The organism is Klebsiella sp. OBRC7 (assembly GCF_000293135.1).
Taxonomy (GTDB): domain Bacteria; phylum Pseudomonadota; class Gammaproteobacteria; order Enterobacterales; family Enterobacteriaceae; genus Klebsiella; species Klebsiella michiganensis.
Genome location: NZ_ALNJ01000085.1, coordinates 169,471 through 282,752, shown reverse-complemented (window position 1 = coordinate 282,752; position 113,282 = coordinate 169,471). Strand labels below are relative to the sequence as shown.

Genomic DNA, 113,282 nt, shown 5'->3' with positions numbered 1-113,282 from the left:
TGCGGCCAGAATGAGAAACAGCATTATCGCAGCTCGCAGACGAAAACGCAGGCACCACAGAAACCAGGCGCATAAGATAACGTGCGTAATGATGCCCCATGGCTGCGTCACCGTTTCGGTCACCCAGTACAGCAGCTTCATCGTCCCTGCCGACAGCCCGGGATGCCATTTCCAGCCCGAAATCCAGATCGCAGCAGGCATGATTAATAACAGGGCCGCGCCAACGGCGGTTCGTCTGGCAATCAACAGCATCTCATCTCCTTATTCATTAACCTCAATATCATAACGGAAAGTAGTTCGTTTGTGCGCTTTGCGCGCAGGTAACCCTACGCAATTAGGAGAACGTCGCGCCATTGTGGCAAAATAGCGGCAAACAGAAGCACAGTCAGGTGCTGATAGAATCTGGAGAATCACATGCAGCTTAAACGTGTGGCAGAAGCCAAACTGCCAACCCCATGGGGCGATTTTCTCATGGTGGGTTTTGAAGAACTGGCAACCGGGCAGGATCACGTCGCGCTGGTATTTGGCGATATTTCGGGGCAATCCCCGGTTCTGGCTCGCGTACACTCTGAGTGTTTAACGGGCGACGCCCTTTTTAGCCTGCGCTGTGATTGCGGATTTCAACTGGAAGCGGCGTTGTCGCATATTGCCGAAGAGGGGCGCGGCATTCTGCTGTATCACCGCCAGGAAGGGCGCAATATCGGTCTGCTGAACAAAATCCGCGCCTACGCGTTACAGGATCAAGGCTATGACACCGTGGAAGCCAACCATCAGCTGGGTTTTGCCGCCGATGAACGCGACTTCACGCTGTGCGCTGATATGTTTAAGCTGCTCAACGTCGACCAGGTACGCCTGTTGACCAACAACCCGAAGAAGGTCGAAATTCTGACTGAAGCGGGAATTAACATTGTGGAACGCGTGCCGCTGATTGTGGGACGCAACCCGAAAAATGCCCACTATCTGGATACTAAGGCTGCCAAAATGGGGCACCTGCTGAGCAAGTAATTCCGACGAAAAATGAAGGGCCAGCCTGTGCTGGCCCTTTTTATATCAGACGCGGGTTTACAGCATATTGCGGATCACATAGTGCAAAATACCGTCGTTCTGATAGTAGGTCAGCTCAGTCGCGGTATCGATGCGGCAACGGCAATCAATCACTTCCTGTCGACCATCCGCGCGCGTCAGCGTGACCGGCACCGTCATACCGGGCTGCAGAGCCTGCAGGCTGCTGATATCTATCCGCTCCTCGCCGCTCAGTCCCAGCGTTTTACGCGTCACCCCCTGCGGGAATTCCAGCGGTAAAATCCCCATTCCAATCAGGTTGGAGCGGTGGATACGCTCGAAAGACTCGGCAATGACCACCCTGACGCCGAGCAAACGCGGCCCTTTAGCCGCCCAGTCGCGGCTGGAGCCGGAACCGTACTCTTTGCCTGCGATCACCGCCAGCGGCGTGCCCTCCGCTTTGTAGAGCATAGCGGCATCATAAATAGCGATAGGTTGACTATCCGGAAGATGACGGGTCATCCCCCCTTCCACGCCGGGGACCATTTCGTTACGAATACGAATATTGGCAAACGTCCCGCGCATCATCACCTCATGGTTGCCGCGACGGGAGCCGTAGGAGTTAAAATCAATGCGTTCGACGCCGTGATTTTGCAGATAACGGCCCGCGGGGCTGTCGGCTTTAATGCTGCCCGCCGGGGAGATATGGTCGGTGGTAACCGAGTCGCCCAACATGGCCAGAATGCGCGCGCCGTGAATATCCTCTACCGGTTTAGGCTCAACGCCCATCTCATCAAAGAACGGCGACAGGCGAATGTAGGTGGAATCATCCTGCCAGTCGTAGGTATCAGAGCGATCCACTTTAATCGCCTTCCACTCGGCTGTCCCTTCAAACACTTCGGCGTACTCTTTACGGAACATCTCCGTTGAGACTTGCTCAACCGCCTGCGCGACTTCGATTCCGCTCGGCCAGATATCCTTCAGATACACCGGCTGACCATCTTTACCCGTCCCTAACGGCTCACGGGTCAGGTCGAGATTCATATTCCCCGCCAGGGCGTAGGCGACCACCAGCGGCGGCGACGCCAGCCAGTTGGTTTTTACCAGCGGATGAATACGTCCTTCAAAGTTGCGGTTCCCGGAGAGCACAGCCCCGACGGTCAAATCGCCCTGCTTGATTGCGCGCTCGATAGGGTCCGGCAGCGGTCCGGAGTTACCGATACAGGTGGTACAGCCATAGCCGACCAGATTGAAGCCCAGTTCATCCAGATAGGGAGTCAGCTTTGCGTGGGCCAGATAGTCGGAAACCACCTTCGACCCGGGAGCCAGCGACGCTTTAACCCACGGCTGCGGTTTCAGCCCCCGCTCAACGGCTTTTTTGGCCAGCAAGCCGGCTGCCATCAGGACGCTGGGGTTCGACGTGTTAGTACAGGAGGTAATGGCGGCAATCACCACCGCGCCATCAGGCAGCGAATACTGCTGTCCGTTCAGCGTGTAGTCGATTGGCCGTTTATCTTTCTGCGCGTGATTAACTTCCAGCTCGGTGCTGGCGGCAAAGGCCTGGGGCACATCGCCGAGCGCTACGCGGTCCTGCGGGCGTTTCGGCCCGGCCAGGCTGGCTTCAACGGTTCCCATATCCAGCGCCAGCGTGCTGGTGAATACCGGTTCATCTCCGGGCTGACGCCACATGCCCTGCGCTTTCGCATAGGCTTCTACCAGCGCCACCTGCTCTTCGCTGCGGCCGGTCAGGCGCATATAGTCAAGCGTTACCGCATCGATCGGGAAAAAGCCGCAGGTCGCGCCATACTCCGGCGACATATTGGCAATCGTCGCGCGGTCCGCCAGCGGCAGAGAATCGAGGCCATCGCCGTAGAATTCAACAAACTTACCCACAACGCCGTGTTTACGCAGCATTTGGGTGACCGTCAGGACCAGGTCCGTCGCGGTAATGCCTTCACGTAGCTTGCCGCTTAGCTTGAAGCCAACAACGTCCGGGATCAGCATGGAAACCGGCTGACCGAGCATGGCAGCTTCCGCTTCGATACCGCCAACGCCCCAGCCCAGAACGCCTAAACCGTTAATCATCGTGGTATGGGAATCGGTGCCGACCAGGGTGTCGGGGAAAGCCACCCACTCGCCGTTTTGCTGTTCGCTCCACACCGCCCGGCCAAGGTATTCGAGGTTTACCTGGTGGCAAATACCGGTACCCGGCGGTACTACGCTGAAGCGGCTGAATGCCTGCTGCCCCCAGCGCAAAAAGACGTAGCGCTCATGGTTGCGCTCCATCTCAAGCCGGACGTTCTCTTCAAAAGCATCATCGTCACCAAAACGGTCTACGGTGACCGAGTGGTCAATCACCAGGTCGACGGGCGAAAGCGGGTTCACTTTGGCGGTATCGCCGCCAAGGCGTTTGACCGCTTCGCGCATCGCCGCCAGGTCCACCACGGCAGGAACCCCGGTAAAGTCCTGCATCAGGACGCGCGCCGGACGGTAGGCAATCTCCCTGTCGGCATGGGCATGCTTCAGCCATCCGGCCAGGGCATGAATATCTTCGGCGGTCACGGAATCGCCGTCCTGCCAGCGCAGCAGGTTTTCCAGTAGCACTTTGAGCGATTTGGGCAAGCGCGAGAGATCGCCCAGTTGTTTAGCGGCCAGCGGTAAGCTGTAGTAATGCCAGGTTTTATCTTTAACCTGGAGCGTATCCTTACTGGCTGCTCGTAGGGTTGACGACATAGCTCCTCCTTTACCTTAGGGATAGCATCCCCTGATCCTCCTCAGGGTCATTATTAAAGATAACACATCTTTGATGTAACATTTTGATAACAACCCAAATTGCTAAAATAGGCGTAACGCATTAAGACAGGAAATTTGAATAATGAGGGCGGATATATTGAGAAGGATTGAAGAAGTCAGATTTGCGTCGGCGAGCGCGTCGTATTAGTACACGAGTACAAAGAAAGACTAATCGCCATTATTCTGGCGATTAGTCCAATAGAGAAAATTTATCGAGCGAGTCTAAAAAGGGAAAAATTATATCCTCCTTATTACCGCTATTTTATCAGATAGAAATAATTCTCAATAATTCACTTGTCATAAAACTGACATAACCGCTGTGACTGGAAGGTGCTCTAGTTTAGTAACCAAACGTTGCAGACAACCAGAGCAATGACGCTCCAGAACATCGCAAGCCCAAGGATAACGGCGCTCCAGGCCTTACTTCTCAAAACTGGATCTATCTCAGTCTTGTCACGTTCCTGTGACATCGCAAACTTCATATAATCGATATCACTAATCATTTTTTCACCACCAATCGCTAAGAATTACTAACCACAGATAAATCTTAATTATGGATTGACTATTAATCCAGTGAATTCGCTTTTCGGAAGATATCTTTCATCATTAATTTGATCGCGGCAGGTATATTTGCAAATGTGGTACGAGGAGTTAACGAAAATTGTGATTCAGACGAGGTTTAGATATTCCATTTCAGGCCATTATAGACTTTGGCATCCCCGAGAGGATGCCATTATTTTTTCTGTGGTTATTTTTCCGGTAATTTAATATCTTTGAACATCGCTTCAATATCTTCATTTGAACGCAAAGCAACGGCGGTATCGACCACATCCCGGGTCAGATGCGGCGCAAATCGCTGAATAAAATCATACATATAGCTTCGCAAGAAGGTACTGCGACGGAAACCTATTTTCGTGGTGCTGTGGCTGAAAATACCATTGGCGTCCAGCTTCACCAGGTCCGGGTCGGAAACCGGATCCACCGCCATACTGGCAATTACCCCTACCCCGAGGCCCAGACGCACGTAGGTTTTAATCACATCGGCGTCGGTGGCGGTGAAAACGATGCGCGGCGTTAAGCCGGCGCGATTAAAGGCGGTATCCAGCTCGGAGCGGCCGGTGAAGCCGAAGGTGTAAGTCACCAGCGGATACTGCGCCAGCTCCTCAATCGATACCGACTCTCGCGACGCCAGCGGATGCTCTGGCGTGACGACCACGGAGCGGTTCCAGTGGTAGCACGGCAGCATCACCAAATCATCATAAAGATGAAGCGCTTCGGTCGCGATGGCGAAGTCAGCATTGCCTTTCGACACCGCCTCGGCGATTTGCGTTGGCGACCCCTGATGCATGTGCAAGGAGACGCGGGGATAGCGTTCGATAAAGCCTTTGATAACGCCCGGTAGCGCGTAGCGGGCCTGGGTGTGGGTAGTTGCTACGTACAGCGACCCCTTATCAGGCCAGGTATGCTCACCCGCTACCGATTTGATCGCATCGACCTTCGACAGGACCTCGCGAGCGATGCGTATGATCTCCTGGCCTGCGGGCGTGACCTGAGTCAAATGTTTGCCGCTGCGGGCGAAAATCTGAATTCCCAGCTCATCCTCCAGCATGCGAACCTGCTTGCTGATGCCCGGCTGTGAAGTGTACAGGCCTTCGGCCGTGGAGGAGACGTTCAGATTATGGTTAACAACCTCAACGATATAGCGGAGCTGCTGTAGTTTCATGGCTGATATCCGATAGCACGTAAAATAAACCCGCTTAATACATTTTACGCTCAGGTCACTTGGCGGTGGACGGGCTAGCCCGAACCTCCCTGCGACTAGCCGTGTTGGCGCCACAACGTATCCTGATGACGGTGATGTATAAGACGATAAGATAATAAAAAAGGGATTAGCTATAACCACTATATCATTTATATCTACAGTGTATAGATACTAACAAAAAATAATAAGGCGGTTATAAGGAGAGAGGAGGAACAGCGTAATATCTTGGATATCAACAACATGTGATGTCAAAAAAGGGCCGCAGAGCGGCCCTTTTATCAGATGATAACAGTTACTTCTTTGCTTCAGTCCATTTGCCATCTATATAGAAAGCTGACCAGCCGGTGGCTTTGCCATCTTTCTCTGAGGCAACGTACTGCTGCTTAGTTTTGCGGCTAAAACGCACCATCGTTTTGTTACCTTCCGGATCCTGCTGCGGCGCATCGGCCAGATAGCGCAGCTTCTCCGCCAGGCGGTCGCGGAAGCGGTACAGCTCTTCCACGAGCGGCGCGCGGGTTTCGCGCGATTTCGGGAAGGTGTTGGCGGCCAGGAAGACGCCCGCCGCGCCATCGCGCAGAACAAAGTAAGCGTCCGATTTCTCGCACGGCAGCTCCGGCAGCGGCACCGGATCTTCTTTCGGCGGCGCCACTTCCCCGTTACGCAGGATCTTACGGGTATTTTTACACTCGTCGTTGGTGCAGGCCATATACTTACCAAAACGCCCCATCTTCAGGTGCATTTCGGAGCCACATTTTTCACACTCAACGATCGGGCCGTCATAACCCTTGATGCGGAACTCACCCTCTTCGATCTCGTAGCCATCGCAGGTCGGGTTATTACCGCAGACGTGCAGCTTGCGCTTCGGATCGATGAGGTAGCTGTCCATCGCCGTGCCGCATTTTTTACAGCGGCGTTTGGCTCGCAGCGCGTTGGTTTCAGCGTCATCGCCTTCCAGCACGTTGAGCACTTCGTTTTCTGGCACCAGGTTAATGGTGGTTTTACAGCGCTCTTTTGGCGACAGCGCGTAGCCCGAGCAGCCGAGGAATACGCCGGTGCTGGCGGTACGGATCCCCATCTTGCGCCCGCAGGTCGGGCAGTCGATGGTGGTCAGCACCATTGGGTTCGGCTGCATGCCGCCCTCTTCCGGATCTTTCTCTGCCGTCTGCAGCTGCGAGGTAAAGTCTCCGAAGAAGCTATCGAGGACCTGCTTCCACTCGGCCTGATGGTTAGCCACCTGGTCGAGGCGGTCTTCCATCTGCGCGGTGAAATCATAATTCATTAGATCGCGGAAGTTCTCTTCCAGACGATCGGTGACGATTTCACCCATCTTTTCCGCATAGAAGCGGCGGTTTTCCACCCGCACGTAGCCGCGATCCTGAATGGTCGAAATGATCGACGCATAGGTGGACGGACGGCCGATGCCGCGTTTTTCCAGTTCTTTAACCAGCGAAGCTTCGCTAAAACGCGCCGGCGGCTTGGTAAAGTGCTGCGCAGGGATCAGCTCGACAAGGCTCAGGCTATCGCCCTTATTGACCATCGGTAAAGTACGGTCTTCATCGCCTTTACGCAGAGCTGGCATGACTTTGGTCCAGCCGTCAAAGCGCAGCGTACGGCCGCGGGCTTTCAGTTTGAAATCGCCGGCTTTCACCGTCAGCGTGGTGGAGTCGTACTGCGCAGGCGTCATCTGACAGGCGACAAACTGGCGCCAGATCAGCTGATACAGTTTCTGCGCATCAGATTCCATATCTTTTAACGTTTCGGCCAGCACGTTGACGTCGGATGGACGAATCGCCTCGTGCGCTTCCTGCGAGTTTTCTTTGCTGGTGTACTGATTAGCGCTCTCCGGCAGATATTTCTTACCGAAGTTGTCGCCAATGTAGCCGCGCACCATGCTCAGCGCGTCCTGGCTCAGGTTCGTCGAGTCGGTACGCATATAGGTAATGTGGCCCGCTTCGTAGAGACGCTGCGCCATCATCATGGTTTTCTTCACGCCGAAGCCAAGACGCGTGCTGGCGGCCTGCTGCAGCGTGGAGGTGATAAACGGCGCGCCCGGCTTGCTGCTGGTCGGCTTATCTTCACGCTCCAGCACGCTGTAGCTGGCTTTCTCAAGCAGCGCGACCGCCGCCATGGTTTCATCACGGTTTACCGGACGGAACGGCTTATCGCCGTTATGCGTGACCTGCAGCGGTAACGCATCGCCGCCAGGGGTCGTGGTGCTGGCGTCAACTTCCCAGTACTCTTCCGGAACGAACGCTTTAATTTCGCGCTCGCGCTCGACCACCAGACGTACCGCAACCGACTGGACGCGGCCTGCTGACAGACCGCGGGCAATTTTTTTCCACAGCAGTGGAGAGACCATGTAGCCCACCACGCGATCCATAAAACGGCGCGCCTGCTGAGCGTTGACACGGTCAATATTCAGTTCGCCCGGCTTTTCGAAAGCCTGACGAATCGCATTCTTGGTGATCTCGTTGAACACCACGCGGCTATAGCGCTGTTCATCACCGCCGATAACTTCCCGCAGGTGCCATGCGATGGCTTCCCCTTCGCGGTCAAGGTCGGTTGCGAGATAGATGTGGTCAGCTTTTTCCGCCAACTGTTTGAGTTCAGAAACGACCTTTTCTTTACCCGGGAGTATTTCATAGTGCGCATTCCAGTCATGCCACGGGTCCACGCCCATACGGTTGACCAGAGCGCCGCGTTCATCCTTCTTAGGCTTTTTAGCCCCTTTGGTGGAGGTAGAGTCGGCGCTCTTTTTGGAAGCTGAGCCACTGGTCGGCAAATCGCGGATATGACCGACGCTGGACTTAACCACGTAGTCATTACCCAGATACTTATTGATCGTTTTGGCTTTTGCCGGGGACTCAACGATAACGAGAGCTTTACCCATATTCACCTTTACCTAATTTGATTCATCCAGGAATACATCGCACATTGATTCACCATCCACTGGCGACACGTCACAACCTATGTTGCGTCGTTATCGATGGATATCAACCCCTTGCACCGGTTTCGCATCCATAAAACCAGATAGCTGAGTTTGCTGGCTTTTTCTCGCCAGGCGACATAGCACGAATAATTTTTGGCCGAATGTCAAGCAAATCTATTGCCAGATCGCTGAAAGCGTCACACTGTACCTGATAAAATTCGTTACGCAACTTTATTAGCATGCAAAAGCAAATCCCGCCACTAAACTGATGTTTATTAGGCTGCTGCGATTACCCCTGCAAGATCAATGGAAAATTTGCCCCTCGCCGCCGCGCGGCGTAGACTAGCCGCGAAGAAACACAGGAGGCATTTATGCAAGGTACAACCCAACCCATCGATCGCCAGACGCTTCTGGAAAAAGCCAACAAACTCATTCGCGAACATGAAGATACGTTAGCCGGGATCGAGGCCACCGACGTCGTTCAGCGTAACGGCGTGCTGGTGTTCAGCGGCGAGTTCTATCTTGACGAGCAGGGTCTGCCAACGGCGAAGAGTACGGCGGTATTTAATATGTTTAAATATCTCGCACACGAGCTGTCTGATAAGTATCACCTGGCGGATTAACCGCTGCCTGCAGGGCCATGACAACAACGCGAGGCCGAAGCCTCGCGTTGTTTGTTTACATCAGCGGCTTTTGCCCGCGCTGCCACCAGCGCAGTAGAAGTTTATCGGCGCTTTCTGCCGCGCTGCCGGTAAACCGCTCGAGCATTTTCTTACGCTGCTGATAGCGCACGCTGATAACCTCGTGCTTATCCATCAGCCCCAGCAGAAGTTCATCGCTGGTTTCCACCGCGTCCACAAGGCCTTTTTCCAGCGCCTGAACGCCGTACCAGTGTTCACCCGTCGCTACCTGCTCGATATCCAGCCCGGGGCGCATCTGGTGGACAAAATCTTTGAACAGCCGATGAGTATCGTTGAGGTCTTCGCGAAATTTCTGCCGCCCTTCTTCGGTATTTTCACCCAGCATCGTCAGGGTGCGTTTGTACTGCCCGGCCGTATGCAGCTCAATGTCGATATCTTTATTTTTCAGGAAGCGATTGATGTTGGGAATTTGCGCCACAACGCCAATAGAGCCCAGGATAGCAAAGGGTGCACTGACGATTCTGTTCGCCACGCAGGCCATCATATAGCCGCCGCTGGCCGCGACTTTATCGACCGCGACCGTTAACGGGATCTGCTTGTCGCGCAGGCGCTGCAGCTGTGAAGCCGCCAGGCCGTAACCATGAACCACACCGCCTGGGCTTTCAAGGCGAATGACGACCTGGTCGCGCGCTTTTGCCGCCGCCAGAACGGCGGTGATTTCTTCACGCAGGCTGCTGACTTCATGGGCATCCATACTGCCTTTAAAATCCAGCACCCAAACGCGCGGTTTGACGTCCGGCTCTGGTGTGCCGAGCTTCGCCCGCGCCTTTGACGCCTTTGCTTCCTGCTTGAGCTTTTTCTTTTGCGCTTTATGCCAAAGCTTCTGCTGCGGCCCATCGAGCAACGAAACCGCCAGCTCTTCCTTCATCTCCTTATATTGCTCGCTAAGATTGGTGACCCGCAGCTCGCCGCGCTGTTTTTTGCGCTGAGTCAGGTTAACAATAATGGCGACGATAACCGCAATTGCGACAACGATGGTCGCGATTTTGGCCAAAAACAGGCCATATTGAGCAAGTAATTCCACGTTTTCACCTTGTGTAAACCGCTGACGTTGGCGCACAGTGTACATCAGCCGTCGGCGAGAAGTCTTTGTGCTTTGTGTCGCACGCGAGGCGCCTTCCTTTTTTTTCAGCGACGATGAAATCGTTGCAAGATATTAATTCCGCGAAGAGTTTCCGCTTCGCCGATTGCAATAGCGGGCGCTTTCAGGCATAAAGCGCAAAAGTCAGATACCGAACAGCAAGCGCGATCGTCAGCAGATCGCCCGAGGAGTCGCCGTGCACTATCAACCGCAACGTCACCTGTTACAGGACCGCATCATCCTGGTTACCGGCGCCAGCGACGGCATTGGCCGTGAAGCCGCCCTGACCTATTCCCGCTATAGCGCAAGCGTTATCCTGGTCGGCCGCAATGAAGAAAAGCTGCGTAGCGTCGCGCACGAAATACAGCAGGCGGGCGGCATTCCCGCCCGCAGGTTTACTCTCGACCTGTTAACCTGCACGCCGCAGGAGTGCCAGCAGCTGGCGCAGAAGATATCCATCCACTACCCACGCCTCGACGGGGTGCTGCACAACGCGGGTCTGTTGGGCGACGTGTGCCCGATAGATCAACAAAAGCCGGAAGTATGGCAGCAGGTGATGCAGGTGAACGTGAACGGCACCTTTATGCTCACCCAGGCGCTGCTTCCTTTATTACTTAAATCCGAATCGGGTTCGCTGGTCTTTACCTCTTCCAGCGTCGGCCGCCAGGGACGCGCGAACTGGGGCGCTTACGCCGCGTCGAAATTCGCCACCGAGGGCATGATGCAGGTGCTGGCCGAGGAGTATCAGAACCGTCATCTGCGGGTCAACTGCATTAACCCAGGCGGCACCCGCACCAAAATGCGCGCCAATGCGTTCCCGACGGAAGATCCGCAAAAATTGAAAACCCCCGCTGATATCATGCCGGTTTACCTGTGGCTGATGGGCGACGACAGTCGTCGCAAAACGGGAATGACCTTTGACGCCCAGCCGGGCCGCAAACCAGGAATCGCACAATGAGTGATGAACGCCACCGCGAACGCCAGCAGCGGGTAAAAGATAAAGTTGACGCTCGCGTCGCCGCCGCGCAGGAAGAGCGCGGCATCGTGATCGTCTTTACCGGCAACGGTAAAGGCAAAACCACCGCCGCTTTTGGCACCGTCACCCGCGCCGTCGGGCACGGTAAAAAAGCCGCCGTCGTGCAGTTTATTAAAGGTACCTGGCCAAACGGCGAGCGCAACCTGCTTGAGCCGCACGGCGTTGAATTTCAGGTGATGGCGACCGGTTTTACCTGGAATACGCAGGATCGCGAAAGCGACACCGCCGCCTGCCTCGCGGTCTGGGAGCACGGGCGCCGCATGCTGGCTGATGAAAGCCTCGACCTCGTTTTGCTGGACGAGCTAACCTACATGGTGGCTTATGATTACCTGCCGCTGGAAGAGGTGCTTACCGCGCTGCGCAACCGCCCGGCGCACCAGACGGTGATTATTACCGGCCGCGGCTGCCATCGTGAGATTACCGAACTGGCCGATACCGTCAGCGAGCTGCGCCCGGTGAAGCACGCCTTTGACGCCGGAATCAAAGCGCAGATGGGGATCGACTACTAGCCGCCAGCCGTTCGAGCAGCGCATGATTCAGCGGCAGGCACAGGCAATCCTCCCCCAGCGCCAGTTCGCTTTCGCGCATATTTTGCCGCGAGACGAAGCGCTTGCGGTATTCGGTTGGCGTGACGCCGCAGTATTTATTAAAGGCGGCGATCAGATACTTGTGTTCCTGAAAGCCGCAGCTGTGGCTAATCTCCGTGATCGGGGTACGGGTATCGCGCAGCAGGGTGCGGGCTTTATTTAGCCGCACCAGCGTCAGATACTCTTTAAAATTATACCGGCTCACCTTTTTGAACAGCCGCGAGAACCAGGAGTAGCTCATCCCGCTATGGCAGGCGACCTCGCTCAGCGTCAGCGGCTGATCAAAGTGTTGATTGATAAAATCAATGCCTTTTTTGATCATCGCCTCGTCGCGCAGCGATCTTTCGGCGCGCCGCGTCGGCTTTCCGGCGGAGACGACCGCATCCAGCAGCAGATAAATCGCCGCGATACGCTGAAACGGCGCGTGGTTATCGATCAGCTGTTCCAGTAGCTTCGCCAGCCGCTGGCGTACTTCGCTGTCTGCCGGAGAGTAAGGTCGTCCGCAGGTACTCCAGTCCAGCTGCGGCGAGGGATGAAGTTCATCAAACAGGCCGGGTGAAAACTGTACGGTGAGCAGCTGGCTGCCAGCCTCCTCGGCGCTCAGCGAATGGACCTCTTCGGCATTGATATACAGCATGTCTCCCTGCGCCAGCTCCAGGCTTTGCTGGCCGACGACGAGGGTAAATCGCCCCGCCAGCACGGTAATCAGCTCCGGAGCCGGATGCCAGTGAGGCTCGCAGTAGCGAACCTCCGCGGCAAACACGTTCAGCTTCTCCGCGTCAAAGGCAATCAGCTCGTAGCCGCTGTTCGCCGTTTGTCGTCCGCTCTGGGTGACCGAGCGAGGGTGAGTCACTGAAAATGGAAACATGCGCACTCTCCTGTCATTGGCAATGATGAGCGCCGGCCAGCACGGCGTTAAGCTCGTCGCGTTCGATATCCAGCGCCAGGAATTCGGTCAGCGCAATCAGCAGCCCGCAGAACAGATCCGGCGCCAGGCGAATCAGTTTTTCACGCACCTGCTCCGCCGGCATCTGGCTCTTATCGGCAATCAGCTTCACTACGCGGGCAAAGGCCTCCGGCTGCTGGATCAGCTGTTGTAGAGAGTTATCATCGCGCAGCGGGACGTACCGCTGCGGACAATCTACCTCAATCTCCGCGATCAACGGCAGATCCCGGGATGAGGCGCCGACGCGAACCTGCCAGATGCCCGGCGTCACGACCCAATCACCCAGGCCCGGATGATAGCAGGCCAGCTCGCCAATGGGCAGCTGCAGGCTCACGCGACGGGTCTCTCCGGCGGCCAGCGCCACTTTGCTGAACGCTTTTAATGACTGCACTTCGCGAATCAGCTCCCCCTTTGGCGCGCTAACGTACAGCTGGACGATCTCTTTGCCCGCATACTCTCCGCAGTTGGTCAGGTCGAACGACACGGTAAGCGTCTCGCCTGCGCCTGCACGGCGGGCTGACAGCACGATATTATCGTACGCAAACCGGGTATAGCTTAAGCCAAAGCCAAACGGAAACTGTGGCGTCATGCGACGTTTGTCATAATAGCGATAGCCGACAAAAAGCCCTTCTCCGTAATGATGACGCAGGTTTTCGCCCGGATAGTGCAGCCAGGCCGGCGTTTCCTCCAGGGAATTAGGTACCGTTACCGTCAGTTTGCCGCAGGGGTTACGCTGGCCGAAGAGGATTTCCGCCACCGCGCGCCCCATCCCTTGCCCGGCAAAGAACGTTTCCAGCAGCGCTTTGCACTCGCCGAGCCACGGCATCACCACCGCATCGCTATTCGCCAGCACCACCACGATATTCGGCTGGACCGTCGCCACTTCGCGAATTAACCGTTCGTGCACCGGCAGAATATGCAGATCCTGACGATCGCCGTTTTCGCCATCTTCGCCTACGGCGGTGCTGACGAAGATCACCGCCACGTCGGCTTCCTCCGCGACGCGGCAGGCCTGCGCCAGCGCCTGTTCATCCCAGCGCAGATCGTCCGGCGCGCCCACGGCCCAGGAGACGCTGAAGTCGTCGCCGGCGAGGTCGAAAATTTCATCCAGCGGCCGATCGAGCAGATACGGCACCGTGGTCGCGCATCCGGACCCCTGGATCACCGGCTCCTGAGCCGGTTTACCCAGCACCGCGACGCGCGGCGTTTTCTCCGGACGCAGCGGCAGCAGATTATCTTCATTTTTCAGCAAGACAATGGATTCACCGGCAAGGCGCTGCGCCAGCGCGTGGTGCGCTGTAAAATCGGCTCGCGTTTGCGGGCGGCGATGACGCTGGACCTTGTCGAGCAGTTCCAGCATGCGGAGACAGGCGCGGTCCACCATCGCCATCGGCACCTCTCCGGCTTCAATCGCCGCCAGCAGGGTTTGTTTATCGCGGCGGGTTTCAGGCATCGCCAGGTCGTTGCCCGCCATCAACGAAGCGGGACGATCTTTAATACCATACCAGTCGGACATCACCAGCCCTTCATATCCCCACTCATCGCGCAATACCTGAGTGAGTAAAAACGGATCCTGCGAAGTTTGTACGCCGTTAAGACGATTGTAGGAAGACATCACCGTCCACGGCCGGGATTTCGCAATCGCGCGCTGGAAACCCGCCAGATAGATTTCCCGCAGCGCCCGCTCTTCAATGATCGAATCCATTTCCGTGCGGCGATATTCCGAGTTATTGGCCGCAAAGTGTTTCAGGCTGGCGCCAACCCCCTCCTGCTGCAGGCCGTTGATCAGCGCAGCGGCAATATCGCCGCTGACCACCGGGTCTTCGGCGTAATATTCATAGCCTCGCCCGGCCAGCGGCGTACGGCGAATGTTAATCCCAGGCCCGAGCAGGATCCCGACGCCCATTTGCTGACACTCCCGCCCCAGCGCTTCCCCCATCTGATGCACCAGCTCCACGTCCCAGCTGCAGGCCAGGCTGGAACCATTAGGAAAGCAGGTGGCCGGTAGCGAAGTGCTGAATAGCGCCTCACTTCCCCCTTTCGCGGCGGGCTCTTCCGCGCTGGCCTGGTCTGCGGTTTGGGTGATGACCGAGATAAAATCATCCATGCTCCACTTTTCCCGGCCATCAATCTGCGCGCTGCTGTAGCGCACGCCGTAGGTGCCGTCGGTCATAATGATATCTTCGATACCGTGCTGCGGCAGCGAGGCCGTCCGCCACAGGCCGCTGCCGGTCAGCAGCGCCACTTTTTCTTCCGCGCTCATCGCGGCGAGGGTGGTGTTAAAATCGTTATTCATCTCTCTGGCTCCCTGAGGTTAAAGCGCGTTCTGTTTGCGCAGGCTGATTTTTTGCACAATATCGCGATAGGTTTTTTCATCCAGCGAATAGCAGGCGACAAACAGTGCGCTGAGCGCAAACATCGCGCCGGGAAATAGCGTCATCAGTACGTTAATACCGTTAATCGCGCTGGCGGTAATGTTGCCCGCGTCATAGTGGTAATAGTCCAGCATCCAGCCCGCGCAGCCGCCGCCGATGGCCATCGCTATTTTGGTGATGAAATTAAAGAAACCGTAAATTGCGCCTTCGGTGCGCACCCCATGGTGCCACTCGGCATATTCCACGGTATCGGCAATCATTGACCACATTGAAACAAAGCCCATCCCCAGCGTAATACTGTACAGACACACGCCGGTCATGATCAGCCAGATATTGTCGCCAGCGATAAAATATTGCATCAGTACGCCCGCAATGCCGATCGACAGCGCCACCAGCGTCATTTTCTTTTTACCTATCAAGGCAATGATTTTTTCCGAAATAACGGTCCCGACAATATAAGCCGCCGACTGAATCATAAAGAAGGTGGAGGTAAAGCCTTCGCTGCCAATTATATATTTGATAAAGTAAATAGCGATCGCCATCCACACGGTATAGGCAATATAAAAAAAGACGGTGAACATGGAGAGGTTAATTAGCGGCGCGTTGCCTGCCACCGCCTTCAACATTTCCCGCAGCGTTGGCGCCGGCGTCTCTTCCTCTTCTTCACCAACGCGCTCTTTGGTCATCCCGAAGCAGGCAAGGAACAAAAACGTCGCCAGCAGCGCAAAGCATGAGACGGCGAAGACGTACCCCAGCTGTTTATCGCTAAACGGGGAAATCAGCCTGTCCGCGGTAGTGGACACAATCAGATAGCCAACAATCGCCAGTACAAACCGGTATACCGACAGCGATGAGCGGGAGGCTTCATGCTGGGTTAAACGGTTGGTCAGCGCCGAATAAGGCGTATTTACAGCCGTATAGGCCAGGCAATAAATAGTATAGGACATCAGTGCGAAGTAGAATTTGGCCTCACCGCCGAAAGGCACAAAGCAGAGCACCGTTAAGAAGCCGAGCGGAATTGAACCATACAATAACCAGGGACGAAGCTTACCGTAGCGACTGTGGGTTTTATCGATGGCAAAACCAATAAGAATATTAAAGGCCGCATCAACCACGCGGGCAATAACAAAGATCAGGCTCGCCTGTACGGCGCTAATGCCGTAAATATTGGTATAGAAAAAAAGTAAAAACAGAGAAACGAAGCCGAAGGATAAATTAGAGGCGAAATCGCCAAAACCATACCCTATTTTTTCTTTAACGCCGATAACCACATAGCTTGCCGAAAGTTTTCCTGCTGTTTCCATTTTAGGCTACCTGTTAATGTAATCAGTGGCCTCAGTATATGGCGTCGCCTGGCGCACCGCTTTGCGTTATTTGTCCGGGCATTTCCTGTTTTTTGTCTTTATGCAGAAGTGTGAAAGGAATCACAGGAGGGAGAATTCCGGCGGTAACCGCCGGAACTGGAATAATTAACCGTTACCGTTATTACGGCTGCTGGAACGACGGTTGTTATTATTATTGCTCACCTGGCTGTGGCGCTTAACCGCGCGGCGAATCTGATTCGCCTTCATGCGACGGCGATCTTTTTCGACGGCGACCTTAGAGGTGGTTTCTGGCGTAAGCTCAACCAGTTCGCGCAGGTAGTTGGTTTGCGCCAGGTCCAGCTCGGTGTAGCCGCCGCGCGGCAGGCCTTTCGGCAGCAGAATATCGCCGTAGCGCACGCGGATCAGGCGGCTGACCTGTACGCCAACGGCTTCCCACAGGCGACGAACTTCGCGGTTACGGCCTTCGGTCAGCGTGACGTTGTACCACTGGTTAATCCCTTCGCCACCGGTAAACTTGATGGTTTTGAACGCCGCCGGGCCGTCTTCCAGCTGCACGCCGCGAGAGAGCTGGCGCAGCTTGTCATCATCTATCTGGCCAAATACGCGCACCGCGTATTCACGTTCCACTTCGCGGCTCGGGTGCATCAGGCGGTTCGCCAGTTCACCGTCGGTGGTAAACAGCAGCAGGCCGCAGGTGTTGACGTCAAGACGACCGACGGCAATCCAGCGCGCGCCGCGCAGCTTTGGCAGACGATCGAACACCGTTGGTCGCCCTTCCGGGTCGTTACGGGTACAGAGTTCGCCTTCCGGCTTGTAGTAAGCCAGCACGCGACAAATCTGTTCCGCAGACTCTTTCACCGAAATCAGATGACCGTCGATGCGAATTTTTAAACCCGGGACAATTTCAACGCGATCGCCAAGCGTGGCGATTTTGCCATCGACGCTGACGCGGCCAGCTTCGATTTTGGCTTCGATTTCACGGCGGGAGCCGTGGCCAGCGCGGGCCAGCACTTTTTGTAATTTCTCGCTCATTGAGCTTCCTTAAGGTGTCGCCTTCCCAGGCGTCTGGTATACTTCGAAAAACAGGGCGCGAGGCAAAATTAAACCTAACACCCTGTTCTGTAAAATTTTTTTGCATCAGCGCGTGCCGTTATCTATGTTGCTACAGCAGACATAACAGAGACACGCCTTCTCGCGTGGGCGAACATGGTACACGAACTTTAAGATGAATGCTTCTTTGCGTTACGAGCATAGCACAACTTACCGCGTACCTCCGTCCGGCCGCATGGCGCGCTGATGGAAGTCAGGTAGCACAATAGGGTCTTTTGCAGAGGATGATCCATCAAAAGGCGCGCGGCATTGCGCCGCGTTGAACGGCGGCAAATAAAAGCGGCGAGCGGGTATTCATTACATGACGATTCCTTCCATGGAAACAGGCGTCATTACAGGAACGGCGTGACGTCCCCCACGCCTTCACGCACCACAACCGGCGCATCTTCAGTGAGGTCGATAACCGTGGTCGGCTGCTGGCCCAGATAGCCGCCGTGAATAATCAGGTCAACCTGCTTCTCCAGACGATCTTTGATCTCTTCCGGGTCGGATTCGGTAAAGTCGCTTCCCGGCAGCATCAACGAAGTGGAGAGCATCGGCTCGCCCAACGTTTCCAGCAGCATTTGCGCAATCGGGTTGGACGGCACGCGCATACCGATGGTCTTACGCTTATCCTGCAGCAGACGGCGCGGAACTTCTTTGGTGCCCTTGAGGATAAACGTGTAGTTACCCGGGGTATTGTTTTTAATCAGACGAAAGGCCACGTTATCAACGAATGAGTAGGTCGACAGTTCGGACAAATCGCGGCACATCAGGGTGAAGTTGTGGCCGTTTGGCAGATTACGGATTCGGCAAATTCGCTCCATCGCGCCTTTATCTTCAATTTTGCAGCCTAACGCGTAGCCGGAGTCGGTCGGATAGACGATGACCCCGCCTTTACGCACAATGTCCACCGCCTGGTTAATTAACCGCGCCTGTGGATTTTCCGGATGGATATAAAAAAACTGGCTCATACTTCCCTCTCAATTTTGTTCTACGGCCACTTCCCAACTGCGCCAGATCCCTTCCACGCCCGCGGGCAGCCAAAGTTTGCGGCCCAGTTCGATCCACGGGCAGGGCTGATGAAAATCAGACCCCTGCGAGGCATCCAGGCCATACTGCACGGCGTAAGCGGCAAGCTGTGCGCGCTCGTGAGGCGCCTGCTGACACTGCGCCACCTCCATCGCATCGCCCCCCTGCTCGCTAAAATGGGCCAACAGCCGTTTTAACCACTTGGCGGAGAGATCGTAGCGCCCGGGATGGGCAATGACCGCTTTACCGCCAGAATGATGAATGACATCAATCGCTTGTTTTATTGTACACCACTGAGGCGGAACGTAACCGGTTTTCCCGCGCGCCAGATACTTCTTAAATACGTCAGCCATATTGTTGGCATAGCCGGCCTCCACCAGAAAACGGGCAAAATGGCCGCGCGTCACCGCACCGCCGTCCGCCAGCTTCAGCGCCCCTTCCCAGGCGCCCGGGATCCGCGCTTTTTCCAGCCGCTCGGCGATCTGCTGACCCCGCATCTGGCGACGCGCTTTCTGTTCATCGAGCAGAGCGGTCATCGCCGGATGGTCGATATCGATATTCAGCCCGACAATATGAATTTCATGATTTTCCCACAGCGTGGAAATTTCCACCCCGGTTATCAGCGCCAACGGTAAACCGGCACGTTCAATTTCACGCTGAGCCGCGGGAATTGCCGCCACGGTATCGTGATCGGTAATCGCCAGGGTGCCGACGCGCATCAGGTGGGCGCGATGGACAAGTTCTTCTGGAGTCAGACGCCCGTCAGAGGCGATGGTATGGCTGTGCAGGTCGTAAATCACTGCGTAATTGGTGTTGCTCAAGATGACTCCTGCTGGACATGAACCGGTACCCGTCATACTTTAAGTCACAGGCAGATTGACTGTGGTTCTGCAGCTTAAGTGATTAAGGATAGTAATAAGCGCATCATCATACCGACTGATAGAGAAAATCTGCAAACAGGGGTTGACTTTAATCCCTCGAACTAGTTAACTAGTACGCAAGTTCACATGAAGGGGTATCAACAATGAAAACGCAATTCATCACTCTGCACGGCTGGTGGCGCAACTCCTGTTATCGGGCGGCGTGATCGCGTTTTGCACTCAGCATACAGATACCCGGCCCGCCAATGAGCGGGCTTTTTATTGGACAAATTATTATAGCGAACAGGCGACAACAATAATGCAAACATCAAAACCGGCACTCGAGCTTCTCACCAGCGACGCCATCTATCGGGAAAACCCCACGGCGCTGTTCCACCAGCTATGCGGCTCGCGTCCAGCCACCCTGCTGCTGGAATCCGCGGATATCGACAGTAAGGATGATTTAAAGAGCCTGCTGCTGGTGGATAGCGCGCTGCGCATTACCGCGCTAGGTGACACTGTCACTATTCACGCATTTTCCGCCAACGGTACGGCGTTACTCGAACTGCTGGATAGCGCGCTGCCATCCGGCATCGATAACCAGCGTCAGCCAAATAGCAGGGTATTAACCTTCCCGCCGGTCAGCGCGCTGTTGGATGAAGATGCCCGCCTGTGTTCACTCTCGGTATTCGACGCTTTTCGCCTGCTGCAGGATCTGATAACCGTCCCGCAGGAGGAGCGCGAAGCGATGTTCTTCGGCGGCCTGTTCGCCTATGACCTGGTCGCTGGCTTTGAAGACCTGCCGCCGCTGGAGAGCGACACCGCCTGCCCGGATTACTGCTTCTATCTGGCGGAAACGCTGCTGGTTATCGACCATCAGACCAAAAATACCCGGATCCAGGCGAGCCTGTTCACGCCGCTGGAAAGCGAAAAACAGCGTCTGCTACAGCGGCTCGCTCAGCTTCGTCAGCAACTAAACGAGCCTCCGGCGCCGCTGCCGGTGACCACGGTTGCCGAAATGAGCTGCGACTGCGATCAGAGCGACGAAGAGTACGGCGCCGTCGTGCGTAAAATGCAGCGCGCCATCCGCGCGGGCGAGATTTTTCAGGTCGTGCCGTCACGCCGCTTCTCGCTGCCCTGCCCGTCGCCGCTGGCCGCTTATGATGTGCTGAAGAAAAGCAACCCGAGCCCGTACATGTTCTTTATGCAGGACAACGATTTCACCCTCTTCGGCGCGTCGCCGGAGAGTTCTCTCAAGTACGATGCCACTAATCGTCAGATTGAAATCTATCCCATTGCCGGCACCCGCCCGCGCGGCCGCCGCGCGGATGGTTCGCTGGATCGCGATCTCGACAGCCGCATTGAGCTGGAGATGCGCACCGACCATAAAGAGCTCTCCGAGCATCTGATGCTGGTCGACCTTGCGCGTAACGACCTCGCGCGCATCTGTACGCCGGGTAGCCGCTACGTCGCCGACCTGACCAAAGTCGACCGCTACTCCTTTGTGATGCACCTCGTCTCCCGCGTGGTTGGCGAGCTGCGCCGCGACCTTGACGTTCTGCATGCCTACCGTGCCTGTATGAACATGGGCACCCTCAGCGGGGCGCCGAAAGTGCGCGCTATGCAGCTTATCGCCGCCGCTGAAGGCAAACGCCGCGGCAGCTACGGCGGCGCGGTGGGCTACTTTACCGCCCACGGCGACCTCGATACCTGCATCGTGATCCGTTCCGCCTACGTGCAGGATGGCGTCGCCACGGTGCAGGCCGGCGCTGGTATCGTGCTCGACTCCGTTCCCCAGTCAGAAGCGGATGAAACCCGTAATAAAGCTCGCGCGGTGCTGCGCGCTATCGCCCAGGCCCACCACGCGAAGGAGATTTTCTAATGGCCGACATTCTGCTGCTCGATAATATCGACTCTTTTACCTATAACCTGGCAGACCAGCTGCGTTCGAACGGCCATAACGTGGTGATTTACCGCAACTCCGTCCCGGCGCAGGCGCTGATTGAGCGCATCGGCACCATGAAAAATCCGGTACTGATGCTTTCTCCGGGGCCGGGGACGCCGAGCGAGGCGGGCTGTATGCCGGAGCTGCTAACCCGCATGCGCGGCAAACTGCCGATTATCGGTATCTGCCTCGGCCACCAGGCGATTGTCGAAGCCTACGGCGGCTACGTCGGTCAGGCCGGTGAAATTCTTCACGGGAAGGCGTCAAGCATTGAGCACGATGGCCAGGCGATGTTTGCCGGACTGAGCAATCCGCTGCCGGTCGCCCGCTACCACTCGCTGGTGGGCAGCAATATCCCGGCCGGACTCACCATCAACGCCCACTTCAACGGTATGGTGATGGCGGTGCGCCACGACGCGGATCGCGTCTGCGGCTTCCAGTTCCACCCTGAGTCGATTCTGACCACCCAGGGGGCACGCCTGCTGGAGCAAACCCTGGCCTGGGCGCTGCAGAAGCTGGAGCAGACCAACACCCTCCAGCCGATTCTGGAAAAACTGTACCAGGCCGAAACCCTGAGCCAGCAGGAGAGCCATCAGCTGTTCTCTGCGGTGGTGCGCGGTGAAGTCAAACCCGAGCAGCTGGCCGCCGCGCTGGTGAGCATGAAAGTACGCGGTGAGCATCCGCAGGAAATCGCCGGCGCCGCCACCGCGCTGCTGGAAAACGCCGCGCCGTTCCCGCGTCCGGATTATCCATTTGCCGACATCGTCGGTACCGGCGGCGACGGCAGCAACAGTATCAATATTTCGACCGCCAGCGCGTTTGTAGCCGCCGCCTGCGGCCTGAAGGTCGCAAAGCACGGTAACCGCAGCGTATCGAGTAAATCCGGTTCCTCCGACCTGCTGGCGGCGTTCGGTATCAACCTGGATATGAATGCCGATAAATCTCGCCAGGCGCTGGATGAACTGGGCGTTTGCTTCCTGTTCGCACCGAAGTACCACACCGGTTTCCGCCACGCGATGCCGGTCCGTCAGCAGCTCAAAACCCGCACCCTGTTTAACGTGCTTGGGCCGCTGATCAACCCGGCTCATCCGCCGCTGGCGCTGATTGGCGTCTATAGCCCGGAACTGGTGCTGCCGATCGCGGAAACCCTGCGTGTGCTGGGCTACCAGCGCGCCGCGGTGGTGCATAGCGGCGGTATGGATGAAGTGTCGCTGCACGCGCCGACGGTGGTCGCGGAACTGAACCATGGCGAAATCAAGAGCTACCAGCTCACCGCCGCCGACTTTGGCCTGACGCCTTACCATCAGGAGCAGTTGGCAGGCGGCACGCCGGAAGAAAACCGTGACATTCTTACGCGCTTGCTACAAGGTAAAGGTGAAGCCGCTCACGAAGCCGCCGTTGCCGCCAACGTCGCCATGTTGATGCGTTTACATGGACACGAAGACCTGAAGGCCAACGCTCAGCAAGTCATCGATGTGCTGCATAGCGGAGCGGCCTATGACAGAGTGACCGCATTAGCGGCAAGAGGGTAAAAAATGCAGACCGTTTTAGCAAAAATCGTGGCCGACAAAGCGATTTGGGTAGAAGCCCGCAAACAACAACAACCGTTAACCAGTTTTCAAAATGAAGTGGTACCGACGCAGCGCAATTTTTACGATGCCCTCGCCGGAACCCGCACCGCGTTTATTCTCGAGTGCAAAAAGGCCTCGCCATCAAAAGGCCTGATTCGCGAAGATTTTGACCCGGCGGCCATCGCCGGCGTCTACAAGCACTACGCCTCGGCTATCTCGGTGCTGTGCGATGAGAAATATTTCCAGGGCAGCTTTGATTTCCTGCCGATGGTCAGCAAGGTCGCGCCGCAGCCGATTCTCTGTAAGGACTTCACCATCGATCCTTACCAGATTTACCTGGCGCGCTACTACCAGGCCGACGCCTGTCTGCTGATGCTTTCAGTGCTGGATGATGAGCAGTATCGCCAGCTATCCGCCGTCGCGCACAGCCTGAACATGGGCGTGCTGACCGAAGTGAGTAATGAAGAGGAGCTGGAGCGCGCGATTGCGCTGAAGGCGAAAGTGGTCGGCATCAACAACCGCGATCTGCGCGACATGTCGATTGATCTCAACCGTACCCGCACCCTGGCGCCTAAGCTCGGTCACGATGTCACGGTGATCAGCGAGTCCGGCATCCATACCTACGCGGAAGTGCGTGAACTGAGCCACTTCGCCAACGGTTTCCTGATTGGCTCGGCGCTGATGGAGCACGACGATCTGAACGCCGCCGTGAAGCGCGTGCTGCTCGGCGAGAATAAGGTCTGCGGCCTGACCCGCCCCCAGGATGCCCTGGTGGCGTATGAATCCGGCGCGGTTTACGGCGGCCTGATTTTTGTCCCGACGTCGCCACGCGCGGTGAACGAGGCGCAGGCGCAAGCGGTGATCGCCAGCGCGCCTCTGAACTATGTCGGCGTATTCCGCAATACCCCGGTGGCGGAAGTGATCGCCCGGGCGGAAAACCTCGACTTAGCCGCCGTACAGCTGCACGGCAGCGAAGACCAGACCTATATTGATACCCTGCGCGCCGAGCTTCCGCCGAAGGTGCAAATCTGGAAAGCCCTCAGCGTAGGTGAAACGCTACCGCCGCGCGATCTGCGCCATGTCGATAAATACGTTCTCGACAACGGTCAGGGCGGCACCGGCCAGCGTTTCGACTGGTCCCTGCTGCAGGGCCAGGACCTGCATAACGTCATGCTGGCAGGCGGCCTCGGCGCCGATAACTGCGTAGAAGCCGCCAAAAGCGGCTGTGCCGGACTCGATTTTAATTCAGGCGTAGAGTCGCAGCCGGGTATTAAAGATGCCGACAAGGTGTCCTCTGTGTTTCAAACGCTGCGCGCATATTAAGGAGCAACAATGAGTACTTTACTGAACCCCTACTTTGGCGAATTCGGCGGAATGTACGTTCCGCAGATCCTGATGCCCGCCCTGCGCCAGCTGGAAGACGCGTTCGTCAGCGCGCAAAAAGATCCGGCATTCCAGGCCGAATTTACCGACCTGCTGAAAAACTACGCCGGTCGTCCGACGGCGCTGACCAAATGCCGCAACCTCACTGAAGGCACCCGCACGACGCTGTATCTGAAACGTGAAGACCTGCTGCACGGTGGCGCGCATAAAACTAACCAGGTGCTCGGCCAGGCTCTGCTGGCGAAACGGATGGGCAAAACGGAAATTATCGCCGAAACCGGCGCCGGCCAGCACGGCGTGGCCTCTGCCCTCGCCAGCGCCCTGCTCGGCCTGAAGTGCCGCATCTATATGGGCGCGAAGGATATCGAACGCCAGTCGCCGAACGTTTTCCGCATGCGCCTGATGGGGGCGGAAGTGATCCCGGTTCATAGCGGCTCTTCTACGCTAAAAGATGCCTGCAACGAGGCCCTGCGCGACTGGTCCGGCAGCTACGAAAAAGCCCACTATATGCTCGGCACCGCCGCAGGTCCGCACCCGTTCCCGACGATCGTGCGTGAATTCCAGCGCATGATTGGCGAGGAGACCAAAGCGCAGATCCTCGAGAAAGAAGGTCGCCTGCCGGATGCGGTTATCGCCTGCGTTGGCGGCGGATCGAACGCCATCGGTATGTTCGCCGATTTTATCGACGAAACCGCCGTTGGCCTGATTGGCGTGGAGCCGGCAGGTCACGGTATTGAGTCCGGCGAGCATGGCGCGCCGCTTAAGCACGGTCGTGTAGGCATCTACTTCGGTATGAAATCGCCGATGATGCAAACCGAAGAAGGCCAGATTGAGGAGTCCTACTCCATCTCCGCCGGGCTGGATTTCCCATCAGTGGGCCCGCAGCATGCTTATTTAAACAGTATTGGCCGCGCCGATTACGTGTCGATTACCGATGACGAAGCGCTGGAGGCCTTTAAAGAGCTATCGCGCCATGAAGGGATTATCCCGGCGCTGGAATCCTCCCACGCTCTGGCGCACGCGCTGAAAATGATGCGTGAAAACCCGGAAAAAGAGCAGCTGCTGGTGGTTAACCTCTCCGGCCGCGGCGATAAAGACATCTTCACCGTACATGATATTTTAAAAGCGCGAGGGGAAATCTGATGGAACGTTATGAGACGCTGTTTGCACAACTGAAAGCTCGCCGGGAAGGCGCGTTTGTTCCCTTCGTCACCCTCGGCGATCCGAATCCGGAACAGTCGCTGAAAATTATCGATACGCTGATTGAAGCCGGTGCCGACGCGCTGGAACTGGGCATTCCTTTCTCCGACCCGCTGGCGGATGGCCCGACCATTCAGGACGCCACCCTGCGCGCTTTTGCCGCCGGGGTGACCCCCGCGCAGTGCTTCGAAATGCTGACGGCGATTCGCCAGAAACACCCTACCATTCCTATCGGCCTGCTGATGTACGCCAACCTGGTGTTCAGCCCCGGCATTGATGAATTCTACGCCGCGTGCGAACGCGCGGGCGTCGATTCCGTGCTGGTTGCCGATGTCCCCGTGGAAGAGTCCGCGCCGTTCCGCCAGGCCGCGCTGCGCCACAATATTGCGCCGATTTTCATCTGCCCGCCCAATGCCGATGACGATCTGCTGCGCCAGATCGCCTCTTACGGTCGCGGTTATACCTACCTGCTGTCGCGGGCGGGCGTGACCGGTGCGGAAAACCGCGCCGCGCTGCCGCTGCATCATCTGATTGAAAAGCTGGCCGAGTACCACGCCGCGCCGCCGCTGCAGGGTTTTGGCATCTCGGCGCCGGAGCAGGTGACCGCGGCGATTGACGCAGGCGCGGCCGGCGCGATTTCCGGCTCTGCCATTGTCAAAATCATCGAGCGTAACGTGAATGACCCGCAGGCTATGCTCGCCGAACTGAAAGCCTTTGCGCAAAGTCTGAAGGCCGCCACCAAAGCCGTGTAAGCTAGTCCGCCGCCCGGTCCCGCGCCGGGCGGCGGTTTCTGCTGCAAGCTGCCGGCATAGACGAAACAGCGCCAGCACATCATCTTGCGTCCACCCCGCCAGCACCTCATTCATCAGCCGCGTTCTTGCTTGCGCAATGCGTGTAATCATCTCCTGGCCCGCTTCGCTGAGCGTCACTTCGCTAATCCGCCGGTATTTCGCATTGGGCTGCTTTCGCGCCAGCCCCAGCGCTTCCAGCTTTTTCACCTGCCCTTTCCGTCGCCGATATTGCTCTGAGCGGTACTGCGCTCTGCGCCGCTGCAGCTGATGGGCAGCGGAATTGGCAGCCTTGCTGTGCCCCAGCTGCTGGCCGCCACCGGGGAAATGCTGCAGGCCGCCGTCGCCGGCGGGTTGACTATCGCCACGACTCCCCGGCCGCTTCGCGAGGTCGCCACGGCGTGGCCGCAGGACGACAGCCAGAAACGCACCGTCTTTGTCGTCGATTAAAAAAATCGCTTCTGCACAAAAGTTAGGGTTGATATCTTAAATGAGAAATATTATCTTTCTCATTACCGAATAATTGAGCAAATAGCTCAGGTATTCGGTACGACATTGCTCACATTGCTTCCAGTATTTTTGCCCGCACTTGTGCGGGCTTTTTTTATGGTTGTCGACACACTCTGCGCACCAGCTGCCTTAGCCAGCGATGTGCCGATTCATGCTCGTGGCGAGGATGCCACATTTGTGACACCGTTATCTCCGGCGTACTCACCGGGAGAGGAAAAGCGACCATCGCTTTTCCCGCCGCGCTCTGCAGGCAGGAGGCCGGGACAACGGCGATGAGCTGAGAATCCCGGGCCACGGCCAGCGCGGCGGAAAAAGCAGGCACCACCGCGGCAATCCTGCGGCGCATGCCACACGCCGCCAGCGCGTCATCAACCGGCCCGCGTATCAACCCGCGACGGGAGGTAATGACGTGCCCCACGGAAACAAATTGTTCCCGCGACATGTCGGCCAAGGCGGCCAGCGGATGGTTTTTGGCCAGCGCGACGACAAAACGATCGCGAAACAGCGCCTGCAGGCGGATCTCCGGCCCCATATTTTTCAGTACGCCAATTTCCAGGTCCACCCGCCCCTCGCGTAAAAATCGGGCATCTTTCTCCGGCTTAGCGACAAACTCCAGCGTCACGCCCGGAGCTTCCCGCGCGACGGCATTCACCAGCGCCGGGCCAAAAGCGTCTATAAATCCCTCATTGGTCCGCAAAGTAAATCGCTTCTCGAGGGTCGATAAACTCAGCGGCACAGGCGAAGCGTTGAGCACCGCGCGCATCTCGGAGACAACGTTTTTTGCCCGCGCCTGCAGACTTTCTGCGTGCGGAGTCAGCACCATGTTTCGCCCGGCTCTGACCAGTAGCGGGTCGCCGGTGACCTGCCGTAGGCGCGTCAGCGTGCGGCTCATCGCCGAAGCGCTGAGCTCAAGCCGTTTAGCCGCACCGGCAACGCTTTTCTCGCTCAACAGTACATCCAGCGCCGCCAGTAAATTGAAATCAGGATCGGTCATCTTTTCTCCACTCCAGGATAAGGCGTCTGATGCACTTTATTATTGCAAATGCTGCGCCTTCCGCCTGCTACAGCACCAGCCTATATTTACCCCATCATGTTTTTGCTCAGGAGTTATGCTCATGGTCACTTCCCCTAAAACAGTATTGATCGCAGGCGCGTCACGCGGGCTTGGGCACGCCATGGCTGAACAGTTTCTGCTGCATGGCTGGCAGGTCATCGGCACCGTACGCGATCTCTCACAAACGACGCCGCTGCACCATCTGGCCGAGGCTTATCCTGGACGGGTGCGCATTGAGGCGCTGGATATTTGTGATAGCGACGGGATCGCGGCGCTGCGCAATGCGCTTGCCGATAGCGTGCTGGATATGCTGTTCGTCAACGCGGGCACCACCAACCGCGATCCGACACAAACCATCGGCGAAATCGCGACGGAAGAGTTTATTCATGTCATGTTGACCAACGCGCTCGCGCCAATGCGGGTAATAGAAAGTCTGCAAGATGTCGTGTTGCCGCAGGGACTGATTGGCGTCATGTCCTCAGGGCAAGGCAGTTTGAGCAATAATACCGGCGGGCAGCGCGAGCTGTATCGCGGGAGCAAAGCCGCGCTGAATATGTTTATGCGCAGCTTTGCCGCCCGCCCTGCCAGCGTATCGCATCCGATGGTGGTCATGGCGCCGGGGTGGATCCGCACAGCCCTTGGCGGCGAGAGCGCCCCGCTTACCATTGCAGAGACCATCCCCTCGCTGGTGAACGTCCTGCTGGAAAAACAAAATCGTCCCGGATTAGAGTATCTGGATTATCGCGGATGTCGCGTGCCGTGGTGATAAGTCTATGCGTATTAATGGCGTGCAGACAGGTTCATGGCAGTCAATTTTCGCTTTTTACGCTATTACACCCCGATGATGGAGAGTTTCTGGACCCGTTGCGCATAGTGTGGGCTAGTCATACGTTTTTCCGGGCGTTCCTGAGCTAAAGCCAGGCAGGGGTGATATTATTCAAGCCAGAAAATGCAGGCACAACGTCAACCGGGAGCGATTTATGCACGAGGAAGTACCACTGAAATATTACGACATTGCGGATGAGTATTCGACGGAGTCCGCCGAGCCCGTCAGCGAGTCAGAACGTGAGCCCCTGGCGCGCTATTTTCAACTGCTGATTACGCGGCTGATGAATAACGAAGAAATCAGCGAGGAGGCGCAGGGAGAGATGGCCATACAAGCGGGCATCAATCGGCAGCGCATCGATGATATCGCGGTATTCCTGAATAAATGGGGTAATGAGTAGCGGTTGACGCGGACGTTCCGGGAGTGCTTGCGGCAAATGACGCATCGGCAATCGCAGCAACGGACTTCGCGTCGGGACGTGCAATAAAGCTGGTCATTGCGACCAGCTTTACCTGAGACTTTAGAACCGGTATCCCGCAGAGAACATAAACACCCACGGATCCAGACGGATGCTGTCGTGCTGCTGCGCGCCCGCCAGCTTATAGTTGGCGGTGGTGTCGATATCCATGTACCACACCGACATGTTAATCAGCCAGTCGCGGTTAATCAGATAGTCCATCCCCACCTGTCCTGCCGCCCCCCAGGAGTCTTTCAGGCTCAGATCGGATATGCCGGTCTTTTTACCCGTATCGTTCACGCTCTCATCGAAGAAGGTCGTGTAGTTGATACCCGCGCCAATGTATGGACGCAGCTTGCTGCTGGAGTCGCCAAAATACCACTGCGCCATTAGCGTCGGCGGTAAATGGTGAACGGTCGCAATATTGCCGGTTGCCGCGGTCCCGACTTTATGGCGGAACGGCGTGGCGGCCAGCAGTTCAACGCCGATGTTATCCGTTGCCATATAGGTGAACGTCAAACCCAGTTGCGTATTATTGCTGACGTTAAAGCCCCCCAGGCTGCCTAACGTGCCGCCCGCGCCTTCGGTCGGCCTGACCGTGGCCGAACCCGCGCGAATAAAAAATTCCCCGGCTTCATGCGCCCAGACGCTGCTGCCGGAAAGACTGCTCAGAATAACAACCGCCGCTGCTAACTTTTTCATACCCACTTCCTCGTTATGGTTATTCAGCGCAAGAATATACATACAAAGAGGTATGCTTGATCCAACATAGATCACATTAAGTGGGCAAATTTAACATTTATTGATCCAGATTAATTTTCACTTTCTCAATACAATCAGTGATAAGCGTGTGATATCAAGTTTCTTCATTTATGGTACTCCGAACAGCGCTTCGCTGATTTCCTCTTCTATTTACAAAGATATACTTAGCGTGCAGGAGCAGAGGCTGCTACCCAGCCGCGATTTGCGGTACAATCGCCGGCTAGTTAACACCTGCAATACTCAAGGAGAATGCATGTCTATCACGGCGAAGTCCGTCTACCGTGACACCGGGAACTTTTTCCGCAATCAGTTCGTTACTATCCTGCTGATTGCGCTGCTATGCGCGTTCATTACGGTAGTACTTGGCCATGCCTTTTCACCCAGTGAAGAGCAGCTGTCAATACTGAGCCAGGGCGATAGCCTGGCGGGTAGCGGCGGACTGTTTGAACTGGTCCAGAGCATGACGCCGGAGCAGCAGCAAATCCTGCTGCGCGCGTCTGCGGCCTCCACCTTCTCAGGGCTGGTAGGTAACGCCATTCTTGCCGGCGGCGTTCTGCTCATGATTCAGATGGTCTCCGCCGGCCAGCGAGTCAGCGCCCTGCGCGCGATCGGCGCTTCTGCGCCGGTGCTGCCAAAGCTGCTGCTGCTGATCCTGCTGACGACGTTTATCGTGCAGATGGGAATGATGCTGGTGGTGGTGCCGGGCGTCCTGCTGGCTATCGTGCTCTCTTTCGCACCGGTTATGCTGGTGCAGGATAAAATGGGGATTTTCAGCGCCATGCGTAGCAGTATGCGTCTGGCCTGGGCCAACGTACGTTTGGTGGCGCCGGCTATTATCGGCTGGCTGTTGGCGAAAACGCTGCTGCTGCTGTTTGCCTCCAGCTTCGCGGTCCTGACGCCAAACGTTGGCGCGGTGGTAATAAATACCCTCAGCAATCTTATCTCCGCATTGTTGCTGATCTATTTATTTCGCTTGTATATGCTCATTCGTAACTAACCTAATCCGGGGCGGGTGCTCCCTGCCCCAACCTGAACGACGGAATCGATGTATGAAGCAGTTTCTGGATTTTTTACCGCTGGTAGTCTTCTTCGCATTCTACAAGCTTTATGATATCTACGCCGCGACGACCGCGCTGATTATCGCTACCGCCATCGTGCTGATTTACAGCTGGGTGCGCTATCGTAAAGTCGAGAAAATGGCGCTGATTACCTTTGTGCTGGTGGCCGTATTTGGCGGCTTAACCATCTTCTTCCATAACGATGAGTTTATTAAATGGAAGGTGACGGTTATCTATGTGCTGTTTGCCAGCGCGCTGCTGTTTAGCCAGTGGGTGATGAAGAAGCCGCTGATCCAGCGCATGCTGGGTAAAGAGCTGACGCTGCCGCAGCAGGTGTGGTCGCGTCTGAATCTGGCCTGGGCGGTGTTTTTCATCCTTTGCGGACTGGCGAATATCTATATCGCTTTCTGGCTGCCGCAGAATATCTGGGTCAACTTCAAGGTCTTTGGTTTGACTGCCCTGACGCTGATCTTCACCCTGCTGAGCGGCGTGTATATCTATCGCCATATGCCGCAGGACGACAACCACTAAGCTGGCTTTCCCACGGCACGTCGGACGGCGTGCCGCGTTCTTCGCTTTTCCCCTCTCGCATAAATCGCTTCAGCTGAAACGATTCGTAATGTAAGCTGTTTCTCACAGGAGATGGCATTCCTCCTTGAACCGCCATTTGGCTAATGATGCCTGCTTTTTATTCCCGGACCGGGAATGGGCAGGCATACCTGAATTGCAGGCACCGCGTCCGGGAAGGTTAATCTTCTAAGGAACTGACGATGCGTGCAAACCGCTTTTCATCACTCTCTCTGCTTTTCTTCCTCGGAAAATGGCTGCTCCTCGCCTTTATCATCGCGGTACTGGCGGGTACGGCATCGGCGTTTTTTCTTTTCTCACTGCAGTGGGCCACGGCAACGCGTGAAGCTCACCGCTGGCTTATCGGGCTCCTGCCGTTGGCCGGTTTTGCCGTCGGCTGGATCTACCTGCGCTACGGCACCCGCGTGGAGGCCGGCAATAACCTGATTCTGGATGAGATTCACGACCCTCAGCGCGTCATTCCCTTGCGCATGGCGCCGCTGGTCTTTTTCGGCACCGTTGTTTCTCATCTGTTTGGCGCCTCCGTCGGGCGTGAAGGCACGGCGGTGCAGATGGGTGCCTCGATTGCCGACCGTTTTACGGTCCTTTTCCGCCTTAACGACGATGCCCGGCGAATGATACTGATGGCCGGGATCAGCGCCGGTTTCTCTTCGGTTTTCGGTACCCCTCTCGCCGGAGCGCTATTCGGGCTCGAGGTCCTGGCTATCGGACGGATGGACTACAGCGCCATTCTTCCCTGTCTGTTTGCCGCGATTATCGCCGATCGGGTCGGCATCATGTGGGGCGTGCAGCATACGCACTATTTTATTACCGGCTTTCCCACGCTGACGCTCTGGACGCTGCTGGCCATCATTATCGCCGGCTGTTGCTTTGGCCTCGCGGCGCGCATTTTCGCCGACAGCACGCATGCGGTCGGCGCCTTTATGAAAAAACGGATTCACTACGCGCCGCTGCGGCCGTTTATTGGCGGACTGGTGATTGCCGGCGCCGTCTGGCTGCTGCACGGAGAGCGCTATATTGGCCTGGGCATACCGGTGATAGTGGACGCTTTCCAGCATCCGCTGGCGCCGTGGGATTGCTTCGGCAAATTGATCTTCACCGTTGTCTCTTTAGGCAGCGGATTTAAAGGTGGCGAAGTCACCCCGCTGTTTTACGTCGGCGCGACGCTGGGCAATGCGCTGGCGCCTCTGCTGCATATGCCGCTAAGTTTTCTGGCCGGGATAGGTTTTGTCGCCGTCTTTGCCGGCGCGGCGAATACCCCCATCGCCTCGACGCTGATGGCAATTGAGCTGTTTGGCGCGGAAATCGGTGTTTACGCGGCGCTGGCCTGCGTGGTGGCATGGCTGGTCTCGGGCTATACCGGTATTTATCGTTCCCAGCGCATAGCCTGCCTGAAACAAAGCTATGTCCCGACCGACATCAGACTGGCTGAGCTCCCGGCGCGGTACCAATCGCAAACACGCCGTCAAAAAACCGACAACGAAACCCCCACCTCCTGACGAACGCGCCCGGAAACCGGAGGGTTCAGGCTCGCCGGTTTCTTCATGATATCTACCACATACCGCAAAGTTGCGGCAATTGTGAGGATTTAAATCGGCCTTGAGTTTAACCTGAACGGTTACAACGCCGGCGTCACCTGGTTCCGGTCATTGTCGATACGCTCAGCTGGCGCACCAATGCCACTTATATGATCAAATCGGAAAACAAAGATACCGGAAACCCGCTGTCCGTTATTCCGAAATACACCATCAATACCCTGCTCGACTGGCAGGTGACCAGCAAGTTTTCGGCGAACGTCAACTGGACCCTGTACGGTCGGCAGAAACCGCGGGAATATGCGGAAATTCGTACTGAAAACGGCGTACTGGCCACCAATGAAGTGGGCTCCTATTCCGTGGTTGGTATCGGCGGCAACTATCAGCTAATGAAAGACCTGCGCCTGAACGCCGGGATCAGTAACCTGTTCGATAAGCAAATTTTTCGTGAAAACGAAGGGGCTTCGACCTATAACGAACCGGGTCGCGCCTATTACGCTGGCGTCACGATCTCCTTCTAACCCCTCGCGCCCGCTATCGCGGGCGTATTCCCTATTCTCTCAGCGTCATTTTCATAGTAGCATCCGCCTGATCATCTTTGACTAGTACAGAGTATAGAATGACAACAACAGATCTTACGCCGAAGGGCGAATTGGTATTACGCACCCTGGCGATGCCGGCGGACACCAACGCTAACGGCGATATTTTCGGCGGCTGGCTGATGTCGCAGATGGATATTGGCGGGGCGATTATGGCCAAAGAGATTGCCCACGGTCGCGTCGTGACCGTGCGCGTCGACGGCATGACTTTTTTACGCCCGGTCGCGGTCGGCGACGTGGTGTGCTGCTACGCCAGCTGCGTGAAGCGCGGCAATACGTCGATAACCATCAATATGGAAGTGTGGGTCAAGAAGGTGTCGTCTGAACCCATCGGCCAGCGCTACAAAGCAACCGAAGCGCTGTTTATCTACGTCGCGGTAGATAATGAGGGTAAACCGCGCGCCCTTCCCGCCCAGTAATTCTGCCGGCCCGGCGCTTCCGGGCCGGTCTTTTACAGAAAGCCGAGTAAAGAGAAGAAGAAGTAGCCCAGCACAATAATAATAACCGGCAGGACGTATAGCGGAAAATACTGCACCAGAATGGTATGGCGCGGCACCACAACGCGTTCAGAGATTTGTTCGCGCGTCAGCCCTTCGGCCCCTTTCGCCTGCTCCAGAATCAGCTGATCCTCAACGCCCTCGCGCAGAAACTTCGCCTGGCGCCCCATCCGCGCTCCGGAGGCCTGTAGCGCCATGCCGACGAACACCAGAATATAGATAACCCAGAAGCCAATATTCATACCGTGCTTAAAGTCCGGCAGCGGCGAGTTGTACCAGAAGAAATTCAGGAACGGCGTATTGAAACGCATCATCTCAATCATCACATGAGCAAAGTCCATCATCACCGCGTCAATGCCCGGTTTTTTCTCACTGTGCTCGTACATAAACTTCAGCACGGAGATCAGCGTCGAGATAACCGCCGGGATAAATACCACCCACCCCAAAATACGTTTAAGTACTGCAACGCGTCCAGCTTGTTGATACGTCATGGGTTCCCCTTGTTAAGACGCCTGTCTACCCTAAGTCTACCTTCGTCGGCGAATTTCGCCCAATAATGCGCGGTATGATATACCATGAGTGCCGATTCGTTATCTACTTACGCTACAGGAGAGGGACTTATGTCAGCCAGGCGCCAGATTCACGCCGCGATTTTTGATATGGATGGTTTACTGATTGATTCTGAGCCGCTGTGGGATAAAGCGGAGCTGGAGGTGATGGCAAGCCTCGGGGTGGATATCAGCCGCCGCCATGAAATGCCCGATATCCTGGGGCTGCGCATCGATTTAGTCGTCGATCTGTGGTTTGCCCAGCAGCCATGGAAAGGCCCGGATCGTGCCGAAGTCACCGCGCGGATCATCAACCGCGCCATCCAGCTGGTGGAAGAAGCGCGTCCGCTCCTCCCCGGAGCGCGGGAAGCGGTGGCGATGTGCAAAGCCCAGGGGTTGAAAATCGGCCTGGCGTCGGCTTCGCCGCTGCGGATGCTGGAAAAAGTCCTCACCATGTTTGAACTGCGCGACCAGTTTGACGCCCTCGCTTCCGCCGAAGGGCTGCCGTTCAGCAAACCGCACCCGCAGGTCTATCTGGACTGCGCCGCCAGACTCGGCCTCAGCCCGATGCACTGCGTGGCGCTGGAAGACTCGGTTAACGGCATGATTGCCAGCAAAGCGGCCCGAATGCGATCTATCGTCGTACCGGAAGCGGAAAACAGCCGCGATCCGCGCTTCGTGTTAGCGGACGTGAAGCTTGCCACCCTTGAATCCCTCACCCTGAGCGACCTGCTCGGTTAATCCTGCCGCTGATGATGAGATAGCGGCACCGTCTCATCATCACAAAATTAAAACAGCGTTTCATTTTTATTTGTTTTTTCTTCTCCCGCCCTCTATGCTTGTCTCAACGGCGTTATTTAACGCGTGAAATCAGCATACAGAGGTGCATATGGTACTGAACGCCTTTGACCTTACGGGCAAGGTCGCTATCGTGACGGGTTGTGATACCGGGCTGGGCCAGGGAATGACGTTGGGCCTTGCGCAGGCCGGGTGCGATATCGTCGGCGTGAATCGCCGGATCCCCCATGAAACCGCAGAGAAGGTTCAGGCGCTGGGCCGGCGCTTTACCGCTATTCAGGCCGATCTGAGCCAGCAGGATGAGATTGAAACCATTGTCGATCGGGCCGTGGCCGCCATGGGCCGGGTAGATATTCTGGTCAACAATGCGGGAACCATCCGCCGCGCCGATGCGCTCTCCTTTAGCGAGAAGGACTGGGACGAGGTGATTAACCTGAATCTGAAGTCGGTGTTCTTTCTTTCACAGGCGGTCGCCAGGCAGTTTATTCAGCAGGGTGACGGCGGGAAAATCGTTAACATTGCCTCAATGCTCTCCTTTCAGGGGGGGATTCGGGTGCCCTCCTATACCGCGTCAAAAAGCGGCGTACTAGGCATTACCCGCCTGATGGCCAACGAATGGGCGGGGCATCGCATCAACGTTAACGCCATTGCTCCGGGATACATGGCCACCAACAATACCCAGCAGCTGCGTGAAGACGCCGAGCGCAGCAAAGCGATTCTCGATCGTATTCCGGCCGGGCGCTGGGGCGTGCCGGATGACCTTCAGGGGCCGGTCGTTTTTCTCGCCTCCCGGGCGGCGGATTACATTAGCGGCTTTACGCTGGCGGTAGATGGCGGCTGGCTGGCACGCTGATGTTTTTGTGACAAAGAGTTACACCGTCACCTCTTCCGCACACTGTATAAAAACCCTATACTGTATGAATTGACAGTTTAGGGTGTTTATCATGACGGCGGAAGGCCACCTCCTCTTCTCTATCGCCTGTGCGGTATTTGCGAAAAACGCGGAATTGACCCCCGTGCTGGCTCAGGGCGACTGGTGGCACATCGTTCCTTCCGCCATCCTGACCTGTCTGCTGCCGGATATCGATCACCCTAAGTCGTTTCTCGGTCAGCGATTAAGCTGGATATCAAAACCGATAGCGCGCGCCTTTGGCCATCGCGGCTTCACCCATAGCCTGCTGGTAGTCTTTGGCGCGGTCGCGATTTTCTCATTGAAAGTACCGGAAAGCTGGATAGTGCCGGCAGATGCGGTTCAGGGCCTGGTTCTTGGCTACCTCAGCCATATTCTCGCCGACATGCTCACCCCTGCCGGGGTTCCGCTGCTCTGGCCCTGCCGCTGGCGTTTTCGCCTGCCCCTCCTTGCACCGCGCAAGGGCAACCAGCTGGAGCGCGCGCTGTGTATGGCGCTGTTTATCTATGCCGTATGGATGCCGCAAAACGTTGCCGAAAACAGCGCCATTCGCTGGTCATCGGACATGATTAATTCTTTGCAAACCACCTTTAATCGCTTAATTAGCCACCAGGCTGGACGATAAACCAGCGAATTATTCAATTGGTTATAATCAATTCCATTTGAATATAAGTAACGAATAACGCCTTCTGCTACCCTTGCCGTCATAAGAGTTGGTTATTGACCAGCCCGGTAATAAAAGATATCAGGAGAACGGGGATGAACTTTCCATTAATAGCGAACGTAGTCGTGTTCGCGGTTTTACTGTTGGCGCTGGCCCAAACCCGCCATAAACAGTGGAGCCTCGCTAAAAAAGTGCTGGTCGGTCTGGTTATCGGCGTTGTCTTCGGCCTGGCGCTGCAGCTTATCTATGGTTCCGACAGCCCGGTGCTGAAGGATTCTATCCAGTGGTTCAATATCGTCGGTAACGGCTATGTTCAACTGCTGCAAATGATCGTCATGCCGCTGGTTTTCGCCTCCATTCTGAGCGCGGTCGCCCGTCTGCATAATGCCTCGCAGCTGGGTAAAATCAGCTTCCTCAGTATTGGAACCCTGCTGTTCACCACGCTGATTGCGGCGCTGGTCGGGGTGCTGGTCACTAATATGTTTGGCCTGACCGCCGAAGGGCTGGTTCAGGGCAGCGCGGAGACCGCCCGCCTCAACGCCATTCAGAGCAATTACGCCGGTAAAGTCGCGGACCTGAGCGTCCCGCAGCTGATCCTCTCTTTCGTACCGAAAAACCCGTTTGCCGATCTGACCGGCGCGAACCCAACGTCGATTATCAGCGTGGTTATCTTCGCCGCGTTCCTCGGCGTCGCGGCGCTGAAGCTGCTGAAAGATGACGTCGCCAAAGGCCAGCGCGTACTCACCGCCATCGACACGCTGCAGAGCTGGGTAATGAAGCTGGTGCGCCTGGTGATGCAGTTAACGCCGTACGGCGTGCTGGCGCTGATGACCAAGGTAGTCGCGGGCTCTAACCTGCAGGACATCATCAAGCTCGGCAGCTTCGTTATCGCCTCCTATATTGGTCTGGGCATCATGTTCGTGGTGCACGGTCTGCTGCTGGCGGTCAACGGCGTGAGTCCTCTGAAGTACTTCCGTAAAGTCTGGCCGGTATTGACCTTCGCCTTTACCAGCCGCTCCAGCGCGGCGTCTATTCCGCTGAACGTGGAAGCGCAAACGCGTCGCCTGGGCGTGCCGGAGTCTATCGCCAGCTTCTCCGCATCGTTCGGCGCCACCATCGGCCAGAACGGCTGCGCGGGCCTCTATCCGGCGATGCTCGCCGTGATGGTCGCCCCTACCGTCGGTATTAACCCGCTCGATCCGCTGTGGATTGCGACGCTGGTGGGCATCGTGACCGTCAGTTCCGCCGGGGTCGCGGGCGTGGGCGGCGGCGCGACCTTTGCCGCCCTGATCGTCCTGCCGGCGATGGGCCTGCCTGTCACGCTGGTGGCGCTGCTGATCTCGGTTGAGCCGCTGATTGATATGGGCCGTACCGCGCTGAACGTAAGCGGTTCCATGACCGCCGGTACCCTGACCAGCCAGTGGCTGCGTCAAACCGATAAAGCTATTCTCGATAGCGAAGAGGACGCGGAGCTGGCGCACCGCTAAGCGGGCCCGCACTTCAGGTTATTAAAAACAAAAAAACCGCTGATTTTCAGCGGTTTTTTTATTGTGCCCGGCACATTCAGGCGTCGATTTCACCTTCCTGCCTCATTTGCGTCGCCCAGCGCTGCGCCGCTTCCGGCACGTTAAACGGCGGGGAGCGACGAAAATGTTCGTCTATCAGCACAAAAGCAACGTATTTACCCCGCAAAACCCAAACGTCGCGAAAACCATCCATTTTGACGGCGTGTTCCGGCGGCGCAGGCTCGACTCGCGGCACGTAGCTAATGACCTGACGATTTTGTTGGCGAAGTGGTTTCATCACAAATAGATTCACTAAACACAGCGGGAAACAGAAACCCCTATCATAGCCGAAAAAACCCCCTTTCGTCGCCCCCAGCTTGCGGCCCTTTAGTAGTAAAACTCTTATAAAAATATATTCTTGAAATGATGTTCTACAATTAGAAGGGTTTTGGTTTAGCAACGACCATTTTCAGCAATGAAAGCAGGAGCGAGCAATGTCTGATAAACACCATAAACCGCAACCCCATCAATCACCGGTTCACGACGACCGCGAAGCAAAACCAGGTCTGGATGCCTTAGCCCCCGAAGACCAGAACTGGCGGCCCACGCCGCATCCCACCGCCCCAGGTGAAGAGCCGACCGCCCCGGGCAGTGTGAAGGCCCCGGATACGCACAGCGAAAAGCTCGATGCCCTTGAAAAACAGCGTAAAGGCGGCGAGGATTTTGCGCTCACCACCAATCAGGGCGTACGCATCGCAGACGACCAGAACTCGCTGCGCGCGGGCAAACGCGGCCCAACGCTGCTGGAAGATTTTATCCTGCGCGAAAAAATTACCCATTTTGACCACGAGCGCATTCCTGAGAGGATCGTCCATGCCCGCGGCTCCGCTGCGCACGGCTATTTCCAGGCGTACAGCGATTTAAGCAATATCACCAAAGCGGCTTTCCTCTGCGATCCGCAGAAAAAAACGCCGGTCTTCGTCCGGTTTTCCACCGTTCAGGGCGGCGCAGGCTCCGCCGATACGGTGCGCGACATCCGCGGCTTTGCCACCAAGTTTTATACCGACGAGGGCATCTTTGACCTGGTCGGCAACAACACGCCGATCTTTTTTATTCAGGACGCGATCAAGTTCCCTGATTTCGTCCATGCGGTTAAACCCGAGCCGCACTGGGCCGTCCCGCAGGGGCAAAGCGCGCACGACACGTTCTGGGATTACGTCTCACTGCAGCCCGAAACGCTGCATAACGTGATGTGGGCGATGTCCGACCGCGGATTGCCCCGCAGCTACCGCACGATGGAAGGGTTCGGCATCCACACCTTCCGCCTGATTAACGCGGAAGGTAAAGCCACCTTCGTACGTTTTCACTGGAAGCCGGTCGCGGGCAAAGCCTCCCTGGTATGGGACGAGTCGCAAAAGCTGACCGGTCGCGATCCCGATTTCCACCGCCGTGATTTATGGGAAGCGATTGAAGCCGGCGATTATCCTGAGTACGAGCTGGGCTTACAGCTGATCCCGGAAGAGGACGAGTTTGCTTTTGATTTCGATCTGCTGGATCCCACCAAGCTGATTCCGGAAGCGCTGGTCCCGGTGCAGCGCGTCGGTAAGATGGTCCTCAATCGCAACCCGGACAACTTCTTTGCCGAAAACGAACAGGCGGCCTTCCATCCAGGGCATATCGTTCCGGGAATAGACTTCAGCAACGATCCGCTGCTGCAGGGCCGACTCTTCTCCTATACCGATACGCAGATCAGCCGCCTCGGTGGGCCGAATTTCCATGAAATCCCGATCAATAAACCCACCTGCCCGTACCATAATTTCCAGCGCGACGGCATGCACCGGATGGATATTGATACCAACCCGGCAAACTATGAACCTAACTCTATCAACGATAACTGGCCGCGGGAAACGCCGCCGGCCGCTAAACGCGGCGGCTTTGAATCCTATGCCGAGCGGGTTGACGGGGAAAAGATTCGCCAGCGCAGTCCGTCGTTTGGCGAATATTACTCGCAGCCCCTGCTGTTCTGGCGTAGCCAGACGCCTATTGAGCAGCAGCATATTATCGATGGATTCAGCTTCGAGCTGAGCAAGGTCGTCAGGGAGTGGATCCGCGAGCGGGTGGTCGATCAGTTGGCGCATATCGACCTGCAGCTGGCTCAGGCGGTGGGTAAAAATCTGGGTATTGAGCTCACCGACGAACAGCGCAGCATCACACCGCCGCCGGATGTTAACGGTCTGAAAAAGGATCCTACGTTAAGCCTGTACGCCCTTCCCAGCGGTGACGTAAAAGGCCGGGTGGTGGCGGTACTGCTTAACGATCGTCCGGTCGCCAAAGAGCTCCTGACGCTGCTCAAGTCGCTGAAAGCGCACGGGGTGCATGCCAAATTACTCTATTCCCGAATGGGGAAAGTGCAGGCCGATGACGGTACCGAGCTGCCGGTGGCCGGGACCTTTGCCGGGTCGCCATCGCTTACCGTGGACGCGGTCATTGTTCCCGGCGGCGATCTGCAAAGCCTGAGCAACAACGGTGATTTCCACTACTATCTGCTGGAAGCCTATAAACACCTGAAGCCGATTCTGCTGGCAGGCGATGCCCGGCAGTGCAAAGCGCCGCTGCAGGTTGCCAGTCAGGGGGAAGAAGGCATCGTTGAGACGGACCCCATCGATAATTCGTCGGTGGATGCACTGATTACCCTTATGGCGGCGCATCGGGTGTGGTCGAGAAGCGCCAAAATTGCCGCGATCCCGGCATAACAAAAGCCCGGCATTTCTGCCGGGCTTCTCACTTCTCTTTACTTACACATCGCGATAGGTGCCGAGCCGGTAGCCGCGCTCGGCAATTGCATACCTCAGCGACTCGGCGGTGAGCACGTCCAGTTCGGTCAGGCGCGGATAGCAATAGGCGCTACCCATAATCGTGTTATCAACGAACGCCGGGTGGCACATCACCTCCAGCGATCGCTCATCACGCTGGATAGAGGCATCCAGGGTTTGCAGAAACAGCGCTTCCGAAACCCCTTCCCCGTAAAACTCGCTGGTAAACCCATCGCTGCTGCGCGCCGCATCCTGCGATAATCCTGACAGCGTCGCCAGCTGCCGGTCAATCCGCAGCGCCACCCCTTTCTCGCGCGCAAAGGCGGCAACGATGGGGTAAATCTGCGCAATCATATGCACATGGTGATGGCTGTCGATATGCGTCGGCTCATGGCCAAACAGCTCGACAAAGCGCCGGTACTGGCACTCCAGCTCGTGCGCGATCTCATCCAACGGCAGGCTATCCTCTTCCGCCATCTGCCAAATCCACTTACCGAGACGACCTTCGCGGGTTAAGCCCGGCATCGCCGACAGCGGTTCGCCCAGCGTCAGGACAAAGTGCATCCCCACCGCCAGCTCAGGGACGCAGCGGCTAAGCTGGGCAGCGTGGCCGATCGCCGCGCCGTTGACCAGCGCCGTCGTGGAGGTGACCAGACCGTTCTTGCAGGCTTCGATAATGCCGTAGTTTTGCCCTTTGCTGAGGCCAAAGTCATCGGCATTGACGATTAACACGCGTTCCATAAGCCGCTCCCGTTACTGTTTCAGTTTTTCGATAGTCGCCGCAAAGTTTGGCAGCCACTGCTCGTGCGCAAGGATCATCTCACGCGCCAGCTGTTCGGCGTCACGATCGGAGTGGATCAGCGGGCTCAGGTTAAGCGCCAGCAGCACATCATCCAGTTTACCGCTGATTGCCGCTTCGCTGGCCGCGACTTCAAAGCCTTTAATGGTGTAAATCAGTCCCAGCACTTTTTCGTCGAAATGCGTGATGCGCGGCGTCGGTTTCGCACCGTCGCGACCCAGCGTACAGGTCATCTCGACCGCCCAGTCGGCCGGGATGTTATCCACATGGCCGTGATGCGGCACGTTCACGTAATGTTCGGCCTGCTTATCATTGTAAATGGCGTTAATCACTTCACAGGCGGCGTCGGAGTAATACGCCCCGCCGCGCTGTTCCAGCTCTTTTGGTTTAACGTTCAGATCCGGATCTTTGTACAGCTCAAACAGCTGTTTCTCAACCTTCTGCACCACCTGCGCGCGGGCGCCGCCTTTGTAGTACTCGCCCATTTCAATCGCCAGCATCTCTTTTGGCTTAAAGTAGTAGAGCAGATAGGAACAAGGGATCAGGCGCAGCGAACGGAGCAGCCCTTCGCTAAACGGCAAATCAAAGATATTTTTCACCGAGTTTGCGCTCAATCGACCCGACGCCACGCCGTCAAGCAGCTCGTCAAAGCGCGAAACGCCGTTGACCAGCACATCCCGCACGAACACCAGATGGTTCAGACCAAACAGATCGATATTGAGCTCATCGCTTGGGCTCAGCTTCAGCACATCGGTGATAAACATCTTCATGCCGATAGGAATATTGCACACGCCAATAAAGCGCTTAAAGCCGGTATGACGATAAACCGCTTCGGTCACCATGCCCGCCGGGTTGGTAAAGTTAATCACCCAGGCGTTCGGACAGACTTCCTGCACATCTTTCACAATGTCAAAAATGACCGGAATGGTGCGCAGACCTTTAAACAGTCCGCCCGCGCCGTTGGTTTCCTGGCCTAAATAGCCGTGGCTCAGCGGAATACGCTCATCCTTTTCGCGCGCCTTAAGCTGGCCGACGCGCAGCTGGGTGGTGACGAAATCTGCGCCTTCCAGCGCCGCGCGGCGATCGAGGGTCTTGTAGACTTTCATCGGGACGCCGGCTTTTTCCACCATGCGTTGGCACAGCGCGTGGATAATATCGAGCTTTTCCTGCCCTTCCGCGACGTCCACCAGCCACAGTTCGCTAATCGGCAGTTCATGATAACGCTTCAGGAATCCTTCCAGTAATTCCGGGGTATAGCTGCTGCCGCCGCCGATAGTCACTACCTTCAATTTTTGGCTCATCTTTTTCTCCCTTGCGGATAGCGCGTATGCGGCACCCGCTCTCCGTTTAAATACGGACAGTTAATTTGAATATTTAGACCGCGCGGACTATTCCGCGCCCGGTTAATTAATACTGGTGAGGTGTTTCCGATAGCTGCTGGGGGTAAAGGAAGTCAGCTTCTTGAATGTTTTAATAAACAGACTTGGGCTACTGTACCCCGACTCATAGGCGATATCGGTCACCGAGTAGTTGGTTATCTCCAGCTGTTTTTTGGCGAAGTTGATGCGAATATCATTAATCATCTGCATCGGCGTTTTGGCGTAATAACGCTGGGTTGCCCGGGTTAAGTATTCCTGAGTTTTCCCGGAAAGCTCGACCATATTTTCCAGCGCCCCCTCGCCAAATTTAAGCTTATCGTGCATACCCTCAACGGTATTTTTTAACCATTGCGGAATAACGTCTTCCGTAGGTTCTTCACGATAGTGCCGCAAACGATTCAGGGTGTAAAAAGACACCAACTCGATAAATTCGTCGAATTCAGTTTCGCGAAAATTCAGTGATGCAATAACCGACTCAATATAACTGAGAAAAGTACTTTTAACGGCATAGACCTGTGAGGCGACCAGACCAAACGGCAGCAGCGGCAGATAATGTTTCTCAAAGAAACTTTTGCTGATGCCAACGTTAAGAATGCGCGTCGCGCCAAATTCATAAAAACTCTGGTGATGCGACCCCATTGGGATAAAGACAAAATCCCCGCGCTCCAGCAGCACCCGCTTACCATTAATCACCTGATAATAGCGCCCGGTTAAAACGATGGTGTACTCGTAGTAATCATGCTGGTGAAGCCCGCTTACGCTCTCCGTTTTGTTATAGATGACCACATGAAAGTTCTTGCCGTTAAAGAGTTGTTGCTCCCGGGCGGTACTGATTTCAGTGGTCATCATCTTTGGCTGCCTCATCGTGTCGATGACCTATTGTACCTTCTCGTGCAGCTCAATCAATTCGGCAACCAGCTCACGAGCCAGCATTGAGGTCATCAGATGATCCTGCGCATGAACCAGCACCAGGCTCACCTTCATTTTGCCTTCGCCCTCATCGCTCTCAATCAGCTGCGTCTGCACAAGATGCGCTTCGCTCAGCGCCATACGCGACTGTTCCATCATCGTTTTCGCCGCCTCGAAATCTCCCTGCTTTGCCTGCTTCAGCGCGGCATAAGCCAGGCTGCGCGCTTGACCGGAGTTGATAATCAGCCCCATCACCACCTCTTCGAGGTCGTTTACCGCGGTCTCTTCTGCTGCGATGTTATCCAGATCAAACATAATGACTCCCTTATTTCCAGGACGGTACGGGAAATCTCCCGTACCGCTCAATATTAGAATTTCAGTGCGTTAGCGATATCTTCTTCGCTCTCTTCCTGCTCAATGACGCCCTGCGCTTTGTTGGAAATCACCACAAACGGCAGGTAGACCAGGGTGGACACGGCAAGGTTGAACAGGGCCAGCAGCAGAGCGGCTACGCTACCGTTGGTGTTAAAGAAGGCGCCTAAACCGGTCGGCATGGTCCACGGCGCGATATTGGTAATCGGCGGAATGACGCCCAGGGTATAAGCCGTCATGGTGATAGCCGCCAGCAGAGGCTGAATCAGAATGAAGGGGATAAACATCACCGGGTTCATAATGATCGGCAGACCGAACAGGATTGGCTCGTTAATCTGGAAGATGCCTGACGGCAGCGCCAGTTTCGCCACCTGACGATGATCCTCACGACGTGAAGCGATAAAGATGGCGATGATTAAGCCCAGAGTCGCGCCGGTACCGCCAAGGAAGATGTAGGAATCCAGCATCGGCTTGGCCCACATATGGAAGCTCTTACCCGCGGCCAGCGCGGCCTCGACGGAACCGTACTGCTGGTAGGTTGCGATGTTTTCCAGCGCCCACGGCGTCATGATTCCGCTATCCAGCGCTGACAGCGCCAGCGACCCGTGTACGCCGAAGAACCACAGCAGCGAGGTGAAAATGACGTATGCCCAGCCTACGACGGCGCCCATTGAAGCCAGCGGCGTGGAGATAGTGTCCATGATGATCTGGTGGAAGTTAGTTCCCCAGTGGGTCAACGCCCAGGAGATAATCCCCATAATCGAGAGGATAATAAAGGCCGGAATAACCGCAGAGAATGAACGGGAAACCGAGGCCGGCACGCTGGACGGCAGCGTAATCACCCAGTTGCGATGAACGATAAAGGTGAACATCTCGGCAACGACCAGACCGATGACAATACCAGAAATGATATTGGCGCCGCCTAACCAGTTCGCGCCCACGGCGTAGGCTTCACCGACGCTATAAGGCGTGACGGTCATAAATGCCGCAACGGCCAGTAAACCGGCGGCCATCGGGTCTACTCTCCGCTCCTCAGCTAAAGCGGAGCCAATAAAGAAAGGTGCCATGAGCGACATAATGCCAAGCGTACCGTTATAAACGTTACCGCCGATAGCTTTAAAACCGTTAAGCGTTTCTATTGTAGAAGCATCCAGACGGATGCCCATTGAATAAAAGAATGAACCGTCGCCAAAGCTCAAAAATACGTTGTTAATTAAAACAAACATCGCCCCGGCTAGCGTCAATGGCATTAACTTAATAAAGCCGTTTTTAATTGCATTGACGTGGGGCTGCCTTCCTATTTTGACGGCAAAAGGCAGGAGTACCTTTTCAAGCGAGTCAATCACTTTACTCATAATAAATACCCTTTAAGGCCGCAATATAGTCATTGCGGCAATGATAGATGAAATTACTCTTTGACGGGAAAATAAACTCTGGGTATTTCGGACAGCGAGCAGCTAAAATACACCCTCACGAAATTCTAACCGCTGCCATCCGAAAGATGTCGAGTTTTAAAATAAAATTATTGTGCAGCAGCTTTCTTAATGGCCGCAACGGCCGCTTTCAGAACACCTAAACCATCGATCTTACCGTACAGAACAGAATCAATGACTTCTACGGGTTTATTTGGCAGTAAACGCTGAATGTCCGGCAGCATATAGGAAATTTGTGGGCCTAATAATACGACATCCGCATCAGGTCCTTTTTCACCGGCTAAGGTCTCCGGAAATGCTTCAATAATCACCGGCACTTCATACTTCTCGGCCTGGGCACGCATTTTCGATACCAGCAGTGATGTCGACATCCCAGCAGAACAGAACAGGTAGATATGTTTCTTTTCCATGAACGCTTCCTCAATGTGTGTGACCCGATCCTCTTTGCATCATTGATGCCCGAGAGGCGGTAAGAGATATTTCTTTGAATTAGTATTGTTTATGCATTGAGTATACGGCATCGATCGGCAGCAGGATAATTCCTCCTTGAACAGAATTGTCTCTCATTGACCTCGCGTTTTGACTGCCTTCACATTTCCCTCAAATAATTCGCGCAATTAAATAAGCATCAGAACTCATAAAAAAGCCCGACCACTGGTCAGGCTTTCGTAGGAATCAGCACTATGGCGGGGCGTTACTTGCTGTTGCGTGGGTCGGTATCGTACTCGGCGCAGGTCTGATAACCAGAATTCATCACGCGGCCGGTTTCATCCAGCGCAACGAAGTAGGTTTCAATTTTACCATCGCGTTGACCCAGGATATATGTCTGGCAGGTACCGCGCGCGTGGATCATGGTGACTTCTGATGAAGGTTTACCGGCAATTTGCGCAACCTGCGCGCGGGTCATGCCTTTCTTAACGTCTTTAACCACGGGTTGAGTGAACTGATCTTTCGTACGGTCGTAGGCCGTACACCCTGCCAGCAGGGTCAATACTGCTGCTGCGCCCAGAAATCCTGCAAAATGCTTGTTCATATACCATCCTCTTTTTTTTGGCGTGTTAATAAGCCTGGAATAAATATCGTTATTTTTCAAGCCGAAGGTGGAAATGAAGCGAAATTAAGAGCTTTCTAATAATAAATCCCCTCTTGTTGAGGTTGCCTGCTTTTGCTTCACTCAAAATTGTGATCCTTGTCGTTTTACCGGCAAAGAGGTAGGTTAAACCACTGCTGATTGGCAAACAGATTCACTTCCCGGAGGGCGCAATGACGCTACAACAAGAGATTATTCAGGCGCTGGGCGCAAAACCCCAGATCGATGTCGAAGCCGAGATACGCCGCAGCGTAGACTTTTTGAAGGCCTATCTTCAGAGATACCCTTTTATTAAATCACTGGTCCTCGGCATCAGCGGTGGCCAGGATTCAACGCTAACCGGTAAATTGTGTCAGTTAGCCATCAACGAACTGCGTGCCGAAACCGGTGACAGCAGCCTGCAGTTTATTGCCGTGCGTCTGCCTTACGGCGTGCAGGCGGATGAGCAGGACTGCCAGGACGCTATCGCTTTTATTCAGCCGGATCGCGTATTAACGGTCAATATCAAAGGCGCGGTGCTGGCCAGCGAACAGGCGCTGCGCGAGGCCGGGATTGAACTTAGCGACTTTGTTCGCGGTAACGAAAAAGCCCGCGAACGCATGAAGGCGCAGTACAGCATCGCCGGAATGACCCACGGCGTCGTGGTGGGTACCGACCATGCGGCGGAAGCCATTACCGGATTCTTCACCAAATACGGTGATGGCGGTACGGATATTAACCCTATCTTTCGCCTTAACAAACGCCAGGGCAAACAGCTGCTGGCCCAGCTAGGCTGCCCGGAACATCTCTATAAAAAACTGCCGACCGCCGATCTTGAGGACGACCGCCCCTCCCTGCCGGACGAAGTGGCGCTGGGCGTCACCTACGAAAATATTGATGATTATCTGGAAGGCAAAGCGCTGGATGAGAAAATTGCGAAAACGATTGAAGGCTGGTATTTGAAAACCGAGCATAAACGCAGACCGCCGATTACGGTCTTCGACGACTTCTGGAAAAAGTAATTCGCCTCTCCCCCTCCGCCCCGACCCGGTTCGGGGCGATTTTTTATCCTTTTCGCCTCTACCTTCAACTGCTATACTGGATAAATAACCAGCACCAGGAGCAAAAGTGGCAAGAAGGCAATCCGCCCCGCGTCTCGAATTTGAAGCGGCGGCAATTTATGAGTATCCCGAACATCTGCGTCCGTGGCTTGAGGCTTTGCCCAGGCAGCCGGGGGTGTATCTGTTCCACGGCGAAAGCGATACCCTACCGCTCTATATCGGGAAAAGCGTGAATATCCGCAGCCGGGTGTTGTCGCATCTACGCACGCCCGACGAAGCGGCGATGCTGCGCCAGTCCCGGCGCATTACCTGGCAACGAACGGCGGGAGAGCTGGGCGCACTCTTATTAGAAGCACAGCTCATTAAAGAACAGCAGCCGCTATTCAATAAGCGTCTGCGGCAAAACCGACAGCTATGTTCATTACGCCTGGCTGACGCCCGTCCACAGGTGGTGTACGCCAGCGAGCTGGATTTTTCCCTGCAAAGCGATCTCTATGGTCTTTTTGCCAACCGCCGCGCGGCGCTGCAGGCGCTGCAAAAAATCGCCGACGAGCATCGCCTGTGCTACGGATTAATGGGCCTCGAGCCGCTCAACCGCGGGCGGGCCTGCTTTCGTTCGGCGCTCGGCCGCTGCGCGGGCGCCTGTTGCGGAAAAGAGAGCGTTGAAGCACACCAGCAGCGTCTGGTCGACAATATGCAAAAGATGCAGCTGGTATGCTGGCCCTGGGCCGGGGCAATCGCACTGGAAGAGAGCAGCGAGGATATGACCCAATACCACATTATTCAAAACTGGCTTTGGCTCGGCGCGGTAGAGTCTCTGTCGCAGGCGTCATCACTCACGCGCCTGTCGGCCAAATTTGACCATGACGGTTATAAAATATTGTGTAAGCCGCTGCTCAGCGGCCGCTATAAGCTCCATCCTTTGTGAGGTGAATGTCAGCCCCGATACGCTATTGGGGCAATTACCAGCCGCCGCCGCCCGAGCCGCCTCCGGAGGAACCGGAGCCGCTGTAACCGGAGCCTGATGATGAACCGCTCCCTGAACCGCTATCCGGCGTTGACATAGAGGCGGTTCGGCAGGCTTCGCTGAAGTGGTGGACGCTTCCACAGTCGGTGCCGGCAAACGCATGCGACACGGCGCCTGTACTACTCAGGTAGTGGGCAAAGGTATTTGCCCATGTTTTCCCTACGCCAAGCGCCAGGGCAACCGGCAGCAGTGCTTCAAATAAGAAAAAACCGCCGGCCCTGCCCAAAGCCTGTTGGCGTTATTGGGCAAGACCGGCGGTCTTAAGTCAGCGCGCTGAGTTATTCAGCAGGTGCAGGCATTTTACCTTCCGGCGCTTTACGATCTGTCAGATGCTTCTCAAAATTGGCATTGAACTGCTTTTTCTGTTCCGGCGTCAGAATGTTGTAAATCTTGTTCTGGGTTTCCAGACGAGCCAGCGCCATCTCTTTATGCTGGGCTTCCATCTTATCAATCTGCGCTTCCGCTTTTGCCTTATCGAAGGTATCGCTGGCTACCAGCTCATGCATCGCGCGGCGCTCATCCAGGGACGGACGCTTCATGCTGTCGCGCTGGCTCTTCATAATGTCGCGGATTTGCGTTTTCTGCGCATCGGTCAGGTTCAGCCCTTTAAACATCATTTCATGTGGGCCCGCAGGTCCGCGCTTATGATGCATCATCGGCGCGTTATCGGTTGGGGTTGCAGTAGCGTCAGCCGCGTGGGCCAGGTTAGCCGCGCCCAGAGCCAGAGTAGAGGCAACAAACAGTGCTGTAATCTTCTTCATAGTTCAATCCTTACTTTGCGTTATTCTTACGGCGCGTTGCCGTGTTGACGAGATTAACTTTACGACGTTTATCGTCAATTAATCAGAGCAAGCGTAAAACATTGAAAGTGTAAAAAACATTTTCTCGCCAATTATGGAGAAAATAAGGAAAATGAGGGGGTAAATGCAATAAAAAATAAATAAGCAGCTGTTTTAATGGGAAATTATGAAGATTATAAATCAGCGGAGATTAAAAACAAAGCATTTCACCAGGAATAATCTGCAATCAATGGACAGAGCACGAAAAAATAAGATGGCTGCGGAAAAATAAACGCTAAAATAAATGCCGCCGCCCGGACGGGCGACGGATTCACCGGAAGCGCTCCAGCATGAGCCCGGCGCGCTGGCCGAAGGCAACGCTGGGGTTGGGAAACAAAACGTACTCTTGATCCCTTTCCACTATGTAGCGGGTATCGCCATCCTCAGCAAGCAGCGTCCCGGCGGCAAACGGCGTAAAGTTCAGCGTCTGCGCCGACATATGCAGCTGGAAACTGTCGCTGCTGCGGGTAATTTGCTGTACCACCCTGTAGCGCAGCGGCGCGTGCGCCTCTTCCGCCGTCACTTCTCCCGCCAGCAGCAGCGACAGCGCGCGTTGAGTCGCCGCGAACAAGCGCAGATCGTTTTCGCCAAATGGTAGCGCCTTGCCGAGCTCCAGCGTGCAGGAGCGCGCGCCAAAGCGTTCACAGCTGAAATGGGTAAAAGTCCCGCCAGGCTGCTGATGAAACACCAGCGCCTCCAGCCCTGCCGCCCCTAACCAGCGCAAAAACGCCTCATCCCACGGCGTATCCCGCGCCGGCAGGACACCAAAGCGGGTATGCAGCGAACCGCGTATGGCGGTATGTAAATCCAGGTGCCAGCGCTCGCCGGGCGTCCCGGCATAAAATCGCGCCAGCGCATGCTCCAGTTGCCGGGCGCGAACGGTTTCATCGCTGGCGCTAAAAGCGCGCCAACGCTCGCCGAACATCCGGTTGATATCGCTGTGCATATAGCGCTTGTTGGCCCGCAGCGCCGGAGGGTTACCAAAGATCGCCAGCAGCCGCCAGCGGAGCGGTATTTCCCCACGAAACAGCTGCCGCAGCAGTAAATCGGTGATTTCGACCGGTGCGGTTTCATTGCCGTGAAGCCCGGATGACAAAACCAATGACCGATCGCAGGGTTCATGAGGAATGAGCTGCAGAATACCGCAGTCAATCCAGTGCCAGCGGAAATGCGCGGTTTGACCATGGAAATGGTGGGGCAGACGCCCCGCCAGAGTAAGTGCCAGAAAGTCGTCCACGACGCCTCCTTATTGCTGAAACGGATACACTGAGCCCAGGCGCAGGATTTGCGTTAAGCGGTCGAGCGCCTCGCGGCCTTCTCGCAGCAGCTGCGGGTCCGCGAGATCGACCTGGGTCAGGCGATCGCGATAGTAGCGGTCTACCCAGTCATTCAGAGTGGCGAACAGCGTATCGTTCATCATGACCGCCGGATTCACCGCCTGCCGCTCGTCCTCCGTCAGCACCACCCGCAGCCGCAGGCAGGCCGGTCCGCCGCCGTTGGCCATGCTTTCACGCAGATCGTAAACCTGCAGCTCATCGATGGGGTTATCGCCCTCCACCAGCCGGTTCAGGTAGCGCCAGACGCCCGGGTGTTCCTGCGCTTCCAGCGGCAAAATCAGCCGCATCCCGCCTTCTTCTTTGCTTAGCAGCTGGCTGTTGAACAGATAGGTCGCCACCGCCTCTTCCACCGAAACCTGACTCGCCGGCACCACCAGCGGCGTAAAGCCGGAGACCTGCTGCGCCAGCTGCTGCAGGAGCTGCGGCTGGTCAACAAACGCCTGCTCGTGGCAAAACAGCACCTGCTGATTGCTTACCGCAATCACATCGTTATGAAACACGCCTTTATCAATCACCGCCGGATTTTGTCGGGCGAAAATCACCTGCCGGGGATTGACCTGATTCAGGCGGGCGACGGCCTGGCTGGCCTCGAGCGTCTGCCGCGCCGGGTAGCGCAGCGGATTATCTTCGCCCCCCTGCTGGCGGCCGTAAATAAACAGCTGCACGCCGGGCGCGCCGTAGTCGCCGCCGAGGCGGTTATGGTTTGCCGCCCCTTCATCACCGAACAGCGATACCTGGGGCAGCGCGCCGTGTACGGCAAACCGCTGCTCATCGGGGAAAATCGCCCGCAGCAGCGCTTCGGTGGTCGGCGCTTCGCTGGCGCGATGGAATTTATCGTTCAGGTTGGCGACGGTCAGATGCACCCGGCCATCCAGCGAATCGGCCGAGGGCGAGACCGTGGCGGCGTTAGCCACCCACATCGATGACGCGGAGCTGACCGCCGAGAGCAGTTCCGGCGCCTGGCGCGCCGCCTTTTCCAGCACCTGCTCATCGCTACCGCTAAAACCGATCTGCCGCAACAGCGGAATGTTTGGCCGCTCCTGCGGCGGGATCAGCGCCTGCGGATAGCCAGCATCCGCCAGCGCTTTCATTTTTTTCAGCCCCTGCTTTGCCGCCAGCTGCGGGTTCGACACCCGATAGCGGTGCTTCGTCGAGGCTTCGTTGCCGAAAGATAAACCCGCATAGTGGTGGGTCAGGCCCGGCAGCCCGTCAAAGTTCACTTCCCGGGCTTTCATTGTGATGTCTCCTTACGGAAATTCAGCCCGGGGCTGAGGATTGCCGGCAGCGCCAGCTCCGGTGATTCGAGACTGGCCATCGGCCAGGCGCAATAGTCTGCGGCGTACCACGCCCCCGGCCGGTGGTTACCGGAAGCGCCGGTACCGCCGAACGGCGCGGTGCTGGCGGCGCCGGTTAAGGGTTTGTTCCAGTTAACGATCCCGGCCCGCGCCTCCAGCAGCAGCTGGTCGAATTTGTCGCGTTCGGCGGAGATCAGCCCGCAGGAAAGCCCGAAACGGGTCGCGTTCGCGAGGGCAATCGCCTCATCGAAATGGTCATAGCGCCAGACGCAGAGCAGCGGCCCGAAGACCTCTTCGTCGGCCACCTGCGCCACCGCGCTCATCTCGATAATACCCGGCGTCAGCAGCGAAGTTCCGGCCTGCAGCAGGCGCGGCTCCAGCAGGGTTTTGCCGCCGCTGGCCACGTGGGCCAGCCAGGCCTGATGCACCTTTTGCGCGGCCTGCGCTGAAATTAACCCGCCGAGGAACGGCTGAGGTTCAGCGTCCCACGCGTCGGGAATCAGCGTTTGTGACACCGTCACAAGCCGCTGAAGAAACGCATCGCCGATCTCGCCGCGTTTTACCAGCAGCCGGCGCGCGCAGGTGCAGCGCTGTCCGGCAGTAATAAACGCCGACTGAATGGTCAGATGGACCGCGGCGTCGATATCCTGTGGGTCATCGACGATCAGCGGGTTGTTGCCGCCCATCTCAAGAGCGAGAATTTTTTCCGGCTGCCCGGCAAGCTGGCGATGAAGTTGAAAACCCGTCGTCGAGCTGCCGGTAAATAGCAGGCCGTCGATGTCAGACTGGCCGCTCAGCGCTTCGCCGGTTTCCCGCCCGCCCTGGAGTAGGTTAAGCACGCCCGGCGGCAGGCCGGCTTCGGCCCATAGTTTCACCACCGCCTCGCCGCTTTGAGGCGTCAGCTCGCTGGGTTTGAATACCACGGTATTCCCCGCCAGCAGCGCCGGAACGATATGCCCGTTAGGCAGATGTCCGGGAAAATTGTAGGGGCCAAAGACCGCCAGCACGCCGTGCGGCCGATGGCGCAGCGTCGCCTCTCCGTCCGCCATCGCGGTCTGCGCTTCCCCCGTACGGCTATGATACGCGTTCACCGAAATGGCGATTTTGTTGATCATCGCGGTAATTTCCGTTGCCGCTTCCCAGCGCGGTTTGCCGGTCTCCTGGGCGATAATCCGGGTTAATTCGCCTTTGTTCGCTTCCAGTAACGAAGCAAACTTTTCCGCTATCGCTTTCCGGGCGGCAAACGGCTGACGCGCCCACGCGGGAAACGCCGCGCGCGCCGCGGTGACCGCCAGCGCCACCTGCCCGGCATCGGCATCGTTGCCCTGCCACAGCAGCGCCTGGCTTACCGGGTTATGTTTACTACGGGCCGGGCCGCGACCGCTTTGCCAGTCGCCGTTAATCCATAAACTCATGATTTTTTCTCCTCAGGGCACAGACGAACCAGGCGAATCTGGTCGCCGGGGTGGCATTTCAGGGCATCCAGCTCGCGGGCGCTTAGTACCATGCGGTCGATCTCCGGGTCGGCGTGAACGAGCATGGCGCGAAACTGCTGGTACTGCTCATTAGCAACCAGACAGGCCGGCCACTCGCCCGGCACGGGCTGGCCTTCGACGACGGTGACCAGCCGGCTTTTGCGAATGGCCCGCACCCGGTCAATTTCGCACTCCAGCGTCGGGCCGCCGTCGAAGATATCGACATAGTTGAGATAGCGAAATCCCTCTTTCTCCAGCACCGCGCGTGCCGGCGCGGTTTGCGGATGGACCTCGCCGATGACCGCTCGCGCTTCGTCGCTTAAAAAGTCGATATACAGCGGGTGCTTCGGCATCAGCGCGGCGATAAACGCCTTCTGCCCGGTGCCGCACAGGTAGTCGGCGCGGGAGAACTCCATCGCGAAGAAGCGTTTCCCGAGACTCTCCCAGAACGGCGAGTAGCCGTGTTCGTCAATGACGCCGCGCATTTCCGCCACGACCTTATCGTTGAAACGTTCGCGAAAGGCGGCCATAAACAGAAAACGCGATTTCGACAGCAGATAGCCGTTGCCCTCTTTACGCCATTTTGGATCCAGGAACAGCGTGCACAGTTCGCTGCTGCCGGTATGGTCGTTACTGAGAAACAGCGTCGGCAGGGCGTTGTAGACGTTAAGCTCTTTCGATGCGTGCACCTGGGTACCGACGCGATAGTTGTACCAGGGGTCGTTAAGCCCGACGGCCACCTCAATGGCGCAAATTCCCGCTACCGCGCCGCTGGCGCAGTCCTCAAGAACGAACACATAACCCTGCTCGCTTTTCGGCAGCTCGCCGCGCCAGGTCATCTGCGAACGTTCAATGCGCGCGGCCAGCGTGGCTTCATCGGCCGGCAGCGACGTCAGGCCGCCGCCGGTCTCGCCCGCCAGGGTCATTAGCCCCGGCAGATCGCCTTTTTCTACAGGACGGATCACCATCATGATGAGACCCCCGCGAGAAAGCGTTTGCAGGCCAGTTCGAAGCGATCCAGCCCGGCGTTGATCTCTTCTTCGCTGATAATCAGCGCCGGAGCGAAACGCACCACGTTGGCGCCGGCGATCAGCATCATCAGCCCCTCTTCCGCCGCCTCATTACTGATGGTCTTCGCCTTGCCGGCATATTCATCCTTCAGCACGCAGCCGATAAGCAGCCCCAGGCCGCGAATCTCTTTAAACAGGCCGTAACGCGCGTTAATCGCGTTGAGCCGTTCGCAGAACCATTGATGGCGCTGCTTAACGCCGCTGAGCACTTCGCGGGTGTTGACGATGGCAAACACTTCTCCCGCCACCGCGCAGGCCAGCGGGTTGCCGCCGTAGGTCGTGCCGTGGGTGCCGACGGTCATCACGCTGGCGCAGCGCTCCGATGCCAGCAGCGCGCCGATCGGGAAACCGCCGCCCAGCGCTTTCGCGGTGGAAAGCACGTCCGGCGTCACGCCGTAGTGCATATAGGCGTACAGCTCCCCGGTACGGCCTACGCCGGTCTGGACTTCATCGAAAATCAGCAGCGCGTTGTGCGCATCGCAAAGTTCACGCAGGCCGCGCAGGAAGTCCGCATCCGCAGGCACGACGCCGCCTTCCCCCTGCATCGGTTCGACGATCACCGCGCAGGTGTTGTCGTCGATCAGCGCCTTTGCCGAGTCGAGGTCGTTATAGATGGCGTGCTGAATCTGCGGCGGCAGCGGCGCAAAATCCTGCGAATAGGCCGGCTGGCCGCCCGCGGAAACGGTAAACAGCGTGCGGCCGTGGAAGGCATTCTTGAACGCCACGATGCCGCTTTTCTCACTACCGAAACGATCGTGGGCATATTTGCGTGCCAGTTTTAGCGCCGCTTCGTTGGCTTCGGCCCCGGAATTACAGAAAAAGACCCGGTCGGCAAAAGTGGCGTCAATCAGCTGCTTAGCCAGACGCAATACCGGCTCATTGGTATAGCCGTTACCGGTATGCCAGAACTTTTCCGCCTGCCCGGTCAGCGCCTTAACCAGCCGAGGATGAGCGTGGCCGAGGGCGTTCACCGCGATGCCGCCGGCAAAATCGATATACTCTTTTCCCTGCTGATCCCACAGGCGTGACCCCTCGCCGCGTACCGGAATAAAAGCCGCTGGCGCGTATACAGGCATCATCCATTCATCAAAGTTGCTACGCGTAATTGACTGAGACATATCGACCTCTTCCGGTAAATAAAAAGTTTAAATAATGTTAATGAATATGGTTATTACGCTGTAAATGTAGATTGCACGGTTCGTGCCAGCCAGAGGTAAAAATGCATAAATCGAAGTCGTCAACGAAATATCAATAAGTTACGAAAGATCGCTATTCACATAAAATGCATAAAAAGTGAATAAAAATACAAGAAGAGGCTTTTGTAGTGGAATAAATAGAAAGATTATGCAGGGGTAAGATATAATTCTGTAATTGTGATCCTTGACGAAATTTATCGGCAATAATCGCCCTTTTTTGGCGCAGCGCGTTCCAGAATGGTGCACAGTTTGTGCAAACAGGCTACCAACCGCTGCAATCGGCAGAATAAAGCGCCTTTGCGCAGCCAGCCCGGCGAATTTCTGCTACCATCCCTGCACTATTCACCTTGCACAGTGGCAGCGACTATGAAATTTGTCTCTTTTAATATCAACGGCCTGCGTGCCCGCCCGCATCAGCTGGCCGCCATCATCGATAAACACCAGCCCGACGTCATCGGCCTACAGGAAACCAAAGTTCACGACGATATGTTTCCTCTCGAAGAGGTGGCAAAGTTGGGCTATAACGTCTTTTATCACGGGCAGAAAGGCCATTACGGCGTCGCGCTGCTGACCAAAGAGACGCCTATCTCCGTGCGTCGCGGTTTCCCAAACGATGGTGAAGAGGCCCAGCGCCGCATCATCATGGCGGAGATCCCTTCCCCGTTTGGCAACGTGACGGTGATTAACGGCTATTTCCCGCAGGGCGAAAGTCGCGATCATGAAACCAAATTCCCGGCGAAGGCGGCGTTTTATCAGAACCTGCAAAACTACCTTGATACCGAACTGAATAAAGAGAATCCGGTACTGATCATGGGCGACATGAATATCAGCCCGACCGATCTCGATATCGGCATCGGTGAAGAGAACCGCAAGCGCTGGCTGCGTACCGGCAAGTGTTCCTTCCTGCCGGAAGAGCGCGAATGGATGGAGCGCCTGCTGGGCTGGGGCCTGGTGGATACTTACCGCCATGCGAATCCGCAGGACAACGAACACTTCTCGTGGTTCGACTATCGCTCTAAGGGCTTTGACGATAACCGCGGGCTGCGTATCGATCTGCTGCTGGCAAGCACCCCGCTGGCGCAGCGCTGCATCGAAACCGGCATCGACTACGAAATTCGCGCAATGGAAAAGCCGTCCGACCACGCGCCGGTATGGGCGACCTTTAAAGTCTAAATATTCCCTCTGTCAGGCTCTCCCGCCCGGAGAGCCTGAGCCATATCAAAAAAGCCGCCGTCAGAGATTGTGAACGGCGGCAAACTATTATACTGTCGCGCGCACTTCAGACCGCCCTCGCCATACAGGAGAACCCAATGCAAAAGAAGCCGTCATAAAGCAGAATATAAGCTGCTTTTTGTTGTGGTGATATTGAGCATTGTCGCCTGTATTATTCAGCAGTCGGGTTTTGCCGGGCTGGTTACCCATTTTGATCGTCTGCGCGAAATGATCCGCCAGAGCGGCGCCTTCGGCTATACGCTCTATATTCTGCTGTTTATCGTCGCCACCCTGTTTTTGCTACCGGGCTCTCTATTAGTGATTGCCGGCGGGGTGATTTTCGGTCCGCTGGCGGGAACCTTGCTATCGCTGCTGGCGGCGACGCTCGCCTCCTCCGCGTCGTTTCTGTTCGCCCGCTGGCTGGGCCGCGAGCTGCTGCTTAAATACGTCGGGCAGACGGCGATTTTTCAGGCCATTGAAAAAGGCATCGCCCGTAGCGGCACCGATTTTTTAATTCTGACCCGGCTCATCCCGCTGTTTCCCTATAATGTGCAGAACTACGCCTATGGCCTGACGGCGATTCCGTTCTGGACGTTTACCTTTATTTCCGCCCTCACCACCTTGCCCGGCATATTTATCTATACGCTGATGGCCAGCGAGCTTATCCGCGAGGGTATCACCCCCCTGTTTATACTGAAGCTAACCCTCGCGGGGCTGGCCTTATTTGCCCTGATTCAGGCGGCGAAAAGATATGCCCGCTATCGGCGAATCGAGACATCACGGATACAGGCTAACGATGAAAAATAGCAACGCGCGCTACCGGATAGCCATCGGCATGACGCTGTTTGCGCTTCTGCTGGCATGGTGGCTGATACCCGGCGTCAATGCGTTTATGCAGCGCAGCCTCGCCGCTTTTGCCACGCTCGATCAGCAGGCTATTGAACGCTTTATCGACTCCTGGGGCCCGCAGGCGGCGCTGGTCTCCTTCGCCCTGATGATTTTGCAGGCGATTATCGCCCCGCTTCCCGCCTTCCTGATCACCTTCGCTAACGCTTCCCTGTTCGGCGCCTTCTGGGGCGGCGCGCTGTCGTGGGTGAGCGCGATGGCCGGCGCGGCGCTGTGCTTTTTTATCGCCAGAGCGCTCGGCCGCGACGCGGTGGAAAAGCTCACCGGCAAGAGCGTACTGCAGAGTATGGACGGCTTTTTTACCCGCTACGGCAAACACACCATATTAATCTGCCGTCTGCTCCCTTTCGTTCCCTTCGACCCGGTGAGCTACGCCGCCGGGCTGACGTCAATGCGCTTTCGCCACTTTATGCTGGCCACCGGTCTCGGCCAGTTGCCCGCGACGATAGTCTATTCGTGGACCGGCAGCCTGCTGACCGGCGGCACATTCTGGCTGGTGACCGGTTTATCGATCCTGTTTGCGCTGGCGATTGTGGTGGTCGTCGCGAAAGCGCTCTATCTTGAACAACAAAAGAGGCGTTCACGATGAGCTTACCCCCTCTGAAGTCTATTCCGCTGATTCTTCGCCCGCAGGCCTGGCTGCATCGCCGCCACTACGGCGAGGTACTCAGCCCTATCCGCTGGTGGGGCCGTATTCCGCTGGTGTTTTACCTGGTGTCGATGTTCGTCGGCTATCTGGAACGCAAGCGTTCGCCCCTCGATCCGGTGCTGAGATCGCTGGTCAGCGCCCGCGTCGCGCAGCTGTGCCTGTGCGAGTTTTGCATTGATATCACCAATATGAAGCTGGCGGAACGCAGCGGCGGCAACGCTAAGCTGCTGGCGGTCGCCGAATGGCGGGACAGCGCGCTATTCAGCGACCGCGAGCGGCTGGCGCTGGAGTATGCCGAGGCGGCCAGCATGACGCCGCCGGTGGTCGACGATGCGCTGCGCGACAGGCTGGCAGGCCAGTTTGACGCCCGCGCGCTCACCGAACTCACCGCGCTGATCGGTTTACAAAACCTGTCGGCGCGCTTTAATTCGGCCATGGCGATCCCCGCCCAGGGATTGTGCCGGATCCCAACCGATTCAAAACCATAAGGAGTGGTTATGCGCAGTGTGCTGGTCTTCGCTTTGCTATTGCTCTCCCCGCTGGCCGCCAGCGCCGGCTGGCAATCCCTACAACAAGAAGCCCGCGGCCAGACGGTGTGGTTTAACGCCTGGGGCGGCGATCCGGCGGTGAACCGCTATCTCGACTGGGTCAGCGGTGAGGTAAAGCGCGACTACGCTATTGACCTGCGCATCGTGCATATTGCGGATGCCGCCGACGCGGTAAAGCGCATCCAGACCGAAGCCCGCGCCGGACGCAGTAAAGGCGGTTCCATCGATCTGCTGTGGGTCAACGGCGAAAACTTCAGCACCCTGAAAAACGCCAGGCTGCTGCAAACCCGGTGGGCGGAAACCCTGCCCAACTGGCGCTTTGTCGATACGCAAAAGCCGGTGCGCGAGGATTTCTCCATTCCCACCGACGGCGCCGAGTCGCCGTGGGGCGGCGCGCAGCTCACTTTTATCGCCCGCCGCTCACAAACGCCCGACGGGCCCACCACTCCGCAGGCGCTGCTGGCTTTCGCCGCCGCGCATCCCGGCAGCGTCACCTACCCGCGGCCGCCGGATTTTACCGGTACCGCGTTTCTTGAACAGCTGCTGCTGACGCTGACTCCGCGGCCCGACGCGCTACGCCAGCCGCCTGAGGAGACCACCTTCGCCGCCGTGACCGCGCCGCTGTGGCACTATCTCGATCGGCTTCACCCTCTGCTGTGGCGCCAGGGCCGCGACTTCCCGGCTTCGCCCGCCCGCATGGATGCCATGCTTAAAAATGGGACCCTCAGGCTGTCCATCACCTTTAACCCGCTGCACGCGCAGCAAAAAGCGGTCAGCGGCGAGCTACCGAAAGACAGCTACGGTTTCGGCTTCCGCGAGGGGATGCTTGGCAACGTCCACTTTGTGGCGATCCCGGCCAATGCCCGGGCGACGGCGGGGGCGAAAGTGGTCGCGAATTTCCTGCTCTCGCCGCAGGCCCAGCTGCGCAAGGCCGACCCGACGGTGTGGGGCGACCCCAGCGTGCTGGATCCGGCGAAATTAACCGAGACTGAGCGGCAGGCCATTAACGCCGTTGTGCCGCAGAATATGCCGCCTATGCTGGGTGAACCGCACGCGGCCTGGGTTGACGCGCTGGAGCAGGAATGGCTGCGCCGCTACGGCACGCACTAAGGCTGCTGGCCTGGGCCGCCGTCGCGCTGATCTATCTGCCGCTGCTGCCGGCCGCTGCGCTGATGGCGCTTCCGGCGCTCCGCCGCGCGCGCTGGCTGTCGCTGTTTGCCGACCCGCAATTCAGCCAGGCGCTGGCGGCGACTCTCGTCTCAACCCTGCTATCGGTTGGCGGCGCACTGATCATCACGCTCACCGTCGTGGCCGCACTTTGGCCGTCGGGCGGCTGGCGGCGGCTGGCCGCAAGGCTCCCTCTGCTGCTGGCGGTGCCCCACGTGGCCTTCGCCACCGCAGCCCTGCTGTTCTTCGCCGATGGCGGCTGGCTCTCGCGCCTGTTGCCCTTTTTTACCCCGCAGGTTGACCGCTACGGCATTGGACTGGGCCTGGCGATGGCCCTCAAAGAGAGCGCGTTCCTGCTGTGGGTGGTTTATGGCCTGTTAGGCGAGAAACGCCTGGCCGGACAGGCGACGGTATTAAAAAGCCTCGGCTACGGACGCTGGCAGTGCCTGAAATGGTTAGTCTTGCCCACGCTGCTTCCGGCGCTGTCGATAGCGCTGCTGGCCACCGCCGCCTGGAGCCTTTCGGCGGTCGACGTCGCGCTGGTGATTGGCCCGGGTAACCCGCCGACGCTGGCGGTGCTGGCCTGGCAATGGTTAAGCCAGGGCGATGAGATCCAGCAGGCGAAAGGCGCCCTCGCCAGCCTGGTACTGCTGCTGACGCTCGGCATCATGGCGCTGGCGGCGTGGGGAGTCTGGCGTCTCTGGCGACGGCGGATCCCGCAGGTTCAGGGGATCCGCCACCCGCAGCCGCGGGCGCTCGCCGGGAAAAGCTTCGCCCTTCTTCTGCCGCTGTGCGGCGTGGCCTGCGCCCTGCTGCTTGCCGCGGCGGCGCAGAATAGCCAGCCGGTCAGCGATAGCGTCGGCAACAGCCTGTGGCTTGGACTCTGCTCAGCGTCGCTCGGCGCGGTTATCTGCCTGCTGTGGCTGGCGTCTGGCCCCTCCCGTTTCGACAGATGGATCTGGCTGCCGCTGATTTTACCAGCGCTGCCGCTGGTAGACGGCCAATATCAGCTGGCGCTGTATACGTGGCTGGACGGCGAGTGGGTCGCCGTTTTATGGGGGCACCTGCTGTGGGTCGTGCCGTGGATGCTGTTTATTCTGCGTCCCGCGTGGCGCGCTCGCGACCCGCGCATGGAGCTGCTCGCCCGCACCCTCGGCTGGCAACGAGGCCGCATCTTCTGGCTGGTTACCTTACCCGCCCTGACGCGTCCTCTGCTGACCGCGCTGGCGGTGGGCTTTTCGGTAAGCATCGCGCAATATCTGCCGACGTTATGGCTGGGAGGCGGACGGTTCCCGACGCTCACCAGCGAAGCCGTCGCGCTGAGCAGCGGCGGCGAAACGTCCACTCTGGCCGCGCAGGCGCTATGGCAGCTACTGCTGCCGGCGCTGTTTTTTGCCGCCACCGCGCTGCTGGCCTGGCTGACCGGCCGCTATCGACAAGGATTACGCTAATGTTGATCGTCAAAAACCTGACTCTCAGCCTCAACGGAGAGCCGCTGCTGCGCAACGTCGACTTTTCCGTTGCTCCCGGCGAGGTCCTGACCTTGATGGGGCCATCCGGTAGCGGCAAATCAACGCTCTTCTCCTGGATGATCGGCGCGTTGGAAGAGAGCTTCCGCGCCGCGGGCGAACTGTGGCTGGATAACCAGCGCTGCGACAGTTTACCCACCGAGCGACGGCGCATCGGCATCCTGTTCCAGGACGCGCTGCTGTTCGACCACTTCAGCGTCGGGCAAAATTTACTGCTGGCGCTTGCCGCTGACGTTCGCGGCCCCCAGCGCAAAGCCCAGGTCGAACAGGCGCTGGAGCGCTCCGGTCTGGCGGGGTTTTATACGCGCGATCCGGCCACCCTTTCCGGCGGCCAGCGGGCGCGGGTCAGCCTGCTGCGCGCCCTGCTGGCCCGACCGCGGGCGCTACTGCTGGATGAGCCGTTTAATCGCCTCGACGTTGCGCTGCGCGCCGATTTTCGCCGCTGGGTGTTCAACGAACTGGCGCGGCAGGCGATCCCCGCGGTGCTGGTCACGCATGATGACCAGGATACGCCCGCCGGCGGGCGCTGTTTGCATATGGGGCTCTGGCAATGAAAGCCTGCGCTATCGCAAAGAATTCTCCGCGAATAACGCGGAGAATTGCCGCTCAATTTTCTACTGCCGGGCATTTCGATGAAACGTGTTTCTCAATTGACCGCACTCGCCCTGCTGATGGGGCTTGCTGCTGCTTCCACCTCCGCCGCTGACACCATGCCAACGCTAACGCTTTCCACGCTGCAACAGCACAACGGCGTCGCTATTGATACGCGCCTTAGCGCTTTCTATAACGGTTGGCCGCAAGGCGCCAACGGCCCTCAGGGCCATGAACCGCAGGCGCTCAACCTCGCCGCCAGCTGGCTTGGCGCGCTGAACGATGAACAGCTGAGCGCCTGGGCTAAGCTGCACAATCTGCAGGCCTCTACGCCGATTGCGCTGTACGGCAACGCCGACGACAACGCGAAAGTCGCGGCGCGCCTTAAGGCCGCAGGTTTCACTCACCTCAGCTCGCTCGGCGACGCCCTGAGCCAGGCGGACCGCCTGCAGAAGCTGCCGCATTTTGAACAGCTGGTGTATCCGCAGTGGCTGCACGACCTCCAGCAGGGTAAACCGGTCACCGCCGCGCCTGCCGGGCACTGGAAGGTGTTCGAGGCCGCGTGGGGCGCGCCGAAGTTTTATCTGCTGAGCCATATTCCGGGCGCCGGGTATATCGATACCAACGAGGTGGAGAGCGAGCCGCTATGGAATAAAGTCTCCGACGCGCAGCTTAAAGCAATGCTGGCAAAACACGGTATTCGCCATGACACCACGGTGATTTTGTACGGTCGCGACGTGTATGCTGCCGCCCGCGTGGCGCAGATCATGCTCTACGCCGGGGTTAAGGATGTACGCCTGCTCGACGGCGGCTGGAAAACCTGGTCCGACGCCGGGCTGCCGGTCGAGCGCGGAACGCCACCGAAGCAGAAGCCCGAGCCGGAATTCGGCGCGCCGATCCCGGGTCAGCCGCAGCTGATGCTCAATACCGAGCAGGCTCGCGCCCTGCTGCACCGTCAGGACGCCTCGCTGGTAAGCATTCGTTCCTGGCCGGAGTTTATCGGCACCACCAGCGGCTACAGCTATATCAAGCCGATGGGGGAGATTGCCGGTGCCCGCTGGGGCCATGCCGGAAGCGACTCCACCCATATGGAGGATTTCCATAATCCGGACGGCACCATGCGTAGCGCTGATGATATCGCCGCGATGTGGAAATCATGGAATATTCTGCCGAACCAGCAGGTCTCTTTTTACTGCGGTACCGGCTGGCGCGCCTCAGAAACCTTTATGTACGCCCGGGCGATGGGCTGGAACAACGTCTCGGTCTACGACGGCGGCTGGTACGAGTGGAGCAGCAACCCGAAAAACCCGGTCTCGCGAGGGGAACGCGGCCCGGAAAGCAGTAGGTAATTCGCCTGTTGGCTATATGAACCGCCGGGAAGCATCCTTCCCGGCGCATTTCCCGAAGACGGCGCTGGCGCACCGGACCGCTGACGACTGTGGCCCCGTAGCCCGGCTAAGCGCAGCGCAAGCCGGGAAAAACCCGCCCATCAATCTCTTACCTGCTTCAGGGTAAGGTATCCGCTCCACACCCGCGTAAAGGTCGTCAGCCAGCACAGTGCGCCAAACATCCACGCCAGCCACGCGAACGACGCCGGGAACAGGCAGCTCAGCACAAACAGCGCGATAGTTTCCGTCCCTTCCGTCAGCCCGCCGAGATAATAAAACGATTTGTGGGCGTAGCCCGGATTATCGATTTGATGCTTAGCCGCCAGCGCGGCAAAGGCGAGAAAGCTACTGCCGGTGCCGATAAACGCGAACAGCAGCCAGCTGCCCGCCAGCGCGTTGTGCGCCGGATCGGCAAGAATAAAGCCAAACGGCACCAGGGCGTAAAACAGGAAATCGAGCGAAATATCGAGAAAACCGCCCGCATCGGTTAATCCGCGTCGCCGGGCCAGCGCGCCGTCAAGGCCATCCAGCAGGCGATTGAGCACGATCGCCGCCAGCGCCGCCGGATACCAGCCCAGGGCTAAAAACGGCAGCGCCAGCACGCCAATCGCAAAGCCAAATAGCGTCAGGCCATCTGGAGAGATAGCCGGACGATCCAGCAGGGCGGCGGCGGCGTTGAGGACAGGTTTCAGGCGGGGATGCAAATGACGGTCAAGCACAAAGTCTCTCCAGCGAATTCAGGGTTGTTTGACGGGGACAAGGACGGTGATAATAGGCCATTATCCCGTACAGAACGATGATTCACATGCTAAAAACCCTTGATGTTGTTGCCGCCATTATCGAACGCAACGGGCAAATTCTGCTGGCGCAGCGGCCGCCCCACGCGGATCAGCCGGGGATGTGGGAGCTGGCCGGCGGTAAAGTCGAACCCGGCGAAACCCAGGCCCAGGCGCTGGCGCGCGAGCTCCAGGAGGAGCTGGCGATCGACGCCCGGCCGGAATGCTACATCGCCAGCCACCAGCGCGAAGTGTCCGCCCGCCTGATACATCTTCACGCCTGGTGGGTTCCGCATTTTAACGGCGAACCCATCGCCCGCTACCACAGCCAGCTGCGCTGGTGTTCACCGCAGGAGGCGTTAACCTTCCCTCTTGCGCCAGCCGATATTCCCCTGCTCGAAGCCTTTATCGCCCAGCGCGCCGCTCTCCATTCCCGCTAATTTTGTCGGGTGGTTGTCATCGCTTTTGATTATGACCACCGCCTGATTATAAATTTTGCTTTCTGAACAATTTTTCCTTGCTTAACTAACGATTTCCGATGGTATAGTCGGAAAATCGGCTTTTTCAAGGGCCGAATCATAATAAATAGACGCAACCACAACCATAAGGGGAACTTATATCTATGGATCAGACGTGCACTCTGGAAGGTTTTCTCGCCCGCGTTCAACAGCGCGATCCAAATCAAACTGAATTTGCTCAGGCGGTCCGCGAGGTGATGACCACCCTGTGGCCATTCCTTGAGGAAAATCCGCGCTATCGTCAGATGAATTTGCTGGAACGTCTGGTTGAACCGGAGCGTGCTATCCAGTTCCGCGTCGTTTGGGTTGATGACCGCAATCAGGTTCAGGTTAACCGCGCCTGGCGCGTGCAGTTCAACTCCGCCATCGGCCCGTATAAGGGCGGTATGCGTTTCCATCCCTCTGTAAACCTGTCGATTCTGAAATTCCTCGGCTTTGAACAAACCTTCAAAAACGCCCTCACCACCCTGCCTATGGGCGGCGGTAAAGGCGGCAGCGACTTCGATCCTAAAGGAAAAAGCGATGGCGAAGTGATGCGTTTCTGCCAGTCGCTGATGACTGAGCTGTATCGCCACCTCGGTCCGGATACCGACGTGCCGGCCGGTGATATCGGCGTGGGCGGTCGTGAAGTGGGCTTTATGGCCGGAATGATGCGTAAGCTCTCCAACAACAGCGCCTGCGTCTTCACCGGTAAAGGCCTCTCCTTCGGCGGCAGCCTGATTCGTCCGGAAGCCACCGGTTACGGACTGATTTACTTCACCGAAGCGATGCTTAAGCGCCACGGTTTGGGCTTTGAAGGGGCTCGCGTCGCGGTGTCCGGGTCAGGCAACGTGGCGCAGTACGCGATTGAGAAAGCCATGGAGCTCGGGGCGCGGGTGATTACGGCCTCCGACTCCAACGGTACCGTGGTTGACGAATCTGGCTTCACCAAAGAAAAACTGGCGCGCCTGATCGACATTAAAGAGCGCTGCCACGGCCGCGTGGCGGATTACGCGCGCGAGTTCGGCCTGACCTACCTTGAAGGCAAACAGCCGTGGTCCGTGCCGGTGGATATCGCTCTGCCGTGCGCCACGCAGAACGAGCTGGACGTCGACGCTGCCCGCCAGCTGATTGCCAACGGCGTGAAGGCCGTCGCGGAAGGCGCCAACATGCCAACCACTATTGCGGCGACCGATCTGTTCCTCGAAGCGGGCGTGCTGTTCGCACCGGGTAAAGCGGCCAACGCCGGCGGCGTCGCCACTTCAGGTCTGGAAATGGCGCAGAACGCCGCGCGCATGGGCTGGAAAGCGGAGAAAGTGGATGCCCGTCTGCACCATATCATGCTGGATATCCACCACGCCTGCGTTGAGTATGGTGGTGAAGCGAAGCAGACCAACTACGTACGCGGCGCGAATATCGCCGGTTTCGTGAAGGTCGCCGACGCAATGCTGGCGCAGGGTGTTATTTAAGTCCACTCGCTGAATGCCCCCCTGTATATGGGTTCGGAGCATAATTGAAAAACCCCGGTTTCCCGGGGTTTTTTATTGCGGGCTTTCCGCCGCAGGGCCGGCGGCGCTTTTTTTATCTTTCGCTTTGGCCCTGCCTTTCCCCTTGCTAAAGCTCTTCTTGCCATCGCCCGGGGCCACAATTCCGCGGAAGCGGCGTACCGGCGTGCTCCTGGCCTGGTCGATAAGCTGGAACAGGGTACCGACCAGCGGCTGCATAAAGTCTTGATAGCGGCACTGTTTCTCGCTGATTTGCGTCAGAATCGATTCCCAGTGGGCGGTCATATCCGGGCGCGTCGCCATTTCAGGTAAAGAGTGGAACAGCGCCTTCCCGGCGTCGGTGGAGTGGATATAGCGCCCTTTCTTGGTTAAGAAGCCGCGTTTGAACAACAGTTCGATAATCCCGGCGCGGGTTGCCTCCGTACCGAGGCCGTCCGTTGCGCGCAGGATTTTCTTCAGGTCTTTATCCTGCACAAAGCGGGCAATACCGGTCATCGCCGATAGCAGCGTCGCATCGGTAAAATGACGCGGCGGCTGGGTCTGCCGCTCCACCACTTCGCCTTTTTCGCACAGCAGCTCGTCATCCTTTGCCACCACCGGCAGCGGCATGCCGTCGTTCTCTTCATCGCGCTCTTTATTGCCCAGCAGGGTTCGCCAGCCCGCTTCCGCCAGAAAACGCGCTTTGGCAACGAACTTGCCGTTGGCGATATCGAGATCGATCTGACATTTGCGGAATACCGCATCCGGGCAGAACTGCATCAGATACTGGCGGGCAATCAGGCCGTAAACCTTTTCTTCGTTGTCGCTGAGTTTTACCTGCGAACTGCGGGCGGTCGGAATAATCGCGTGGTGGGCATCGACCTTTTTATCGTCCCAGCAGCGGTTACGGATCTCCGGATCCACCACCGGCTGCGGCAGCAGATCCGCCGCGTGCACGCTGATGGCGTTCAGCACCGCATGGCGCCCGGCAAAATGCTCCTCCGGCAGGTAGCGGCTATCCGAACGCGGATAGGTAATCAGCTTATGGGTTTCGTACAGCTTCTGGCAGATATCCAGCACGTTCTGCGCGCTAAAGCCGAAGCGCTTCGCGGCTTCAATCTGCAGCGCCGAGAGGGAGAACGGCAGCGGCGCTGGCTCAGAGTCCCGCTTATCGTTATAAGCGGTGACCGTCGCCGGCTGGCCCTCAATGCGCTTGACGACGTGCTCGGCAAGCGAGCGATGCAGCAGTCGTCCCTCTTCATCCTGGTACGGTTCACAGGCCTCGCTGGGCACCCAGGTGGCGACAAAACGCTCATCCTTGGGGGTAACGATATGCGCCTTGACGTCGAAGAAGTCTTTAGCGACGAAGTTTTCAATCTCTTCATCGCGGCGTACCACCAGGCCAAGCACCGGCGTTTGTACGCGCCCGACCGAGAGCACCCCCTGGTAACCCGCGTTACGGCCAAGAATGGTGTACGCGCGGGTCATATTGATCCCGTACAGCCAGTCGGCGCGGGCGCGGGCCAGCGCGGAGACGCACAGCGGAACAAATTCGCTGTTGGCGCGCAGGCGGTTAATCGCCCGCTCCACCGCCTGCGGGTTAAGATCGTTAATCAGACAGCGCTGCACCTGCTGACGCTTTTCCGGCGCCAGCTGCAGGTAGTCAAGTACCTCATCCACCAGCAGCTGCCCCTCTCTGTCCGGGTCACCCGCATGAATGACTTCCTGCGCATCGCCGAGCAGACGCTTAATCACGTTAAGCTGTTTGGTCACCGACGGTTTAGGCTGGAGCTGCCACTTTTCCGGCACGATAGGCAAGTCGAGCAGGTTCCAGCGCGCATAGCGCGCATCGTAGACGTCGGGCTGGGCCTGCTCCAGCAGGTGGCCGATGCACCACGTGACCACCTGCCCGTTACCGCACTCAATATAGCCGTCACCTTTGCGATGCGGTTTTGGCAACACATCGGCGATGGCGCGACCGAGACTCGGTTTTTCTGCAATAAACAGCCGCATGAAATCAACGGATCTCGATCATGGGGCGTCCGCCGCGGGCGGTAACCAGCTCGCCGATAGCGGTAAGCGTGATTCCAAACTCAGCGGCGGCAGCCTGCACCTCAGCCTCGGCTTCCGGCATTACCGCCAGCAGCAGACCGCCGGAGGTTTGTGGATCGCACAGCAGATCGCGCCACGCTGGCGGCATGTCGCCCATCAAATGGCCGTAGCTGGCAAAGTTACGCCCGGTACCGCCTGGCACCGCGCCCGCCGCGATGTAGGCTTCGACGCCGGGCAATTTCGGGATATCCGCATAGGTAAGCTGCGCCTGTACGCCCGCGCCGCGGCACACTTCGCTCAGGTGGCCCAGAAGCCCGAAGCCGGTAACGTCGGTCATCGCTTTCACGCCGTCGATATTAGCAAACGCCGAGCCAACGAGATTCATCTGGCACATGGTTTCCGTCGCCAGCCCCTGGTGCTCAGGCTTCAGCAGCGACTTTTTCTCCGCGGTGGTCAGCACGCCAATACCCAGCGGTTTAGTGAGATACAGCTTGCAGCCTGCCTGCGCGGTGCTGTTTTTCTTCACCCGCTCGGTCGGGACGACGCCGGTCACGGCAAGCCCGAAGATGGGTTCCGGAGCGTCAATGGAGTGGCCGCCGGCAAGCGCGATCCCCGCCTGCTGGCAGGCAAAGCGCCCGCCCTCAACCACCTGACGGGCAATTTCCGGCGCCAGGGTATTGATGGGCCAGCCGAGAATAGCGATCGCCATAATCGGCTTACCGCCCATGGCGAAAATATCGCTGATGGCGTTGGTCGCCGCAATGCGCCCAAAGTCGAACGGGTTGTCGACGATCGGCATAAAAAAATCGGTAGTACTGACGATCGACGTGCCGTTACCGAGATCGTAGACGGCGGCATCATCGCTGGTTTCGTTGCCCACCAGCAGATTCGGGTCGATAAATTTGGCCTGGTCGCTTTGCAGGATAGTTTCCAGCACCTTAGGGGAAATTTTACACCCGCAACCGGCTCCGTGGCTGTATTGCGTTAAACGAATGGCTTGCTCGCTCATGGACATCTCCTGTCATTGCAATCCCGATATGGTAGCGCCCAAATGGCGGAGTGGTAAGTGCGACAGTCCGAAATCGCGTATGGTTGCTCATTAAGCAGACAAAAAACCGATTTTGCGATGCGGCCCCGCTTTTTCAACGTGATTTTACCCTTTACTAAAAAATGACAGAAATATGACAAGCATAAATTCTGTTTTCTCTGGACATATAACAACGTAAGGAAGTTTTCATGAAAAAGCGTGTTCTCGCCGTTTGCCTGGCCAGTCTCTTCTCCCTTAACGCTTTCGCCCTGGTTCCCGCCGGCAACGACGTCACCACAAAACCCGATCTCTACTACCTGACCAACGCCCAGGCCATCGACAGCCTGACGCTGCTGCCGCCGCCGCCGGAAGTGGGCAGTATCGCGTTTTTAAACGATCAGGCGATGTATGAGAAAGGCCGTCTGCTGCGCAGCACCGAGCGCGGTAAGCTGGCGGTTGAAGACGCCAACCTGAGCGGCGGCGGCGTCGCCAACGCCTTCTCCGGCGCCTTCGGTTCGCCCATTACCGCCAAAGATGCGCCGGAGCTGCACAAGCTGCTCACCAACATGATTGAAGATGCCGGCGACCTGGCGACGCGAGGAGCGAAGGAGAAGTACATGCGCATTCGCCCATTTGCGTTTTATGGCGTCGCCACCTGTAACACCAAGGAACAGGATACGCTGTCGAAAAACGGATCCTACCCCTCCGGCCACACCTCTATCGGCTGGGCCACCGCGCTGGTGCTGGCTGAGATTAATCCCCAGAGGCAAAATGAAATCCTTAAGCGCGGATTTGAGCTCGGCGAGAGCCGGGTGATCTGCGGCTATCACTGGCAGAGCGACGTAGACGCGGCGCGTATCGTCGGTTCGGCGGTCGTCGCCACGCTGCATACCAATCCGGCCTTCCAGCAGCAGCTGCAGAAAGCGAAAGACGAATTCGCGAAACGACAGAAGTAACATCGTCGCCGTTGAATGCCCGGAGGCGGCGTCTGAAACGCCTTGTCTGGGCGACGGGTTCCCAGCCGTCCGCGGTTTGATAGCCCGGACAGGTGCGCCAGCACCGCCTCCGGGAAAGGTGTCAAGTCTGATAGACTGGCACTGCTTCCACCCGGCTCGCGCTGCCCTTAGCCGGGCTACTCCCCCGGAGGAGCCGGTGAGCCGGGCCCGCCCGGCATAACGAGAACGGACTCAGAAGCGCGTCACGAACGGCGCGGTATCCGGCAAAGCGATGGTGGTTGACGCTTTAAGCTGCGGGGTCCCCAGATAGAGAAATCCCACGATCTTATCCTGTTCGCGGCAGGCAAACCCTTCGCGTACAACCGGGCTTTCGGTTAACGCGCCGCTGCGCCAGATGCCGTTAAAACCCTGCGCCACGGCCGCCATCTGCATGGCCATCACCGCACAGCCCGCCGACATCTCTTGCTCCCACTTTGGCACCTTCGGATGATCTTCACAGCGCGCCACCACCGCAATGATCAGCGGCGCGCGAAACGGCGCGCTGCGCGCTTTTTCAATCGCTTTTTCATCTCCCCCTGCCGCCACCGCGCCTTTTTCCAGCAGCTGGCTGAAGCGCTCGCGCCCTTCATCGGCAATAATGAAGAAGCGCCACGGCTGCAGCGTCCCGTGGTCGGGCGCGCGCAGGCCAGCGCGAAGGATGTTTTCCAGCTGTTCGCCCGCCGGAGCCGGGTCGGTCAGACGTGAAGCGCTGCGGCGATTAACCAGTAGTTCGAGAGCATCCATCTGTATAACTCCTGTGATGTGATTTTTCATAAAATTAACATGCGCAAGGATTTTGTTACAGCCCAACGGGTGATTCCTGCTGACAACCGACGGCACTCTCATTAGGATAGCCAGACGCGGCAGCCCCTGCGGCTCGCCCATTTTTGATTATGGTTAGGGAGAATACATGCGAACTCTTTGGCGACTGCTCGCCGGATTTTTTAAATGGACATGGCGCGTGCTCAATTTCATTCGCCAGCTCGCACTGAACGTGGTTTTCCTGGTGCTGGTGCTGGCCTGCGTCGGCATCTGGGCCCAGTTCAGCAGTACAACGACAGAGCACGCTACCCGCGGCGCGCTGCTGCTGGATATCACCGGCGTGGTGGTCGATAAACCCTCGGCCAGCAGCAAGCTTGGCGTGATTGGCCGCCAGCTGTTTGGCGCCAGTTCCGATCGCCTGCAGGAAAACTCGCTGTTCGACATTGTGCAGACAATTCGCCAGGCGAAAGACGACCGCAATATCACCGGTATCGTGCTGGATCTGAAGGACTTTGCCGGCGGCGATCAGCCGTCGATGCAGTATATCGGTAAAGCGCTGCGCGAATTCCGCGATAGCGGCAAGCCGGTATATGCCATCGGCAGCAGCTACAGCCAGGGTCAGTACTATCTGGCCAGCTTCGCCAATAAGATCTGGCTCTCGCCGCAGGGCGAAGTGGACCTGCACGGCTTCGCGACCAACGGCCTGTACTATAAATCGCTGCTCGACAAGCTCAAGGTATCGACCCATGTTTTCCGCGTCGGCACCTATAAGTCAGCGGTAGAGCCGTTTATCCGCGATGACATGTCCCCGGCGGCGCGCGAAGCAGATAGCCGCTGGATCGGCGAACTGTGGCAAAACTACCTCAATACCATTGCCGCCAACCGCCAGATCACCGCACAGCAGCTGTTCCCCGGCGCTCAGGGCGTGATTGACGGCCTGCGTAAAGTCGATGGCGACACGGCAAAATACGCGCTGGATAACAAGCTGGTTGATGCGCTGGGCACCTCTACCGAGGTGGAAAAAGCGCTGACTAAGCAGTTTGGCTGGAGTAAAGCGGATAACAACTACAGCGCGATCAGCTATTACGATTACAGCGTCAAAACGCCTGCCGACCAGGGTTCCGCGATTGCGGTTATCTTTGCTAACGGCGCGATAATGGATGGCGAAGAAACGCCGGGTAACGTCGGCGGCGACACCACCGCCGCGCAGATTCGTGACGCGCGCCTGGATCCGAAAGTGAAAGCGATCGTACTGCGGGTTAACAGCCCGGGCGGCAGCGTCAGCGCCTCTGAGATGATTCGCGAAGAGCTGGCGGCGGCAAAAGCGGCCGGTAAACCGGTGGTGGTCTCAATGGGTGGCATGGCAGCCTCCGGCGGCTACTGGATCTCCACCCCGGCGGATTATATCGTCGCTAACCCCAGCACCCTTACCGGCTCTATCGGTATCTTTGGGGTGATCAATACCGTCGAAGATACCCTCGGCTCAATTGGCGTCCATACTGACGGCGTGGCCACCTCGCCGCTGGCTGATGTCTCCACCACCAAAGCGCTGCCGCCGGAAGTGCAACAGCTGATGCAGCTCAGCATCGAAAACGGCTACAAGCGTTTTATTACCCTGGTGGCGAACGCGCGTAAGAGCACGCCGGAGAAAATCGACCAAATCGCTCAGGGCCACGTCTGGACCGGTGAAGATGCAAAAGCGAACGGACTGGTCGATAGCCTTGGCGACTTTGACGACGCGGTGGCAAAAGCCGCCGAGCTGGCGAAGCTGAAACAGTGGCATATCAACTACTATCAGGAAGAACCGACCTTCTTTTCGATGGTGGTGGATAGCCTGACGGGTTCCGTTCGCGCGGCGCTGCCGGCAGCGGTCCAGGCGTATCTGCCCGCACCGGTCGCCGCGGCGGCCAATGCGGTGAAAACCGAGAGCGATAAGCTGGCGGCATTCAACGATCCGCAGAACCGCTACGCGTTCTGCTTAACCTGCGCCAATATTCGTTAATCCTCTGCCGCCCCATCCCGTGGGGCGGCATTTACTTTATTTTTTCTTCCGCCCCTCTATACTGCGCCTGTCTACGTTTAACCTAAGCGATGCTATGCAGAAGAAATCTATTTACGTTGCCTATACCGGCGGCACCATTGGTATGCAGCGTTCTGAACACGGCTATATCCCCATTTCCGGCCATTTACAGCGCCAGCTGGCGTTGATGCCCGAGTTTCACCGCCCGGAGATGCCGGACTTCACCATTCATGAATACGCCCCGTTAATGGACTCTTCCGATATGACGCCGGAAGACTGGCAGCATATCGCCGACGATATTCGTGACCATTATGACCAGTACGATGGTTTCGTGATCCTCCACGGCACGGACACCATGGCGTTTACCGCCTCGGCGCTCTCCTTCATGCTGGAGAATCTGGGAAAACCGGTCATTGTGACAGGGTCACAAATCCCGCTTGCCGAACTGCGCTCTGATGGCCAGATTAACCTGCTCAACGCGCTGTACGTCGCCGCCAACTACCCGATTAACGAAGTGTCGCTGTTCTTCAATAATCGCCTCTACCGCGGCAACCGCACGACGAAGGCCCATGCCGACGGTTTTAACGCCTTCGCCTCGCCCAACCTGGCGCCGCTGCTGGAAGCCGGTATCCATATTCGCCGGCTCGGCACGCCTCCCGCGCCGCACGGCAGCGGCGAGCTGGTGGTGCACCCTATCACGCCGCAGCCGATTGGCGTGGTGACGATTTATCCCGGTATTTCCGCCGACGTGGTGCGCAACTTCCTGCGCCAGCCGGTCAAAGCGCTGATCCTGCGCTCCTATGGCGTCGGTAACGCGCCGCAGAACGGCGAGTTTATTCAGGTCCTGGCCGAAGCCAGCCAGCGCGGTATCGTGGTGATTAATTTGACCCAGTGTATGTCCGGCAAGGTCAACATGGGCGGCTACGCCACCGGCAACGCGCTGGCGCAGGCTGGCGTGATTAGCGGATTTGATATGACCGTCGAGGCCACGCTGACCAAGCTACACTATTTGCTGAGCCAGGATCTGGACGTGGCGGCTATCCGTCACGCCATGCAGGAGAATCTCCGCGGCGAACTGACACCCGATGAGTAAGGAGAAGCACATGACCCAGCGCGCGCTGCTACTGGTCGATTTACAAAATGATTTCTGCGCCGGCGGGGCGCTAGCCGTCCCGCAGGGCGACAGCACGGTGGACGTCGCCAACCAGCTTATCGCCTGGAGCCTGGAACGAGGCGAAACGGTGGTTGCCAGCCAGGACTGGCACCCGGCGAACCACGGCAGCTTTGCCAGCCAGCATCAGATTGAGCCCTATACCCAGGGCGAGCTTGACGGCCTGGGGCAAACGTTCTGGCCGGATCACTGTGTACAAAATAGCGAAGGCGCGGCGCTGCATCCGCTGCTCAAACAGCAGCATATTGCCGCCGTATTCCACAAAGGCGAAAATCCGACCATTGATAGCTACAGCGCCTTTTTCGACAACGGCCACCGGCAGAAAACGCAGCTCGATGCATGGCTGCGCGAGCGCGGCATCAGTGAGCTAACGGTGCTGGGGCTCGCCACCGACTACTGCGTCAAGTTTACCGTGCTTGACGCCCTCAATCTGGGCTACACCGTCAACGTGATTACCGACGGCTGCCGCGGGGTAAATATTCAGCCGCAGGATAGCAATCTGGCGTTTATGGAGATGGCCGCCGCGGGCGCAACTCTCTATACCCTTGACGACTGGCTGGAAACCCACGCATAAAATACGCCGACAGGCATTGTCCTGTCGGCGCGTTATCTCAGACCAGAGTGGAAATCTCCTCCAGCGACGCGTTGTGCCAAAACAAAACAGAATCAGCGCGCAATGCACCGCATCACGCCTGGGATGATAAAGCCCCTAATCGGGTCATTGTTAGTCTCATTTTACGTCATGGTCTGCATCCTGGCGTTTACTCCGAAGTGAACCTCATCGCACTACCGCTCCGCTAATGCAGCCGTGAACCGCTTCGCATTTTTGCGCAGCGGAAGATGCTAGGCTGCACGAGCTGTTTTTTTCGCCACGCTATTTCCGTGGCGTGTTTACTTTTCAATGTCACTTTTAAGTCAAAGAGGATCCGCTATGAAACTTTTGCCTTTACTGGCAGCTTTACCCCTGCTCTGCGCGAGCGTTGTTTCCGCTAACTCACTGATGTCCGTCGGCTACTTTAACGGCGGCGGCGACGTCACTGCCGGTCCAGGCGGCGATATTGATAAACTGGACGTACGCCAGATTACCCATCTCAACTACTCGTTTGGTCTGGTTTACAACGATGAAAAAGACGAAACCAACGCCGCCCTGAAAGATCCGAGCAAGCTGCATCAAATTTGGCTGTCGCCGAAAGTGCAGGCTGATTTACAGAAAATCCCCAGCTTGCGCCAGCAGAACCCGAACCTGAAAGTCTTGCTTTCCGTCGGCGGCTGGGGAGCCCGCGGATTCTCCGGCGCGGCGGCGACGAAGGAAACCCGGGCGGTGTTTATTCAGTCCGCTCAGGCGATTATTGAAAAATACGGTCTCGATGGGATCGATCTGGACTGGGAGTATCCGGTCAACGGCGCGTGGGGGCTGGTCGCCAGCCAACCGGCCGATCGCGATAATTTTACCGCCCTACTAAAAGAGCTGCGCGCTGCGGTCGGTAATAAAAAACTGGTGACCATAGCCGTAGGCGCCAACGCGGAAAGCCCAAAAAGCTGGGTGGACGTCAAAGCCATTGCGCCATCGCTCGACTACATCAACCTGATGACCTACGACCTGGCCTACGGTACCCAATACTTTAATTCCAACCTGTATGATTCAACCCGCTGGCCGACGGTTGCCGAAGCGGATAAGTACAGCGCGGACTTTATAGTGAACAACTACCTTGCCGCCGGTCTAAAGCCGAGCCAGATGAACCTGGGGATTGGTTTCTATGGCCGGATACCCAAACGCGCCGTCGAGCCGGGTATTGACTGGAGCAAGCCGGACGCGCAGAAAAACCCGGCCACCCGCCCCTACTTTGCGGCTCAACAGATTGAGCTGTTCGAATCGCTGGGCGTCGATCTGACCAAAGATACCTATGTGAAATATAACGATATCGTGGCGAAGTTAATCAACGATCCGCAGAAGCGCTTTACTCAGCATTGGGATGATGAAGCGAAGGTACCGTGGCTGTCGGTACAGTCCGCCGACGGTCAAGCCCTCTTTGCGCTTTCTTATGAGAACCCGCGCTCGGTGGCCATTAAGGCTGACTACATCAAGAGCAAGGGGCTGGGTGGCGCGATGTTCTGGGAGTACGGCGCCGATGACCAGAATCAGTTAGCGAAACAACTGGCCGAGTCATTGGGGATCAAACGCTGATCTGCGCGGTGTCAGCGCCCGCACAATAGGTTATGATAACCCCATTCCGCTGCGCCGGCTCCGGCGCAGCTTTTCATTTGCAACAAAAGGCATGGGTATTATGGCTTATATCCCGAAAAACTACGCCCGTCTGGAAGTCGGTTACCGCGAAAAAGCGCTGAAGCTCTTCCCCTGGGTCTGCGGACGCTGCTCGCGAGAGTTTGTCTATTCAAACCTGCGTGAACTGACGGTACACCATATTGACCACGACCACTCCAATAACCCGGAAGATGGTAGCAACTGGGAGATGCTGTGCCTGTACTGTCACGATCATGAGCACTCAAAATACACCGAAGCCGATCTGTATGGCTCGACGGTGGTCGCTGGCGAAGATGCGCAGAAAAGCGTCGGCGAAGCGAAATATAACCCCTTCGCCGATCTTAAAGCGATGATGAACAAGAAGTAACGTTATGACGCCTCAGAGCCCGGCACGCAGTTAGCCGGGCTGACGCAGGCCTTTTTAGCCTCAGGATTTAAAGGTCGCGATAGGCTGCGGCGTAATGCCAAAGTCAACTTTCAGCTGCTGTTTACTCTTCATCACCATCTGCCCGTTGGTATCGATGGTCATATGCTGTGCGTCAACGTTGTATCGCGCCTGCCAGAGCATCACCAGCTGCAGACAGTTCTCTTTCTGTTCGTCAGTCAACGCCACGCCGTCCGGCCATTTACCCAGCTCAACCGCCGTCGCCAGGCGCTGATAAACTTCCGGCGTCATACCGTCAATAATCCGCTCAATTTCCATCTTCCGCCAACCCCGTTTGGAATAATTTGCTGAATCGTTTTTTCAACCCTTAATTTGCTCACCGTTTTCATCATTGGTGAAGCTTAATGAGGCCGAATTAACACAAAAACGCTCTCCGGTGGGCTGTGGACCATCCGGGAATACGTGCCCAAGGTGAGCATCGCAGTTTCCGCAGCGAATTTCCGTGCGCTGCATACCGTGGGAGTAATCATTAAGGTAGCGGATAGCGTCATCGCTGACGGGCTCATAAAAGCTTGGCCAGCCGCAGCCGGAATCATACTTGGTTTGCGAGTGAAACAGCGCGGCATCGCACACCAGGCAGTGGTAGACGCCATCGCGTTTGTTGTGGAGCAACCGCCCGGTGAACGGCGGTTCAGTACCGTGATTCTGGGTCACGTAAAACTGCATCTCGCTCAAATTTTTTTTGAGCTCGTCCGAAGAGGGTTTATTCGACATTAGCTTGCTTCTCGCTGTGAAAGGACAACTTTTCACGTCAATTCTAACAAAATATTAACAATGAAGCGTGCACTTTTGTTCTAAACTTAGGCGACGCCAAAAGGCAGCCACACAATTGTGATGAATATCACATTTTTATCTTCAATGACCTTTAAAATTCCGGGCGCAGCCCCCATATGGAATTGGGCTCAAAGGGAAAGTGGGATAAATCGACCGCGCAAAGGCATGCTCTGGATTGATTTGTCGCAATGATTGACACGATTCCGCTTGACGCTGCGTAAGGTTTTTGTAATTTTACAGGCAACCTTTTATTCACTAACAAATAGCTGGTGGAATATATGACTATCAAAGTAGGTATCAACGGTTTTGGCCGTATCGGTCGCATTGTTTTCCGTGCTGCTCAGGAACGTTCTGACATCGAGATCGTTGCAATCAACGACCTGTTAGACGCTGACTACATGGCTTACATGCTGAAGTATGACTCCACTCACGGCCGTTTCAACGGTACCGTTGAAGTGAAAGACGGTCATCTGATCGTTAACGGTAAAAAAATCCGTGTTACCGCTGAGCGTGACCCGGCTAACCTGAAGTGGGACGAAGTGGGTGTTGACGTTGTTGCTGAAGCAACCGGTATCTTCCTGACCGACGAAACCGCTCGTAAACACATCACCGCTGGCGCGAAAAAAGTCGTACTGACTGGCCCGTCCAAAGACAACACTCCGATGTTTGTTAAAGGCGCTAACTTTGACAAATACGAAGGCCAGGACATCGTTTCCAACGCATCCTGCACCACCAACTGCCTGGCTCCGCTGGCAAAAGTTATCAACGACAACTTCGGCATCATCGAAGGTCTGATGACTACCGTTCACGCAACCACCGCGACTCAGAAAACCGTTGATGGCCCGTCTCACAAAGACTGGCGCGGCGGCCGCGGCGCAGCTCAGAACATCATCCCGTCCTCTACCGGCGCTGCTAAAGCTGTAGGTAAAGTTCTGCCAGAACTGAATGGTAAACTGACCGGTATGGCGTTCCGCGTTCCGACTCCGAACGTATCCGTTGTTGACCTGACCGTTCGTCTGGAAAAAGCTGCTTCTTATGAAGAAATTAAGAAAGCAATCAAAGCTGCTTCCGAAGGCGCAATGAAAGGCGTTCTGGGCTACACCGAAGACGACGTGGTATCCACCGATTTCAACGGTGAAATCTGCACTTCCGTATTCGACGCCAAAGCGGGTATCGCTCTGAACGACAACTTTGTGAAACTGGTTTCCTGGTACGATAACGAAACTGGTTACTCCAACAAGGTTCTGGACCTGATTGCTCACATCTCCAAATAAGTTGAGATGAAACAGTAATCTGTAAGAGCGACTTCGGTCGCTCTTTTTTTTGTCTGAAGATAAAGGATTGCGTAATGATTAATAAAATTTTTGCCCTCCCGGTTATCGAACAGCTTACCCCTGTACTTTCCCGCCGCCAGCTTGATGACCTGGAGCTGATCGTCGTTGACCATCCGCAGGTGAAAGCGTCCGTGGCTTTGCAGGGCGCTCACCTGCTCTCCTGGAAGCCCGCTGGCGAAGAAGAAGTCCTGTGGCTCAGCGGCAACACCCCATTTAAAAACGGCGTTGCCCTGCGCGGCGGTGTGCCGATTTGCTGGCCATGGTTTGGTCCTTCTGCTCAGCAGGGCCTGCCCTCCCACGGCTTCGCCCGCAACCTGCCGTGGGCCCTGAAAGGGCACGATGAAGACGACAACGGCGTAGTACTGACCTTTGCACTGAAAAGCAGCGACGCCACCCGCCAGTACTGGCCGCACGAGTTCACCCTGCTGGCGCGCTTTAAGCTGGGCAAAACCTGCGAAATTGAGCTGGAAGCGCACGGCGAATTTGAAACCACGTCAGCCCTGCATACCTATTTCAACGTCGGCGACATTGCGGCAGTGAAGGTCAGCGGTCTGGGCGACCGTTATATTGATAAAGTGAAAAACGCGGAAGAAGGCGTATTAAGCAACGGCACAGAGACTTTTCCCGATCGTACCGACCGCGTCTATCTGAATGCCGAAACCTGCAGCGTGATTCATGACGATGCGCTGAACCGCAACATCGACGTTACGCATCATCACAACAGCAACGTAGTGGCCTGGAACCCGGGCCCGGCGCTTTCCGTCAGCATGGGCGACATGCCGGATGATGGTTACAAGACCTTCGTTTGTGTAGAAACCTGCTGTGTGACCGAAACCCAGAAGGCCAGCGAAGAGAAACCTTCGCGCCTGACGCAAACCCTTCGCGTGGTGAAACGCTAACGCCAGGAGGGTTGGCCCACGGGTTAACCGCGTGTGCGCCATATCTGCCGGATGACGGCTGGAGCCCCGCGAAGTCGGGGCTTTTCTTTAACGCTTGTTCAGACCATATCCAGCGGCGTTTTTCTGGCCGGCGCCGGGTAGGCGTTATCCAGAAGCGCAAGCTCCTCATCGTTCAGCACAATATCCAGCACCGCGGCATTTTGCCTGACATGCTCAATGCTTGACGCTTTCGGGATCGCCATTACGCCCCGGTGGCTAATCACCCACGCCAGCAGAATCTGCGCCGCGGTTACGCCCCGCTCCTGCGCAATATTTTTCACAACGGTATGATTTAAAAGTCCATTGCGCAGTCGACCGGCCTGAGCCAGCGGACAATATGCCATCACCGGCAGCCGCTGCTGCTGGCACCACGGCAGCAGGTCATATTCAATACCGCGGGAGGCCAGATGGTAGAGCACCTGATTGGTCGCGCACTGTTCGCCACCGTCCGCCTGCCAGAGTTCCTGCATATCATCGTAATCGAGGTTTGATACGCCCCAGCGGCGAATTTTACCCTGCGCAACCAGCGCGTCCATGCCGGCAACCGTCTCCTGTAGCGAATAATCTCCGCACCAGTGCAGCAGATAAACATCCAGATAGTCGGTATTGAGGCGGCGCAGGCTGGCCTCGCAGGCACTGGCTATTTTGCGACCGCCAGCGTTCCACGGATAGACTTTAGACACCAGCACCACGCGCTCGCGCTGCCCGCGAATGGCTTCGCCGACAACCTCTTCGGCGCCGCCGTCGGCGTACATTTCCGCCGTATCGATCACCGTCAGGCCAAGATCGATGCCCGCGCGCAGTGCAGCCGCCTCCTGCGCGCGCAGAGCCGGATTTTCGCCCATGAACCAGGTCCCCTGCCCTATGAGCGGAACCGCTGAATGCTCGCCAAAACGGATGGTCCTTTCTGCCATGACATGCTCCTGTGTTTGATTGCACCACCGTAATGCAAAACAGGGCTTTACGCCCTGTTTTGATGCACAAATTGCACTGTAATAATGCACTATCAGAAGGAGTAAGTGATCCCGGTTGAAATCAGCCCGCTCCAGGATTTGTCCACCATCGGGCTATCGGTAATTTCGTCAGACAGGCGGGTATAGCGCGCCACGCCGTATACGCTCCAGTCACCGAGGAAACGGTAGTTAGCCGACAGCTCGAGGTACGGGTTCCAGCTGCTGTCCGGATCGTAGCTGCGCATGCCGCTGCGATTCGACTCATGCTTCGAAACACCGTAGTAGTACTCGTTCTGGTTGTCGCTGTTCCACTCCACGCCAATACCCGGCGTAAGCGTCAAGTTGCCGTTGGTATAGCGATACAGCCAGGCCAGATCCCACACGATACCGTTGCTGTTATCGAGGGTGTCCCCTGACAGCGCGGTGCGCAGGAAGCCGTACTGCGTATAGTGTTCGTAGGAAAGCCCTGCCATCACCGTGGATTTACGTTTATCCAGACGACGCATCTGCTCGCTATCGCTGTCGCCTGGCTTAAAGTACATCGGCGACCAGTAGGCGGTCACGGAGAGCTTATCGTTGGTATCATTCCACAGGTAGAGGCCACCGCCCAGGCCGCGGAACCAGAAGTTATCGCTCTCGTAATTAATCACCGGCACCGGGTAAACATCAGCATCATATTGCTTGTACGGATGTTCAACGACGCCTACACCCGCCCCTAAAGTGAACTTCCCTTCAGCGTGTACGGCGGATGCTGAAGTCGCAATCAACACACCAAGTGCCAGAAGTTTGATTTTAGTCACGATCCATATTCCTGTTGTCAAATTATTAGCGCAGGCAGTTTAACGTTGTATACGTCATGCCTCAAATTCTTTACCAGTCATTACACTGAATTCACCAGATTCTCATCATCAGATGACCACCCGCTGACAGCTGAATGACAGCGTCATGACGCGGCGAGACCCGAAGTTCGAATGAGACGCCGCTTTTCCGGATGAGTTATTGATAAGTCATTGAAATTGATTTTCTGCGCCATGCAAGTTTTCCAAATGCATCTACGCTTTAATTTAGAAGAAGTAAATGCGGGGCACGTTATCCCGAGACTTCGCCAACCTGGCATAAGGGTTGCTGGAGATTCAGAGAGCGCTGTGCAGCTTACCTCTTCCGGGGGCTCCCACTATTCATATGAACGGCTCTCAACCTGTGCTAAAAACGAAAGGACGGCATGCCATGAATATATTCGATCACTATCGCCAGCGCTATGAAGCTGCCAAGGACGAAGAGTTCACACTGCAGGAGTTTCTTACCATCTGTCGGCAAGATCGCAGTGCTTATGCTAACGCAGCAGAAAGATTGCTGATGGCCATCGGTGAGCCGGTCATGGTCGATACGGCCCTCGAACCCAGGCTATCCCGTCTCTTTTCAAACCGGGTCGTCGCGCGCTACCCGGCCTTTGAAGAGTTTTACGGTATGGAAGATGCCATCGAGCAAATTGTTTCTTACTTAAAACACGCCGCTCAGGGGCTGGAAGAGAAGAAACAAATTCTGTATCTGCTGGGCCCCGTGGGCGGCGGTAAATCATCGCTTGCCGAACGCCTGAAGTCCTTGATGCAGCGCGTCCCTATCTATGTGCTCAGCGCAAACGGTGAGCGCAGCCCGGTCAACGACCATCCGCTGTGTCTGTTTAACCCGCAGGAGGATGCGCAAATCCTCGAAAAAGAGTACGGCATTCCAAACCGCTATCTGGGGACGATTATGTCGCCGTGGGCGGCCAAGCGCCTGCATGAATTCGGCGGCGACATCACGAAATTCCGCGTGGTGAAAGTGTGGCCGTCAATCCTGGCTCAGATTGCCATCGCCAAAACCGAGCCCGGTGACGAAAACAACCAGGACATCTCGGCGCTGGTCGGTAAAGTCGATATCCGTAAACTGGAGCACTACGCGCAGAATGACCCGGATGCCTACGGCTACTCAGGCGCTCTGTGCCGCGCCAACCAGGGGCTGATGGAGTTCGTCGAGATGTTTAAAGCGCCTATCAAGGTGCTGCATCCGCTGCTGACCGCGACGCAGGAAGGCAACTATAACGGTACCGAAGGGATCTCCGCCCTGCCGTTCAACGGGATTATCCTCGCCCACTCCAACGAATCGGAATGGGTGACCTTCCGGAATAACAAAAACAATGAGGCCTTCCTCGACCGCGTGTATATCGTCAAGGTGCCTTATTGCCTGCGTATCTCGGAAGAGATCCGTATCTATGAAAAACTGCTTAACAACAGCGAGCTGACCCATGCGCCGTGCGCGCCGGGCACGCTGGAAACGCTGTCGCGCTTCTCCATTCTGTCGCGCCTGAAAGAGCCGGAAAACTCGAGCATTTATTCAAAAATGCGCGTCTATGACGGCGAAAGCCTGAAAGACACCGATCCGAAAGCGAAATCCTATCAGGAGTATCGCGATTATGCCGGCGTTGATGAAGGGATGAACGGCCTGTCTACCCGCTTCGCGTTCAAAATCCTGTCACGGGTATTTAACTTTGACCATGCCGAAGTCGCCGCCAACCCGGTGCATCTGTTTTACGTCCTCGAGCAGCAGATCGAGCGCGAGCAGTTCCCGCAGGAGCAGTCAGAGCGTTACCTTGAGTTTCTCAAAGGCTATCTGATCCCGAAATACGCCGAGTTTATCGGGAAAGAGATCCAGACCGCCTACCTTGAGTCCTACTCGGAGTACGGGCAGAACATTTTTGACCGTTATGTCACCTACGCTGACTTCTGGATTCAGGATCAGGAGTATCGCGACCCGGATACCGGCCAGCTGTTTGACCGCGAGTCGCTGAATGCGGAACTGGAGAAAATCGAGAAGCCCGCCGGGATCAGCAACCCGAAAGACTTCCGTAACGAAATAGTTAACTTCGTGCTGCGCGCCAGAGCGCACAACAGCGGGCGTAATCCAAACTGGACCAGCTACGAGAAACTGCGCACGGTTATCGAGAAGAAAATGTTCTCCAATACCGAAGAGCTGTTGCCGGTGATTTCCTTCAACACCAAAACGTCAACCGATGAGCAGAAAAAGCACGATGACTTTGTCGACCGCATGATGGAGAAAGGCTATACCCGCAAGCAGGTTCGCCTGCTGTGCGAATGGTATCTGCGGGTACGTAAATCATCCTGATAGACCAGCCCGGCAGGCAGCGGCTGCCGGGCTAATAATAACTGCGAAGACCCAATGACCTTCAGCGCCAGGCATATTTCGGCGCCTGAATGGCCGGGGCATAAGTTGGCAAATGCAGTACAGGAGGGCATATGACCTGGTTCATAGACCGACGCCTGAACGGGAAAAATAAAAGCGCCGTCAACCGGCAGCGCTTTCTGCGCCGCTATAAAGCGCAGATAAAACAGTCGATCTCCGAGGCCATAAACAAGCGCTCGGTGACCGATATTCAGAGCGGAGAGTCCGTCTCCATCCCAACGGACGATATTAACGAACCGATGTTTCATCAGGGGCGCGGCGGCCTGCGCAATCGCGTACACCCGGGTAACGATCACTTCGTACAGAATGACCGCATTGAGCGCCCTCAGGGCGGCGGAGGCGGTGGAGGCAGCGGTCAGGGCCAGGCCAGCGCCGACGGCGAAGGCCAGGATGAGTTTGTTTTTCAGATTTCGAAAGACGAATATCTCGATCTGCTCTTTGAAGATCTCGCCCTGCCGAACCTGAAAAAAAACCAGCAGCGTCAGCTGACGGAATATAAAACCCATCGCGCGGGCTATACCGCTAACGGTGTGCCCGCTAACATCAGCGTCGTTCGCTCGCTGCAAAACTCGCTGGCGCGCCGTACGGCAATGACCGCCGGTAAACGCCGGGAACTGCACGCGCTGGAAGAAGACCTGGACACCATTAGCAAAAGCGAACCGGCACAGCTGCTGGAAGAGGAGCGGCTACGCAAAGAGATAGCCGAACTGCGGGCGAAAATTGACCGCGTGCCGTTCATTGACACTTTCGACCTGCGTTACAAGAACTACGAAAAACGGCCAGAACCGTCAAGTCAGGCGGTGATGTTCTGCCTGATGGACGTTTCCGGCTCCATGGACCAGGCGACAAAGGACATGGCAAAACGCTTTTACATCCTGCTGTATCTGTTCCTCAGCCGGACCTATAAAAACGTTGATGTCGTTTATATCCGCCACCATACGCAGGCGAAAGAGGTCGATGAACACGAATTCTTCTATTCGCAGGAAACCGGCGGCACCATTGTCTCCAGCGCCCTGAAGCTGATGGATGAAGTGGTCAAAGAGCGCTATGACCCGGCGCAGTGGAATATCTACGCCGCCCAGGCTTCGGATGGCGATAACTGGGCGGACGATTCACCGCTGTGTCACGAACTGCTGGCGAAGAAAATCCTGCCCGTGGTGCGCTACTATAGCTATATTGAGATAACCCGGCGCGCGCACCAGACGCTGTGGCGGGAATATGAACACCTGCAGTCAACCTTCGAAAACTTTGCTATGCAGCATATTCGCGACCCGGAAGATATTTATCCGGTGTTCCGTGAACTTTTTCACAAGCAAACCTCAAAAGCGGACGGTTAAGTTTTTCCGGACAGCCAGCACAGACGCTGGCTGTTTTTTTACCCCACCTTACCCGGCTCGCGCCTGTTGCAGGGTGACGGGATCAATCTCCGACATTATCAGGTCGGGCAAGCTCTCCAGCTGGTATACCTTGCCGCATTTAACGATAATCTGCCGCGCGTTGTCGTAACCCGGTGCCCAGAGTCGATTATTCATCCGCACATCTTTGTAGACCGCGATAAGCGGTTTTTTCCACGCCGCCGCCATATGGACCACCGAGGTATCCGGCGAGATAACTAAGTCGGCCTCGGCGATAAGCGCCATGCAGTGGTGCAGCGTTTTAAACGGATTCACACAGACCTTCTCCGGCAGGGGGATCCGGATTTCATTGCGATGGTCGAGCAATATGATATTGACGTCCGGATAATCCTCGCACAGCCTGGCGAGAAGCGTTGCCAGCTGCGCCTGCGACATACTGCGGTCCTGATGCCCGGCAAAAATATTAATCACCACGTTACGCCCGTTGAGCGCCGCCAGATAATCACGAACCTGCTGGCAGATATCCTGTGGAATATGCAGATCATAAGATTGCAGAGATTTTTTATCCAGCTGCAGATAATCAGCGATAAAAGAAAATGTCTTACTGACGTGCCAGTTTTCACAGTCAAAATCAAAAGACTTGCTGTAGTGTTTAATAGAAGGCCACTTATTGAAACCCAGTACCGCTCTGGGCTTTATCTGTCGTAAGAGCAGCATCCTGTGTACCGGAATATCAAACAACGACGGGTCGATTACAATATCGTACTTATTATTCGCAAGCTCAGTAATAACTGACTGAGGAACGTTATGGGTAAATTTGTGCAAATAATCCGCCGAGTCGACATTCTCGGCCTCATAGATATGGCGAATACGAGGATTATACCGCATGACCTGACTATTGGATTTGGTCAACAGAAAGTCAACGGTCATTCCCGCCTCATGAAGGCATTTAACCAGCGCTGAATCAACAACTACATCGCCGATCGCACCTTCATTACGCATTAACAGCACCGTTTTCGCGGAGGTTAAATCAGCTTCGCGGCGCGCGCGACTATCCCAGAACGCTTTAGCGATATAGACCCGCAGGTCATTGCGTATTTTCTTAAAAAAATAATTTCGACGCCTGTTTAGCGCCCTTATTTTTTTAAACTTTCGAGGGGTTCCCTGCACCGCTGCGTTTTCCATCATGATAACCTCATTGCGCTTTCAATAGTACTGCCTGTAACCCTGCTAAGGACTGGTAAAAATAAGAAAAGTTCGCTTGATAATTAACATTATTTCATTTTTAGCTGCACCAGGATAGCCATAGCAGCGCCATTGCAGCATATTTCATTGAGGATAAAATGAGTGAAAAATGGATTTTGCAGGATATTTACGACAGCAACATTAATTAGCGCCCTCATATTTAATAAACTATTTATTTCTATTGCCGCGCGGTGGTGACCGAGCCCGGAACTGGATAGATAAACAGTCCTCCTGCCACCGAACGTGGCGTCCCTGCGCCGCACATGGTAGAATCATCTTAATTGTGCTGGCGAAATTATCATCATGAAATTACAGAATAAATTACTCCGTCATTTCATTTCTGCGGGGGTGGTTGTCCTGACATCTTCATTTCTGGTGTATGAATTAGTCGCCAGCCATCGGGATATGTCGGAATACATGCGCTACATCGTCGAGAAGGGCGAATCCGCCTTTCTGTACGATAAATATCAAAACCAGCTCGTGATCTCCCAGTTCTCGCGAAAGCTGGATACGCAGCCCACTGCCGAAAAGGCCCAACAGGCCTGCGCTGGCGTGCATACCAATGGCAACGTATACGGGCTCAATATCGCCGGGCATACCTTCCCCGGGCTTCACGGTACGCTCAGCACCACCCAGCCTTCGTGCGAGCCGTGGATTAACGATCTGCCGGCGCTGCAAGCATTGGATGCAGCTATCGCCCAAAGTAATATGAACTCAGCGTTGAATGCGGCAACATTCAAATCAGACAAACGTTTCCGCTACTATCTTGATTTAGACAATAAGTACGCGTATTTCTATTCGCCGATTGAGATAAATAGCAGCCCCGTTGATAACTGGAACTTTCTTCACGACAGTAAACTGGGCATCACTCAGAACAGCCTTAACGGTTTACTTCGCGGCCGCACGCTGATTTCCAGCATCTATGCTGACGCGTTAACCGGGCAGAATATTTTGTCATTTTTAACCCCGGTTTATCATCGGGATCGGCTAAAGGGCATCGTGATGGTGGATGTCACTCGCCATGATATTGAGAAACTTCTTTATACCGCCGACCGCCCTTTGGTCTGGCGCTATCTCGATATCACGTTAACGGACTCCGACTCAACATCTGAAATCCGCGTACACCGCAGCAATACGCATTTTTTCAGCTACGCCCACCATAGCCAGAAGGTCGCAGAAAACCTGCACATTTCGCTGTCGCTGGATATGTCCTATTTTCTGCTTAGCTCCTGGAAGCTATTTTTGTTTTACCTGATATCTACCGGCGTTCTGCTGCACCTGGTACGCATGCACTTTCGCCTGTATACCGACGTTTTTAAAGAAAACATCAGTGATTCTTTAACCGGTCTGTACAACCGGAAAATTCTCTCCGCGCTGCTGGAATCGCGTATGCAAAAGCTCACCGAGCAAGGCGTGAATATCGTGTTTATGGCGCTGGACTGCGACCGGCTAAAATACCTTAATGACACTTGGGGGCACGATGAAGGCGACCGCGCCATCGTGCTGCTCGCCCAGTCCATTTCCGCCGCAATACGTAAAAGCGATTACGGCATCCGGCTGGGCGGCGATGAGTTCTTCCTGATACTGATCGATTATGAGGAACAGGAGGCGAAAAATATACCCGGGCGCATTCGCCAGCACCTGAAGGAAATTGACATTAACCAGCGCGTTAATTTTTCATGGGGGGCCTGCAGCATGGCTCCGGGGGATAGCCTGGCCGACGTCATGAAAATCGCGGATGCCCGGCTGTACGAAAATAAAAAACAAAAAAAACACGCTTACCCGGGGCGAGAGGATTAATCTTGAGGTTTTATTTTTAAGGAAAAAAACGACATGAACGCGCCAGTAAAAGTGAGTATTCATCAGCAGCTGTTGGCGCTGCTTAACCGCGACCACGCCCGTTACCGGGTCGTGGAACATGAAGCCGTCGGAAAGTGTGAAGCCGTGTCGAAGATCCGCGGCACCGCGCTGGGTCAGGGAGCGAAAGCGCTGGTATGTAAAATTAAAGGACATGGGGTTAATCAGCACGTTCTGGCTATCCTTGCCGCCGATCTGCAGGCGGATTTAGCCCGTCTGGCCGAATTCGTCGGCGGCAGCAAAGCCTCTCTGGCCAGCCCGGCGGAAGTTGACGCCCTGACCGCCTGCGTCTTTGGCGCCATTCCCCCTTTCAGCTTCCACCCCTCTTTACGCCTGGTCGCCGACCCGCTGCTGTTTGAGCGCTTCCCGGAAATCGCCTTCAACGCCGGGCAGCTTGATAAGTCAATCATCCTTGATACCGCCGACTATCTGCGTATTGCCCGTCCGGAACTGATCGCGTTTCATCGCGAAGCCTGATTGTTCCCTCTCCTGCGCCAGGGCGCGGATTGTGCCGCGGGTGAAAATCGATCGTGCAGATGCCTCAAATCGCGAGTCTGCGATAAAAAACCTGTTTACTTACGCGATTATGCGTAGAGTAAACGGGCTGTTCTTTTTTATATTCTGGCAAGGACCTCTGCACATGCTCGACACCACCCTGTTAATACTGCTGGGCCTGGCGGCGCTCGGCTTTATTAGCCATAACACCACCGTAGCTATTTCAATCCTGGTATTAATTATCGTCCGCGTCACCCCGCTCAACGCCTTCTTTCCGTGGATTGAAAAGCAAGGGCTGACCATCGGTATTATTATTCTCACCATCGGCGTGATGGCGCCCATTGCCAGCGGCACGCTACCGCCCTCTACGCTGCTGCACTCCTTCGTGAACTGGAAATCGTTGCTGGCGATTGCCGTGGGGGTTTTCGTTTCCTGGCTCGGCGGGCGCGGCGTGGCGCTGATGGGCTCGCAGCCGCAGCTGGTGGCCGGACTGCTGGTCGGCACCGTGCTCGGCGTCGCCCTCTTCCGCGGCGTCCCGGTCGGCCCGCTGATCGCCGCCGGGATCATTTCGCTGTTTATTGGGAAGTCGTAGCCAGGCTGGCAAGATAGCGCCCCGGGGTTTGCCCGAGGCCCTTTTTAAACATGGTAATAAAGGCGGTGGTCGAGTCATAACCCAGGCTCTGCGCCGTCTGTTGTACCGTCTGCCCGCGGATCAGCATCTGCAGGGAGAGGATCAGCTGCAGCTGATGTCGCCAGCGGCGAAAGCTTAAGCCCGTCTCACGCACCACCAGCCGCGCCAGATTGCGTTCACTCATGGCAAACTCCGCCGCCCACTGCGCCAGCGTTTGCCAGCGGGCCGGGTCGACGGCCATCATGTCCACCATCTGACGAATTTTTGGATGTCCGGAGACCGGGAGCTGCAGGTGCTGCTGCGGCTGCTGCGGGAGTTCATCGAACAGCACCTGCACCAGGCGGTTCATTGCCGGTTTAGCGAGTTCGGCCCTGCCGCGCTCGGCCATAACGAGGATAAGCTCGCGCACCAGCGGCGAAATCTTTAGCGTGCAGCAGAAATCCGGCATCGGCGCCGCGTGGGGTTCAATAAATAAAAAGCAGACCTGCGCCTCCGGCGTCGCGCGATTGCTATGCGGCACCTGTCCCGGTACCCACACCGCGTACTGCGGAGGCACCATCCACATCGCGTTCTCCACTTCGCAGGTCAGCGCCCCGTGCAGCGCCAGGATGAGCTGACCTTTACGATGCTGATGGCGCGGAATGTACTGCTCGTCCGCGACCACCTGAATACGAAAAGCCGCCGCCGCTTCGTGGCCGCTGTCCGGGTCGTAGCCGTCCAGGCCGAGTCCGATCATGATATTGTCCGATTTTAGCGATAATCTGTCATTTTAGCTTGATTTAAACAGGCGGCAAACAGGCTATGGTAAGCGCCACATATTCTTGTTTGAGATAGCCATGAATTCTGTTCCACCTTCTGCCGGCCGCCGTAATCTGCTATTGATTGCCGGTATTCTGCTTATCGCCACCACCTTGCGGGTCACCTTTACCGGCGCCGCGCCGCTGCTTGATGCCATTCGCAGCGAATATGGCCTTACCACCGCGCAAACCGGTCTGTTAACCACCCTGCCGCTGCTGGCATTTGGCCTGGTCTCGCCGCTGGCGGCGGGTGTCGCCCGCCGATTCGGCATTGAACGTAGCCTGCTGCTGGCGATGATCCTGATTTGCCTCGGCGTGGGTCTGCGCTCCCTGCCCTTCGTCTCGCTGCTGTTTATCGGAACCGCGATTATCGGCTGCGGCATCGCCCTGGGCAACGTTCTGCTGCCCGGGCTGATCAAACGTGACTTCTCGCAGCACGTCGCCAAAATGACCGGCGCTTACTCTCTCACCATGGGGGGGGCGGCGGCGCTGGGTTCGGCAATGGTCGTGCCGCTGGCGCTCGCCGGACTGGGCTGGCGCGGCGCGCTGTTGATGCTGATGGCATTTCCGCTGCTGGCGCTATTTATCTGGCTACCGCAGGCGCGCAGGCAAGTCACCGCGCCGCTGACGGGGTCGGGCGCCATCCACAACCGCGGGATCTGGCGCTCGGCGCTGGCCTGGCAGGTAACGCTGTTTCTCGGGATTAACTCGCTGGTCTACTACGTCATCATCGGCTGGCTGCCCGCCATTTTGCAAAGTATAGGCTACAGCGAAGCGCAGGCGGGCTCCCTGCACGGGCTGCTCCAGTTGGCCACCGCGGCGCCGGGGCTGGCGATCCCGTTAATACTGCATCGGCTGAAAGATCAGCGCGGCATTGCGGTGCTGGTCGCCCTGATGTGCGCAGTCAGCGCGCTCGGTTTATGGTTTTTACCCGCTCAGGCGGTGCTGTGGACGATTATCTTTGGCTTCGGTTCCGGCGCGACCATGATTCTGGGATTGACCTTTATCGGGCTGCGCGCCAGCTCGGCGCACCAGGCCGCCGCGCTGTCGGGAATGGCGCAGGCGGTGGGCTATCTGCTGGCCGCCTGCGGGCCGCCGGTGATGGGAAAAATTCATGATGCCAACGGCGACTGGCATATTCCGCTGATCGCCGTGGCGCTGATTTCCGTTGCGATGGCAGTATTTGGCGCGCTGGCCGGTCGCGATCGGGAGATCAACGGCTAGCGATATCGACGCCCGGCAATCGCCGCCGGGCGTTCGCTCACTGACTTGCCGCGCGTAAAAACGCGTGAACCAGCGGCGCAGGTCTGCCCTCCAGCGCATTGCGCTCGTGCTGAAATAGCGTGGCGACAAAGAACGGATGTGTCACCAGTTCTACCGCCCGAATCTCACCGTCATCATCCCAGCCCGTAACCCGCAGGTCGCCCTGTTCCAGCTCGCGGGCAAAATCGTCGGCAATCCCGTAGCTACAGTGGTAACCCTCTTCAATACTGTCGCGGCCATAGGCGCGAGAGATCAGCGTATTCGCCCGCAGTTCAATGTTGTCCGACTTTTCTACCAGCGAGCAGCTAAGCGGCGCGATGACCATCCGGCCTTCGGTATCGGTTTCCGCATGTGCGGCATCTCGCCAGCCCATAACGTTGCGCGCGTATTCGATAATCGCGTGCTGGAATCCTCCGCAGGTGCCAAGGAACGGAATGCTGTTTTCCCGCGCGTGGCGTATAGCTATAAACGCGCCTTCGGCGTTTTTATAGGGGCTGGCGGGAACCACCCAGATAGCATCGTAATCAGCGAGATCGTCAGCGGATTTTATTTCGCTGGTGGCCAGCCAGTCATAACGCAGCGGCAGATCCAGTACGGCGGCGGCATCATCAATCGCGAGGGGAATCGCTTTATGGGCAACTACATCAGGGTTGTAATCACCAACCAGGGCAATACGCAGGGGGGAGTTCATAGCAGGATCCTTATGTCAGAGCGAATATCAGGCAACACAAGGAGCCTCAGGTTAGCGATCTCAACGGCAGAACACAATCCTTATTTTGTCTGCTTCTGAACGCGGGTAATTTAGTCTGACAGGCGCTATGGTATAGGGCAGACAAATCGCTATGGATGCATGATGAAGGACAAAATTATGGTTAGCGCCTGCCTGATGGGCTTTCAGGTTCGCTATAACGGTAGCCACAAAGCCCGGCTGGCTAACGTGCTGTCTCGCTGGCAGAGCGAGGGGCGGCTGGTCACCCACTGCCCGGAGCTGGCTGCCGGATTGCCCATCCCCAGGCTACCGGCGGAAATCCTTGGCGCGCAGGGTGAGGATGTCATGCAAAACCGTGCGAAAATTGTTGAAAGTGACGGCCAGGACGTCACTGCGCGTTATCAGCTGGCCGCCTGGCTGGCGCTAAAAGCAGCGCAGGAGGAAGGCTGTACCGCAGCATTGCTCACCGACGGCAGCCCAACCTGCGGCAGTCAGTTTATCTATGATGGTACCTTTAACGGACAGCGCAAACCCGGTGCCGGCGTTGCCGCCGCCCTGCTTCGCGAATACGGGATAACGGTATTTTCCGAGCAGCAGTTGCCGCAGCTGCTTGCCTGGATGGAGCAGAGGGAGAGTGACGATGATTCAATGTAAACGGGTTTATGACCCGCAGGAAGCGAGCGACGGCTACCGGATACTGGTAGACCGCCTGTGGCCGCGCGGAATAAAAAAAGAGGCGCTGAATTACGATGAGTGGTGCAAAATCCTGGCGCCATCGACTGATTTGCGTAAGGCTTTTCACGGCGAGACGCTTGATTTTGCCCACTTTAGCCAGCGCTATCGCCAGGAGCTGGAAGCCCACCGCGACGAAGGCGAGCGCCTGGCCGCGCTTGCCAGGCAGCAGCCGCTGACGCTGCTCTACGGAGCGAAAAATACCCGGCAAAACCATGCCCAGGTGCTGGCTGACTGGCTGAAAGCGCTATGACTTAGCCGGATGATCGCGGCGCCAGAGCGCCCATTCATCTAACGTTTCACCACTGGGTAGCTTGCACTCGGTGCGCACGCCCTGCGGGCTTTGGACAGGAACCTGTTTCCCTCCCAGCTGCTCGCAGTATACCGAAGCCGGGTTAGCCATCCCTATCGGGTGTGTTTGCTGCGCCGGCTGAGTCTGCGCGCATCCGGCAAGCGCCAGAGGCAGCATGACTATCATCCCCTTCATTTCCCCTCCTTAATCAATTAAAACGGTCTTTCACCCTGAATCTCCACGCTTTCTCCATTTTAGCTGCACTTTTGCATCGTAGAGTAGCCCTGTTCTCGAATTGACCAGAGAACAGATCATTCCATAATCAATGAGTTTTCCCCGTCGCCCCCGACGGGGCTTTTTTTCCCGCCGCGGATGCAGGTATTCTCCCCCCAGATGTGTTAAATTTTGTGTATCTCTGTTAATTCTGCGCTGATTGTTTTTTAGCATCATTTGCTGGTAGTGACGATTAGCATTCGGGAGCCGTATTTCTCATGTCCGATTTTATTCTCGCTCGCGTGTCGCAAACGCTCGCTAATGAACACTCCCTCGAAACCCTGGTGCGACAGCTGCTTGAGATGCTGGAGCTGGTTACCCGAATGGAATCTACCTACCTGACTCGTATCGACTTCGACGCGCAGCGCCAGCATATTATGTACGCGCACAACAGCAGCGAAATGCAGATCCCCGAAGGGTTCTCCGTTCCGTGGAACGACTCGCTGTGCAAACGCGCGCTGGACGACCGCTGCATTTTTAGCAACGATGTTGCCGAGCGCTGGCGTTCGTGTCTCGCCGCCCAGGATTTGGGGATCGCCACCCTTTTCAGCATTCCCGTGCGCCTGACCGACGGCTCATTATTCGGCACGCTGTGCGCCACCAGCCGGGCAAGACAGCCCTATAACATTGAGGGTGAGCAGGTGATGAATCTGTTTGCCAACCTCATCTCCCATTACGTTGAGAAAGAGACGCTGGTACAGCAGCTTCGGGCGGCTAACGTCGCGCTGGAGATGCATTCGTATACCGACGAGCTTACGGGTTTGCCGAATCGCCGCTCGCTGTTTAAGCATCTTGCCGCACAGTTTTCGCAGGCCCGGGAACAGCAGCGCAGCGTGCTGCTGATTTTTATCGATCTCGATGATTTCAAAGCAATCAACGATCGATTCGGCCACCCGTGCGGCGACAGCTTTTTGATTCAGATCGGAGAACGCCTGGCCGCCCGCGTGCGCAGCGGCGATATTGTCGGCCGTCTCGGCGGCGATGAGTTTTTAATTGTCGGTACGGGTCCCGATTCAGCCGACCAGCAGGAGTATATCGCCGCGTTACGTCAAGCGCTGGCGGGGATCTATTTCCTTGGCGAACACCGGATTAACTACCCCGGCGCCAGTTTTGGGGTGATTGAAGCCGACCCCTGGCAGATCGACGTTGAACTGGCGCTGCGCGCCGCCGATGAGGCGATGTATCAGGACAAGCAGTCTCGCCGTCAGGGGCGTTTTTTTCATATTGACTAATCTACGGTGAAATCCCGTATCATAGTCGACACGACTCGCACTTACAGGGGCTCAATAATGAGACTGGGTATTCTATTTCCGGTGGCTATTTTTATCGTCGCCGTGGTTTTTCTGGGCTGGTTTTTTGTCGGCGGCTATGCGGCACCAGGCGGGGCATAATGAAAAAAAGCACCATAATTATGCTTATTGTCGCCATCATCGCCGTGGCGTGTACACAATTGGGCTGGTGGTAAATCCAGGAATATTCGCACATCTGTCCAGCAAGGATTGCAGAATTATCTCATCTACTCAATAACTTAAAAGAATACACTCACCTCATCAGCCGATACCGCATGGCGTTTCTGCGGACGGATTTAACTGGAGAAGTGAGAAATGAAAAAACCGATCGTGTTGCCGATGATTCTCGCGCTTTGCACGCTGTTATCGGGATGTATTGTCGACCCAGGCTATCACCACCATCGCCACCATCATCATGACGACAGAGACTGGCGATAAAGCGGAAAACATCATAAGGCGAACTTCAGTTCGCCTTATTGCATGGGATCAGTCGCGACGGTCGGAACCTAAAAAGAGGAAACCCAGCGGGATAGAGAACAGCAACGTAAATACAATGCTATAAACCGTCACCATCGCCCCCTGCAGGAAGAACATTGACGTCGTCCACTCTGAGTACGGCATATTGTATTCGCTCACCACGCCGCCGAAGGTCGCACGCCCAACCACGATAAGCGCGATGGCGAATATCGCCGCTATCGACAAAAAGAACTTCTTGCTGTTTTTATTGCTGGTGAGTTTTTGCAGAATCATCCGGGTTCCCTTTTTTCTGAGCGATAATCGGCTGTATATGTAACACCAATGCAATCAAAATTGAAGGGGTTTTGTTAAGAGGCAGTGACAGTCACTATAGGGCCGGTCCCACGTACCGGCCGCAACGATTACGACTGCAGCGTCGCCAGACGGGCGGCAAAACCGACAAACACAAGGCCTATCAGACTGTTGCCGATTTTCGCCAGCTTCTTTTTCGTCTTCACGTAACGCGTGACGAACGAGCCGGAGAGGATCAGAAAGCTCATATAGATGAAGCTAATAATCTCCAGGGTCAACGCCAGGATAAAGAACGCCAGTCCGGGCGTTTTGGCGCTGACGTCAATAAACTGCACGAAGAATGAGACATAAAAAAGAATCGCTTTTGGATTCGTCAGGCTAAGGGTCAGCGAACGTTTGAGAATCGCGCTGCCCGGCTCGGAATCAGCTGACGAATGACCATCACGCTGGGTTAACACCGCGTAAAGCATCTTGGCGCCCATCCACAGCAGATAAATCGCCCCCAGGTAACGCACGATATTGAACAGCACCGGCGTCGTCTTGATGAGCGTCGCGACGCCGGCAAAAGCCAGAAACATCAGCACCGCATCGCCAATAAACACGCCTGCCGCCGCCAGATACCCTTTCTTAACGCCGTGGGCAATGCCGGTCTTAAGGACAAAAAAGGTATTCGGGCCAGGAACCAGGATGATAAAGATAGCGCCGACCAGATAGGTCAGGTAATTCAATACACCAAACTCAGCGAACACAACGCACTCCTTCGCTTACAACAAAAAATATGATCCCGCGCACGTTAACGCAACCGGGACCATTTTGAAAGCGCCGCGAGTGCGGAGGGCTTAATAGAGCGAAGTTTCGCCCAGCGGACGGGTTTTAAAGCGGCGGTGAACCCACAGGTATTGCTCCGGCGCGCGCAGGATCTCTTTCTCAATAACCTTGTTGATATAGCTTGCCGCATCCTGTTTATCTTCGCCAGGATAGTCGCTCATGACGTCGCTGATGTGCAGGCTATAACCTCTGCGGTCCGCTTTACGCACCATGCTGATGGTGAGCATTTTCGCGCCCGACAAACGAGAGAGTACGTAGGTACCGTTGGTCGTTGCTGCCTGCTGTACCGAAAAGAACGGAGCAAATACGCTCCCCTTCGGGCCGTAGTCCTGATCCGGCGCAAACCACACCGCTTCACCCGACTTTAAGGCATGTACCAGACCGGATAAATTACGACGGTCAATCATCGCCTTGTTCGAGCGCAAACGACCGCGCGTCTGCACCCACTCCATTAACGGGCTATTATGCGGACGGTAGGTCGCCATCATCGGACGACACAGCCCCATCGTACGGCCACCCAGTTCAAGCGACATAAAGTGGACGCCAACGACCATCACGCCTTTTTGTTCGCTCAGGGCATTATTGAGATTGACCATACCTTCCACGTCAAACCATTTCTTAACGCGTTCATCGCTCCAGAACCATGCCATCCCTGTTTCAATCAGGCCCATCCCTAGCGACATGAAGTTCTGCTCGATAAGCTTTTCGCGCGCCGCGGGCGACATGGTGGGAAAGCAAAGTTCGAGATTGCGTCTGGCGATATGCTCACGGCGTTTCAGGAAGCGCCGGGATGCGCGACCGGCGCTGGTACCGATAAGATGCAAAACGGGATAAGGAAGCTGGACGATAAGCCAGAGCACGCTCAGGCCAAACCAGGTCCCCCAATTACGGGGATGAAGAAGTTTTTTATTAAAAGCGCAAGACATGTTTTTTCCTGTAAACATTAGAACATGAGGTAACGCTTAAGGAAAAAACGAGTCCCTTCATCTGTCATTAGGCGGTACGTGTAGCAGTTCAGACAATAATAATCCTGGTAAATTCACTCCGGCAAGTAAAAAGAGAGGCCAACAGAAAAAAACACAATACCAGCACACCTGTAACAAAATGTAAATAAAAAAGTGAATAATAAACCTCAAATATCCACCACAAGAATGATTAACGCGCTAATCATTCAACATCAAGGATGTACACTTTCAAACCAGAACGCTGCGCGGGTCAGCCACAGGCCGCAGCTGAAGCCGCTTCGGGGGTATACCAAGAGTCAAATGAGTTCAGGACAGCCTCTGCTCTCGGTTATCCTTTTCACAACGTTTGCGGATACGTAATTTCTTTAAATTCCATAGTTTCACTGCCATAAAAAAGAAATATTTAACATGAGTATCAGACAAATGACTAAAATAAGAATCAGCTTATTTTACTTTCCTGACAATAATTAATATTTATCGACAATTATCCATATCGCCGACAGGTTATTTCAGATTTTTTACCTCCAGTGTTTTAACGTAGCAGCAGGCAATAAAGTTTAAATGCCTTTTATGACGTTGAATAAAACGCAACATAGATAAAAATCCCGAACGATTCTCGCGCTTGAACACGCCATTGCGGACAATTTTAGCGCCTGTTTTAAACCTTAATCTTTCTATCGCTGTTGATTGCTGCTCCTTGCACTGATGCGACCATCTGGTGGTGCTTGAAGGGGGCCGGGTGCAGGCTCAGGGCCTGGCGGAAACGGTACTGACGCCGGAGATGCTGCGGGAGATTTTTCACCTGGAGGCGGAGATTCACCCGGAGCCGGTGTCGCAGCGCCCGATGTGCGTGGTGAAATAACCCGGGTAAGGCGCCCTGCGCCCTACCCGAAGTTGATCAGTAGGTGTGGAAGTACTGCTGGATCACCTGCGGATTTTTCGTTTGCGTCAGCGCCGTCATCAGCAGGATGCGCGCTTTTGCCGGGTTGAGCGAGTCGGCTACCAGCCCAGGCTGGCCATCATCAACCGGCACGACGCCGCTACCGGTACGCGAGGCGCGAACCACCACGATACCGGCTTTTTCCGCCTTTTCGATCCCCGCCGCGCTGCGTACGGAGACCGACCCCGCGCCGGTGCCCGCATAGATAATCCCGTCAGCATGATGCGCAATCGCCGCGTCATACATATATTCAGGGTCATCCTGATAGCCATAAATAATGACCACTTTCGGTAGCGCGTTAAGATTGCGGACGTCAAAAACCGAACGCACGGTGTGAATTTTATCCACGCGAGTTTCGAACTGCGGTTTGCCGCTCACGATAACGCCCAGGTAGCCCTCTTCCGGCGCCTTGAAGGTATCCAGCGTCGTGGCGTTGGTCTTAGTGACAAAACGCGCCGCGCCGATGCGGTCATTAAGCACTACCATAACGCCGCGGCCCTTCGCTTCCGGGTCGGCCGCCACGGTCACCGCTTCCAGCAGATTCATCGGACCGTCGGCACTGATAGCCGTGGCCGGACGCATTGCCGCCGTGAAAACGACCGGCTTATTGCTTTTTACCGTCAGGTTGAGGAAATAAGGCGTCTCGTCCAGGGTGTCGGTACCATGGGTAATCACAACGCCGTCCACATCATCGCGTGCCAGCAGTTCATTGACGCGCTTTGACAGTTTGAGAATGATGTCGCTGGTCATATTTTCGCTGCCGATATTAGCGACCTGCTCGCCGTCAACGCGGGCGACTTTGCTCATCTCAGGCACGGCATTAATCAGCGTCTGTACGCCAATCGCGCCGGCTTTGTACCCGGTAGTCTGGGTATTGCTGGCCGCTGAACCGGCAATCGTCCCTCCGGTCGCCAGGATTACGATATGCGGCAGACGCGTCTCACTCGAGGCGAAAGCGCTTATCGCCAGTAACGTAATTGCCAGTAATGCTCTAAAATTCATCATGACTCATCCCAAAATAGATATTAAATAAATTCGCGCAGAGAGAATGCAAACGGCTTGCCAGGATTTAATGTATTTTACTCGGTAAAAATGATTAACTATCGGACAAAAAAGGATTTTTACTTCGCCCGGAGCGCTACTTTGGTGCAGGGACGCGCTAAAAATGGGCAGGATAAAAATGCGAAACCCGAATGGACTCATTCAATCTATTTTGTCATGTCGGCATCGCTATCAACGAAATAAAGCAAAACGATGCGGGTAATGCGATGGAGAAAAACGATGCATAATATCGCCTTAAAATCAGCATTGATGCTTACCACCCGCGTCATACAAATTATTAACCCTGAATTACACCTGCATATGCAACGAACGGCGCTAATCGCGCTGGAACTTGCGCAGGCGTCAGGACTCTCGCGTCAGCAGCAGCAAACGATCTTTTGCGCCGCGCTGCTGCACGACATTGGCGTTCTGGGCGATAAACGAGTGTTCTCTTCGCTGAACGCCATCGATAACCTCAACGATCCGCATCAGCAGCGGGGAGCAGAAATGCTGGCCGGGTTAGCGACCCTGGCCCCCATCCTGCCCATTATCCGCGATCACCATTTTAGCCCACACCACAAAGGCAACCTCGAACAGCATATCGTCTATTTCGCCGACGTGTTTGAACGCCTGCTTGCTGGCGATAAGCACGCGACAACCTTTCAAACCGATATGATTATTGGTAAATTTCGCGCGCTTTACCAGGCGATAGATCTGCCGCTGTGTCAGACCTTGTGCCAGCTCGCAGAAAAAGAGCATTTTTGGCTGCATCTTAATCCCGGGCATATTCAGCGAATGCTGGAAATCATCGGCCCCATCAACGATGTTTATATCGATATCGACGGTCTGAAAGATATCTGCCTGTTAATTGCCAAAATTGTCGATACCTACAGCAGCTTTACTGCCAGCCATAGTCTGAAGGTTGGTCAAATTTCGCGCACCCTCGCCGCTTATATGAATCTGCCGGATCCGGAGTGCAGAAAGATTGAGATTGCCGGTTATTTACACGATATCGGCAAAGTGTACATTCCGCTGTCAATCCTCGAGAAACAGAGTGAGCTGAACGACAAAGAGTTGCTCCAGGTTCGCGAGCATAGCTATATGACCGGCGAAATTCTTAGCACCTTCAGCGAACTCGGTGAGATAATTAATTGGGCCGCGAACCATCATGAAAAACTGGATGGCAGCGGTTATCCGCTTCATCTCAATGAGGATTACCTGCAGCTACCGGATCGGATTATCGCCATCGCGGATATATTCACCGCGCTGACCGAAGACCGCCCCTATCGCCCCGGAATGCGCCGTCAGCAAGCGTTACAGCTGATAGAGAGTGATGTTATAAATGGCGCATTGGATAAAGACGTGTATCGTATTTTGCATCAGCATGCCGAAGCGCTGCACGCTATTATTACTCACACGCTGCCCCCTTAATCACCGGCTTTTTCTGGTGAAGCCGGTGCGCAACGATAAAAACAAAATAATTCATCTGCACGCAAGGAATATCCGGTGAGAATCGCCACCATGACCAACTGGGCCTACGGGATCACCGTCGCCCTGACCCTCGCCTCAGGCATCGCCATGCTGATGGCTTCAAGTGCGGATAATGCCGAACGCCGCGCCGTCGAACAACGCCAGGTGTTCGACCAGCTAAGCGAAGAGGTGGAAAGCGGCGCCTGGGAGCTTTCCGATCTCGCGCGACTTTACATCATTCAAAAAAATCAGGATGTGCTGCAGGAGTACCGGCAGCAAGCCCAGGCCACCGCCGCCATTGAACATCGTCTGGAAAAGCTGAAAGACAATGGCGCAACCGCTGAAGAACTGGCGCTGCTGCGCGAGGGGTTACTGATAGCCGATGAACTTCAGGATGAACAGCAAACGGCGCTGGCGCAGGTTGCCCGGGGAGAAGAAAAAGCGGCGGTCAGCCTGCTTTACGGCGCTGCCTATGAGCAGGAGCTTGAGCGGGTTCAGACGCAGCTCGATCACTTTCGCCTGATGCTCGAAGGGCGGGTGAATAAAACCATTGCCGAGGCGACGGAGAAATCGCGGATTTGGCGTACTCTCTCTGAGGTCATGGTTGGGCTCACCGCGCTGATGTTCCTGTTTGTGCTGGGGTTTATTCTCAAGCGACGGGTGCTCTATCCCGTCGTTCGCCTGAGCGACGTGGTGCAGCGGCTGGCATCGCAGGATTATGCCGTTGAGACGCCGCAGTTTACCCAGATTGATGAAATTGGCGATATGGCCCAGGCTATTCGTATCTTTCGCGAGAACGGGCTGGCGCGGCAGCGGCTGGAACAAGAGCGCGATGCGGACTGGGCGGTCCGCGAGCTGCTGGCGCGGATGACCCAGCGCTTGCAGGGCTGCGAATCGTTCGAGGATGTGATTAAGGTTGCGGAACTGTTCGCGCCAAATATCGCCCCGGAGATCCCGGGCCGGCTTTATATTCTCGATACCGATCCCTGGCAGATGCGCTGCGTGGCGCAGTGGCTTTCTCCGCCGCTTGAAGCCGACGTCTTCCATCCGGATAACTGCTGGGCCGTACGGCGCGGGCTGAGCCATCCGCCGGTCAACGGAGAGCCAGATATCGCCTGTTATCACCTGTCGGAATCGCAGGCTCAACAGTCGCTATGCGTGCCGCTGATTGCGCAGGGAGAAGCGATTGGTCTGCTCTCTTTCAGCAACGTCACTTCCGCGACCGCCCCTTCCCGCGCCTATCTTGAACTGATGGCCGAAGCCCTGGGTCTGGCGCTGGCGAACCAGCGTTTACGCAACGCGCTACTGGAAAAGGCGCTGTTTGATTCATTAACCGGCCTGCGTAACCGCCACCACCTGGATGACGCTCTGTATACTCAAATGAATCTGGCGGTACGCAACGGTACGCCGCTGAGCTGCCTGATGATCGATATCGATCACTTTAAGGCGATTAATGATAGTTATGGTCACGAAGCGGGCGATCTGGTCATTAAAAACGTCGCGGCGATTATTCAACGTGCGGTGCGCGATATTGGGATGGCCTTCCGCTATGGCGGCGAAGAGTTCCTGGTATTGTTGGGCGGAACTGATGAAGAGGCCGCAATGGCCTGCGCGACCGACATCTATCACAGCGTCCAACTGCTGACGCTACGCTATGGCCTGGCTGAAATTGGTCAGGTCGATGTTTCGATCGGCATCGCCAGCTACCCACAGCATACGCAAAGCGATAGCCTGCTGCGCGCGGCTGACGCTGCGCTCTACCGGGCAAAAGAGCTGGGGCGGTCGAGAATTGTGAGCTTTGGGATGTTAAAGGCGGATTGAGTCGACAGTCACACCACCCCATAAAACTGGACGAGGGACCGCTATATCCCTCCTTTTAGACCCGCGTCACGGACGCGATTCACCCCGATGAATAAAAAACGGGAACCCATCGGCTCCCGTTTTTGTTTAACCCAGCGCCTGGATTACATATTCGCGATAATCGCGTCGCCAAACTCTGAACATTTCAGCAGCTTAGCGCCTTCCATCAGACGTTCAAAGTCATAGGTCACGGTCTTAGCGGCGATAGCGCCTTCGGTGCCTTTAACGATCAGGTCTGCGGCTTCGAACCACTGCATGTGGCGCAGCATCATCTCAGCGGACAGGATGATGGAACCTGGGTTCACTTTGTCCTGGCCAGCATATTTCGGTGCAGTACCGTGGGTGGCTTCAAACAGCGCGCACTCGTCACCGATGTTCGCGCCCGGGGCAATACCGATACCGCCAACCTGCGCCGCCAGGGCGTCAGAGATATAATCACCGTTCAGGTTCATACAGGCGATAACATCGTATTCCGCCGGACGCAGCAGGATCTGCTGCAGGAAGGCGTCGGCGATAACGTCTTTAACGACGATCTCTTTCCCGGTATTCGGGTTTTTAATCTTCAGCCACGGGCCGCCGTCAATCAGCTCACCGCCGAACTCTTCGCGTGCCAGCTGATAACCCCAGTCTTTGAACGCGCCTTCGGTGAATTTCATGATGTTGCCTTTGTGCACCAGAGTCAGAGAATCGCGATCGTTGGTGATAGCGTATTCAATGGCGGCGCGAACCAGGCGTTTAGTGCCTTCTTCCGAGCACGGCTTGATGCCGATACCGCAATGTTCCGGGAAGCGAATTTTCTTCACGCCCATTTCATCGCGCAGGAATTTGATCACTTTATCTGCTTCAGCAGAATCGGCTTTCCACTCGATACCGGCGTAGATGTCTTCAGAGTTTTCGCGGAAGATAACCATATCGGTCAGTTCAGGATGCTTAACCGGGCTCGGGGTACCCTGATAATAACGAACCGGGCGCAGGCAAACGTAGAGGTCCAGTTCCTGGCGCAGAGCAACGTTCAGAGAACGGATCCCGCCGCCGACTGGGGTAGTCAGAGGGCCTTTGATAGCAACACGATATTCACGAATCAGATCAAGAGTTTCGGCAGGCAGCCAGACATCCTGGCCATAAACCTGGGTCGATTTTTCACCGGTGTAAACTTCCATCCAGGAAATTTTACGCTCGCCCTTATAGGCTTTCTCAACGGCAGCATCAACCACTTTCAGCATCGCCGGAGTCACGTCAACGCCGATACCATCACCTTCGATGAACGGGATAATCGGGTTATTAGGGACGTTCAGCTTGCCGTTTTGCAGGGTGATTTTTTGACCTTCCGCCGGAACTACTACTTTGCTTTCCATTAACCTCTCCTTCGAGCGCTTCTGGTTCTGCTCTTCCCTCTTCACGCTAGCCGGGCGTTGGCTTTACTCGCCCACTCCCGTCATCGGAATATGCCGCTAACCGGAGATTTCGCGTCCGTGTCGCCTTCCTGTAATGCGAATCGGTTTGAGCAACCTTTTTGTTAATAAGTTGTAATGAGCATGTCAATACTACCTGAATGTTTGCATCCATGAAAGGCATTCGTAATTAGGCTATAATGCGGCAATTGATTGAGTCTGAAAATACCATGCAAAAAACTTCATTTAGAAAACATCGCGTTGAGCGATTCAGCACGCAACAAGTCACCAGACAACGCAAAGAACGCCAGCCAAAAACTGTGATCTTGTTCAATAAACCATACGATGTATTGCCGCAATTTACCGATGAAGCCGGACGCAGCACGCTAAAAGATTTTATTCCGGTTGCCGGCGTCTACGCTGCCGGTCGGCTGGACCGCGATAGCGAAGGCCTGCTGGTACTGACCAACGACGGCGCGCTGCAGGCGGCGCTCACTCAACCGGGTAAGCGCACCGGTAAAATTTATTATGTTCAGGTGGAAGGTGAACCCACGGCGGACGCGATGGCCGCGCTCCGCGACGGCGTCACGCTTAATGACGGCCCTACTCTGCCCGCCGGCGTTGAGCGGGTTGCGGAACCAGAGTGGCTATGGCCGCGGAATCCGCCCATCCGCGAGCGCAAATCTATCCCCACCAGCTGGCTGAAAATCACCCTCTATGAGGGACGCAACCGCCAGGTACGGCGGATGACCGCCCACGTCGGCTTTCCGACGCTGCGCCTGATTCGCTACGCGATGGGCGGCTATACGCTGGATGGCCTGGCCAACGGCGAATGGCGTAAAACCGACTCATCGCATCCATAAGGAAAACCAATGTTTAAGCCGCACGTCACCGTCGCCTGCGTGGTTCACGCGAAAGGCAAATTCCTGGTTGTTGAAGAAACAATCAACGGAAAAGCGCTGTGGAACCAGCCTGCAGGCCACCTCGAAGCCGACGAAACCCTCGCTCAGGCCGCAGAGCGCGAGCTCTGGGAAGAGACCGGCATTCGCGCGATGCCGCAGCACTTTCTTCGCCTGCATCAGTGGATAGCCCCGGATCGCACCCCGTTTTTGCGCTTCCTTTTTACTATCGAGCTTAACGATACGTGCGCCACTGAGCCCCATGATGGCGATATCGATCGCTGCCTGTGGCTCAGTGCTGAGGAAATTCTTAACGCAACAAACCTGCGTTCTCAACTGGTTGCTGAGAGCATTCGCAGCTATCAGCAGGATCCGCGCTACCCGCTGTCGCTCATCGGCGAATTTAACTGGCCGTTTACAGGGGGTGCCTCGACGGATGACGCGTGCTAGAATACGCCGCCTCGAAGTTCAATGTAGTGAGTATTCCAATGTCAGAAAGCCAGAAAAAAGTGATCGTCGGCATGTCCGGCGGGGTTGATTCCTCAGTTTCCGCTTACCTGCTGCTCCAGCAAGGGTATAAGGTGGAAGGCCTGTTCATGAAGAACTGGGAAGAAGACGACGGCGAGGAATACTGCACCGCAGCGGCGGATCTTGCCGACGCGCAGGCCGTCTGCGATAAGCTGGGAATTGAACTTCACACCGTCAACTTTGCCGCAGAATACTGGGACAACGTATTCGAATTGTTCCTTGAAGAATATAAAGCCGGCCGCACGCCGAACCCGGATATTCTGTGCAATAAAGAAATTAAATTTAAAGCCTTCCTCGAATTTGCCGCAGAAGACCTCGGCGCTGACTACATCGCCACCGGGCACTACGTGCGCCGCGCCGACGTTAACGGCAAGAGCCAGCTGCTGCGCGGCCTCGACGGTAACAAAGACCAGAGCTACTTCCTTTATACTCTCAGCCACGAACAGATCGCGCAAAGCCTGTTCCCGGTAGGAGAGCTGGAAAAGCCGCAGGTGCGTAAAATCGCCGAAGAGCTGGATCTCATCACCGCGAAGAAAAAAGACTCGACCGGTATCTGTTTTATCGGCGAACGTAAATTCCGTGAATTCCTTGGCCGCTACCTGCCCGCCCAGCCGGGTAAAATTATCAGCGTTGACGGCGACGAAGTTGGCGAGCACCAGGGCCTGATGTACCACACGCTGGGTCAGCGTAAAGGCCTGGGCATCGGCGGCATCAAAGACGGCGGCGAAGATCCGTGGTACGTGGTCGACAAAGACGTCGAAAACAATATTCTGATAGTCGCCCAGGGCCACGACCATCCGCGTCTGATGTCCGTGGGGTTGATTGCTCAACAGCTGCACTGGGTAGACCGCGAGCCGCTGACCGGCACGCTGCGCTGCACGGTGAAAACCCGCTACCGCCAGACCGATATCCCCTGCAGCGTAAAAGCGATGGATGACGACCGCATTGAAGTGATCTTTGATGAGCCGGTTGCCGCCGTCACGCCTGGCCAGTCTGCGGTCTTTTACCGCGACGAAGTCTGCCTCGGCGGTGGGGTTATCGAACAGCGCTTGCCGCTGCAGGCTTGACAGACATATTAGCCGCGGAATGCCTCAACCGGGTATTCGGCGGTTTACAAGGAGAATGTGTGGCGAAGAATTATTATGACATTACGCTGGCGCTGGCCGGCGTTTGCCAGGCCGCGCGTCTGGTTCAGGAACTGGCGCACCAGGGGCACTGCGATAGCGACGCCCTGCATGTGTCGCTGAACAGCATCATCGACCTCGACCCGGATTCAACGCTGGCGGTGTTCGGTGGTAGTGAAGCCAATCTTCGTCTCGGGCTGGAAACTCTCATTGGCGTGCTGAATACCAGCAGTCGCCAGGGACTGAACGCCGAACTCACCCGCTATACTCTAAGCCTGATGGTGCTCGAGCGTAAGCTTGCCGCCAGCAAAGGGGCCATGGATACCCTCGGCAACCGTATCGGTGGCCTGCGCCGTCAGCTTGAACATTTCGATCTGCAATCCGAGACCCTGCTCAGCGCAATGGCCGGCATCTATGTTGATGTCATTAGCCCGCTGGGCCCGCGGATTCAGGTGACCGGCTCTCCAGCCGTGCTGCAAAGCCCTCAGGTTCAGGCGAAGGTTCGTTCTGCCCTGCTGGCAGGTATTCGCTCCGCGGTGCTCTGGCACCAGGTCGGCGGCGGGCGTCTGCAGCTGATGTTTTCCCGTAATCGTCTGGTTAACCAGGCAAAACAAATTCTTGCTCATTTAACCCCGGAGTTGTGATCTATGGAATTATCCTCACTGACCGCCGTTTCCCCAGTCGACGGCCGCTACGGCGACAAAGTCAGCGCGCTGCGCGGTATCTTCAGCGAATTCGGTTTGCTGAAATTCCGCGTTCAGGTAGAAGTGCGTTGGTTGCAAAAACTGGCCGCGCACGCAGCGATCAAGGAAGTTCCTGCTTTTGCTGCCGACGCAAACGGTTACCTTGATAAAATCGTCGCCGATTTCAGCGTAGAAGATGCAGAGCGCATCAAAACGATCGAGCGTACCACCAACCACGACGTCAAAGCGGTTGAGTATTTCCTCAAGGAAAAAGTCGCCGACGTGGCAGAACTGCACGCGGTCTCCGAGTTTATCCACTTCGCCTGCACCTCCGAGGACATCAACAATCTGTCCCACGCGCTGATGCTGAAAACCGCCCGCGACGAAGTGATCCTGCCATACTGGCGCAAGCTGATCGACGCGGTTAAGGACCTGGCGGTACAGTATCGCGATATCCCGCTGCTTTCCCGCACCCACGGCCAGCCGGCCACGCCATCAACCATGGGGAAAGAGATGGCGAACGTCGCTTACCGTATGGAGCGCCAGTATCGTCAGCTGAATCAGATTGAAATTCTTGGCAAAATCAACGGTGCGGTGGGGAACTATAACGCCCACATCGCCGCCTACCCGGAAGTCGACTGGCACCAGTTCAGCGAAGAGTTCGTCACCTCGCTGGGTATCCAGTGGAACCCGTACACCACCCAGATTGAACCGCACGACTATATCGCCGAGCTGTTTGACTGCGTCGCCCGCTTCAACACCATCCTGATTGATTTCGATCGTGACGTGTGGGGCTATATCGCGCTCAACCATTTCAAGCAGAAGACCATTGCCGGCGAAATCGGCTCTTCCACCATGCCGCATAAAGTGAACCCGATCGACTTCGAGAACTCCGAAGGCAACCTCGGTCTGGCCAATGCGGTGATGCAGCATCTGGCAAGCAAACTGCCGGTTTCCCGCTGGCAGCGCGACCTGACCGACTCCACCGTCCTGCGTAACCTCGGCGTGGGCATTGGCTACGCGCTGATCGCCTATCAATCTACCCTGAAAGGCGTGAGCAAGCTGGAGCTGAATCAGGACCGCCTGCTGGATGAACTGGACCACAACTGGGAAGTTCTGGCCGAGCCGATTCAGACCGTCATGCGTCGCTACGGCATCGAGAAGCCGTACGAGAAGCTGAAAGAGCTGACCCGCGGCAAGCGCGTTGATGCCGAAGGCATGCAGCAGTTCATCGACAGCCTGGCGCTGCCGGAAGCGGAAAAAGTTCGCCTGAAGGCCATGACCCCGGCTAACTATATCGGCCGCGCGACCACCATGGTTGACGAACTGAAGTAAGCCTTTCCACCCTCTTTCCGCCGGGAAAGAGGGTTATTTTTCCTCCCCCTCATCTGATCGTCGTCATCCCCCGGGTCATCAACCAGAACAGCAGCGCCAGCAGACTGACCGAAGCCCCCAGCAGGCAAACGCCCTGCCATCCCGCGCGCGCATATACCGCTGTCGTACTCACCGCGCCCAAACCGCTGCCAAGCGCATAAAACAGCATATACAAACCGACCAGCCTGCTGTGCGCTTCGGGACGGGTACGGAAAATCATGCTTTGATTGGTGACATGCAGCGCCTGACCGCCGAGATCCAGCAGTACAATGCCGACCAACAGCGCCGCGGGCGACCATGCCATCAGCGACAGCGGCCACCAGGCTATCAGCAACATCACCAGGGCCGCGGCGCTGGTGCGCTGCCCATATCCGCGATCGGCCCATTTACCGGCACGACCCGCTGCCAGAGCGCCGATGACCCCGACCAGGCCCAGGGCGCCAATCTCAGTATGGGAAAAGCGAAAGGGCGGAGCGCTTAATGGCAAAACCAGCGCACTCCAGAAGATATTGAAAGCGGCAAACATCAGTAATGCCAGCACGCCGCGCACCTGAAGCACTTTTTCCTGGCGCAGCAGAGCCAGCATGGATATCAACAGCCGCGGATAGCTCAGAGGGTTCGGCGCAGCCGCCAATACCGGCAGCCGACGCCACAGCGGAAGCGCAATGCCCAGCATCAGTAAAGCGGCCAAGATGTACACCCCGCGCCAGCCGAAGAGATCGCTAATCGACCCGGAGAATACCCGCGCCAGCAGCAGCCCGATAAATACTCCGCTTTGCGCAGCGCCCACCACGCGTCCCTGTTCATGGGGCGCGGCGGCGCTGGCGGCATACGCGATTAGCCCCTGGGTCATCGCGGTACCCAGCAGGCCAACGGCAAGCATACAGCCCAATAGCATCACGGCGGTGGAAGCCATACTCACCCCCGCCAGGGCAGCGATCAGTAAAATCACCTGCGTCGCCATCAGGCGGCGGCGATTCACCCTGTCGCCCAGCGGCACCAGCAGTAGCAACGCCAATGCGCAGCCAATCTGGGTTGCCGCAATCACCCCGCCAATCGCGGCGTCGCCGATCGCAAAATCTCGCGCCAGCGCGTCGAGCAGCGGTTGCGCGTAATACACGTTTGCCACGCTCAGGCCGCTGGCGATAGCAAACAGCCAGACCAGGCTGCGAGGCATAACCGTTTGCGGATCGCTTAGCGTTGAAGATATTAGTGTCGCTTTCATGATGTCCACCTTGGTTATCTGGTTTCAAAATAAAACCAGTTGAAGGCTAGAACATCAAGTTTTAAAATGCAACTACTTACCAGGCCGTTCGGAGAGCCCATGCCAGCGCGTGAAAAAATGAAAAACGAAACCTGCCCCGTCGCCCGAAGCGTGGATATTATCGGCGATCGCTGGTCCTTATTGATTGTACGCGACGCCTTTGATGGCATACGCCGCTTCAGCGATTTTCAGCGAAGCCTCGGTATGGCGCGTAATATTCTCTCTGACCGTCTGCACAAACTGGTAAACTCAGGTATTCTCACTATGCAATCCGCCTCGGATGGCACGGCTTATCAGGAATACGTACTGACGGCAAAAGGAGAGCGTTTGTTCCCCGTTGTCGTTGCGCTACGCCAGTGGGGAGAGCTGCATCTGTTTGCCCATGGGGAACCCCATTCCGTACTGATCGATAAACGTACGCTGCGCCCGATACCGATGATGTCGCCCGCGGCCGAAGATGGACTCGTCCTCACCGCCCAAGAGACAGAGGTACAAAAAATCGAATAAAATTCTTTATTTAACAGCTGTTTATATTAAAGGTGTATAATAAACGCTAAACTGTTCAATATCATAAATAAAATGGAGAACTGGCATGCGCGTACTCGTGGTTGAGGATAACGCTCTGCTGCGCCACCACCTGAAAGTTCAGTTGCAGGAGCTGGGACATCAGGTCGATGCGGCGGAAGACGCAAAGGAAGCGGATTACTATCTGGGTGAGCACGTTCCGGACATCGCCATCGTCGATCTTGGCCTGCCGGATGAAGACGGCCTTTCGCTGATTCGTCGCTGGCGCAGCCACGACGTGTCGGTACCGGTGCTGGTGCTGACCGCGCGCGAAGGCTGGCAGGATAAGGTTGAGGTCCTGAGCGCCGGAGCGGATGATTACGTCACTAAGCCGTTCCATATCGAAGAGGTGGCCGCCCGCATGCAGGCGCTTCTGCGGCGTAATAGCGGCCTGGCATCACAGGTTATCTCCATTCCGCCTTTCCAGGTGGATCTGTCGCGTCGCGAGCTGTCGGTCAACGACCAGCCCATCAAGCTGACGGCATTTGAATACACCATTATGGAAACCCTGATCCGCAACCGGGGCAAAGTGGTCAGTAAAGATTCGCTGATGCTGCAGCTCTACCCCGACGCCGAACTGCGCGAAAGCCATACCATCGATGTGCTGATGGGACGATTGCGCAAAAAAATACAGGCTGAGTATCCGCAGGATGTGATTACCACCGTGCGCGGTCAGGGCTATCTGTTCGAACTGCGCGGATGAAAGGGGTGCTGCGGCATATTCTGCCGCTGTCGTTACGCGTTCGCTTTCTGCTGGCGACGGCCGCTGTCGTGCTGGTGCTGTCACTCTCCTATGGCATGGTCGCGCTGGTGGGGTATAGCGTCAGTTTCGATAAAACCACTTTCCGCCTGCTGCGCGGCGAGAGTAATCTGTTCTATATGCTGGCGAAATGGGAAAACAACACCATTGATGTTGATATCCCCGAAAACCTGAATATGCAAAGCCCCACGGTGACGCTCATTTACGACGACCGCGGCCAGCTGCTGTGGGCACAGCGCGACGTACCGTGGCTGGTAAAACGTATTCAACCGGACTGGCTCAAAAACAACGGCTTTCACGAAATTGAGGCCGACGTTGACAGCAGCAGTATGCTGCAGCACAACAACCATGAGATTCAACAACAGCTGGACGCC

107 protein-coding genes, 6 pseudogenes, 1 riboswitch and 1 other annotated feature (2 of these 115 only partly in view) are annotated in these 113,282 nt (G+C 56.4%); of the genes and pseudogenes, 64 read left to right on the top strand and 49 right to left on the bottom strand.

Going from position 1 to position 113,282, the window contains the following annotated elements:
- Positions 1-252, bottom strand: partial view of a phosphatidylglycerophosphatase B gene (pgpB, locus tag HMPREF1144_RS17470; protein WP_004850159.1) — the start only. It extends 516 nt beyond the left edge of the window; 252 of the gene's 768 nt are visible here — the first part of the coding sequence; the start codon lies at positions 250-252; the stop codon falls past the left edge of the window.
- 162 nt (positions 253-414) lie between these two features.
- Between pgpB and ribA the strand changes: the two genes are divergently transcribed.
- Positions 415-1,005 carry a GTP cyclohydrolase II gene (gene ribA / locus HMPREF1144_RS17465; protein WP_004121245.1) on the top strand — a complete coding sequence of 197 codons (591 nt, stop codon included), beginning with the start codon at positions 415-417 and terminating at the stop codon, positions 1,003-1,005.
- Between the two features lie 57 nt (positions 1,006-1,062).
- Here the strand turns inward: ribA and acnA are convergent, their stop codons facing one another.
- The 4 genes from acnA to topA form a co-directional block, all read right to left on the bottom strand.
- Complete coding sequence (acnA, locus tag HMPREF1144_RS17460; protein WP_009653469.1) at positions 1,063-3,735, bottom strand: aconitate hydratase AcnA; 2,673 nt, start codon at positions 3,733-3,735, stop codon at positions 1,063-1,065.
- Positions 3,736-4,130: 395 nt separating this feature from the next.
- Positions 4,131-4,298 carry a YmiA family putative membrane protein gene (locus HMPREF1144_RS31720; RefSeq protein WP_071532285.1) on the bottom strand — a complete coding sequence of 56 codons (168 nt, stop codon included), beginning with the start codon at positions 4,296-4,298 and terminating at the stop codon, positions 4,131-4,133.
- A 245-nt stretch (positions 4,299-4,543) separates the two neighbouring features.
- A complete protein-coding gene (gene cysB / locus HMPREF1144_RS17455; RefSeq protein ID WP_004121248.1) occupies positions 4,544-5,518 on the bottom strand; it encodes an HTH-type transcriptional regulator CysB in 975 nt (324 codons plus the stop codon).
- Positions 5,519-5,849: 331 nt separating this feature from the next.
- Positions 5,850-8,447, bottom strand: a complete 2,598-nt coding sequence (gene topA, locus HMPREF1144_RS17450) for a type I DNA topoisomerase (protein WP_004850155.1) — start codon at positions 8,445-8,447, stop codon at positions 5,850-5,852.
- 410 nt (positions 8,448-8,857) lie between these two features.
- Between topA and HMPREF1144_RS17445 the strand changes: the two genes are divergently transcribed.
- Positions 8,858-9,109, top strand: coding sequence for a YciN family protein (locus tag HMPREF1144_RS17445; RefSeq protein ID WP_004101388.1), 252 nt, complete (start codon positions 8,858-8,860; stop codon positions 9,107-9,109).
- A gap of 55 nt (positions 9,110-9,164) precedes the next feature.
- Here the strand turns inward: HMPREF1144_RS17445 and sohB are convergent, their stop codons facing one another.
- Positions 9,165-10,211 carry a protease SohB gene (gene sohB, locus HMPREF1144_RS17440; RefSeq protein WP_004850151.1) on the bottom strand — a complete coding sequence of 349 codons (1,047 nt, stop codon included), beginning with the start codon at positions 10,209-10,211 and terminating at the stop codon, positions 9,165-9,167.
- 253 nt (positions 10,212-10,464) lie between these two features.
- Between sohB and HMPREF1144_RS17435 the strand changes: the two genes are divergently transcribed.
- Both HMPREF1144_RS17435 and cobO read left to right on the top strand, forming a co-directional pair.
- On the top strand, positions 10,465-11,226 hold the full coding sequence (locus HMPREF1144_RS17435) for a YciK family oxidoreductase (RefSeq protein WP_009653442.1): 762 nt from the start codon (positions 10,465-10,467) through the stop codon (positions 11,224-11,226).
- On the top strand, positions 11,223-11,813 hold the full coding sequence (cobO, locus tag HMPREF1144_RS17430) for a cob(I)yrinic acid a,c-diamide adenosyltransferase (protein ID WP_004850148.1): 591 nt from the start codon (positions 11,223-11,225) through the stop codon (positions 11,811-11,813). Before HMPREF1144_RS17435 ends, cobO begins: the two co-directional genes overlap by 4 nt.
- Here the strand turns inward: cobO and HMPREF1144_RS17425 are convergent.
- The 6 genes from HMPREF1144_RS17425 to rnm form a co-directional block, all read right to left on the bottom strand.
- Positions 11,785-12,759: a helix-turn-helix transcriptional regulator gene (locus HMPREF1144_RS17425; protein WP_004850145.1), complete on the bottom strand. Its 975-nt coding sequence runs from the start codon at positions 12,757-12,759 to the stop codon at positions 11,785-11,787. The genes cobO and HMPREF1144_RS17425 overlap by 29 nt on opposite strands.
- Before the next feature lie 13 nt (positions 12,760-12,772).
- Positions 12,773-15,133 carry a beta-glucosidase family protein gene (locus HMPREF1144_RS17420; RefSeq protein ID WP_009653422.1) on the bottom strand — a complete coding sequence of 787 codons (2,361 nt, stop codon included), beginning with the start codon at positions 15,131-15,133 and terminating at the stop codon, positions 12,773-12,775.
- An 18-nt stretch (positions 15,134-15,151) separates the two neighbouring features.
- Positions 15,152-16,516, bottom strand: coding sequence for an MFS transporter (locus HMPREF1144_RS17415; RefSeq protein WP_004850142.1), 1,365 nt, complete (start codon positions 16,514-16,516; stop codon positions 15,152-15,154).
- Between the two features lie 165 nt (positions 16,517-16,681).
- Positions 16,682-17,569, bottom strand: coding sequence for a 23S rRNA pseudouridine(2605) synthase RluB (rluB, locus tag HMPREF1144_RS17410; protein WP_004121268.1), 888 nt, complete (start codon positions 17,567-17,569; stop codon positions 16,682-16,684).
- Positions 17,570-17,979: 410 nt separating this feature from the next.
- Entirely contained in the window at positions 17,980-18,600 is a 621-nt protein-coding gene (locus HMPREF1144_RS17405) for an L-threonylcarbamoyladenylate synthase (RefSeq protein WP_004850139.1), read from the bottom strand.
- A gap of 9 nt (positions 18,601-18,609) precedes the next feature.
- Positions 18,610-19,479 (bottom strand): RNase RNM, encoded by an 870-nt coding sequence (rnm, locus tag HMPREF1144_RS17400; RefSeq protein ID WP_004850138.1) that lies wholly within the window; start codon positions 19,477-19,479, stop codon positions 18,610-18,612.
- Positions 19,480-19,706: 227 nt separating this feature from the next.
- Positions 19,707-19,802, top strand: a sequence feature (Trp leader region).
- A 35-nt stretch (positions 19,803-19,837) separates the two neighbouring features.
- On the opposite strand from rnm, the gene HMPREF1144_RS17395 reads away from it, so the two are divergent.
- From HMPREF1144_RS17395 to trpA, 5 genes are read left to right on the top strand one after another with little or no spacing between them, the layout of a single operon-like run.
- Positions 19,838-21,400: an anthranilate synthase component 1 gene (locus tag HMPREF1144_RS17395; protein WP_004850136.1), complete on the top strand. Its 1,563-nt coding sequence runs from the start codon at positions 19,838-19,840 to the stop codon at positions 21,398-21,400.
- Entirely contained in the window at positions 21,400-22,995 is a 1,596-nt protein-coding gene (gene trpD, locus HMPREF1144_RS17390; RefSeq protein WP_004850135.1) for a bifunctional anthranilate synthase glutamate amidotransferase component TrpG/anthranilate phosphoribosyltransferase TrpD, read from the top strand. Before HMPREF1144_RS17395 ends, trpD begins: the two co-directional genes overlap by 1 nt.
- A 3-nt stretch (positions 22,996-22,998) precedes the next feature.
- Complete coding sequence (gene trpCF, locus HMPREF1144_RS17385; protein ID WP_009653446.1) at positions 22,999-24,357, top strand: bifunctional indole-3-glycerol-phosphate synthase TrpC/phosphoribosylanthranilate isomerase TrpF; 1,359 nt, start codon at positions 22,999-23,001, stop codon at positions 24,355-24,357.
- A 9-nt stretch (positions 24,358-24,366) separates the two neighbouring features.
- On the top strand, positions 24,367-25,560 hold the full coding sequence (gene trpB / locus HMPREF1144_RS17380; RefSeq protein WP_004850131.1) for a tryptophan synthase subunit beta: 1,194 nt from the start codon (positions 24,367-24,369) through the stop codon (positions 25,558-25,560).
- Complete coding sequence (gene trpA, locus HMPREF1144_RS17375) at positions 25,560-26,369, top strand: tryptophan synthase subunit alpha (RefSeq protein ID WP_004850129.1); 810 nt, start codon at positions 25,560-25,562, stop codon at positions 26,367-26,369. The genes trpB and trpA overlap by 1 nt, the downstream gene beginning before the upstream one ends.
- Before the next feature lie 42 nt (positions 26,370-26,411).
- Here trpA and HMPREF1144_RS33700 read toward each other — a convergent pair.
- Positions 26,412-26,621, bottom strand: a pseudogene (locus HMPREF1144_RS33700) (MarR family winged helix-turn-helix transcriptional regulator); the annotation flags it as partial.
- Between the two features lie 24 nt (positions 26,622-26,645).
- Here HMPREF1144_RS33700 and HMPREF1144_RS17370 point away from each other — a divergent pair.
- Positions 26,646-26,855: pseudogene (locus tag HMPREF1144_RS17370) on the top strand (zinc-binding alcohol dehydrogenase family protein); the annotation flags it as partial.
- Between the two features lie 154 nt (positions 26,856-27,009).
- On the opposite strand, the gene HMPREF1144_RS17365 reads toward HMPREF1144_RS17370, so the two are convergent.
- A complete protein-coding gene (locus HMPREF1144_RS17365; RefSeq protein ID WP_004850125.1) occupies positions 27,010-27,909 on the bottom strand; it encodes a LysR family transcriptional regulator in 900 nt (299 codons plus the stop codon).
- 121 nt (positions 27,910-28,030) lie between these two features.
- On the opposite strand from HMPREF1144_RS17365, the gene HMPREF1144_RS17360 reads away from it, so the two are divergent.
- Both HMPREF1144_RS17360 and HMPREF1144_RS17355 read left to right on the top strand, forming a co-directional pair.
- Complete coding sequence (locus tag HMPREF1144_RS17360; protein ID WP_009653430.1) at positions 28,031-28,735, top strand: SDR family NAD(P)-dependent oxidoreductase; 705 nt, start codon at positions 28,031-28,033, stop codon at positions 28,733-28,735.
- Between the two features lie 214 nt (positions 28,736-28,949).
- Entirely contained in the window at positions 28,950-29,195 is a 246-nt protein-coding gene (locus HMPREF1144_RS17355; RefSeq protein WP_004850121.1) for a YmjA family protein, read from the top strand.
- A gap of 120 nt (positions 29,196-29,315) precedes the next feature.
- Here HMPREF1144_RS17355 and ompW read toward each other — a convergent pair whose 3' ends face one another.
- The gene (gene ompW / locus HMPREF1144_RS17350; RefSeq protein ID WP_004121296.1) at positions 29,316-29,954 is read right to left on the bottom strand and encodes an outer membrane protein OmpW; all 639 of its coding nucleotides are present in this window, start codon (positions 29,952-29,954) and stop codon (positions 29,316-29,318) included.
- Between the two features lie 313 nt (positions 29,955-30,267).
- On the opposite strand from ompW, the gene HMPREF1144_RS17345 reads away from it, so the two are divergent.
- The 5 genes and pseudogenes from HMPREF1144_RS17345 to yciA all read left to right on the top strand — a co-directional run bounded on the left by HMPREF1144_RS17345 (position 30,268) and on the right by yciA (position 34,213).
- Complete coding sequence (locus HMPREF1144_RS17345; RefSeq protein ID WP_004850117.1) at positions 30,268-31,011, top strand: YciC family protein; 744 nt, start codon at positions 30,268-30,270, stop codon at positions 31,009-31,011.
- Between the two features lie 52 nt (positions 31,012-31,063).
- Entirely contained in the window at positions 31,064-31,603 is a 540-nt protein-coding gene (locus HMPREF1144_RS17340) for a septation protein A (protein ID WP_004850115.1), read from the top strand.
- A 98-nt stretch (positions 31,604-31,701) separates the two neighbouring features.
- Positions 31,702-31,763, top strand: a riboswitch (Fluoride riboswitch).
- A gap of 79 nt (positions 31,764-31,842) precedes the next feature.
- The gene (locus HMPREF1144_RS17335; protein WP_009653541.1) at positions 31,843-33,159 is read left to right on the top strand and encodes a voltage-gated chloride channel family protein; all 1,317 of its coding nucleotides are present in this window, start codon (positions 31,843-31,845) and stop codon (positions 33,157-33,159) included.
- Positions 33,160-33,308: 149 nt separating this feature from the next.
- Positions 33,309-33,716 (top strand): annotated as a pseudogene (locus tag HMPREF1144_RS17330) (TonB-dependent receptor domain-containing protein); the annotation flags it as partial.
- Positions 33,717-33,814: 98 nt separating this feature from the next.
- Entirely contained in the window at positions 33,815-34,213 is a 399-nt protein-coding gene (gene yciA, locus HMPREF1144_RS17325; protein ID WP_004850109.1) for an acyl-CoA thioester hydrolase YciA, read from the top strand.
- Between the two features lie 32 nt (positions 34,214-34,245).
- On the opposite strand, the gene HMPREF1144_RS17320 is transcribed toward yciA, so the two are convergent.
- The gene (locus HMPREF1144_RS17320; protein WP_009653426.1) at positions 34,246-34,782 is read right to left on the bottom strand and encodes a YniB family protein; all 537 of its coding nucleotides are present in this window, start codon (positions 34,780-34,782) and stop codon (positions 34,246-34,248) included.
- 129 nt (positions 34,783-34,911) lie between these two features.
- On the opposite strand from HMPREF1144_RS17320, the gene hxpB reads away from it, so the two are divergent.
- The 4 genes from hxpB (at position 34,912) to HMPREF1144_RS17300 (ending at position 38,698) form a co-directional block, all read left to right on the top strand.
- Positions 34,912-35,580, top strand: coding sequence for a hexitol phosphatase HxpB (hxpB, locus tag HMPREF1144_RS17315; RefSeq protein WP_009653387.1), 669 nt, complete (start codon positions 34,912-34,914; stop codon positions 35,578-35,580).
- Between the two features lie 148 nt (positions 35,581-35,728).
- Positions 35,729-36,490 (top strand): 2-dehydro-3-deoxy-D-gluconate 5-dehydrogenase KduD, encoded by a 762-nt coding sequence (gene kduD / locus HMPREF1144_RS17310; protein WP_004850103.1) that lies wholly within the window; start codon positions 35,729-35,731, stop codon positions 36,488-36,490.
- Between the two features lie 91 nt (positions 36,491-36,581).
- Positions 36,582-37,172: a metal-dependent hydrolase gene (locus tag HMPREF1144_RS17305; protein WP_004850102.1), complete on the top strand. Its 591-nt coding sequence runs from the start codon at positions 36,582-36,584 to the stop codon at positions 37,170-37,172.
- A gap of 134 nt (positions 37,173-37,306) precedes the next feature.
- Complete coding sequence (locus tag HMPREF1144_RS17300; protein WP_004850099.1) at positions 37,307-38,698, top strand: L-cystine transporter; 1,392 nt, start codon at positions 37,307-37,309, stop codon at positions 38,696-38,698.
- Between the two features lie 76 nt (positions 38,699-38,774).
- Here the strand turns inward: HMPREF1144_RS17300 and cedA are convergent, their stop codons facing one another.
- Positions 38,775-39,014 (bottom strand): cell division activator CedA, encoded by a 240-nt coding sequence (gene cedA / locus HMPREF1144_RS17295; protein ID WP_009653410.1) that lies wholly within the window; start codon positions 39,012-39,014, stop codon positions 38,775-38,777.
- Between the two features lie 196 nt (positions 39,015-39,210).
- Here cedA and katE point away from each other — a divergent pair, with 196 nt between their 5' ends.
- Positions 39,211-41,469, top strand: coding sequence for a catalase HPII (gene katE / locus HMPREF1144_RS17290; RefSeq protein WP_009653418.1), 2,259 nt, complete (start codon positions 39,211-39,213; stop codon positions 41,467-41,469).
- Positions 41,470-41,511: 42 nt separating this feature from the next.
- On the opposite strand, the gene chbG is transcribed toward katE, so the two are convergent.
- From chbG to osmE, 7 genes are all read right to left on the bottom strand, one after another.
- Positions 41,512-42,270, bottom strand: a complete 759-nt coding sequence (chbG, locus tag HMPREF1144_RS17285; protein WP_004850094.1) for a chitin disaccharide deacetylase — start codon at positions 42,268-42,270, stop codon at positions 41,512-41,514.
- A gap of 12 nt (positions 42,271-42,282) precedes the next feature.
- A complete protein-coding gene (locus tag HMPREF1144_RS17280; protein ID WP_009653470.1) occupies positions 42,283-43,629 on the bottom strand; it encodes a 6-phospho-beta-glucosidase in 1,347 nt (448 codons plus the stop codon).
- Positions 43,630-43,731: 102 nt separating this feature from the next.
- On the bottom strand, positions 43,732-44,571 hold the full coding sequence (gene chbR / locus HMPREF1144_RS17275; protein WP_071532282.1) for a transcriptional regulator ChbR: 840 nt from the start codon (positions 44,569-44,571) through the stop codon (positions 43,732-43,734).
- 12 nt (positions 44,572-44,583) lie between these two features.
- A complete protein-coding gene (gene chbA / locus HMPREF1144_RS17270) occupies positions 44,584-44,931 on the bottom strand; it encodes a PTS N,N'-diacetylchitobiose transporter subunit IIA (protein ID WP_004850090.1) in 348 nt (115 codons plus the stop codon).
- A gap of 53 nt (positions 44,932-44,984) precedes the next feature.
- Entirely contained in the window at positions 44,985-46,343 is a 1,359-nt protein-coding gene (chbC, locus tag HMPREF1144_RS17265; RefSeq protein ID WP_009653428.1) for a PTS N,N'-diacetylchitobiose transporter subunit IIC, read from the bottom strand.
- Positions 46,344-46,510: 167 nt separating this feature from the next.
- Positions 46,511-46,831, bottom strand: a complete 321-nt coding sequence (gene chbB, locus HMPREF1144_RS17260; RefSeq protein ID WP_004101340.1) for a PTS N,N'-diacetylchitobiose transporter subunit IIB — start codon at positions 46,829-46,831, stop codon at positions 46,511-46,513.
- A gap of 284 nt (positions 46,832-47,115) precedes the next feature.
- Complete coding sequence (gene osmE / locus HMPREF1144_RS17255; RefSeq protein WP_004850085.1) at positions 47,116-47,454, bottom strand: osmotically-inducible lipoprotein OsmE; 339 nt, start codon at positions 47,452-47,454, stop codon at positions 47,116-47,118.
- A gap of 230 nt (positions 47,455-47,684) precedes the next feature.
- Here osmE and nadE point away from each other — a divergent pair, with 230 nt between their 5' ends.
- Positions 47,685-48,512, top strand: a complete 828-nt coding sequence (gene nadE, locus HMPREF1144_RS17250; RefSeq protein WP_004850083.1) for an ammonia-dependent NAD(+) synthetase — start codon at positions 47,685-47,687, stop codon at positions 48,510-48,512.
- Positions 48,513-48,618: 106 nt separating this feature from the next.
- On the top strand, positions 48,619-49,479 hold the full coding sequence (gene cho / locus HMPREF1144_RS17245) for an excinuclease Cho (protein WP_004850082.1): 861 nt from the start codon (positions 48,619-48,621) through the stop codon (positions 49,477-49,479).
- A gap of 34 nt (positions 49,480-49,513) precedes the next feature.
- Here cho and HMPREF1144_RS17240 read toward each other — a convergent pair.
- The 7 genes and pseudogenes from HMPREF1144_RS17240 to HMPREF1144_RS17210 all read right to left on the bottom strand — a co-directional run.
- Positions 49,514-49,777: pseudogene (locus HMPREF1144_RS17240) on the bottom strand (DUF2207 domain-containing protein); the annotation flags it as partial.
- A gap of 79 nt (positions 49,778-49,856) precedes the next feature.
- Positions 49,857-50,339: an ATP-independent periplasmic protein-refolding chaperone Spy gene (gene spy / locus HMPREF1144_RS17235; RefSeq protein WP_004850080.1), complete on the bottom strand. Its 483-nt coding sequence runs from the start codon at positions 50,337-50,339 to the stop codon at positions 49,857-49,859.
- A 349-nt stretch (positions 50,340-50,688) separates the two neighbouring features.
- Positions 50,689-51,654, bottom strand: coding sequence for a succinylglutamate desuccinylase (gene astE, locus HMPREF1144_RS17230; protein ID WP_004850079.1), 966 nt, complete (start codon positions 51,652-51,654; stop codon positions 50,689-50,691).
- 9 nt (positions 51,655-51,663) lie between these two features.
- Positions 51,664-52,989, bottom strand: a complete 1,326-nt coding sequence (astB, locus tag HMPREF1144_RS17225; RefSeq protein WP_009653522.1) for an N-succinylarginine dihydrolase — start codon at positions 52,987-52,989, stop codon at positions 51,664-51,666.
- Positions 52,986-54,464, bottom strand: coding sequence for a succinylglutamate-semialdehyde dehydrogenase (gene astD, locus HMPREF1144_RS17220; protein WP_009653534.1), 1,479 nt, complete (start codon positions 54,462-54,464; stop codon positions 52,986-52,988). Before astD ends, astB begins: the two co-directional genes overlap by 4 nt.
- Complete coding sequence (gene astA / locus HMPREF1144_RS17215; RefSeq protein WP_009653386.1) at positions 54,461-55,495, bottom strand: arginine N-succinyltransferase; 1,035 nt, start codon at positions 55,493-55,495, stop codon at positions 54,461-54,463. Before astA ends, astD begins: the two co-directional genes overlap by 4 nt.
- Complete coding sequence (locus HMPREF1144_RS17210) at positions 55,492-56,712, bottom strand: aspartate aminotransferase family protein (protein ID WP_004850070.1); 1,221 nt, start codon at positions 56,710-56,712, stop codon at positions 55,492-55,494. Before HMPREF1144_RS17210 ends, astA begins: the two co-directional genes overlap by 4 nt.
- A gap of 444 nt (positions 56,713-57,156) precedes the next feature.
- On the opposite strand from HMPREF1144_RS17210, the gene xthA reads away from it, so the two are divergent.
- From xthA to HMPREF1144_RS17170, 8 genes are all read left to right on the top strand, one after another.
- Positions 57,157-57,963, top strand: a complete 807-nt coding sequence (gene xthA, locus HMPREF1144_RS17205) for an exodeoxyribonuclease III (RefSeq protein ID WP_004850068.1) — start codon at positions 57,157-57,159, stop codon at positions 57,961-57,963.
- Positions 57,964-58,173: 210 nt separating this feature from the next.
- On the top strand, positions 58,174-58,809 hold the full coding sequence (locus tag HMPREF1144_RS17200; RefSeq protein ID WP_370430593.1) for a TVP38/TMEM64 family protein: 636 nt from the start codon (positions 58,174-58,176) through the stop codon (positions 58,807-58,809).
- A complete protein-coding gene (locus tag HMPREF1144_RS17195) occupies positions 58,799-59,497 on the top strand; it encodes a TVP38/TMEM64 family protein (protein WP_004850064.1) in 699 nt (232 codons plus the stop codon). The genes HMPREF1144_RS17200 and HMPREF1144_RS17195 overlap by 11 nt, the downstream gene beginning before the upstream one ends.
- Positions 59,494-60,045 carry a carboxymuconolactone decarboxylase family protein gene (locus tag HMPREF1144_RS17190; protein WP_009653518.1) on the top strand — a complete coding sequence of 184 codons (552 nt, stop codon included), beginning with the start codon at positions 59,494-59,496 and terminating at the stop codon, positions 60,043-60,045. Before HMPREF1144_RS17195 ends, HMPREF1144_RS17190 begins: the two co-directional genes overlap by 4 nt.
- A 9-nt stretch (positions 60,046-60,054) precedes the next feature.
- Positions 60,055-61,215 (top strand): ABC transporter substrate-binding protein, encoded by a 1,161-nt coding sequence (locus HMPREF1144_RS17185; protein WP_009653473.1) that lies wholly within the window; start codon positions 60,055-60,057, stop codon positions 61,213-61,215.
- The gene (locus HMPREF1144_RS17180) at positions 61,188-62,723 is read left to right on the top strand and encodes an ABC transporter permease subunit (RefSeq protein ID WP_009653450.1); all 1,536 of its coding nucleotides are present in this window, start codon (positions 61,188-61,190) and stop codon (positions 62,721-62,723) included. The genes HMPREF1144_RS17185 and HMPREF1144_RS17180 overlap by 28 nt, the downstream gene beginning before the upstream one ends.
- On the top strand, positions 62,723-63,355 hold the full coding sequence (locus HMPREF1144_RS17175) for an ATP-binding cassette domain-containing protein (protein WP_009653419.1): 633 nt from the start codon (positions 62,723-62,725) through the stop codon (positions 63,353-63,355). Before HMPREF1144_RS17180 ends, HMPREF1144_RS17175 begins: the two co-directional genes overlap by 1 nt.
- Before the next feature lie 78 nt (positions 63,356-63,433).
- The gene (locus HMPREF1144_RS17170; protein WP_009653392.1) at positions 63,434-64,741 is read left to right on the top strand and encodes a rhodanese-like domain-containing protein; all 1,308 of its coding nucleotides are present in this window, start codon (positions 63,434-63,436) and stop codon (positions 64,739-64,741) included.
- Between the two features lie 140 nt (positions 64,742-64,881).
- Here HMPREF1144_RS17170 and HMPREF1144_RS17165 read toward each other — a convergent pair whose 3' ends face one another.
- Positions 64,882-65,499, bottom strand: a complete 618-nt coding sequence (locus tag HMPREF1144_RS17165) for a CDP-alcohol phosphatidyltransferase family protein (RefSeq protein ID WP_009653432.1) — start codon at positions 65,497-65,499, stop codon at positions 64,882-64,884.
- An 86-nt stretch (positions 65,500-65,585) separates the two neighbouring features.
- Here HMPREF1144_RS17165 and HMPREF1144_RS17160 point away from each other — a divergent pair, with 86 nt between their 5' ends.
- Entirely contained in the window at positions 65,586-65,996 is a 411-nt protein-coding gene (locus tag HMPREF1144_RS17160; protein WP_009653472.1) for a pyrimidine (deoxy)nucleoside triphosphate diphosphatase, read from the top strand.
- A gap of 182 nt (positions 65,997-66,178) precedes the next feature.
- Positions 66,179-67,522, top strand: a complete 1,344-nt coding sequence (gene gdhA, locus HMPREF1144_RS17155; protein ID WP_004850048.1) for an NADP-specific glutamate dehydrogenase — start codon at positions 66,179-66,181, stop codon at positions 67,520-67,522.
- A gap of 95 nt (positions 67,523-67,617) precedes the next feature.
- On the opposite strand, the pseudogene HMPREF1144_RS17150 reads toward gdhA, so the two are convergent.
- Together HMPREF1144_RS17150 and selD are read right to left on the bottom strand one after the other, a co-directional pair.
- Positions 67,618-69,550: pseudogene (locus HMPREF1144_RS17150) on the bottom strand (DNA topoisomerase III); the annotation flags it as partial.
- Between the two features lie 4 nt (positions 69,551-69,554).
- Positions 69,555-70,598: a selenide, water dikinase SelD gene (selD, locus tag HMPREF1144_RS17145; protein WP_004850044.1), complete on the bottom strand. Its 1,044-nt coding sequence runs from the start codon at positions 70,596-70,598 to the stop codon at positions 69,555-69,557.
- Positions 70,599-70,825: 227 nt separating this feature from the next.
- Here selD and phoC point away from each other — a divergent pair, with 227 nt between their 5' ends.
- Entirely contained in the window at positions 70,826-71,572 is a 747-nt protein-coding gene (gene phoC / locus HMPREF1144_RS17140; protein WP_004850042.1) for an acid phosphatase PhoC, read from the top strand.
- Between the two features lie 231 nt (positions 71,573-71,803).
- Here the strand turns inward: phoC and HMPREF1144_RS17135 are convergent, their stop codons facing one another.
- Positions 71,804-72,355, bottom strand: a complete 552-nt coding sequence (locus HMPREF1144_RS17135) for an NAD(P)H nitroreductase (RefSeq protein WP_004121410.1) — start codon at positions 72,353-72,355, stop codon at positions 71,804-71,806.
- Between the two features lie 166 nt (positions 72,356-72,521).
- Between HMPREF1144_RS17135 and sppA the strand changes: the two genes are divergently transcribed.
- From sppA to yajD, 5 genes are all read left to right on the top strand, one after another.
- A complete protein-coding gene (gene sppA / locus HMPREF1144_RS17130; RefSeq protein ID WP_009653382.1) occupies positions 72,522-74,375 on the top strand; it encodes a signal peptide peptidase SppA in 1,854 nt (617 codons plus the stop codon).
- A 94-nt stretch (positions 74,376-74,469) separates the two neighbouring features.
- Positions 74,470-75,486, top strand: a complete 1,017-nt coding sequence (gene ansA / locus HMPREF1144_RS17125) for an asparaginase (RefSeq protein ID WP_009653495.1) — start codon at positions 74,470-74,472, stop codon at positions 75,484-75,486.
- A 10-nt stretch (positions 75,487-75,496) separates the two neighbouring features.
- A complete protein-coding gene (gene pncA, locus HMPREF1144_RS17120; protein ID WP_009653529.1) occupies positions 75,497-76,138 on the top strand; it encodes a bifunctional nicotinamidase/pyrazinamidase in 642 nt (213 codons plus the stop codon).
- 357 nt (positions 76,139-76,495) lie between these two features.
- Positions 76,496-77,749 (top strand): glycoside hydrolase family 18 protein, encoded by a 1,254-nt coding sequence (locus HMPREF1144_RS17115; RefSeq protein WP_009653439.1) that lies wholly within the window; start codon positions 76,496-76,498, stop codon positions 77,747-77,749.
- Between the two features lie 100 nt (positions 77,750-77,849).
- Positions 77,850-78,194 carry an HNH nuclease YajD gene (gene yajD, locus HMPREF1144_RS17110; RefSeq protein WP_004138290.1) on the top strand — a complete coding sequence of 115 codons (345 nt, stop codon included), beginning with the start codon at positions 77,850-77,852 and terminating at the stop codon, positions 78,192-78,194.
- A 60-nt stretch (positions 78,195-78,254) separates the two neighbouring features.
- Here the strand turns inward: yajD and HMPREF1144_RS17105 are convergent, their stop codons facing one another.
- Positions 78,255-78,530, bottom strand: coding sequence for a YeaC family protein (locus HMPREF1144_RS17105; protein WP_004850031.1), 276 nt, complete (start codon positions 78,528-78,530; stop codon positions 78,255-78,257).
- Between the two features lie 42 nt (positions 78,531-78,572).
- Entirely contained in the window at positions 78,573-78,986 is a 414-nt protein-coding gene (msrB, locus tag HMPREF1144_RS17100; protein WP_004121465.1) for a peptide-methionine (R)-S-oxide reductase MsrB, read from the bottom strand.
- A 338-nt stretch (positions 78,987-79,324) separates the two neighbouring features.
- Between msrB and gapA the strand changes: the two genes are divergently transcribed.
- Both gapA and HMPREF1144_RS17090 read left to right on the top strand, forming a co-directional pair.
- Complete coding sequence (gene gapA / locus HMPREF1144_RS17095) at positions 79,325-80,320, top strand: glyceraldehyde-3-phosphate dehydrogenase (RefSeq protein WP_004138295.1); 996 nt, start codon at positions 79,325-79,327, stop codon at positions 80,318-80,320.
- Positions 80,321-80,394: 74 nt separating this feature from the next.
- Positions 80,395-81,279 carry a D-hexose-6-phosphate mutarotase gene (locus HMPREF1144_RS17090; RefSeq protein ID WP_004850025.1) on the top strand — a complete coding sequence of 295 codons (885 nt, stop codon included), beginning with the start codon at positions 80,395-80,397 and terminating at the stop codon, positions 81,277-81,279.
- A 98-nt stretch (positions 81,280-81,377) separates the two neighbouring features.
- On the opposite strand, the gene HMPREF1144_RS17085 is transcribed toward HMPREF1144_RS17090, so the two are convergent.
- Together HMPREF1144_RS17085 and HMPREF1144_RS17080 are read right to left on the bottom strand one after the other, a co-directional pair.
- Positions 81,378-82,232, bottom strand: coding sequence for an aldo/keto reductase (locus HMPREF1144_RS17085; RefSeq protein WP_009653468.1), 855 nt, complete (start codon positions 82,230-82,232; stop codon positions 81,378-81,380).
- Between the two features lie 92 nt (positions 82,233-82,324).
- Positions 82,325-83,071, bottom strand: a complete 747-nt coding sequence (locus HMPREF1144_RS17080) for a MipA/OmpV family protein (protein ID WP_004850021.1) — start codon at positions 83,069-83,071, stop codon at positions 82,325-82,327.
- Positions 83,072-83,498: 427 nt separating this feature from the next.
- On the opposite strand from HMPREF1144_RS17080, the gene yeaG reads away from it, so the two are divergent.
- Together yeaG and HMPREF1144_RS17070 are read left to right on the top strand one after the other, a co-directional pair.
- Positions 83,499-85,433 carry a protein kinase YeaG gene (gene yeaG / locus HMPREF1144_RS17075; protein ID WP_004121478.1) on the top strand — a complete coding sequence of 645 codons (1,935 nt, stop codon included), beginning with the start codon at positions 83,499-83,501 and terminating at the stop codon, positions 85,431-85,433.
- A gap of 131 nt (positions 85,434-85,564) precedes the next feature.
- Positions 85,565-86,848: a YeaH/YhbH family protein gene (locus HMPREF1144_RS17070; RefSeq protein WP_004138302.1), complete on the top strand. Its 1,284-nt coding sequence runs from the start codon at positions 85,565-85,567 to the stop codon at positions 86,846-86,848.
- Between the two features lie 48 nt (positions 86,849-86,896).
- Here the strand turns inward: HMPREF1144_RS17070 and HMPREF1144_RS17065 are convergent, their stop codons facing one another.
- On the bottom strand, positions 86,897-88,054 hold the full coding sequence (locus HMPREF1144_RS17065) for a glycosyltransferase family 9 protein (protein ID WP_004850015.1): 1,158 nt from the start codon (positions 88,052-88,054) through the stop codon (positions 86,897-86,899).
- A 360-nt stretch (positions 88,055-88,414) separates the two neighbouring features.
- On the opposite strand from HMPREF1144_RS17065, the gene dgcJ reads away from it, so the two are divergent.
- The 3 genes from dgcJ (at position 88,415) to HMPREF1144_RS17050 (ending at position 91,055) form a co-directional block, all read left to right on the top strand.
- Entirely contained in the window at positions 88,415-89,911 is a 1,497-nt protein-coding gene (gene dgcJ, locus HMPREF1144_RS17060) for a diguanylate cyclase DgcJ (protein WP_009653435.1), read from the top strand.
- Between the two features lie 33 nt (positions 89,912-89,944).
- A complete protein-coding gene (locus HMPREF1144_RS17055; RefSeq protein WP_009653484.1) occupies positions 89,945-90,445 on the top strand; it encodes a YbaK/prolyl-tRNA synthetase associated domain-containing protein in 501 nt (166 codons plus the stop codon).
- Positions 90,446-90,608: 163 nt separating this feature from the next.
- Positions 90,609-91,055, top strand: a complete 447-nt coding sequence (locus HMPREF1144_RS17050) for a DUF441 domain-containing protein (protein WP_004138309.1) — start codon at positions 90,609-90,611, stop codon at positions 91,053-91,055.
- Here the strand turns inward: HMPREF1144_RS17050 and HMPREF1144_RS17045 are convergent.
- Positions 91,039-91,833: an AraC family transcriptional regulator gene (locus tag HMPREF1144_RS17045; protein WP_182012915.1), complete on the bottom strand. Its 795-nt coding sequence runs from the start codon at positions 91,831-91,833 to the stop codon at positions 91,039-91,041. The two genes, HMPREF1144_RS17050 and HMPREF1144_RS17045, sit on opposite strands and share 17 nt — an antisense overlap.
- A gap of 97 nt (positions 91,834-91,930) precedes the next feature.
- Here HMPREF1144_RS17045 and HMPREF1144_RS17040 point away from each other — a divergent pair, with 97 nt between their 5' ends.
- On the top strand, positions 91,931-93,115 hold the full coding sequence (locus tag HMPREF1144_RS17040) for a CynX/NimT family MFS transporter (RefSeq protein ID WP_009653464.1): 1,185 nt from the start codon (positions 91,931-91,933) through the stop codon (positions 93,113-93,115).
- Positions 93,116-93,152: 37 nt separating this feature from the next.
- On the opposite strand, the gene HMPREF1144_RS17035 is transcribed toward HMPREF1144_RS17040, so the two are convergent.
- On the bottom strand, positions 93,153-93,845 hold the full coding sequence (locus tag HMPREF1144_RS17035; protein WP_004850004.1) for a CTP synthase: 693 nt from the start codon (positions 93,843-93,845) through the stop codon (positions 93,153-93,155).
- Between the two features lie 162 nt (positions 93,846-94,007).
- Between HMPREF1144_RS17035 and HMPREF1144_RS17030 the strand changes: the two genes are divergently transcribed.
- Positions 94,008-94,517: a DUF523 domain-containing protein gene (locus HMPREF1144_RS17030; RefSeq protein WP_009653452.1), complete on the top strand. Its 510-nt coding sequence runs from the start codon at positions 94,008-94,010 to the stop codon at positions 94,515-94,517.
- The gene (locus HMPREF1144_RS17025; protein WP_009653480.1) at positions 94,504-94,848 is read left to right on the top strand and encodes a DUF488 domain-containing protein; all 345 of its coding nucleotides are present in this window, start codon (positions 94,504-94,506) and stop codon (positions 94,846-94,848) included. The genes HMPREF1144_RS17030 and HMPREF1144_RS17025 overlap by 14 nt, the downstream gene beginning before the upstream one ends.
- Here the strand turns inward: HMPREF1144_RS17025 and HMPREF1144_RS17020 are convergent.
- Complete coding sequence (locus HMPREF1144_RS17020; RefSeq protein ID WP_009653411.1) at positions 94,843-95,082, bottom strand: DUF333 domain-containing protein; 240 nt, start codon at positions 95,080-95,082, stop codon at positions 94,843-94,845. The two genes, HMPREF1144_RS17025 and HMPREF1144_RS17020, sit on opposite strands and share 6 nt — an antisense overlap.
- Positions 95,083-95,378: 296 nt before the next feature.
- On the opposite strand from HMPREF1144_RS17020, the gene HMPREF1144_RS17015 reads away from it, so the two are divergent.
- The 3 genes from HMPREF1144_RS17015 (at position 95,379) to HMPREF1144_RS32685 (ending at position 96,887) form a co-directional block, all read left to right on the top strand.
- A complete protein-coding gene (locus HMPREF1144_RS17015; RefSeq protein WP_004849996.1) occupies positions 95,379-96,392 on the top strand; it encodes a sensor domain-containing diguanylate cyclase in 1,014 nt (337 codons plus the stop codon).
- Between the two features lie 57 nt (positions 96,393-96,449).
- The gene (locus tag HMPREF1144_RS32690) at positions 96,450-96,551 is read left to right on the top strand and encodes a YoaK family small membrane protein (RefSeq protein WP_004101234.1); all 102 of its coding nucleotides are present in this window, start codon (positions 96,450-96,452) and stop codon (positions 96,549-96,551) included.
- 213 nt (positions 96,552-96,764) lie between these two features.
- A complete protein-coding gene (locus HMPREF1144_RS32685) occupies positions 96,765-96,887 on the top strand; it encodes a hypothetical protein (protein WP_009653461.1) in 123 nt (40 codons plus the stop codon).
- Positions 96,888-96,935: 48 nt separating this feature from the next.
- Here HMPREF1144_RS32685 and HMPREF1144_RS17005 read toward each other — a convergent pair whose 3' ends face one another.
- From HMPREF1144_RS17005 to lpxP, 3 genes are all read right to left on the bottom strand, one after another.
- Positions 96,936-97,199 carry a DUF2534 family protein gene (locus HMPREF1144_RS17005; RefSeq protein ID WP_004131510.1) on the bottom strand — a complete coding sequence of 88 codons (264 nt, stop codon included), beginning with the start codon at positions 97,197-97,199 and terminating at the stop codon, positions 96,936-96,938.
- Between the two features lie 128 nt (positions 97,200-97,327).
- Entirely contained in the window at positions 97,328-97,966 is a 639-nt protein-coding gene (leuE, locus tag HMPREF1144_RS17000; RefSeq protein ID WP_009653545.1) for a leucine efflux protein LeuE, read from the bottom strand.
- 90 nt (positions 97,967-98,056) lie between these two features.
- Positions 98,057-98,971, bottom strand: coding sequence for a kdo(2)-lipid IV(A) palmitoleoyltransferase (gene lpxP / locus HMPREF1144_RS16995; protein WP_009653416.1), 915 nt, complete (start codon positions 98,969-98,971; stop codon positions 98,057-98,059).
- Positions 98,972-99,716: 745 nt separating this feature from the next.
- On the opposite strand from lpxP, the pseudogene HMPREF1144_RS31685 reads away from it, so the two are divergent.
- Positions 99,717-99,872: pseudogene (locus tag HMPREF1144_RS31685) on the top strand (ferric citrate ABC transporter ATP-binding protein FecE); the annotation flags it as partial.
- A gap of 36 nt (positions 99,873-99,908) precedes the next feature.
- Here HMPREF1144_RS31685 and fraE read toward each other — a convergent pair.
- Positions 99,909-100,952 carry a fructose-asparagine asparaginase gene (gene fraE / locus HMPREF1144_RS16990; RefSeq protein ID WP_009653379.1) on the bottom strand — a complete coding sequence of 348 codons (1,044 nt, stop codon included), beginning with the start codon at positions 100,950-100,952 and terminating at the stop codon, positions 99,909-99,911.
- A gap of 279 nt (positions 100,953-101,231) precedes the next feature.
- Here fraE and HMPREF1144_RS16985 point away from each other — a divergent pair, with 279 nt between their 5' ends.
- Positions 101,232-102,422, top strand: a complete 1,191-nt coding sequence (locus HMPREF1144_RS16985; RefSeq protein ID WP_009653474.1) for an HD-GYP domain-containing protein — start codon at positions 101,232-101,234, stop codon at positions 102,420-102,422.
- A gap of 75 nt (positions 102,423-102,497) precedes the next feature.
- Positions 102,498-104,282: a sensor domain-containing diguanylate cyclase gene (locus HMPREF1144_RS16980; protein WP_009653540.1), complete on the top strand. Its 1,785-nt coding sequence runs from the start codon at positions 102,498-102,500 to the stop codon at positions 104,280-104,282.
- Positions 104,283-104,425: 143 nt separating this feature from the next.
- Here HMPREF1144_RS16980 and icd read toward each other — a convergent pair whose 3' ends face one another.
- Entirely contained in the window at positions 104,426-105,676 is a 1,251-nt protein-coding gene (icd, locus tag HMPREF1144_RS16975) for an NADP-dependent isocitrate dehydrogenase (protein WP_004131480.1), read from the bottom strand.
- A 236-nt stretch (positions 105,677-105,912) separates the two neighbouring features.
- Between icd and rluE the strand changes: the two genes are divergently transcribed.
- Genes rluE through purB form a run of 5 tightly spaced genes read left to right on the top strand, consistent with a single transcriptional unit; the run spans position 105,913 to position 110,281 of the window.
- On the top strand, positions 105,913-106,575 hold the full coding sequence (gene rluE, locus HMPREF1144_RS16970) for a 23S rRNA pseudouridine(2457) synthase RluE (RefSeq protein WP_004849978.1): 663 nt from the start codon (positions 105,913-105,915) through the stop codon (positions 106,573-106,575).
- A gap of 9 nt (positions 106,576-106,584) precedes the next feature.
- Positions 106,585-107,061, top strand: coding sequence for an NUDIX domain-containing protein (locus tag HMPREF1144_RS16965; protein ID WP_009653508.1), 477 nt, complete (start codon positions 106,585-106,587; stop codon positions 107,059-107,061).
- Between the two features lie 38 nt (positions 107,062-107,099).
- Entirely contained in the window at positions 107,100-108,206 is a 1,107-nt protein-coding gene (gene mnmA, locus HMPREF1144_RS16960; RefSeq protein ID WP_009653389.1) for a tRNA 2-thiouridine(34) synthase MnmA, read from the top strand.
- A 59-nt stretch (positions 108,207-108,265) separates the two neighbouring features.
- The gene (hflD, locus tag HMPREF1144_RS16955) at positions 108,266-108,907 is read left to right on the top strand and encodes a high frequency lysogenization protein HflD (protein WP_004131471.1); all 642 of its coding nucleotides are present in this window, start codon (positions 108,266-108,268) and stop codon (positions 108,905-108,907) included.
- Between the two features lie 3 nt (positions 108,908-108,910).
- Entirely contained in the window at positions 108,911-110,281 is a 1,371-nt protein-coding gene (gene purB / locus HMPREF1144_RS16950; RefSeq protein WP_004131470.1) for an adenylosuccinate lyase, read from the top strand.
- 49 nt (positions 110,282-110,330) lie between these two features.
- On the opposite strand, the gene HMPREF1144_RS16945 is transcribed toward purB, so the two are convergent.
- Entirely contained in the window at positions 110,331-111,545 is a 1,215-nt protein-coding gene (locus HMPREF1144_RS16945; protein ID WP_009653383.1) for an MFS transporter, read from the bottom strand.
- 99 nt (positions 111,546-111,644) lie between these two features.
- On the opposite strand from HMPREF1144_RS16945, the gene HMPREF1144_RS16940 reads away from it, so the two are divergent.
- The 3 genes from HMPREF1144_RS16940 to phoQ all read left to right on the top strand — a co-directional run.
- Positions 111,645-112,091 (top strand): winged helix-turn-helix transcriptional regulator, encoded by a 447-nt coding sequence (locus HMPREF1144_RS16940; RefSeq protein ID WP_009653498.1) that lies wholly within the window; start codon positions 111,645-111,647, stop codon positions 112,089-112,091.
- An 85-nt stretch (positions 112,092-112,176) separates the two neighbouring features.
- A complete protein-coding gene (gene phoP / locus HMPREF1144_RS16935; RefSeq protein WP_004101181.1) occupies positions 112,177-112,851 on the top strand; it encodes a two-component system response regulator PhoP in 675 nt (224 codons plus the stop codon).
- Positions 112,848-113,282, top strand: the start of a protein-coding gene (gene phoQ / locus HMPREF1144_RS16930) for a two-component system sensor histidine kinase PhoQ (protein WP_042927944.1). The gene runs 1,032 nt beyond the window's last position; 435 of the gene's 1,467 nt are visible here — the first part of the coding sequence; its start codon is at positions 112,848-112,850; the stop codon falls past the right edge of the window. The genes phoP and phoQ overlap by 4 nt, the downstream gene beginning before the upstream one ends.

Bases quoted from the DNA above. Each gene is read 5' to 3' on its own strand.
- ribA (WP_004121245.1), top strand. From the start codon at position 415: ATGCAGCTTAAACGTGTGGCAGAAGCCAAACTGCCAACCCCATGGGGC.
- acnA (WP_009653469.1), bottom strand. From the start codon at position 3,735: ATGTCGTCAACCCTACGAGCAGCCAGTAAGGATACGCTCCAGGTTAAA.
- HMPREF1144_RS31720 (WP_071532285.1), bottom strand. From the start codon at position 4,298: ATGATTAGTGATATCGATTATATGAAGTTTGCGATGTCACAGGAACGT.
- cysB (WP_004121248.1), bottom strand. From the start codon at position 5,518: ATGAAACTACAGCAGCTCCGCTATATCGTTGAGGTTGTTAACCATAAT.
- topA (WP_004850155.1), bottom strand. From the start codon at position 8,447: ATGGGTAAAGCTCTCGTTATCGTTGAGTCCCCGGCAAAAGCCAAAACG.
- HMPREF1144_RS17445 (WP_004101388.1), top strand. From the start codon at position 8,858: ATGCAAGGTACAACCCAACCCATCGATCGCCAGACGCTTCTGGAAAAA.
- cobO (WP_004850148.1), top strand. From the start codon at position 11,223: ATGAGTGATGAACGCCACCGCGAACGCCAGCAGCGGGTAAAAGATAAA.
- HMPREF1144_RS17425 (WP_004850145.1), bottom strand. From the start codon at position 12,759: ATGTTTCCATTTTCAGTGACTCACCCTCGCTCGGTCACCCAGAGCGGA.
- HMPREF1144_RS17420 (WP_009653422.1), bottom strand. From the start codon at position 15,133: ATGAATAACGATTTTAACACCACCCTCGCCGCGATGAGCGCGGAAGAA.
- HMPREF1144_RS17415 (WP_004850142.1), bottom strand. From the start codon at position 16,516: ATGGAAACAGCAGGAAAACTTTCGGCAAGCTATGTGGTTATCGGCGTT.
- rluB (WP_004121268.1), bottom strand. From the start codon at position 17,569: ATGAGCGAGAAATTACAAAAAGTGCTGGCCCGCGCTGGCCACGGCTCC.
- HMPREF1144_RS17405 (WP_004850139.1), bottom strand. From the start codon at position 18,600: ATGAGCCAGTTTTTTTATATCCATCCGGAAAATCCACAGGCGCGGTTA.
- HMPREF1144_RS17395 (WP_004850136.1), top strand. From the start codon at position 19,838: ATGCAAACATCAAAACCGGCACTCGAGCTTCTCACCAGCGACGCCATC.
- trpD (WP_004850135.1), top strand. From the start codon at position 21,400: ATGGCCGACATTCTGCTGCTCGATAATATCGACTCTTTTACCTATAAC.
- trpCF (WP_009653446.1), top strand. From the start codon at position 22,999: ATGCAGACCGTTTTAGCAAAAATCGTGGCCGACAAAGCGATTTGGGTA.
- trpB (WP_004850131.1), top strand. From the start codon at position 24,367: ATGAGTACTTTACTGAACCCCTACTTTGGCGAATTCGGCGGAATGTAC.
- trpA (WP_004850129.1), top strand. From the start codon at position 25,560: ATGGAACGTTATGAGACGCTGTTTGCACAACTGAAAGCTCGCCGGGAA.
- HMPREF1144_RS17365 (WP_004850125.1), bottom strand. From the start codon at position 27,909: ATGACCGATCCTGATTTCAATTTACTGGCGGCGCTGGATGTACTGTTG.
- HMPREF1144_RS17360 (WP_009653430.1), top strand. From the start codon at position 28,031: ATGGTCACTTCCCCTAAAACAGTATTGATCGCAGGCGCGTCACGCGGG.
- HMPREF1144_RS17355 (WP_004850121.1), top strand. From the start codon at position 28,950: ATGCACGAGGAAGTACCACTGAAATATTACGACATTGCGGATGAGTAT.
- ompW (WP_004121296.1), bottom strand. From the start codon at position 29,954: ATGAAAAAGTTAGCAGCGGCGGTTGTTATTCTGAGCAGTCTTTCCGGC.
- HMPREF1144_RS17345 (WP_004850117.1), top strand. From the start codon at position 30,268: ATGTCTATCACGGCGAAGTCCGTCTACCGTGACACCGGGAACTTTTTC.
- HMPREF1144_RS17340 (WP_004850115.1), top strand. From the start codon at position 31,064: ATGAAGCAGTTTCTGGATTTTTTACCGCTGGTAGTCTTCTTCGCATTC.
- HMPREF1144_RS17335 (WP_009653541.1), top strand. From the start codon at position 31,843: ATGCGTGCAAACCGCTTTTCATCACTCTCTCTGCTTTTCTTCCTCGGA.
- yciA (WP_004850109.1), top strand. From the start codon at position 33,815: ATGACAACAACAGATCTTACGCCGAAGGGCGAATTGGTATTACGCACC.
- HMPREF1144_RS17320 (WP_009653426.1), bottom strand. From the start codon at position 34,782: ATGACGTATCAACAAGCTGGACGCGTTGCAGTACTTAAACGTATTTTG.
- hxpB (WP_009653387.1), top strand. From the start codon at position 34,912: ATGTCAGCCAGGCGCCAGATTCACGCCGCGATTTTTGATATGGATGGT.
- kduD (WP_004850103.1), top strand. From the start codon at position 35,729: ATGGTACTGAACGCCTTTGACCTTACGGGCAAGGTCGCTATCGTGACG.
- HMPREF1144_RS17305 (WP_004850102.1), top strand. From the start codon at position 36,582: ATGACGGCGGAAGGCCACCTCCTCTTCTCTATCGCCTGTGCGGTATTT.
- HMPREF1144_RS17300 (WP_004850099.1), top strand. From the start codon at position 37,307: ATGAACTTTCCATTAATAGCGAACGTAGTCGTGTTCGCGGTTTTACTG.
- cedA (WP_009653410.1), bottom strand. From the start codon at position 39,014: ATGAAACCACTTCGCCAACAAAATCGTCAGGTCATTAGCTACGTGCCG.
- katE (WP_009653418.1), top strand. From the start codon at position 39,211: ATGTCTGATAAACACCATAAACCGCAACCCCATCAATCACCGGTTCAC.
- chbG (WP_004850094.1), bottom strand. From the start codon at position 42,270: ATGGAACGCGTGTTAATCGTCAATGCCGATGACTTTGGCCTCAGCAAA.
- HMPREF1144_RS17280 (WP_009653470.1), bottom strand. From the start codon at position 43,629: ATGAGCCAAAAATTGAAGGTAGTGACTATCGGCGGCGGCAGCAGCTAT.
- chbR (WP_071532282.1), bottom strand. From the start codon at position 44,571: ATGAGGCAGCCAAAGATGATGACCACTGAAATCAGTACCGCCCGGGAG.
- chbA (WP_004850090.1), bottom strand. From the start codon at position 44,931: ATGTTTGATCTGGATAACATCGCAGCAGAAGAGACCGCGGTAAACGAC.
- chbC (WP_009653428.1), bottom strand. From the start codon at position 46,343: ATGAGTAAAGTGATTGACTCGCTTGAAAAGGTACTCCTGCCTTTTGCC.
- chbB (WP_004101340.1), bottom strand. From the start codon at position 46,831: ATGGAAAAGAAACATATCTACCTGTTCTGTTCTGCTGGGATGTCGACA.
- osmE (WP_004850085.1), bottom strand. From the start codon at position 47,454: ATGAACAAGCATTTTGCAGGATTTCTGGGCGCAGCAGCAGTATTGACC.
- nadE (WP_004850083.1), top strand. From the start codon at position 47,685: ATGACGCTACAACAAGAGATTATTCAGGCGCTGGGCGCAAAACCCCAG.
- spy (WP_004850080.1), bottom strand. From the start codon at position 50,339: ATGAAGAAGATTACAGCACTGTTTGTTGCCTCTACTCTGGCTCTGGGC.
- astB (WP_009653522.1), bottom strand. From the start codon at position 52,989: ATGAAAGCCCGGGAAGTGAACTTTGACGGGCTGCCGGGCCTGACCCAC.
- astD (WP_009653534.1), bottom strand. From the start codon at position 54,464: ATGAGTTTATGGATTAACGGCGACTGGCAAAGCGGTCGCGGCCCGGCC.
- astA (WP_009653386.1), bottom strand. From the start codon at position 55,495: ATGATGGTGATCCGTCCTGTAGAAAAAGGCGATCTGCCGGGGCTAATG.
- HMPREF1144_RS17210 (WP_004850070.1), bottom strand. From the start codon at position 56,712: ATGTCTCAGTCAATTACGCGTAGCAACTTTGATGAATGGATGATGCCT.
- xthA (WP_004850068.1), top strand. From the start codon at position 57,157: ATGAAATTTGTCTCTTTTAATATCAACGGCCTGCGTGCCCGCCCGCAT.
- HMPREF1144_RS17195 (WP_004850064.1), top strand. From the start codon at position 58,799: ATGAAAAATAGCAACGCGCGCTACCGGATAGCCATCGGCATGACGCTG.
- HMPREF1144_RS17190 (WP_009653518.1), top strand. From the start codon at position 59,494: ATGAGCTTACCCCCTCTGAAGTCTATTCCGCTGATTCTTCGCCCGCAG.
- HMPREF1144_RS17185 (WP_009653473.1), top strand. From the start codon at position 60,055: ATGCGCAGTGTGCTGGTCTTCGCTTTGCTATTGCTCTCCCCGCTGGCC.
- HMPREF1144_RS17180 (WP_009653450.1), top strand. From the start codon at position 61,188: ATGGCTGCGCCGCTACGGCACGCACTAAGGCTGCTGGCCTGGGCCGCC.
- HMPREF1144_RS17175 (WP_009653419.1), top strand. From the start codon at position 62,723: ATGTTGATCGTCAAAAACCTGACTCTCAGCCTCAACGGAGAGCCGCTG.
- HMPREF1144_RS17170 (WP_009653392.1), top strand. From the start codon at position 63,434: ATGAAACGTGTTTCTCAATTGACCGCACTCGCCCTGCTGATGGGGCTT.
- HMPREF1144_RS17160 (WP_009653472.1), top strand. From the start codon at position 65,586: ATGCTAAAAACCCTTGATGTTGTTGCCGCCATTATCGAACGCAACGGG.
- gdhA (WP_004850048.1), top strand. From the start codon at position 66,179: ATGGATCAGACGTGCACTCTGGAAGGTTTTCTCGCCCGCGTTCAACAG.
- selD (WP_004850044.1), bottom strand. From the start codon at position 70,598: ATGAGCGAGCAAGCCATTCGTTTAACGCAATACAGCCACGGAGCCGGT.
- phoC (WP_004850042.1), top strand. From the start codon at position 70,826: ATGAAAAAGCGTGTTCTCGCCGTTTGCCTGGCCAGTCTCTTCTCCCTT.
- HMPREF1144_RS17135 (WP_004121410.1), bottom strand. From the start codon at position 72,355: ATGGATGCTCTCGAACTACTGGTTAATCGCCGCAGCGCTTCACGTCTG.
- sppA (WP_009653382.1), top strand. From the start codon at position 72,522: ATGCGAACTCTTTGGCGACTGCTCGCCGGATTTTTTAAATGGACATGG.
- ansA (WP_009653495.1), top strand. From the start codon at position 74,470: ATGCAGAAGAAATCTATTTACGTTGCCTATACCGGCGGCACCATTGGT.
- pncA (WP_009653529.1), top strand. From the start codon at position 75,497: ATGACCCAGCGCGCGCTGCTACTGGTCGATTTACAAAATGATTTCTGC.
- HMPREF1144_RS17115 (WP_009653439.1), top strand. From the start codon at position 76,496: ATGAAACTTTTGCCTTTACTGGCAGCTTTACCCCTGCTCTGCGCGAGC.
- yajD (WP_004138290.1), top strand. From the start codon at position 77,850: ATGGCTTATATCCCGAAAAACTACGCCCGTCTGGAAGTCGGTTACCGC.
- HMPREF1144_RS17105 (WP_004850031.1), bottom strand. From the start codon at position 78,530: ATGGAAATTGAGCGGATTATTGACGGTATGACGCCGGAAGTTTATCAG.
- msrB (WP_004121465.1), bottom strand. From the start codon at position 78,986: ATGTCGAATAAACCCTCTTCGGACGAGCTCAAAAAAAATTTGAGCGAG.
- gapA (WP_004138295.1), top strand. From the start codon at position 79,325: ATGACTATCAAAGTAGGTATCAACGGTTTTGGCCGTATCGGTCGCATT.
- HMPREF1144_RS17090 (WP_004850025.1), top strand. From the start codon at position 80,395: ATGATTAATAAAATTTTTGCCCTCCCGGTTATCGAACAGCTTACCCCT.
- HMPREF1144_RS17085 (WP_009653468.1), bottom strand. From the start codon at position 82,232: ATGGCAGAAAGGACCATCCGTTTTGGCGAGCATTCAGCGGTTCCGCTC.
- yeaG (WP_004121478.1), top strand. From the start codon at position 83,499: ATGAATATATTCGATCACTATCGCCAGCGCTATGAAGCTGCCAAGGAC.
- HMPREF1144_RS17070 (WP_004138302.1), top strand. From the start codon at position 85,565: ATGACCTGGTTCATAGACCGACGCCTGAACGGGAAAAATAAAAGCGCC.
- HMPREF1144_RS17065 (WP_004850015.1), bottom strand. From the start codon at position 88,054: ATGATGGAAAACGCAGCGGTGCAGGGAACCCCTCGAAAGTTTAAAAAA.
- dgcJ (WP_009653435.1), top strand. From the start codon at position 88,415: ATGAAATTACAGAATAAATTACTCCGTCATTTCATTTCTGCGGGGGTG.
- HMPREF1144_RS17055 (WP_009653484.1), top strand. From the start codon at position 89,945: ATGAACGCGCCAGTAAAAGTGAGTATTCATCAGCAGCTGTTGGCGCTG.
- HMPREF1144_RS17050 (WP_004138309.1), top strand. From the start codon at position 90,609: ATGCTCGACACCACCCTGTTAATACTGCTGGGCCTGGCGGCGCTCGGC.
- HMPREF1144_RS17040 (WP_009653464.1), top strand. From the start codon at position 91,931: ATGAATTCTGTTCCACCTTCTGCCGGCCGCCGTAATCTGCTATTGATT.
- HMPREF1144_RS17035 (WP_004850004.1), bottom strand. From the start codon at position 93,845: ATGAACTCCCCCCTGCGTATTGCCCTGGTTGGTGATTACAACCCTGAT.
- HMPREF1144_RS17030 (WP_009653452.1), top strand. From the start codon at position 94,008: ATGAAGGACAAAATTATGGTTAGCGCCTGCCTGATGGGCTTTCAGGTT.
- HMPREF1144_RS17025 (WP_009653480.1), top strand. From the start codon at position 94,504: ATGATTCAATGTAAACGGGTTTATGACCCGCAGGAAGCGAGCGACGGC.
- HMPREF1144_RS17020 (WP_009653411.1), bottom strand. From the start codon at position 95,082: ATGAAGGGGATGATAGTCATGCTGCCTCTGGCGCTTGCCGGATGCGCG.
- HMPREF1144_RS17015 (WP_004849996.1), top strand. From the start codon at position 95,379: ATGTCCGATTTTATTCTCGCTCGCGTGTCGCAAACGCTCGCTAATGAA.
- HMPREF1144_RS32690 (WP_004101234.1), top strand. From the start codon at position 96,450: ATGAGACTGGGTATTCTATTTCCGGTGGCTATTTTTATCGTCGCCGTG.
- HMPREF1144_RS32685 (WP_009653461.1), top strand. From the start codon at position 96,765: ATGAAAAAACCGATCGTGTTGCCGATGATTCTCGCGCTTTGCACGCTG.
- HMPREF1144_RS17005 (WP_004131510.1), bottom strand. From the start codon at position 97,199: ATGATTCTGCAAAAACTCACCAGCAATAAAAACAGCAAGAAGTTCTTT.
- lpxP (WP_009653416.1), bottom strand. From the start codon at position 98,971: ATGTCTTGCGCTTTTAATAAAAAACTTCTTCATCCCCGTAATTGGGGG.
- fraE (WP_009653379.1), bottom strand. From the start codon at position 100,952: ATGAATTTTAGAGCATTACTGGCAATTACGTTACTGGCGATAAGCGCT.
- HMPREF1144_RS16985 (WP_009653474.1), top strand. From the start codon at position 101,232: ATGCATAATATCGCCTTAAAATCAGCATTGATGCTTACCACCCGCGTC.
- icd (WP_004131480.1), bottom strand. From the start codon at position 105,676: ATGGAAAGCAAAGTAGTAGTTCCGGCGGAAGGTCAAAAAATCACCCTG.
- rluE (WP_004849978.1), top strand. From the start codon at position 105,913: ATGCGGCAATTGATTGAGTCTGAAAATACCATGCAAAAAACTTCATTT.
- HMPREF1144_RS16965 (WP_009653508.1), top strand. From the start codon at position 106,585: ATGTTTAAGCCGCACGTCACCGTCGCCTGCGTGGTTCACGCGAAAGGC.
- mnmA (WP_009653389.1), top strand. From the start codon at position 107,100: ATGTCAGAAAGCCAGAAAAAAGTGATCGTCGGCATGTCCGGCGGGGTT.
- purB (WP_004131470.1), top strand. From the start codon at position 108,911: ATGGAATTATCCTCACTGACCGCCGTTTCCCCAGTCGACGGCCGCTAC.
- HMPREF1144_RS16945 (WP_009653383.1), bottom strand. From the start codon at position 111,545: ATGAAAGCGACACTAATATCTTCAACGCTAAGCGATCCGCAAACGGTT.
- HMPREF1144_RS16940 (WP_009653498.1), top strand. From the start codon at position 111,645: ATGCCAGCGCGTGAAAAAATGAAAAACGAAACCTGCCCCGTCGCCCGA.
- phoP (WP_004101181.1), top strand. From the start codon at position 112,177: ATGCGCGTACTCGTGGTTGAGGATAACGCTCTGCTGCGCCACCACCTG.